Origin of the sequence: Sphingomonas sp. SFZ2018-12 (assembly GCF_022496715.1) — a bacterium.
Lineage (GTDB): Bacteria > Pseudomonadota > Alphaproteobacteria > Sphingomonadales > Sphingomonadaceae > Sphingomonas.
This window is the reverse complement of record NZ_WTFM01000001.1, coordinates 736740-852082: the sequence shown is the minus strand read 5'-3', so window position 1 is coordinate 852082 and position 115343 is coordinate 736740. Positions and strand designations below refer to the sequence as shown.

Below are 115343 nucleotides of genomic sequence, written 5' to 3'. Positions count from 1 at the left end.
GCCTCGATATAGGGCGAGACGCTGACCCGACGGTCGGCATCCTGGGCATGTGCGGCGGCGGGCCACAGCAAGGCCGCCAGCACAGCCATGAGCGCGGCGCGGATCATCCTGCCAGCTCCTCGCCATAATAGCTGCCGAACCGGCCGTCGCCCGACATGAAGGTCGCCGCGTTGAGCAGCAGCTGGATATGCTCGCACCCGTCGAGCAGCGCGACCGCCTGGCGGATATCGCTTTCGGTCGTGCGATCGGCGCGCACCACCATCATCGCCTGGCCGACGTGCAACGCGAGCACGGAAGCGGGCGAGGCCGACAGGATCGGCGGCGAATCGAAGATCACGATGCGGTCTGGATTGGCGGTGGCCAGCGCGTCGAGCACGCGCCGCGCGCGTTCGCTCGCCAGCAACTCGGTGTCGTTGGCCGACCGCGTGCCCGCACCCAGCACGCTCAGCTTGGGGATGTCGGTTTCGATCACGCACGATTCGGCATCGAGCGCGGAATCATTGAGCACGTCGAGCAGGCCCGGCCCCGCGTCGATCCCGAGCCGGTCGAGGATGTCGGGCTTGGCCAGGTCCGCATCGACCAGCAGGATTTCGACATCGCGCTCGGCCGCCATCGAGATAGCGAGGTTGGTCGCGCAGAAGGTCTTGCCCTCGTTGGGCCGGGCCGAGCAGACCAGCACCATGCGCGCGCGGTCGGCATTCTTGCCCGCGGCGGCGCGCGCGGTCAGCAGCAGCTGACGCTTGGCGAGGCGGAATTCCTCGGCCAGCACGTCGACCGGACCGCCCGGCACGAGCATGCCCTGTTCAGCCAGGCGCGCGCGGTCGATGGTGGCAAATCGCCGCGATACCGGGCGGGGTGCCGCCTGCTTGGCGCTGTGCTCGGGCACGGTCGCCGGCGCGGGCGCTATGACCGGCATCGGCGGAATGTCGAACGCCGCGGGCGACAGCGCCGCGACCGGGGCCAGCGTCTCCGCCTCCAGGCCGAAATGCTCGGCGGCCCGTTCGATCAGCGATCCCTTCAGGCGCCGGGGGCTGTGGTCGTTCATCTCGGCTTCCCCTTCACGCGCCCGGCCCGCGCTGGAGGATTTCGGCCGCCAGCAAGGTCATGAACACGAAACCCAGGCCGCTGATGGCCCCCGCGAACTGGCGAAGACGCTTGCGGCGCAGCGTGGTCTGCGCGGCGGACACGACCTCGCCGATCGATCCGATCACCGGCAGGCCGCTGGCCGCCGCGAGCCGGGCGGCGGTGGGAAACGTCGTCTGGATACGGCTCATGCCGAATGCCGCCGCGACCCCCGCCGCCATCCCGAGCACCAGCACGCCGGTCAGCAGCAGCGGCCGGTTGGGCGATGTCGGCGTCGCGGGCAGCGACGGACCGTCGATCACGCTGAACTTGGTCGCATCGGTCTGATTCTGGACCTGCGACTGGAGCCGGATCTGCTCGCGGTCGTCGAGCAGCCGATCATATTGCGCCTTCATCGATGCAATCTCGCGGTCGATCTGCGCCTGTTCCGACGCGGCCTGCGGATCGGCGGCGAGCTTCGCCTCGAGGAGCGCGATCTGGCCGCGCAGCGTGTCGCGCTGCTGGGTCAGTTCGGCGACGCGCGCGCTGCGGTCGGTCTGCATCGACTTCAGCTGGAGGAACAGCGGATTGGCGCCGCCGGCGGCACCCGCATTCAGCGGCTCGTTCTGCGCGGCGGCGCGCGCAGCGGCAAGCTGGTTGGCCAGCGCCACCATATCGGGGTGCGACGCGGTCCACCCGCGCGCACGACCCTCGGCAATCTGGCCTTCGATCGCGGCCAGGCGCGCGCGTGCGGGGCCGGCGATCGCGGTTCCCCCCGCGCCTGCAGAGGTCGATCCCGTCCCGGCGAGCTGCGCGTTGACCGAATTGAGGCTGCTCTGCGCCCCGGCAAGGTCGCTTTCGACCTGTGCGATCTGGCTGCGCGCGGCCGACACCCGCTCGGTCAGCGTGCCCGTGCCCGGCAGCGTCGAGAGATACTGGTTGGCAAAGCTCGACCGGCGTTCCTCGGCATCCTGCAGCCGCTGCTGCCGATCGGCGATCTGGTCGTCGAGAAACTTCAGCGCCTCGCGCGTGTCGTTGCGACGGCCGGAGAGATTCTCGTCGACGAAAATCTCGATCATCTTCGTGACGACCGCCTGCGCGATGCGGGCGGAATTGTCGACGCCCAGCGCCCCGTCCGACACGGTCGCGGAGATTTCAAACAGGTTGTCCTGCAGCGCCGTGACCTTGATCACCCGCTGCAGTTCGGCCGCGCGCGCGTTCAGGTCGCCCGGCGACTTGACGGTGGCGTTGATTGCGGTGCCGCGCACGACCTTTTCCAGGTTGCTGACCGATGTCAGCGTCTGGCGCACGCGGTCCAGGTTGCGCGCGCTCTCGGCCTGCCCCGACGCCACCGTTTCGGCGGGCAGGATGTTGCGCATCTCGACGACGACGCGCGCGACTGACTGATACTGGTTGGGGATCAGGCTGACCGCGACCCAGCCGATCAGGCACACGCCCCATGCCACCGCGAGCGCGATCCAGCGCCGCGTCCAGATGCCGTGCAGGGCAAGGCGGACTTCCTCGTAAATGCTACCCACGCGGCCGGCCCCTTCAGAACATGCTTTCGGGGATGATGATCACATCGCCGGGTTCGAGGCGGACATTGGCGCGCGTATCGCCGTCCTTCAGCAGTCGGCCGATACGCAGCCCGAACTCGCTCTGCTTGCCCGAATCCTTGTCGAAGCGGACCAGCCGGGCGCGATTGCCCGCGGCATATTCGGACAGCCCGCCGACCGCGATCATCGCGTCGAGCAGCGTCATGTTGGCGCGGTACGGGATCGATGCGGGCTTTTCGGTCGCGCCGACGATCCGCACCTGCTGGCTGTAGGTGCCGGAGAAATTCTCGACGATCACCGAAACCAGCGGCTGGTTGATATATTGCGACAGCGCGATCTTCATGTCGTCGGCCAGCATCGCCGGCGTCTTGCCGACCGCGGGCATCTCGCTGATCAGCGGCGTGGTGATGCGGCCATCGGGGCGCACCTGGACCTTGGCCGACAGTTCGGGATTGCGCCAGACGAAGATGTTGAGCTGGTCCAGCGGCCCGATGATATATTCCTCGCCCGGCTGCTCATTGGCGGCGACGAACGCCGCGGGGGGCAGCTGGGGCCGGGTGCCCGTGGTGCAGGACGATGCCAGCGCGGCGATCGAAACCAGGCTGATGGACGTCATCGAACGCTTCACGGATCGCTTCCTCCTGATACGCACATGGCCGACCGCAACGCAGCGGTAGGACGCGGGATCAGGCTCCGCTATGCGAGAAAGAGGTTAAATTACGGTTCAGCGTTCCCGGTTGGGACATCCGCCGCGCCGGCCGCACCGGCCAGGATTTCCGCGGCCGGCGGGTGGCCCAGAAACGCCGCGGGGCTGGCGGTCGCGCCATAGGCGCCGGCCAGGAAGATGGCGATCACATCGCCCGGCACCGCGGGGGGCAGCGCGACGCGATCGCCGAGCCGGTCGAGCGGGGTGCACAGGCAGCCGACGACCGACACGGTTTCCGCCGCCGCGGCGCGCATCCGGTCGGCGATCGCGATCGGATAGTTCCGTCGCACCACGGTGCCGAAATTGCCGCTCGCGGCGAGCTGGTGGTGCAGCCCGCCGTCGACCACCAGGAACGTCTCGCCCCGGCTTTCCTTGCGGTCGATGACGCGCGTCAGATAGACGCCCGCCTCTGCCACCAGCCAGCGGCCAAGCTCGATTGCGAAGCGCGATGACGTCAGCGCGGCCGGCCGTCCGGCGAGAGCGCGGGCCAGCGCGTCGCCCACCCGGCCGATCGCCAGCGGCGCGTCGCCATGCGCGTAGGGCACGCCGAAGCCGCCGCCCAGGTTGACCAGCGGCGGCGCCGCACCCGCCGCGCCGGCCAGCCGCGCGGCAAGCGCGATCGTCTGCGCCTGCATCTCGACGATCGCATCGGCGTCGAGCGCCTGCGAGCCGGCATAGACGTGGAAGCCGCGCCAGTCGGCCCCTTCGGCGATCAGCTGGCGGACGAGCGCCGGCACGCGATCGGCGTCGACGCCGAAGGGCGAGGCGCGCCCGCCCATCCGCATGCCCGATCCGCGCAGCTCGAAATCGGGATTGACCCGCACCGCCAGCCGGGGCGCGACCCCGACGCGGCCCGCGATCGCCAGTGCGCGCGCCGCCTCGCCTTCGGATTCGAGGTTGAGCGTCACGCCGGCGGCGATCGCGGCCGCGATCTCGTCATCGCGCTTGCCCGGCCCGGCAAAGCTGATCGCGCTCGCCGGCATGACCGCGAGCGCGCGTGCCATCTCGCCCCCGGAGGCGACGTCGAGACCGTCGACCCGCGGTGCGATCGCGTCGAGCAGCGGCCCGAACGGGTTCGCCTTGATCGCATAATGCACGTCCAGCCCCGCAGGCATCGCCGCACGAAGCGCCGCGATCCGCGCTTCGATCACGGCGAAATCATACACGAAGCAGGGCGTGCCGGCTTCAGCGGCCCAGGCCGTCGCGGCACGACCGCCCAGCGTCAGCACGTCGCCATCCGCGAATTCCGGCGGAACCGGCCCCATCGGCTTCATGACGTCACCTCCCCCGATCGCCCCGTCTTCAATGCCACGCGGTCGATCTTGCCATTGGCGTTGCGCGGCAGGGCGTTGCGCCATTCATATTGCCGTGGCTGCATGAACATCGGCAGCTCGCGCGCCAGCCTTGCGCGCAGTCGCGCCTCCGCCTCGGCCGGATCGCCGTCGGCGCGCGCGATCACGCGGATCGCCTGGCCTAGCCGGTCGTCGGGTTCGCCCAGCGCCACCGCCTCGACCGCCTCCCCGCCGGCCAGCACCGCCTCCTCGATCTCGGTCGGGCTGACGCGGTTGCCGGCGGTCTTGATCATCTCGTCGTCGCGGCCGACGAAACGCAGCAGCCCGTCCGCGGTCTCGACCACCGTGTCGCCAGACCATACCGCGATGCCCCCCGACGCCGCGAAATCGGGCGCGGGGCGAAAGCGCGCCGCCGTCCGCTCGGGGTCGCGCCAATAGCCCTTGGCGACCAGCGGCCCGGCATGGACCAGCTCGCCCGGCGTGCCCGGTGCCGCGCGGGTGCCGTCGGCGCGCACCACCATCACCTCCGCAAAGGGGATGGCGCGACCGATCGATTGGGGATGCGCGTCGATCTGGTCGGGCGCGAGATAGGTCGACCGGAACGCCTCGGTCAGCCCGTACATCGGATAGAGGTCAGCCGCCGGAAAGCGCGCACGCAGCCGCCGGACCAGCGCCGGGGTGAGCGCCCCGCCCGAATTGGTCAGCCGCCCGAGCTGCGTCGCGGCCGCCGCCGGCCACTCGGCATCGAGCAGCTGTACCCATAGCGGCGGGACCCCGGCCAGCGTCGTGATCGCGTGCACCGCCACCGCCTTGATGACGTCACGCGCGGTCAGATAGTCGAGCGGCACCACCCGCGCGCCCGCCGCCCAGCTGCTCAGCAGCTGGCTCTGGCCATAGTCGAAGCTCAGCGGCAGCACGCCGAGCACGCGATCCTCGGGCACGAGCTTCAGATAGTGGGCGACACTGATCGCGCCGAGCCACAGATTGGCGTGGCTCAGCATCACCCCCTTGGCGCGGCCGGTCGATCCCGACGTGTACATCAGCGCGACCAGCGCGTCCGGATCGGCCGCCGACGGCGGCAGCGCATCGCCATCGGTTGCCAGCGCCGCCTCGGCCTCGCCCTCGCTCGCGACCCGGCATTCCGCGGGCACGTCGCCGGCCTCAAGCGCCGCCAGCCGGCTGTCCTGCGTCACCAGCATCGCTGCGCCGCCGTCGGCCAGGATATGCGCGACCTGCGCGCGCTTGAGCACCGGATTGACGGGCACGTGGACCAGGCCCGCGCGGGCCGCCGCCAGCGGCATCAGGCATGCAACGCGGTGCTTGGGGAGCCAGGTCGCGACCCGCGCGCCGGCCGCGAGCCCCTGCCCCGCCAGCCAGTGGGCGAGCCGCCCTACCCCCTGCTCCAGCCCGGCAAAATCGAGCGACCCGGCACGGTCGACCAGCGCGACATCGCCCGCCGCACCGCGCAGCGTGAGATGGTCGATCGGACGGGGAACGGGGTCGAGCGCGATCGTCATGCGCTGCCGCTTCTGGACCGGGCACGGCGGCGCGGCAAGCGCGCGGTGCTTGGCAAGCCGCGATCGGACGATTAGTGCGCGCGGTCAGGTTGCTTGGGAGGGCGGCGGACTTGGCGTCGGGACGAACGATCGATGTGGATACCCAGCTTCGCGCCATCCTGCGCGACGTGCTTGGGCTGAGCGCGGACCGTGCGGCGGCGTTCGGGGCCGAAACCCCGCTGTTCGGCGCGCTGCCCGAACTCGATTCGATGGCGGTCGCCGGCGTGCTGACCGAAATCGAGGACCGGCTGGGCATCATCATCGACGATGAGGATGTCGACGGCGATACGCTGGAGACCTTTGGATCGCTGACCCGCTTCGCGCTCGCCAAGGTCACGGGGTGATCGACCATTATGACTGGGCCGGCGGGCGCGAGGCGATGTTGCGCTTCGGCCCCGCCGACGGCCCGGTCGTGATTGCGGCGCTGCCGCTGTTCGAGGAAGCCAATCGCACCCGCACCTTCACGGTCACGGTCCTGCGTGCACTTGCCGGGCACGGCATTGCGAGCGTCCTGCCCGATATGCCGGGACAGGGCGAAAGCGCGGCCGATATCGCCGACCTGACGCTGCGCGATCTGGTGACGGCAATGGCGGCGGCGACCGGGCGGCTGGCCGGGGAAGCACGGCGGACCTACGCGCTCGGCATCCGCAGCGGCGCGCTGCTCGATGTCCGCGCGAGTCACCACGGCCGCTGGCACCTGAGCCCGCAGGCGGGACGCGAGGTCCTTCGCGACCTCTACCGGCTGTGGCTGGCCGGCGGGGGCAAGGGCAGTGTCGACGACATGGCGTTCCGCGACGATCGGGTGGAGATTGCCGGAACCGTCGTTTCAAGGAACCTTCTCCGCGGGTTCGACGCGGCCGAGGCCTTTGCCGAACCGGGCATCCCGCGGCGGATCGCACGGCTGGCCAGCGACCCGGGGGATGCCGACGTCAAATTCGATGGCGCGCCCCTCTGGCGGCGCGCAGAGCCAGGCAATGACCCGGCATTGGCGGCACAGATCGCCGCCGACGTCGCGGCATGGGTGCGGCAATGCGAAGGGTGATCGCGTTTCCCTGTGTGGGCGAAACGCTGCTGGGAACGATCGATACGCCGATTGCGGCGGCAAGCTCCACCGGCCTGCTGATCGTGTCGGGTGGAAATGAAATCCGCGCCGGCGCGCATCGTGGAATGGCGGCGCTGGCTGCTGCGCTCGCAGCCGCGGGACATCCGGTGATGCGCTACGATCGACGCGGCATCGGCGATTCGAGCGGCGAAAACGCGGGTTTCGCCGGCAGTGCGCCCGACCTCGCCGCCGCCGTCGCCGCCTTTCGTCGTGAAACACCCGATGTCGCGCGGATCGTCGGCTTCGGCAATTGCGATGCTGCGACGGCGCTCGCGCTGTTTCATCGCCAGGCCGGGCTGGACGCGCTCGTGCTTGCCAACCCGTGGATCGGCGACGATGGCGACGCGCTTCCCGCACGCGCGGCGATCCGCGCGCGCTATGCGCAACGGCTGCGCGATCCCGAAACGTGGCGTAGGGCGCTCCGGGGTGAACTAAACTTTGATAAATCTATCAAGGGTATAGGGAAGTTAATTCAAACGAAATCTAGGACTTCACCGCACCTGGCTGCGCTGGCGGATGCGCTGGGCAACGCGGAAGTTCCTGTCACGATCCTGCTCGCCAGCGGCGACAACACCGCGATCGCCTTTGCCGATGCATGGCGCGGCAGCCGCTTCGCGCGCGCGCGTGCGCGAACCCCGGTACGACGCTGCGACACCGCGAGCCACAGCTTCGCCCGCGCCAACGACAAGGCGTGGCTCGCCGCGCAGCTGATCGACCTGCTGAGGGCTTGAGGCCGACCTATTCGGCGGCTTCGGCGATCGCCTCGAAATCCGCTTCGGCCAGGAAGCGTTCGGCGTCGAGCGCGGCCATGCAGCCGGTACCCGCCGCGGTGATCGCCTGGCGATACACCTTGTCCATCACGTCGCCGCACGCAAACACGCCCTCGACGCTCGTGCGCGTCGTTCCCGGCGTCACGCGGATATAGCCGTCATCGTCGAGGTCGAGATGACCGCGAAACAGCTCGGTCGCGGGATGGTGACCGATCGCGACAAAGCCGCCGTCGACGTCGATCGTCGACAATTCGCCCGTGCGGGTGTCGCGCAATTCGATGCCGACCAGGCCCTTCAGCCCGCCGCCGTCGATGAAACGCTCGACGCCCTTGTTCCAGAGTATCTTGATCTTCTCGTTGGCGAACAGGCGCTGCTGCAGGATCTTCTCGGCACGCAGCGTGTCGCGCCGGTGGATCAACGTCACGTCATGGCTGTGGTTGGTCAAATACAGCGCCTCCTCGACCGCGGTGTTGCCGCCGCCGATCACCGCCACCTTCTTGCCGCGATAAAAGAAGCCGTCGCAGGTGGCGCAGGCGCTGACCCCCTTGCCCTTCAGCAATTCCTCGCTCTCAAGCCCCAGCCACTTGGCCTGGGCCCCCGTCGCGATCACCAGCACGTCGCCCGAATAGATGGTGCCGCCATCGCCCTTCAGCCGGAACGGGCGCTGCGACAAATCAATCTCCACGATGGTGTCGTACATCATCTGCGCGCCGACATGCTCGGCCTGCGCCTGCATCTCCTCCATCAGCCAGGGACCCTGGATGACGTTGCGGAAGCCCGGATAATTCTCGACATCGGTGGTGGTGGTCAGCTGCCCGCCCGGCTGGATGCCCTGCACCACGATCGGTGCCATGCCGGCGCGCGCGCCATAGATGGCGGCCGACAGGCCCGCCGGGCCGGAGCCGAGGATGAGCATACGGGTCGAATGGGTGGCGGTCATGGCAAATCCAGCAGTTGGCGGTGCCGCATCTAGGGGGACGGCACCGCCAAAGGCAATATCGGGATCCGGCCCTTTCGCTGCGATCAAGCTTTTCTGTATCGGTCGAAAGCCCGGCCAGCTCGGCGCGTGGCCACGGGTCAACCCCGATCAGATCATGCGCACGTCGGCCAGCGCCTTTGGCGGCGGGTTCATCCACGCATGGCAGGGGCCGGTATCGACGTTGCTGCCGACCTCGCCGCCATAGAATTTACGGATGCGCCACGCATGACTGCGGCACACCTCGATCCGGTAATCATAGCAGCTCGCCATCGCGCCGCCGCGGTTCCAGTCGAGCACGAGTCCGGTCGCGGTCACCGTCACCTCGCGATAGGTCACCCCGCGGTCGATCACGACGTTGGTGATCTGGTGCCGCCATTTGCCGCCGCCCATTTCCCAGACCATGCCGGGGATCAGGCGAAATTCGTCCATCGAGGTCAGCCGCGTGCCGTCGCTCAGTTCGAACACGGCATCGTGCGTGAACAGCTCGGCAAAGGCAGCGCCCTGATTATGGTCGATATACTGGCAATACCGGCTCAGCAGCTCGCGGACATCCAGCCGGGCCTGATGATCGATCGTCGAAACACAGCTCATGCGCTCTCCCCAATCGTCGGGGCGGCGATGCCTGTTCTGTTATCCTGCCGCGCCCGGGTGGTGTCGCCGGATCGCCGGCACCTGCGCACGATAGTTTCGCATTTGTCGACGGAAAGCAACCGGCAGTTTCAATTCCCGCGCGCTGCACGAAAATAGGCGATACTGCCGCGCCGACGCGACGCGCCGCGCGCGCCGGCGCACAATGGGTCGGCGCGCCCGGCTCAGGCGGCGCCGCCCGCCTTTTCCTTCTTGGCATAGACGCGAACGGGTTCCTTGCGGCCATCCACGACGTCCTTGTCGACGATCACCTCGTCCACCCCGTCCATGCTGGGCAGGTCGAACATGGTGTCGAGCAGGATACCTTCCAGGATCGAACGCAGCCCGCGCGCGCCGGTCTTGCGCTCGATCGCGCGCTTGGCGATCGCCACCAGCGCATCGTCGGTGAAGCCCAGATTGACCGTCTCCATGTCGAACAGCTTCTGATACTGCTTGACCAGCGCGTTCTTGGGTTCGGTCAGGATCTTGACCAGCGCGTCGATGTCGAGGTCCTCGAGCGTCGCGATCACCGGCAGGCGGCCGACAAATTCCGGAATCAGCCCGAACTTCAGCAGATCCTCGGGCTCGGTCTGGCGCAGCACCTCGCCGGTGCGGCGTTCCTCGGGCGCGGCGACATAGGCGCCGAAGCCGATCGACTTGCCCTGCAGGCGGTCGCCGATAATCTTTTCAAGGCCGCTGAACGCGCCCCCGCAGATGAACAGGATGTTCGTCGTGTCGACCTGCAGGAACTCCTGCTGCGGGTGCTTGCGCCCGCCCTGGGGCGGCACGCTGGCGGTCGTCCCCTCCATCAGCTTCAGCAGCGCCTGCTGCACGCCCTCACCCGACACGTCGCGGGTGATCGAAGGATTTTCGGCCTTGCGGCTGATCTTGTCGATCTCGTCGATATAGACGATGCCGCGCTGGGCACGCTCGACATTGTAATCCGACGCCTGGAGCAGCTTGAGGATGATGTTCTCGACATCCTCGCCGACATAGCCCGCCTCGGTCAGCGTCGTCGCATCCGCCATGGTGAAGGGCACGTCCAGAATGCGCGCCAGCGTCTGCGCGAGCAGCGTCTTGCCGCACCCGGTCGGACCGACCAGCAGGATGTTCGACTTGCTGAGCTCGACGTCAGCGCCCTTGGCGCCATGGTTGAGCCGCTTGTAGTGATTGTGAACCGCGACCGACAGCACGCGCTTGGCGCGCTTCTGACCGATCACATAATCGTCGAGTACGTCGCAGATTTCCTGCGGGCTCGGCACGCCGCCGTCCTTTTTGGAAATCAGCGCCGACTTGGTTTCCTCGCGGATGATGTCGTTGCACAGTTCGACGCATTCATCGCAGATGAAGACGGTCGGCCCCGCAATCAGCTTGCGCACCTCGTGCTGCGACTTGCCGCAGAACGAGCAATACAGCGTGCTCTTGGAGTCGCCACCGCTCAACTTGGTCATCTAATCCATCCTTGGCACCCGAAGGCGCGATCATCCACCCGCCAGTCTACACGCGGGGGCTAAACGGGCAATCATCAAAATCCGGTGGGCGACGATGCTTAACCAGACCCCGTCCCGTTCGAGGTCACGGCCGTGCCGGCGAATGCCGGCACCGCCCGCCGGACCGTCAGCTCAACTCGCGCTCGGCGCGCCTTCCTCGGCGGGCTGCGGGCGCCGGTCATAGACCTCATCCACCAGCCCGAACACCTTGGCCTCGTCCGCTTCCAGGAAGGTATCGCGATCCATCGCCGCCTCGATCCTCTCGATCGGCTGGCCGGTATATTTGGCGTAGAGGTCGTTCATCCGCCGACGAATGCGCAGGATTTCCTTGGCCTGGATCTCGATGTCCGACGCCATGCCCTGCGCGCCGCCCGACGGCTGGTGCACCATGATCCGCGCGTTGGACAGCGCAACCCGCATCCCCGGCTCGCCGCTGGCCAGCAGGAAGCTGCCCATCGATGCCGCCTGGCCGATGCACACAGTGCCCACGCGCGGCCGGATGTATTTCATCGTGTCGTGGATCGCCATGCCGGCCGTCACGACCCCGCCGGGCGAATTGATGTACATCCAGATGTCCTTTTTCGGGTTCTCCGATTCCAGGAACAAAAGCTGCGCGACGATGAGCGAGGCCATCTGGTCCTCAACCCCGCCGGTGACGAACACGATGCGTTCGCGCAACAGGCGCGAGAAGATGTCGAAGCTGCGCTCGCCGCGGCTCGACTGTTCGATGACGATGGGAACCAGGGCGCTCATGGGGTCGTGAAAGTCGTTCATAAAATCCCGCTCAGGTGGTGCAGTCGCCTACATCGGCGCTCGCGACGGCCGGCGCAAGGGGGCGCGCGCCCGGCGCGGCACTGCCCGGCGCGGCATGGGCGAGATACGCCAATCTGCGTACCTCGCGCCGGCCGCGTACGACGGTGTCGAGGATCAGCCCGGCAAAGAAGCTGAGGAACGCCAGGATCATCAGCCCCGTCGCCAGGATGGCGGTCGGAAAACGCGGCACTTCGCCCGTCTGGAAAAAGGTGATGAACAACGGGATTGCGAGCAGGATGGCCGCCAACGCCAGCAGCGCGCCGAAGCCGCCGAAAAACCACAGGGGTCGCTCGATCCGGTACAGGGTCGTGATCGTGCGCAGGATGCGAAGGCCGTCGCGATAGGTGCTGAGCTTCGACTGCGACCCTTCGGGCCGGGCGAAATAGGCGGTCGGCACTTCGCCCACCGGCATCTTGAGCTCGAGCGCGTGGACGCTGATCTCGGTCTCGATCTCGAATCCCGCCGACAGCACCGGGAAGCTTTTCACGAAGCGGCGCGAAAAGACGCGATAGCCCGAGAAGATGTCGGTGAAGCTGCGCCCGAACAGGCGCGCCAAAATGCCGGTCATCATCCGGTTGCCGAGCACATGGCCGCGGCGATAGGCGTCGGCGTGGTCGCTGATCCGCGCGCCGACCACCATATCAAGCTGTTCGTCGACCAGCCGATGCACCATCGCCGGCGCCGCCGCGGAGTCATAGGTCGCGTCGCCGTCCGCCATCACATAGATGTCGGCATCGACGTCGGCGAACATGCGGCGGACGACATTGCCCTTTCCCTGCATCCGTTCGGTGCGGACCACCGCGCCGGCCGCGCGGGCGACCTCCACCGTGCGATCGGCGGAGTTGTTGTCATAGACATAGATCGCCGCATCGGGCAGCGCGCGGCGGAACCCGGCGATGGTCTGCGCGATCGCCGCTTCCTCATTGTAGCAAGGCAGGATCACCGCGATACGCGGCGCGGCGGCGGTCATGGCGTGCGCGTCTTCATGTCGACACCCGCATAGCCGATCGGCGCGAAAAGCGGGTTAACGTATCGCCGGCGACGGTGCGGGTTAACGCATCGCCGGCGACGGTGCCGGGGGTGGCGGGCGACACCCCTCCCCCGGCTCCGCCGCGGCGCGAACGCCGGATCAGGCGTCGGCCTTCTTCTTGGCGGCCGGCTTCTTCTTGGGCGCGGCATCGGCGTCGCCTGCCGGGGCTTCAGCGGCAGCCTTCTTCTTCGGCGCAGACTTTTTCGGCGCGTCCGCGCTGACTTCGGCCGCGTCTTCCGCTTTCTTGGCCGCCGCCTTCTTCGCCGCGGGCTTGGCCGCGTCCTCGGCGGGTGCGGCGTCCGCCTTCTTGGCGGTGGCCTTCTTCTTCACCGGCTCGTGGTCGTGATCATGGTCATGGTCGCAATCGGGGCCATGGACATGCGGGATCGCGCCTTCCTCGCTCTCGATCGCGGCTTCCAGCTCCTCGCGCGTCACCTCACGCTCGGCGATCTCGGCCTTGCCGAACAGGAAGTCGACGACCTTGTCCTCATAGAGCGGCGCGCGCAGCTGGGCGGCGGCCATCGGCTCCTGGCGGACATATTCGATGAACCGCTCGCGGTCCTTCTGGTTGTACTGCTGCGCGGCCTGCATGATGAGCTGGTTCATCTCGGCCTGGGTGACCTCGACACCATTGGCCTGGCCGATTTCGGAAAGCAGCAGGCCCAGGCGCACGCGGCGCACCGCGATCGCGCGATAATCTTCCTTCTCGCGCTCCAGCTCGGCCATCGCCGCATCCTTGTCGGCTTCCTGCTCGGCTTCGCGGACAAGCTGCTGCCAGATCTGGTCGAACTCGGCATCGACCATCGACGGCGGCACGTCGAAATCATGCGACGCGGCGAGCTGGTCGAGCAGCTTGCGCTTCATGTGGGTGCGGGTCAGGCCGTTCAGCTCCTGCTCGATCTGGCCCTTCAGCAACCCGCGAAGCTGCTCAAGGCTCTCGAGGCCAAGCGACTTGGCGAAATCGTCGTCGATCTTCGTCTCGCCCGCCACGCGCACGTCGGTGATCTTCAGCGCGAACTCGGCCGGCTTGCCCGCCAGCTCCTTCGCGCCGTAATCGTCGGGGAAGGTGACCTGAATGGTCTTTTCCTCGCCCTTGGTCACGCCGACCAGCTGGTCCTCGAAACCGGGGATCAGGCGACCCGAGCCGATTTCGATCGACATGTCGGTGCCGGTGCCGCCTTCAAACGCGACGCCGTCGACCGACCCGACAAAGTCCATGACGACCAGGTCGCCGGTCGCGGCCTTGTGCCCCTCCGGCGCATCGTCGAACCGCTTCTGGCTGCCGGCGATCTGCGCGAGCTGTTCGTCGACCTGCGCTTCGGGTGCGGGAACGACCAGGCGTTCCAGCTTGATGCCCTCGATCGACGGGGTCGGCACGTCGGGCAGCACCTCCAGCTCGACCTTGATCTCGGCGTCCTTGCCGGGGGCGTATTCGCCCGCGAGCGACACCGACGGCGACATCGCCGGGCGCAGCTTGTTGCTGGCGATCAGCGCCTGGATGCCTTCCTGGATGCTGGTGTTGAGCGCGTCGGCGGCGATCGCCTCGCCGTGCATCTTGCGGACCAGGTTGGCCGGCACCTTGCCGGGGCGGAAGCCGGGCATCCGCACCTGCGGCGCCACGCGCTTCACCTCGGCGTCGACGCGGGCGTCGATGTCGGCGGCGGTGATGGTCAGCGTGTAGGCGCGCTTCAGGCCTTCGTTCAACGTCTCGACAGTCTGCATTCTTCGGCTTTCGCTTTCAGGATTTCTAAAGAACGATGTCCAGCTTGGCGCATGGCGAAGCTGGTGCGGGCGAAGGGAGTCGAACCCCCACATCTTTCGATACTGGAACCTAAATCCAGCGCGTCTACCAGTTCCGCCACGCCCGCAGGGGACACCGCCGGTCGGCGGGTCCTATACCAGCGATCGGCGGGGGGGCAAGGACTTCGCGTCGCGATCGCCGCCAGCGTGCATCCGAAGATGGCACTCCGGCCCGCTTACCGCGTTGACCCCCTTGAACCGCCGAAGGAGCCCGCCATGCCCGTCGAACCGCCGATCCCGCCCTCGCCCGCGCCTGCCCCGGGCGAGATCCCGCCGCCCGCCAGCCCGGACCCGACCCCGCCGCCGCCCGGCTTTCCCGGCCCGCCCGACCCGGGCCAGCCCGACCCGCCGCCGCCCGAGATTCGTCCGCCCAGCCCCGACATCGATGTGCCCGATCCTGCGCCGACGATTCCAGGCCCGGCACCGGGCCAGCCGATCGCCTAGCGCGCGGGCGCGCTGACCGGCGTCGCAAGGCGCACCGCGCGGATGATCCGCACCGGATCGCCGGGCATCTCGCCCTTGAATGCGCCGCGGCTGTTCTTTTCGGGATCGACCGGGGTGTCGAGGATGCGGACCAGCACGTCGCGCCCCTCGACCACGCGGCCGAAGGCGGCATAGCCGAGATTGTCGGCGGGCGCGCCATTGCCGGCGTCGAGCCCGCGTCGCTGGTCGCCGACCATGATCGTGAACTCGCCCCGCGCCGTGCCCGGCTCCAGCCGCGCGACCGACAGCACGCCGTCGGTGTGGCTGAGGCCCGTCTGCGTCGTCGGCTCATGTTTGATCGGCGGCAGCACGCGTTTGGGGTCGCCCTGCGGCCCGAACTGGACGAAGCCGAACTGCTCCTGAACCTTGACGACGCGATAGAAAACGACGCCGTCCAGCCGCTTCTGCGCGACATATTTCAGAAAATCGCCCGCCGTGATCGGCGCGTGCACCACGTCCGCCTCGACCGTCATCGTGCCGACGCTGGTTTCGATGAGGACGCGGGGCAAGGGCGCCGCCGGGGGCGTCGGCGCGTCCTGGGCGACCGCGAAGGCACAGCCGAAAAGCGACGCGAACGTGGCGAAGGCGACAAGGGCACGCCGGCGAAGTTGCGGAAGTTGCGGGCTGTGGCGAGTCATTTCCGGGCTCCGGGATCGGGTTAGGCAGAATGTCATGCAAATCGCGGTCCCAAGCCTAGCCACGTCACCGGCTTGAAGGACAGTGCAAAACATCAGCCCACCGCGCAGTCGGCGCAGTGGACCCCGGCACAAGGCCGGGGTGACGGTGAAGGGAGGTTACCAAAGCCCGTCCGTCACGCCGGACTTGTTCCGGCATCCACCGGGCAGCACGCGCAACCCTTCAACCTTCGCAAGCGACCCGAGGGGCCGGGGCTCACGCTCAGCCGTCCAGCGCCTTCTTCAGCAACTCATTCACCACCGCGGGATTGGCCTTTCCGGCCATCGCCTTCATCGTCTGGCCGACGAAGAAGCCGAACAATTTGTCCTTGCCGCCGCGATATTCGGCGACCTTGTCGGCATTGGCGGCCATCACCTTGGCGATTTCCGCCTCGATCGCGCCCGTGTCGCTGGTCTGCTTGAGGCCACGCTCCTCGACGATCGCACCCGCCCCCTGCCCGGTTTCGAGCATGAGCTCGAACACCTGTTTGCCGAGCGTGTTGGAGAGCGTGCCATCAGCAATCAGCGCGAGCAATTCGGCGGCTTGTGAGGGGCTTACCGGACTTTCCTCAATATCCTTGCCAAGCCGGTTGAGGGCACCGAACAGCTCGGCGCCGACCCAGTTCGCGGCCTGAACCGGCTTGGCCCCGGCATCGAGCAGCGCGTCGAACCAGCGAGCGGTCTCGACATCGGCGGTCAGCACCGCGGCGTTGTAGGGGGTGATGCCCAGCCCTTCGTAGCGCGCGCGCTTGGCGTCGGGCAGTTCGGGCAGGGACGCGCGGCATTCCGCGATGAACGCATCGTCGAGTTCGAGCGGCAGCAGGTCGGGATCGGGGAAATAGCGATAGTCGTGCGCGTCCTCCTTCGACCGCATCGACCGGGTCGTGCCCTTGTCGGGATCGAACAGCCGGGTCTCCTGGACGATCGTGCCGCCCGATTCGAGCACGTCGACCTGGCGGCGCGCCTCATGCTCGATCGCCTGCATGACGAAGCGGACCGAATTGACGTTCTTCGTCTCGGTGCGCGTGCCCAGCGGATCGCCGGGCTTGCGCACGCTGACATTGACGTCGGCGCGCATCGATCCTTGGTCCATATTGCCGTCGCACGAGCCGACATAGCGCAGGATCGAGCGGAGCTTGGAAAGATAGGCGCCCGCCTCCGCTGGCGACGCCATGTCGGGGCGGCTGACGATTTCCATCAGCGCGACGCCTGAGCGGTTGAGGTCGACATAGGAACGGGTCGGATGCTGATCGTGCATCAGCTTGCCCGCATCCTGCTCGACATGGATGCGCTCGATGCAGATGCGCTTGGGCGCGGCAATCCCGGCCTTTTCATCCGCGTCGATGGTCAGCGCACCCTCGCCCACCAGCGGGTGATAGAGCTGGCTGATCTGATATCCCTGGGGCAGATCGGCGTAGAAATAGTTCTTGCGGTCGAAGCGCGACCATTTGTTGATCTGCGCATCGATGGCGAGGCCGGTGCGCACCGCCTGGCGGATGCATTCGCGATTGGGCACCGGCAGCATCCCGGGCATTGCGGCGTCGATCAGCGACACCTGCGTGTTCGGTTCCGCCCCGAAATCGGTGGCCGCGCCGGAAAACAGCTTGGCCTTGGACGTGACCTGGGCGTGGACCTCCAGCCCGATCACGACTTCCCAGTCGCCGGTCGCGCCGGGGATGCGGTAGGTGGAGGTGGTGGCGGTCTCGGTCATGGCTGGGTCTCTGGGGTGATGAGGGTCAATTCGGGGAAATAGCTGCGGTAAAAGCGTGGGTCACGGGTCAAGATCGACGCACCTAATACCGTGGCGTGGCCGCCGATAAAGAAATCAGGCAGGACCGCACCGGATTTCACCGATTTTTCGCGACGTCGCGCCCGATAAAGATCGAAAGCGCGGCCCGCAGCGAAGGCGGCTTCGGGCGTCAGATCGAGGATTTCGGCACCGATCCGCCCGATACGGTCGTGAAACATCGCCAGCGAGTGCATGCGCGGTGCGACTTCGGCGACGATGATGGCGTTGATCCCAATGCCATCGGCCGCGGCTGTGATGCTGAGCGTGCCCGCGGACCAGTGATGCCAAGGTTGATTGGCATCGAACACGTCGATCAGGACATTCGAGTCGACAAGGATCACGGCTCCCAATCGCCACGGATTTCGCGCATATATTCGTCCGTCGTCATGCCGCCCAGGTCGATACTGCCACGGACACTTTCGATCGCGGCACGAATGCGCGCGGTGCGCTCCTCGAGCGTTTCGGCTGGCTCCGGATTACCGGGCAGCACAACCGTCTCGCCGCGGTCGTTGATCCCTACCCGTACCGGGCTGTTCGGGATCAGCCCGTTCTTTTCACGAACCTCTTTCGGGATCAGCACCTGACCCTTGCTGGTCATGTTGACCAGCGTCTCATGCTCGATCTTGCTTTGCGCGTTCATGGCTTCAGTCTCCGGTGTTACCAAGGTAACACCTCGCCATCGCCATTACCACCACGCGTCCGGCCGCGCCACGAAGCCCGCGCGCTGCTCGATCGCAAGACCGGCGTTCAGCACGCCCTGTTCGTCGAGCGGCTTGCCGATGATCTGGAGGCCCAGTGGGAGCCCGGCCTCGTCCAGCCCGGCCGGCACGCTCATCGCCGGCAGCCCGGCGAGCGAGGACGGAACGGTGAAGACGTCGTTCAGATACATGGCGATCGGATCGGCGGACTTTTCGCCCAGCGCAAACGCGGCCGAAGGCGCGGTGGGCGTCAGCAGCAGGTCGCACTGTTCCCACACCCGCTCGAAATCGCGGGCGATCAGCGCGCGGACCTTTTGCGCCTGGGTGTAATAGGCGTCGTAGAAGCCGGCCGAGAGCACATAGGTGCCGATCATGATGCGGCGCTTGACCTCATCGCCGAAGCCGGCGGCGCGGGTGGCGGCATACATGTCCTGCAACCCCGCGCCATCGGGCAGGTCGCGCTGGCCATAGCGCACCCCGTCATAACGGGCGAGGTTGGACGACGCCTCCGCCGGCGCGATGATGTAGTAAGCCGGCAGCGCGTAGCGGGTGTGGGGCAGCGAGACCTCGACGATCTCGGCTCCGGCATCGCGGGCATAGGCGATGCCCTGCTGCCACAAGGCGTCGATCGCGGCGGGCATGCCGTCGACGCGATACTCCTTCGGGATGCCGATGCGCTTGCCCGCCAGGCTGGGCGACAGCGCGGCCTCCCAGTCAGGCACGGCGACGTCGAGCGAAGTCGCGTCGCGCGGATCGAACCCTGCCATTTCCCTGAGCAGGATCGCGCAGTCGCGGACATCGCGCGCCATCGGTCCCGCCTGGTCGAGCGAGGAGGCAAAGGCGATGATGCCGAAGCGCGAGCAGCGGCCATAGGTCGGCTTGATCCCCGCAATGCCGGTGAACGCGGCCGGCTGGCGGATCGAGCCGCCGGTGTCGGTGCCGGTGGCGCCGGGGCACAGCCGCGCCGCGATCGCCGCCGAGCTGCCGCCCGACGATCCGCCGGGGGTCAGCGGGGCATTGCCGCCGTCCTTGCGTCGCCAGGGGCTGACCACATTGCCGAACGCGCTGGTTTCGTTGGACGATCCCATCGCGAACTGGTCCATGTTGAGCTTGCCCAGCATGCCCGCGCCGGCATCCCACAATTTCTGGCTGACCGTCGATTCATAGGTCGGCTTGAAACCTTCGAGGATGTGGCTGGCCGCGGTCGAGGTCACGCCCCTGGTGCAGAACAGGTCCTTCATCCCGATCGGCACGCCGGCCAGCGGCTTCAGCACTTCACCGGCTGCGCGCGCGGTATCGGCTTCGCGGGCGGCGGCAAGCGCATGGTCGGGGGTTTCGACGAGGAAGGCGTTGAGCGGCTTGGCCTTGCTGACCTTGACGATGAACTGGTCGGCGACTTCGCGCGCGCTGAAATTGCCCAGGCGGATGCCGTCGCGCAGCGCCGCGATGCCGAGATCGGTGAGGTCGGTCATTCGATCACCTTCGGCACTGCGAAGAAGCCGTGTTCGGCCTGGGGCGCGTTGGCGAGCACCGCGTCGCGGCAATCACCGTCGGTGACGACATCGTCGCGCAGGCGCAGCGTGTTGGGGATGACCGCGGTCATCGGTTCGATGCCGGTGCAGTCGACTTCGCTCAGCTGCTCGATCCAGCCCAGGATGTTGGCGAGTTCGGGCGCGAGGCGCGCGGCTTCATCATCGGTGATCGCGATGCGGGCGAGCCCGGCGACCCGTTTGACGGTGGAGATATCTACGGACATGGCCCGAGCGGCTAGCACCGGCCGCGGGGGCGGCGCAACGCCAAAGCGTCACTCGAACGCGGCACCGACCGGCTGGTCGCCGATGAAGAGCTGGCGGCGCTCGACCCGGCGGACTTCCAGCTGGCCGGCGCGATAGTCGCGGGCAAGACTGCCGGGCGCGGCACCGGCGCCGGCGACGGGGCGGATCGGCGCGACCGCCCAGCCGCCGGAATTGCGTTCCAGCCGCGTCGCGTCGCACGCCGCAATGGTCGCGGGCCCCGAGATGCAGCCGTCGGGGAGGACCAGCGCCTCGCGCGGTGAGACGAACAGCACGGTGCAGCGCGCGGTGTCGAAGCCGCAGTCGCCGATATCGGCCAGGCGATCGCGCAACCCGTCGGGCAGCGCGGTCCCGGCGGGCAGGACTCGCACCCGGCGAGCCATCGACGCGGTGCTCGCGCGACGCTGCGCGTCCTGAGCCGCCGCATAGCGGCTGGTCTGGCCCAGCGCGGCCGCGGCCCGCGCCGACAGCGCCTTGTCGGGTCCCCTGGCCAGCAGTTCGAGCGCACGACGGCCCGGCCCGCCGAAGTCGAAGCGCAGCGCCGTCCAGTCGAACCTTTCGGCGCTCACGCGGCCCGACTCGAGCCGGGCGACCTGATCGCGCGCGGCGATCGCGTTGAACCCGGCCAGCGGGGTCGCGAGCAGCAGCGCGAACAGCGCAGTGCCGATCGCCAGGCGCAGATTGGCGCGGCGCAGCGCCGCCATCCACGCCGTGCGCGCGCGGACCAGCGTCACCAGATAGGCAAGGCCGTACGCACTGGCGAGCGCGGCGAAGCTGATCGCCCACAGCCGGTCGGGCGTGATGCCATATTGATGGACGCGCAGGCCGATCGCGAAGGCCGCGAGCAGCGCCAGCGGCAGCATGACGATGCCGAGCGCGATCGCGCCGAACCGCAGCGCCCGGTTGCGCGCTTCCTCCTCCGGCGCGTTGCCGATCACCGCATCGACCAGCACCAGCGCCGCGACCGCGCAGGCAAGCAGCAAGGTTGCCGCCGATCCCCAGGCTTCCCACAACGCATCGACGCCCGTGAAGGGCAGCGCGCCCAGGAAAATGAGCAACGCCGCGCCCAGCATCGGGGCCAGCACCGCCAGCACGTTGCGCACCACCGCCTGGAGCAGGCGCACCACCCGCTCCTGATCGCGCAACAGCCCCAGCCCCGCGCCGAACGCGCCGCCGACCAGCGCAGCCACGACCGCGTTGTCGCGCAGCCAATCGCGCAGCAGGTCGATGCCGATCAGGTGGAACAGCTCGCTGACCACCAGCAGCAGCAGGAACGCGATGCCGACAAACACCCAGCTGCCGGCGAACAGCACCGCGTTGGTCCAGGCATGATCGTGGACCGACTGGACGGCAATCGACGGCCAGCTGCGCCCCTGCCGCGTGCTCGCCTGAAACAGCGGCGCGGCGATGCCGATCGCCAGCGCCCCGCTGACCATCCGCCAGCCTTCGCTCGCGCTCCAGCTCTCGGTCGGGCCGTTCAATGCGGCGATCAGGCCGGCGATGACGCCGCACCCCAGGCCGAACAGCAATGACGCAACGCCGCGCGGTCGATCGATCGTGAAGCCGATGACAGCGGCAGCAACCACGACAAAGCTGAACCAGCCGATCGCGACGGCACCGGGGTTTTGACCCGAGGCCTCGACGATGCGATGCGCGGTCAGGCCGGTCGCCAGCCCCAACCCGGCGAGCAATGGCGTACGCGCCGGCCATGCCGGCGTCGATTGCGCGGATCGATCGGCTTCGTTCATCCCCGCCGCTCCCTCCTTACCCGATGTGCCGCTGACCAAAGTCGGTCTGGACAGTTGCATGACCAGCAACCATCAGTCGCGCAACCGCAATTGCCCCGGCAGCACCGATGCTGCATTGCACAACGGAGAAGCCGGCTTGGCTCGCAAATTCCTCTACGTGGTCGCCATCCTGATCGTGCTGACGCTCGCCGCCGCCTTTGCCTATCGCCTGTTCGGGGTCCAGCTGACGCGTTTCGCGCTGGTTCCCTCGGCGCGGTTCGAGGCGCTGCCGCGCGTCGAGACCAACGCCTATGCCGATGCCCGCCTGTGGATCGCGCGGCCGGACCAGCCGGGCAATCCGGCCCTGTGGACGCCCGAGGGCTATCGGCCCGCGACCGATGCGCCGGCCGCGGTCTTCTTCATCCACCCGACCTCCTATCTCGACCGCAGCCGCTGGAACGCGCCGCTCGACGACGCGCGCGCCAACGATCTGGCAGCGACGTTCCTGCGCGGCCAGGCGAGCGCGTTCAATGCCGCCGGCGCGATCTGGGCGCCGCGCTATCGCCAGGCGACGTTCGGCGCATTCCTGACCAGCGCGGCGGACGCGCAGGCGGCGCTCGACCTGGCCTATGGCGACATCGACGCGGCGTTCAGCCAGTTCGTGCGCGAAGCCGGTCCCGACCGCCCGATCATCCTGGCCGGGCATAGTCAGGGGGCGCTGCACCTGACCCGCCTGCTCAAGGACCGGGTGGCGGGCACGCCGCTCGCGCGCCGCGTGGTCGCGGCCTATGTCGTCGGCTGGCCGGTGTCGCGCACGACCGACCTGCCGGCGCTGGGGCTTGCCGAATGCCGCCGCGCCGAACAGGCCAACTGCATCCTGTCATGGCAAAGCTTCGGCGAACCGGCCGATCCGTCGCTGATCCTCGACACCTTCGATGCGACGACGGGCTTTGACGGCCAGCCGCGCCGGGGCACGCCGATGATCTGCACCAACCCGATCACGGGAAATGCCGGGGATGCCGCGCCCGCCAACGCCAATCTGGGCACGCTGTTCGCCTCCGACGACCTGAAGAGTGCGACGATCGCGCCGGGGCGCGTGCCCGCGCGCTGCGCCGATCGCGGCGTCCTGCTGATCGGGGAGCCGCCGGAACTGGGCCCCTATGTGCTGCCCGGCAACAATTATCATGTGTTCGATTACAGCCTGTTCTGGGCGAATGTCCGCGCCGATGCCGACCGGCGGCTGAAGGTGTTTGCGCGATGACACCGACGACCGATCGCGCCGCGTTCCTGGCGGCGCTGCCCGACGGGGGCCGGCTGATCGGGCTGGACGTGGGCAGCCGGACGATCGGGACGGCGCTGTGCGACGCGGGCTGGAGCTTCGCCAGCCCCGCCGAGCTGATCCGCCGGACCAAGTACACCGCCGACCAGGCGGCGATTGCGCGGATCATCGCCGCACAGTCGGTCAAGGGCATCGTCATCGGCCTGCCGCTCAACCTGGACGGCAGCGAATCGCCGCGCAGCCAGTCGACGCGGGCGTTCGCGCGCAACCTCGCCGCGCTTGGCCTTCCCATCCTGCTGTGGGACGAACGCTGGTCGACGGTCGCGGTCGAGCGCGCGATGATCGAACAGGACATGAGCCGCGCCAAGCGCGCCGAGCGCGTCGACAACCACGCCGCCGCCTATATCCTGCAGGGTGCGATCGACGGGCTGGCCAGCGGCTCGCTTGATCGCTGAGGCATGGGGCCCTCGTCGGAATCAAAGCTCGTCACCCCGGCCTCGCGCCGGGGTCCCGCTGCCTGATCCGGCGCAACGAATAGTGGGACCCCGGGTCGAGCCCGGGGTGACATCACGCGTGGGGCGGCCGCGGCCGCTTTACTTGCGGGTGCCATCGGCTAGATGACCGCCCTGATGCAGCATTCCGATCATCGCCCCGGCACGGTCCTGAACGGCAGCGCGGCGTTCCCGCACCGGCATCTGACGGGCATCCAGGGTCTGCAGCCGCACGAGATCATGTTCCTGCTCGACGAGGCCGAACAATGGGTTGAGGCGAACCGCGCGCGCGCGGCATCCGACCGGCGGCTCGACGGCATCACCCAGATCAATGCGTTCTTCGAAAACTCGACGCGCACGCTCCTGTCCTTTGAGATCGCGGGCAAGCGGCTGGGCGCCGACGTCGTCAACATGCACGCCGCGCAGTCGAGCGTGAAGAAGGGCGAGACGCTGATCGACACCGCGGTCACGCTCAACGCGATGCGCGCCGACGTGATCGTCATCCGCCACGGCAGTTCGGGCGCGGTGCAGCTGATCGCGGACAAGGTCGACTGCCCCGTGCTCAACGCCGGCGACGGCTGGCACGAACATCCGACCCAGGCGCTGCTCGATGCGCTGACCATCCGGCGGCGCAAGGGATCGATCGCGGGACAGCGCGTCGTCATCTGCGGCGATATCCGCCACAGCCGCGTCGCGCGCTCCAACATCCTGGCGCTGACCGCGCTCGCCGCCGACGTCCATGTCGTCGCGCCGTCGACGCTGATGCCTGAGGGAGTGGCGCGCATGGGAGTGACGGCGCACCATGATTTCGACGCCGCGCTCGACGGGGCGGACGTGGTGATGATGCTGCGCCTGCAGAACGAGCGGATGAACGGCGGGTTCGTGCCGTCGACGCGCGAGTTCCATTTCCGCTACGGCCTGACCCCGGCACGGCTGGCGCGCGCGCGGCCCGATGCGCTGGTCATGCATCCGGGTCCGATGAACCGCGGGGTCGAGATCGATTCGAGCGTCGCCGACGACGCATCGCGATCGGCGATCACCCAGCAGGTCGAAATGGGGGTGGCGGTGCGCATGGCGTGCCTGGACGTGCTGACCCGCCGCGCGCGCGGCGTGGAGGGCTGGGCATGAGCGCGGTTCGCTTTACGAATGCCACACTGGTTTGTCCCGACGGCGGGGTGCACGCGGGTGAGCTGGTAGTCCAGGAAGACATGATCCTGAAGACCCCGTTCGTTTCGAGCCCTTCGACTGCCCGCAGGGCGGGCGCTCAGGATAAACTTCCGCCGGAGGCGGAAGTCGAGAAACGTATGCCCGGCTCAGGTTTCTCGACTTCGCTCGAAACCAACGGCTCTTTTGAGGCTGGAAAGGCTGAAGCCGAAACCATCGACTGCCGGGGCAAGCTGCTCGCGCCCGCGATCGTCGATCTGGGCGTGTTCGCGATCGACAAGGCGGCGTTCCGTGCGGGCGGAATCGTGCGCGTCGGCTTGATGCCCGACCAGTCGCCGGTGCTCGACGATCCCGGCATCATCCAGCGCGGCGCGGCGATGGGCAAGCCGGAGATCTGGGTTCACCCGATCGCGGCGGCGACGCGTGGACTGAACGGCACCGACCTCGCCGAAATGGCGATCAATGCGGATGCGGGCGCGCGCGCGGTCGCGACCGGGCGGCGCTGGATCGCGGATGCGGGCGTCATGCGCCGCGTGCTCGGCTATGCCCGCGATGTCGGACTGACCGTGATCGCACATGCCGAGGATGGCGGGCTGGCCGGTGCAGCCGTGGCAACGGCAGGCGAGACGGCGACCCGTCTGGGCCTGCCCGCCGCGCCCGCGATCGCCGAGGCGCTGGCGATCGCCCGCGACCTGATGCTGGCGGAGGAAACCGGGGCGCGCATCCATTTCCGCCAGGTGACGACCGCGCGCGGGTTCGATCTGATCCGCGCGGCACGGGCGCGCGGCATCGCGGTCACCTGTGGCATCACGCCCGCGCATCTGCTGCTTTCCGACATCGCGATGAGCGATTTCCGCACCTTCACGCATCTGTCGCCGCCGCTGCGCGACGAGAGCGACCGGCAGGCGGCGATTGCGGCGCTGGCCGACGGGACGATCGACGTGCTGACATCGGGCCACGACCCGCGCGGGCCGGAGCAGAAGCGGCTGCCATTCGCGGATTCGGCGGAAGGTGCGGCGGGGGCGGAAACGCTACTCGCGCTGGGCCTGGGCTTCGTGCGCGACGGCGTGATCACGATGGAGCGGCTGTTCGCGCTGCTGGCGCGCAATCCCGCGCGCATCCTGGGGCTCGACACCGGCACGCTCGCCCCCGGTGAGCCCGCAGACCTCATTCTGGTCGATCCCGACGCGCCGTGGTTGATCGACGCCGACCAGATGGTCGCCAAGGCAGGCAACACGCCCTTTGACGGCCTGCCCGTCCAGGGTCGCGTGCTCAGGGTAATGAAGGGCGGCGCGTTCGAAGCGCGCGGCTAGCGAAAAGCCAGCGCGCAAGATCGCGACGAGCCGGCGGCTGGCCGGCCCGCCGACACGTCATCCCCGCCTGGCGAGCGCGAAGCCCTTGTGCCAGCTCGCGACCTTTTCGCCGGTGGTGCCGCGCACGAAGCAGCGGTCGCCCCGCGCCCGGATCGTCCGGCACAGCGCGTCGGCATCGCCGCGCGTGAAGCCGCCGACCGACAGGCGATAGAAGCTGGTGCCGTTCAGTTCGACCTGATGTTCATGCGGGGTCAGCTTGCCCAGCGCGGCGTGGCGCCGGTTCATCCGCCGCCACGCATCCTGCGCGACCGCGGCGTTGTCGAACGCGCCGAGCTGAACATAGAAAGTGCCCGAGGCGAAGCTGCGCGGCGCGGCCGGCTTGGCGGCCATCGCGCCGACCGAAAGCACTGGCTTGGCCGGAGCAGCGACGCGCGCGGGGCGGACATTGGCGACGGGCTTGATCGTCTGGACGACCTCCTGGCGCGGCGCGAAGACGATTGCGGGCTGGTCCGAGACCGCAGCCGCAGTGCCGGTTTCGACCGGCGCAGGCTCCGCAACTGGCGCGACCGCAACCGCGACCGGTGCGATGTCGACGGGCGCGGCATCGACCGGCGCCGGCGCTTCGGCAGCGACTTCGTCGGCCGGCATGGTGACGGCCAGTGCGGGTCCGCTCGTCACCAGCGCAAGCTGGACCGGCTGGCCCTGGTCCGCCGCGGGGGTGACGCCGAGCAGCGTCGCGACCTGGTCCGCCGCGGTCTGGGGACGCGCGAAGCTGGCCCATTCGAGCATGCGCTTGTCGAGTTCGCCGGGCAGCACATCGAACGCCGCGACCGCGCGGGCTTCGGCCCAGCGGCCGGCGAGCGCCAGCGACAGCGCGAGATTCTGGCGCACCTTCGCATCGGCGTCGGGCGCGCGCGCGGCTTCGCCCAGAATGGCGATGGCGGTGCCGGGATCGCCGGCGAGCGCGAGCGCCAGGCCCCGGTCGGTCGGCGAGATCAGCGTCGCGTGCGTTTCCAGCGTCGACCGCGCCGCGACCCAGTCGCCGAGCGCGGTCTGCGCAAGCGCGAGGTGCAGCGCGGCGCGCCCGTTGGCGGGATCAAGCTGGACCACGTCGTTGAAGGTCTGCGCCGCCGAGGCAAAGCGCCCGCCCGCCAGATAGGACTGGCCGAGCAGCATGCGATAGGCCGGGTTGGTCGGCACATAGGCGACCGCGCTTTCCGCATGGCGGATGGCCAGGTCGGTCCGGCCCTTGGCCAGCGCCTTTTCGGCCTTTTCCACCGCGACGGCGGCCATCTTCATCCGGGCCTCGGCACTCTGGTCGCTCGCCTGGGCGATGACGCCGATGCCGGTCATCACGCCGACCGGCGCAACCAGGACCAGCGCCGTCAGGGCACTGGAGAACAGCGTACGGGACTTCATGCCTTCCCCCTCGATTTGCGATCCTTGCCGGTGGGCAGTTGGTCGAGCAGCGCGTCCACTTCGGGCAGCGCCGCCAGGAATTGGTCCAGCGCCTCGGTCACCAGCTTCTGCGCCGACGCGCCGCGCACGGCGGAGGCGAGCCGCAGGCGCAGGTGCCGTTCGGCATCGAGGCGCAGCGTGAACGCCGCCTTCGCCTGCTTGGTCACCGTCTCGCGCTTGATGCGCGCGGCGGTGTTGAGCGAGACCGGCCGCAATTCCGGCGTCGGCACCGCGGCAACTTCGGCGGGCATTTCCACCGGCACCGGGCGGGGCGCGAGCGCGCGGTCGAGCGACGCGAATGCGGTTTCGGCAACGACGTCGTCCTCGCCGGCGTCATCGGCTGCGGCGGCGTCGAATTCGGCCTTCAGCGACGCGCGCTGGCGCAGCACCTGGGGCAGCGGCGCGGCTTCCGGATCGACCGGCGGCAGCATGTCGGGGGCAAAGGGCTGCGCGACCGGGGCGGGTTCGCCGCCCATGTCGTTCCAGCCCAGATCCTCGAGCGTGCCGTTGGCAGGAAAGCCGACAAAGCCCTGGGGACGCATGGCCGGGCGCGCCTGCCCCTTGCGGGCAAGGAGGCCGGAGGACAGCGAAGCAGCGGGTTTGGAACTACCGAACATCATCCTGACCCTTTAGCTGACCACGCGCCGGCCGAAGCCGGCGGCCTGACGGACATTGCCGAAGCCCGCGCCATGCGCGACGGGCGCGGCGAACACGGTACGGCGGAAATTCTTTTCGAGCCGGTCGGAGATGTAGCTCCACAGCGCGATCACTTCCTGCGACGACCGGCCATTGGGGTCGATTTCCATGACGGTGCGCCCGTCGATCATCGACGCGGCGAAATCGGTGCGGTGATGAATGGTGACCGGGGCGACGGTACCGTGCTGCGACAGCGCGACGGCGGCTTCCGAGGTGATCTTGGCCTTGGGCGTGGCGGCATTGACCACGAAGATCAGCGGCTTGCCCGCACGCTCGCACAGATCGACGGTCGCGCCGACGGCGCGCAGGTCGTGCGGGCTGGGTCGCGTCGGGATGACGATGAGTTCGGCGACCTGGATCACGCTCTGGATCGCCATGGTGATGGCGGGCGGCGTGTCGATCACCGCCAGGCGAAAGCCCTGCTGGCGCAGCACCTCGAGGTCGGCGGCCAGCCGCGCGACCGTGGTCTGGGCAAAGGCCGGAAATTCGGTCTCGCGCTCGTTCCACCAATCGGACAGCGAACCCTGCGGATCGATGTCGATCAGAACGACGGGCCCCGCCCCGGCCAGCTGGGCCTGAACGGCTAGATGCCCGGAAAGGGTGGTCTTGCCCGATCCCCCCTTTTGCGACGCCATCGCCAAAACTCGCATCGGAACCCCTGATATTGGCTATCCAGATGCTCGCTTGCCATGCGGGATGATAAAAAGCCGTTAATGGCGTTTGCATGCCGCTTACCAATTCTTTGCCAATGCCGGTTTATCCGGAATAAAGGATGCGCGACGGCACGGGAGCGGCAGCGATGAAGCACGGGCGGACGGCGATGCTGGCGACGGCGCTGGTCATATCGGCCATGGTACCGGTCGCCGGACGCGCCCAGGCAGGCGGTCCCGAAGCCGTCAAGGCGGGCGTCGACGCGTGGGAGCGTGGCGACTATTCCGCAGCCGTCCAGGCGTGGCGCCCCCTGGCCGAGGCCGGCGACGCGGACGCGCAGTTCAATCTGGCCCAGGCGTACAAGCTGGGCCGCGGCGTGCCCGCGGACCTGAATCAAGCAGAGGTCTATTATCGCCGCGCCGCGCTGCAGGGGCATCAGAAGGCCGAGGAGATGTACGGCCTGGCGCTGCATCAGCGCGACCGCTTCGCCGACGCGGTGACCTGGCTCGACCGCGCCGCCAGCCGGGGCGAGCCGCGCGCGCAGTTCGTGCTGGGCACCATGTATTTCAACGGCGAGGGCGTGGCGAAGGACTGGGTCCGCGCCTATGCCCTGGTGCTGCGCGCGGGCGACACCAACCTGCCACAGGCCGCGACGACGCTGGATCAGATGGACCTGTATCTGTCGGTGCAGGAGCGCCAGCGCGCGCTCAAGCTCGCCGCGACATTGCCCGGCCGCGGGCCGCGCAAGGCACGCGCGATCGGTACGCCGGCGATCGGACTGGCGGCCGCGCCAAAGCCACCGGGAAAGGTCCCCGCGACCACAGCATCGGCCGCGCCGCCATCGGCGCAGGGTGCGTGGCGGGTCCAGCTCGGCGCGTTCAAGGACGCCGCCAACGCGCGCGCGTTGTGGGGCCGGCTGTCGGGGCAGGTCGCGCCATTTGCCGGCCGAACGCCCAGCTATGTCGCATCGGGCGGCGTGACCCGGCTTCAGGTCGGCCCGTTCGCCGGGGCGAGCGAGGCCGGGGCGGCGTGCACAGCGGTGAAGGCGACCGGCACCCCCTGCCTGCCCGTCAGGCCCTGAACCCGCTTCATTCCACCCATTGCGCGCGGGGCACGCCCTGCGCGTAGAGCAAGGCGGTCAGGTCGTGGTGGCCGATCCGCGCATCCGCTTCGGCGGCGACCACCGGCTTGGCGTGATAGGCGATCCCCAGCCCCGCCGCGCGCAGCATCGGCAGGTCGTTCGCCCCGTCGCCGACCGCAAGCGTCGCCGGGCGGTCGAGCCGTTCGGCGGCGGCGGTGTCGAGCAGCACCTGTTCCTTCACGCGCGCATCGACGATCGGGCGAAGCACCCGGCCCGTCAGCTTTGCGTCCGCGATCTCCAGCCGGTTGGCGATCACGCGGTCAAAGCCGATCGTCGCCCCGACCGGTTCGGCAAACCGCGTGAAGCCGCCGGAGACCAGCACCGTCACCGCGCCCCAGCCGCGCATCGTGCGCACCAGTTCGACCGCGCCGGGCATGACCTCCACCCGGTCGGCCAGGCATTCGTCGATCGTCCCCTCCTCAAGCCCGGCGAGCAGCGCGACGCGTGAATCGAGCGCGGCCTCGAAATCGAGTTCGCCGCGCATCGCGCGCTCGGTAACGGCGGAAATCTCTGCCTTCAGCCCCGCATAGTCGGCCAGCTCGTCGATGCATTCGACGGTGATCATCGTCGAATCCATATCGGCGACCAGCAAGTGCTTGCGCCGGCCATGCGCGGGCTGAACGACGATGTCCGACCGCGCGATCGCGCCCTCCAGCGCGACGCGCGCCGCATCGGGGGCCAGCCCGAATGCGATGTCGGCGGCGATCCCGTCGTCGATCCAGCCCCAGTCGACCGGCCCGCAGCCGGCGTCGTGCAGCCGGTCGCGCAGTTCCGAAATATCGCCCGCATGAACGCCGGCCGCTGCTATCACGGTCGCGATGAACATCGCACCTTCCCTTGAACCCCCGAAAGTCGCGCTCATTGCAGGGCCGACGGCCAGCGGCAAGTCCGCGCTTGCGCTCGAACTGGCGAAATGCACCGGCGGCACGATCATCAACGCCGATTCCGCCCAGGTCTATCGCGACCTGCGCGTCCTGTCGGCGCGCCCCACCGTCGCGGAGGAGGCACAGGCCCTGCACCGGCTGTTCGGGCATGTCGACGGTGCGCAGCCCTATTCGGCGGCGCAATGGGCCGCGGAAGCCGCCGCCGCGATCGACGCGGCGATCGCCGCCGGGTCGTTGCCGATCCTGGTCGGCGGAACGGGCATGTATCTACGCACCCTGATCGACGGCATTGCGCCGGTGCCCGACATTCCGCCCGAGCTGCGCGCCGAGGTCCGCGCGCTGCCCGTCGCGGCGGCGCATGCCGAGCTGGCACGGCTCGACCCGGCGGGCGCGGCACTGCTGCGCGCGACCGACACGACCCGCGTCGCCCGCGCGCTGGAGGTAGTACGTGCGACCGGACGGCCGCTGCGTGCATGGCAGGCGGACCGGGTGGGCGGCATCGGCGGACGCGTGGCGATCGTCGCGTCGATATTGCTGCCCGACCGCGCCTGGCTCGCCGAACGCTGCGACCGGCGGCTGGCGGCGATGTTCGACGGTGGCGCGGTCGACGAAGTGCGCGCGCTGATCGCCCGTCCCGACGTCGCCGCGAGCGCGCCGGCGCGCCGCGCGATCGGGGTGACCGAAATCGCGGAATGGCTGACGGGGCGCATCGACCGCGCGACCGCGCTCGCCCGCGCGCAGGCCGCGACCCGCCAATATGCCAAGCGCCAATACACCTGGTTCCGCCACCAGCCGCCGCCTGAATGGCCGCGCATCTCGCACGCGGATCCGACAACATCGCGGATCGAATTTGAAAGAAGATTACAAATTTAACGGTTGACGCGCATTTTTAATGCGGTTAGCAGCGCCGCTCACTTTTGTGCTAAACGCGCCGGCAAGGCGGTTTTGCCCGGTTATTGGAGACCCGACGTGGCGGAGAAGAGCGGAGCCGACATCCTGATCGAGGCGTTGTGCGACCTCGGTGTGGAGGTCGTGTTCGGCTATCCCGGCGGCGCGGTGCTCCCGATCTACGATGCGCTGTTCAAGCAGAAGCGGATCCGCCACATCCTGGTCCGTCACGAACAGGCCGCGACCCATGCCGCGGAGGGCTATGCGCGGTCGACCGGCAAGCCCGGCGTCGTGCTGGTCACCTCCGGCCCCGGCGCCACCAATGCGGTCACCGGCATCACCGACGCGCTGATGGATTCGATCCCGATGGTCGTCATCACGGGACAGGTCCCGACGACGCTGATCGGCACCGATGCATTTCAGGAGGCCGACACGGTCGGCATCACGCGCCACTGCACCAAGCATAATTACCTGGTGAAGGATCCGGCGCGGCTGGGCGACGTGATCCATGAAGCGTTCCACATCGCGACCTCGGGCCGTCCCGGCCCGGTGGTGGTCGACATCCCCAAGGACGTCCAGGTCGCGACCGCGCGCTATGCCAAGCCCGGACCGATCCAGCACAAGACCTATCGCCCGCAGGTGAAGGCGGACCGCGCCGCGATCGAGGCGGCGGTGGAGATGATCGCGGCGGCCGAGCGCCCGATCCTCTACACCGGCGGCGGCATCATCAATTCGGGGCCCGGTGCCTCGCTACTGCTGCGCGAGCTCGCCCGGATCACCGGCGCGCCGGTCACCTCCACGCTGATGGGGCTGGGTGCCCTGCCCGCTTCCTCGCCGCAATGGCTGGGGATGCTGGGGATGCACGGCACGTACGAAGCCAATATGGCGATGAACAAAGCCGACCTGATCGTCGCGCTCGGCAGCCGCTTCGACGATCGCGTTACCGGGCGGCTGGATGCGTTCAGCCCGCACAGCCGCAAGATCCACATCGATATCGACCGCTCGTCGATCAACAAGGTGGTGCGCGTCGACCTGGCCGTCGTCGCCGATGTCGGCCACGCGCTGGAGGACATGGTCCGCATCTGGAAAACGCGGCAGTTGCCCAAGCCCGATCTGGCCGAATGGTGGGCGCGGATCGACGGCTGGCGCGCCAAACGCTGCCTGGAATTCGACGAGCGCGGGACCGATATCATGCCGCAGCGCGCGATCCGGGCGCTGTGGGAAGCGACCCGCCACCGCGACCCGATCATCACTACCGAAGTCGGCCAGCACCAGATGTGGGCGGCGCAGCATTTCCACTTCGAACAGCCCAACAAATGGCTGACCAGCGGCGGCCTGGGCACGATGGGCTATGGCCTGCCCGCCGCGATCGGCGCGCAGCTGGGCAACCCGAATGCGCTGGTCATCGATATCGCCGGCGAAGCGTCGATCCAGATGAACATCCAGGAACTGGCGACGGCGACGCAATATCGCCTGCCGGTCAAGATCTTCATCCTCAACAACGAATTTATGGGGATGGTGCGCCAGTGGCAGGAGCTGACCTATCAGTCGCGCTATGCCGAAAGCTATTCGGACTCGCTGCCCGATTTTGTGAAGCTGGGCGAAGCCTATGGCTGGAAGGGCGTCCTGATCGAGCAGCGCGACCAGCTCGATGCGGGGATCGCCGACATGCTCGCGCATGACGGGCCGGTGATCGTCGATTGCCGGGTGGCGAAGCTCGCCAACTGCTTCCCGATGATTCCCAGCGGCGCGGCGCACACCGACATGCTGCTCGGCGCCGCCCAGGTCTCGGGCGAAATGGACGACGAAGCCAAGGCGCTGGTGTGATGATGGATTGGATGGACAGGTCCTCCCCGAGCTTGCTCGGGGAGGGGGACCGCTCGCAGAGCGGTGGAGGGGCGGCGAGCGCAGCTCGCCGGCTACGCCAGCGCCCCTCCGTCAGCGCTTCGTGCTGCCACCTCCCCGAGCAAGCTCGGGGAGGAGCTGGAGAGTAACATGCACATCAAGGAAGAACTGCGCGAGCGGCACACCCTCGCCGTCCTCGTCGACAACGAGCCCGGCATCCTGGCGCGGATCGCCGGCATGTTCACCGCGCGCGGCTACAACATCGAAAGCCTGACGGTCAGCGAGATCAGCGACGATGATTCGGTCAGCCGCATCACCATCGTCACCTCGGCCAGCGCGTCGGTGCTCGAACAGATCGTCGCCCAGCTCGAGCGGCTGGTGCCGGTGCACAAGGTCAGCGACCTGACCGTCATGGGCCCGCATGTCGAGCGCGAGCTGGCGCTGGTCAAGGTACGCGGCACCGGCGACATGCGGATCGAGGCGCTGAGGCTGGCCGAAGTCTACCGCGCGCGCGTGGTCGACGCGACCATCTCCAGCTTCGTGTTCGAAGTGACCGGCGGCACCGAGAAGATCGACAAATTCGTCGAGCTGATGCGCGAAGTCGGCCTGATCGAGATCGCCCGCACCGGCATCGTCGCGATTTCGCGGGGGAACGAAGCCGCCTGAGCCCGATCCGTCGCAGCCATCTCACGTTTCTCGACTTCGCTCGAAACGAACGAAGTCTCAATACCATCACCGTTCGTCCCGAGCGAAGTCGAGGGACGTGCCACAGGGAGCAGACCTACCATGCGTGTCTATTATGATCGTGACGCCGACCTGAACCTAATCACGGGCAAGAACATCGCGATCGTCGGCTATGGCAGCCAGGGCCATGCCCATGCCCAGAATCTGCGCGATTCGGGCGTGGCAAATGTCGCGGTCGCGCTTCGCGAAGGCTCGGCGACGGCGCGCAAGGCAACCGATGCGGGGTTCAGGGTCATGTCGACCGCCGATGCCGCCGCCTGGGCCGACATCCTGATGATCCTCGCCCCCGACGAGCATCAGGCCGCGATCTATGAGCACGACATCAAGGGACGGATGAAGCCGGGCAGCGCGATCGCCTTTGCCCATGGCCTCAACGTCCATTTCGGGCTGATCGAGCCGCCCGCCGACATCGACGTCATCATGATCGCGCCCAAGGGCCCCGGCCACACGGTGCGCAGCGAATATGTCCGCGGCGGCGGCGTCCCCTGCCTGATCGCGATCCACCAGGACGCAAGCGGCAACGCGCATGACGTCGCGCTTGCCTATGCCAGCGGCGTCGGCGGCGGGCGTTCGGGCATCATCGAGACCAACTTCAAGGAAGAGTGCGAAACCGACCTGTTCGGCGAACAGGCGGTGCTGTGCGGCGGCATCACCCACCTGATCCAGGCCGGGTTCGAGACGCTGGTCGAGGCGGGATATGCGCCCGAAATGGCCTATTTCGAGTGCCTGCATGAAACCAAGCTGATCGTGGACCTGCTCTATGAAGGCGGCATCGCCAACATGCGCTATTCGATCAGCAACACCGCCGAATATGGCGACATCACCACCGGCCCGCGGATCATCACGCCGGAGACCAAGGCGGAGATGAAGCGCGTGCTCGCCGACATCCAGTCGGGCCGCTTCGTCAAGAACTTCGTCCTCGACAACCGCGCCGGCCAGCCGGAGCTGAAGGCCGCCCGCAAGGCAGCGGCGGCCCACCCGATCGAGAAGGTCGGCAGCGAACTGCGCGCGATGATGCCGTGGATCGGCGCGAACAAGCTGGTGGATCGGGAGCGGAACTGAGGGGAAAAATCACGCGAAGGTCAGACTAGGTCAGGAAAACAGACACACGCCGCGCTTGCTATGGCCTTTCAGCCTTGATGATACGTCTCTGTGCGCTACCGGCATGACGCCGAGATCGCAGCAGTCGTTGTCGACCATGATTGGCCGTTACTTTGCGTAAGCAATCCAAAGAGTCGCCCCTTGCTGTATTGCGATGGCGCACCGGTGTTATCGGCTGCCTGGTGCCGGTTCTTGCGGGCGCGTGCGTGTTGTTTGCGCTTGCCGCAGTCGATTCGAGTATTGCAGACGAGCTGGCCGATGGCCGCGGTGGCGTGTGGATTCGCGCAACAAGCGTTGCTGTGATCGCCGGGATCAATGTCCCGCTTGCTCTTCTCACCCTCTATCTTTCTTGGGAAACGTTCCGATTTGCTTGGCGCTGGGCTGATGAGATCGCAGTTGAAGCAACCTCCTCCGGCCTGCGCTTGCACGGCTCCGTCTTTGTCAAACCGCTTGCATGGAACGAAATCAGTGACGTCAGCTATGGCTTGGTAAATCGCGCGCCAAGTCTGCTCATCAAGTTGCGGAATGGTTCGGTGAAGCACGTTCGCGGGATCGACAATGACAGCGGCGCTGCGGAAAGGTTCGCAGCCCTTGCGCGGGATTTCGCTCATAGAACGTGAGTGCGAAGAACATCAGGGTTGCTGCATTACGGTGACGCGCGCCCACCTTGAAACGATCGGTTTCCGCGCCGCACGGTTCACATCGCCCCCACCAGCCCCTATTTCCCTTACGTCTTTCACCATACGGGGAATCCTCCATGCGTCCGATCCTGACTGCCGTCATCGCCCTTGCCGTCGCCACGCCGCTGGTCGGCCAGTCCACGCCCCAGGCGCCCGGCGCGCAGGATGCCAGTCGCATCACCGGCGGCACCTATGCGACCGACCCGTCGCATTCGCTGATCGGCTTTGAGGTCAACCACTTCGGCTTCAACGATTATTACGGCATTTTTGGCGATGTCGCCGGCACGCTGGTGCTCGATCCCAAGAACCCGGCGGCGGCCAAGGTCGACGTGACCATCCCTGTCGCGGGGGTCACCACGGCCAGCAAGGGGCTGACCGAGCATCTGCTGCGCGCGGGCAAGGACGGCGGCAAGCCCGACTTCTTCGGCCCCAGCCCGGCCCCTGCCCGCTTCGTCTCCACCGCGGTCAAGGTGAACGGCATGGAAGCCGAGATCACCGGCAATCTGACGCTCAACGGCGTGACCAAGCCGGTGACGCTGGAGGCCGAGTTCGTCGGCGCGGGCACCAACCCCTACAACAAGAAGGAAACCGTCGGCTTCGAAGCGGAGACGACGATCAAGCGTTCCGACTTCGGCGTCAGCTATGGCATTCCCCTGGTCGGCGATGAGGTCGAACTGGACATCAGCGTCGCGTTCGAAAAGCAGTGAGGTGGCGGGGGCCTGGCGGACGGAGATCGCGCGGACAGGCCCCACCCCAACCCCTGCCCGGCAACAACATGGTTCAAAATCGTTTGAACCGCTCATCCTGAGTAGCCGCTGAGCTTGTCGAACCGGCGTATCGAAGGACGAGAGCAAGCGCGCGTCCTTCGATACGGGCCTTCGCCAAGCTCAGTCCCTACTCAGGATGAGCGGTTTTTTGGTGTGTCGGCCAGGTCCAAGCGAGCGGCGCTTCGTTCTCCAGTGCCCCACTCTCCACTGGACATCATCGGTCGCCTGCGCCATCACCCGCGCATGATCGTTGCGCCGAAGCTGTTCGCCCTGCTGCTTACCTGCCCTTGAGGGGGTAGCGCGGTTGCGCGTCCCCCTTGAGGGTGAAACGCCGCCGACCGAACCCAACGCCAGCGAAAAGAGCCGCCGACCATGCTCCGCGACCCGTCCGTCAAATATCGCCCCTTCCCACAGGTCGACCTGCCCGACCGGCAATGGCCTTCGCGCACCATCACCGCGCCGCCGCGCTGGCTGTCAACCGACATGCGCGACGGCAACCAGGCGCTGATCGACCCGATGGATGCGGAGAAGAAGACGCGCTTCTTCGACCTGCTCGTCCGCATCGGCATCAAGGAGATCGAGGTCGGGTTCCCTTCGGCCGGCGCGACCGAGTTCGACTTCATCTCCGGCCTGGTCCGCGACGGCCGCATTCCCGACGACGTGACGGTGCAGGTGCTGACGCAGTCGCGCCGCGACCTGATCGAGACCAGCTTCGAAAGCCTGCGCGGTGCGTCCAAGGCGATCGTCCACCTCTATAACGCGGTCAGCCCGGCGTGGCGGCGGATCGTGTTCGGGATGAGCCGCGACGAAGTGCGCGAGATCGCGGTGACGGGCGCAAAGATCCTGCGCGATTGCGCCGCCGCCCAGCCCGATACCGATTGGCATTTCGAATATTCGCCCGAAACCTTCTCCACCGCCGAACTCGATTTCAGCCTGGAGGTGTGCGAGGCGGTGATGGAGGTGCTCCGCCCGACGCCCGATCATCCGCTGATCCTCAACCTGCCCGCCACGGTCGAATGCGCGACGCCTAATATCTATGCCGACCAGATCGAATGGTTCGGCCGCCACATCCGTAATCGGGAGTGCGTGGTGCTGAGCCTGCACCCGCATAATGACCGCGGCACCGGCATCGCGGCGGCCGAGCTGGGGCTGATGGCGGGGGCTGACCGGGTCGAAGGCTGCCTGTTCGGCAATGGTGAGCGCACCGGCAATTGCGACCTCGTGACGCTGGCGCTCAACATGTACACTCAGGGGATCGACCCGGGCCTGGATTTTTCCGACATCGACGCGGTGATCGGCACGGTCGAATATTGCAACCAGCTGCCCGTCCATCCGCGCCACCCCTATGCCGGCGAACTGGTGTTCACCGCTTTTTCGGGCAGCCACCAGGACGCGATCAAGAAGGGCTTTGCCGCGCAGGCGGCGCGCAACGACCAGGTCTGGAACGTGCCCTATCTGCCGATCGATCCCGCCGATCTCGGCCGCAGTTACGAGGCGGTGATCCGCGTCAATTCGCAAAGCGGCAAGGGTGGCGTCGCCTGGGTGCTGGAACAGGACAAGGGGCTGAAGCTGCCCAAGCGGCTCCAGGCCGATTTCAGCCGCCATGTTCAGGCGCTGGCGGACGCGACCAGCCGCGAGCTCAATGCCGACGACATCTGGGGCGCGTTCGAGCGCGCCTATCGGCTGGACGGCGCACAGCCGATCACGCTGGAAGCTTATGAGGAAACCCGCGCACCCGATGGCGACCGCATCTTTGCCGGATGCATCGTCGTGGCGGGCGAGCGCCGGTCGGTCAGCGGGCGCGGCAACGGCCTGATTTCCAGCGTCGTCGCGGCGCTGCGCGAGGCGTGCGGGATCGAGCTGGACGTGGCCGACTATAGCGAGCACGCGATCGGCAAGGGATCGGACGTGCGCGCCGCGGCCTATGTCGAATGCGTCGATGCGGACGGGCGCACCCATTGGGGGGTGGGCATCGACGAGGATGTGGCGACCGCCAGCGTCCGCGCGGTGATCAGCGCGGCAAATGCGGCGCGGGGGTGATCGGGGCTGGGGGTGCGCGCGTCCTTCGATACGCGCCCCTTCGACTGCCTGCCAAGGCAGGCGCTCAGGACAGGCTTCGCCAAGCTCATTCGCTACTCAGGATGAGCGGACGCTCACTCGGAATTCTACCAAACCCGCTCATCCTGAGTAGGGGCTGAGCGAAGCCGAAGACCCGTATCGAAGGACGTAGAGCCCCCGCCCCTATTTCTGCCCCATCAGCGCCAGCACCTCGCGGCGCGAGCGTTCATCGTCGCGGAACACGCCCATCATGCGACTGGTGGTCATCGACACGCCGGGCGTGCGCACGCCGCGCGCGGTCATGCAGGCGTGGCTTGCCTCGATCACCACCGCGACGCCGCGCGGTTTCAGGTGGGTCCAGATGCAGTCGGCAACCTCGGCGGTCAGGCGCTCCTGCACCTGCAACCGGCGGGCATAGCCGTGCAGCACGCGAGCGAGCTTCGAGATGCCCACCACCCAGTTGGTCGGCAGATAGGCGATGTGCGCCTTGCCGATGATCGGCGCCATATGGTGCTCGCAATGCGACTGGAACGGGATGTCGCGCAGCAGGACGATGTCGTCATAGCCGCCGACTTCCTCGAACACGCGCTCCAGGTGATGCGCCGGATCCTCGTCATAGCCCGAGCAATATTCCCGCCAGGCGCGCGCCACCCGCTTGGGCGTGTCGAGCAACCCTTCGCGCGCCGGATCGTCGCCCGCCCAGCGAATCAGCGTCCGCACCGCGTCGGCCACATCGTCGGGCACGGGAATCTTCGGCAGCGGGGCGACCAGGTCGCCGTTGCTCATCGCGTCGTCGTCATCCAGGTCCATGCTCAATTTCCCTTGTCGGGCTTGACGTTACGGCAACCCCGCGAAGAACCTGATCGGTTCCACTTTGCAACTGTGTCGTTCTTGCACTGCTGCCCGACGACGTGGCCGAACGCGCCAAATCTCGTTGACGCACCCGGAAGGTGAGCGTTAGCTGGCGCGACACAAGAAAAGCAACCGTACCCTTGGACTAGGGTCGGTGCCCTGGAGGGGAACGCAAGAATGAAACGCACCGACTTCCTGTCGGCGACCGCGCTGTCGCTGCTGATCGCCACGCCGGCCTTTGCCCAGGACACCGCGCCCGATGCGCCCGCCGTCCAGGAAGACTATGATTCCGCCAACGACATCGTCGTCACGGCAACCCGACGCAACGAGACGGTCCAGGAAGTCCCGATCGCGATCACCGCCGTCGGCACCGAGCTGCTGGAAAACGCCGGCGTCCAGGACATTCGCGGCCTCGAACAGCTCGCGCCCAGCCTTCAGACCACGACCGGCCAGTCGTCGGCGACCGGTTCGTCGATCTTCATCCGCGGCGTCGGCACCGCGGGCGACAATCCCGGTTTCGAACCGGCGGTCGGCGTGTTCATCGACGGCGTGTTCCGCGCGCGCGCAGGCGTCGCGCTCGCCGAGCTGCCCGAGCTCGAGCGCGTCGAAGTGCTGCGCGGGCCGCAGGGCACGCTGTTCGGCCGCAACACCTCGGCCGGCGCGCTGTCGATCTTCACCGCGCAGCCCAAGTTCGAGCTGGGCGGCTATATCGAAGGCACCTACGGCAATTACGACCAGTACATCGTCAAGGGCGCGATCACCGGACCGGTGGCTGAGGCGCTCGCGCTGCGCGTCGACGCCGGCTATCGCAAGCGCGACGGCTATATCGAAGACTCCAATTCGGACCGCGCGATCAACAATATCGACCGTTATTATGTCCGTGGCCAGGCGCTGTACGACACTTCGACCTTCTCGTTCCGCCTGATCGGCGACTATTACGAAACCGATGAGGAATGCTGTGGCGCGGTGAACATCACGCCCGGCCAGTTTGCGCCGATCGTCGAGGGACTTGCCGGCGCGCGCGGGCGCGACGGCCTCTACACCGGCCCGCCGTCGGACCGCACCCAGGCGATCTCGCCCGAGCGCGGCTATGGCGAGGCGGTCAAGGACTGGGGTTTCTCAGGCGAATTCAACATCGATATCGGCGACAACAAGCTGACGTCGATCACCGCCTATCGCAACTGGCGCGTGCTGCGCGATCAGGACATCGACTTCTCCGGGCTCGATCGCGCGTATCGCGAGGATTATCGCAACGAGCTGAAGGACTTCACCCAGGAAATCCGGTTTCAGGGTTCGGCCTTCGGCGGCGTGCTCGACTTTCTGGTCGGCGGCTTCTACCTCAACGAAACCAACACGCTGCGCGACACGGTGCGCTTCGGCGCCGATGCCAACCAGTATGTCGACAGCATCTTCAACGCGGCGCTGCGCCCGCTTTTCGGCACGCCGGTCAGCTTCTACGGCTCGCTTGGCCCGACGGTTCCGACCTTTGGCCAGGTGCTCGCGAATCCGGCCGCACCGCCAGCCGCCTATGGTGCGCTGGCGCCGCTGGTGACCGCCTATCGTGGCGCGCTGGCGACGGTGCCGGGGCTTGCCGCGCTGTCGCTTGCGCCGCTGCCGCGCGCCGCAGCAGGCCAGGGCAACAACAATGACGATTTCCGCGTAAAGACCGATGCCTTCGCGATCTTCACCCACAACATCATCAACGTGACCGACGATTTGTCGATCACGCTGGGTGCGCGCTACAATTACGAGCGCAAGACGCTGGACGCATCGATCAACAACAATACCGGCAGCTGCGGCTTCTTTGACCAGGTGCGCGCGGGCAACCCCGCGGCCAACGTCTATGCCAACATCCTGCGCGGTGCCGGGCTGTTCAACAACCTGTTCCTGCTCAGCTGCAACCCGGCGGTGAACAACGAGTTCAACGGCGTCTACAACGACCGCCGCTCGGACAGCCAGATCACCGGCACCGCCAAGCTCGCGTACAAGTTCACGCCCGACATTCTGGGCTATGCCAGCTATGATCGCGGCTTCAAGTCGGGCGGCTACAATCTCGACCAGGCGACGTTCGACAGCGTGCTGCTGGGCGGCAACGGCCCGCAGGCTGAGGATCTGGAGTTCGGCAAGGAAGTCGTCGACAGCTTCGAAGTCGGGTTCAAGGCGAGCTTCACGCGCAAGTTCACGCTGAACGTCGCCGCCTTCTACCAGAAGTTCCAGGACCTGCAGACGCTCATCTTCAGCGGCAACAACTTCGTCGTCCTGAACGTGCCCGATGGCTCGGGACGCGGTGTCGAAGCCGAGGCGATTTTCCAGCCCGTCCGCGAGCTGATCATCCGCACCGGCTACACCTATCTCGACGCAAGCTTCGATGAGAGCAACAACTTCGCGGGCACGCCGCTGCAGGGCCTGGAAGGCGAACAGTTCCTGAACCAGCCGCGGAATGTCGTCACGGTGGCGACGACCTGGACGCCGGCACTGGGCAGCAGCGGCTATCAGGCGCTGCTCCACGCCGACATGCGCTATAACAGCGCCGTCAATATCGCCGGTACGCCGCCCGACGTGAACGGCCGCACCCTTGTGCGCAACCCGGGCTATCCGCTGGTCAATGCCCGCATCGGCATTCAGAGCGAGGACCGGCAACGCAGCGTCGAGTTCTTCGTCGAGAATGTCTTCGACCAGTATTACAACATCACCGGCTTCCCGGTGCCCGAACAGACCGGCACCACGGCCGGCTATCCGGGCCTGCCGCGCTTCTATGGGGTGCGGACCCGCATCGGCTTCTGATCCGACTGCGGCATCGACCGGAACAGAAGCGGCGCGTTCCCCGGGGGGAGCGCGCCGCTTCGTTTAGGTCGGCTTGGCCCTTCGACTGAGGGATGGGTGGGGAGCTTGCGCGGCCGCGATCCTCGAAGCCTGGCCCGGAATGCGCATCTGGTCGCAGCGCATCCCAGATTTCTCCGTCACCCTGGATCAAGTGCGGGGTGACGGGCAAACTTGATTGAATTTCGCGGCGCCGTTGATTTCCGATGAGCCTCTCAATGGACAGCCCCCACCCCAACCCCTCCCCTAAAGGGGAGGGGCTTTATTGCGTCAGGTTCAATCTTGAGGAAGTACGCTGCGCGTCAGTCGGTCAGCTCGTCACCGGCACCACATTGTCGTCCGAGTTGCGGTCGACATATTTGTTGTAGGGGTCGACGCCAGCAAAGGCAGGCTTGCCGCGCGTCACCACGCGCACCTGCTGCACGCCCGTGCGGATCGGCCGAAGCTCCATCGCCAGCACGTCGGCGCGACTGAACGCGGCCAGTCCCGGACGCTTCATGAACACGCCCACGTCGATCTGATTTTCGAGCGGCACCGCGCGCTCGACGCCCTTGCCGTCGACGTCGAACTTGCCGCCTTCGACCGTCAGCACGGTCTCATACTGACCGCCCGCCAGCGCGCGCGTCTTGGCCTGCTTGACCTTGAGGTCATAGACGGTGATCCGCTCCATCAGGTCGCTGACCAGCTGGCGTTCCTCGTCATTGCGGGCGAGCGACTTTAGACCATCGACCAGATCGGTCGACCGTGCATAGGGCGCGCCCTTGAAGCGATAGCGGTCGAGCAGCCCGCGCAGCATCGCGTTCATCCGGTCCTCGCCGAGCCGGTCCTGCAGGAGGTACATCACCACCGAGCCCTTGCGGTAGTGGATATAGGGCTGGTTCTCGACCCGGTTGAGCGGCAGTTCCTCGATCGCCTCGCTGCCACGCGAGCGCAGATAATTGTCCAGCTCATATTTCAGGAACCGGCGGATCTTGTCCTCGCCATACAGCTTCTTCATCACCATCAGCGCGGAATATTGCGCCAGCGTCTCGACCATCACGGTGCCGCCCTGCATTTCCGCGCTGATCAGCTGATGCGCCCAATATTGGTGACCCAGCTCATGCGCGGTGATGTAGGTGACATAGTCGATTTCGTCGGGATTGCGGGTGTCCGCGACAAAGCCGATCGCCTCCGAATAGGGAATCGTGCCCGCAAAAGCCTGCGCGAAGCTCGCATAGGCGGGAAATTCGATGATCCGGGCGTAATCGAACTGATAGGGGCCGAACGCCGGCTCGTAATAGCCGAGCGACAGCTGCATCGCCTTCAGCATCCGGTCCACGTTGAAGTCATGTTCGGGGTGATAGAAGACCGAGAGCTTGACCGGCCCCGCCGTCGCGGTCTTTTCGGCATAGCGCGCCGACTGGACCGAGAAGAAAGCCAGGATCGGTGCCTTCGACACGAAGCGCGCGGTGCGCCGGTCGCCGGTCGTCACGTCCGACACCTTGCTGCCCGGCGCGATCGGTGTCTGGTCGGCATCGGTGGTGACGGTGATGTCGGACAGCACCCAATCGGCGTTGCCGACATAGTTGCGCTCGGTCGCCGACACGTCCTCCAGCTTGGGCAGGCGCAATTCGGGCGGCAGACCGTATTTGCGGCGCTTGGTCCGCTCGCTCAAAAATTCGCCGCGATTCATGCCGATCTGCGGCGCGAACTCCGAATTGTTCAGGAACGTGCCATTGGCGACCAGCCGGGTGTCGTCGCCGCTCGCCCGAAATCCGCGCTGTTCGCGGGTGGTGCGAAACGTCATGCGGGTGCGCGCGCCCGGCGCCAGCGGCTGGGCAAAGCGATAGATTCGATGCTGGAACTCGGTATCGTCCTGCACCAGCGTCGCGCCGGGCAGGTCGACGGCGGCCAGCTTGGTATCCGGGTCCGGCAGCCGGACATGCAATGTCTGAACCGGCGCGCCGGTATCGTTGACCAGGTCATAGGCGCCGGCCGCGGTCATCCGTCGCTGCGACGGATAGAGCGCGACGTCCAGCTTGATCGCGGTGATCGAGGGCTGTTTCAGCTTCTCATATTGCAGATACTTCTTCTCATATTTGGCCTGCAAGGCCTCGCGATCGTCGCGGGTGCGATAGGTGTTGAGCTGGTTGGTGTTGTGATAGGCCCACACGCCGCTGGCCACGAACAGGGCACCGGCAGCCGCGATGATGCCGCCCGCCGGGCCCCTGAGCCGCGCCGGTACGCGGCCCAGGCGCGGCGCCAGCCGGGTCTCCGCCCCGCGCCGCCACAACAGGTGCGCCAGCGTCGCCAGGATGATCGCAAACCCCGCCCAGTAGAGCCGCAGCCACCAGCCGCCCGGACCGCCGACCTGGTCGCCGTTCATGTCGGACAACCGCGCCGCGCCGCTGCCGCCATATTGATAGAGCGGGTGTTCGAAGCCGATCGACGACAGGGTGATCGACGCGACCAGATAGACGACCATGATGCCCCAGCCGACATATTTGTTCGGGCTGACCGCCTGGACGAACACCGCCAGGATCGCGATCAGCAGCATGTCAATCGTGTAGGGGAGCAGGTAGAAGGCGAAATAGCTGCCCAGTTCGATCGCCGCACCACCGCGCGCCAGCTGGACGATGATGCCGGCGATCGCCGATACCGCCAGCGTCGCGAACAGCACGCCGGTCACCGCCAGCGTCTTGGGCACGACATAGGCCCAGTTGGGCAGCGCGGTCGCGTCGATGATCTCGTGCATCTTGCGGTCGCGGTCGCGCCAGACCAGCTCGCCGGCATAGTAGATCGCAATGATGACCGGTATGATCGTGAAGGTGCCCGCCAGCGTCTGGATCACCGTGACGGTGATCGGGCGCGCGGGCGTGCCGTAGATTTCGTTGGCGAACAGCAATCCGCCGACGGCGTTGAACAGGCCGACCAGCAGCAGCACGAAAAAGGCCGGGCTGCGGAAGACCTGCGCCATTTCAAAGCGGCAGCGCGACCAGAGCTGGGTCCAGCCTGCGCGTTCGGGATGCGCGGCGGGCAGGCGGTCGACCACCGCCGGTGCGGTCGCGGCCAGCCGGGCAGCGCGCTTCTCCTGACGGCGCAGCGCGCGTTTCGATGCGCCGCGCTCGGCAAAGCTGAACCGCGAATAGGCAAAGGCGACCGCGGCAACGCCCAGGGCGATGACCAGCAGACGATTGTTGAGCAGCAAGCCGGCGATTTCGGGCACGTTGGCGTTGCTTTCCGCCGCCGTCCAATAGCGCGTGATGTTGGCTAGCGCCGCCAGGCCAAAGGGTTCGACCAGGCTGACCGTATCGCGCCATTCCGGGTTGTTGCTGGCGACCGCGCTGAACACCGTCCACAAGACCAGGAACACGACAACGCCCAGATAGCTGTACATCATCGAGCGCGTCAGCGTGGCGACCGCAAAGAAGATCGCGGCGGTCAGGAACAAATTGGGCAGCGCCAGCACGAAATAGGCAAAGGCATAGTCGCGCAGCCGGTTCGGCCCCAGCGTTTCCGGGTCCAGCCACGGCATCAGCGATCCGATCCAGATCGCCAGCGGGATCGCCAGGAACGCGACCGCCGCCGCGATGAACGCCCCGGTGAAGCGCCCGATCAGATAATCGAACTTGCTGACCCGGGTCGATCGCACCATCGGTCCGAAGCCGCTTTCGTCGTCGCGCACGATCACGTTGGCGACAAAGGCGGTGGTCACGAACATGTAGAACAGCGACAGGATCTGGTTGATCTGCGCAATCGCCAACGGCGAATTGGCGTGGACGTTGCCGCCGCTGCCGATCTGGATCTCTTCGATCGCCATCGACCCATAGGTCAGCAGGAAGAACAGGATCGCGACGACCCAGAAGACCGGGCCGCGCATCTGATAACCGAGCTCGAACCGAGCGATCTTGGCGAACATGCTGGCTCCCCCCTCGCCGGCTCAGGCTGCGTGCGCGACGGGTGCCGCCGCCGGGCGACGGGTACGGGCGAGCGTCGCGAAATAGACGTCCTCGAGGCCGCCGGGGACGCTTTCGAACCCGTTGCCGGGATCGGTCGGCGACAGGATGTGGATGATGGTACGCCCCGCGAACAGGCGCGTCGCGATCACCTCGTAGCGCTCGGTATAGTCGGGCAGCTCGTCGCGGCCGATCGCACGCGCCCACACCGTGCCCCGGGCCTGGGCGATCAGGTCGAGCGGCGCGCCCTCGAGACGGATCTGCCCCGCCGCCAGCACCGCCATGCGCGGACACAGATCGGCGACGTCCTCGACGATATGGGTCGACAGGATGACGACGACATTCTCGCCGATTTCGGCCAGCAGGTTGAGGAAGCGGTTGCGCTCCTCCGGGTCCAGCCCGGCGGTGGGTTCGTCGACGATGATCAGTTCGGGATTGCCGATCAACGCCTGGGCGATGCCGAACCGCTGGCGCATCCCGCCCGAAAAGCCCGCGATCGCCTTTTTGCGGACGTTCCACAAATTGGTCTGGTTGAGCAGCGTCTCGACCGTCGCCTTGCGCTCGCCCTTGGACGCGATACCCTTCAACACCGCCATGTGGTCGAGCATGTCATAGGCCGACACACGCGGATAGACGCCGAAATCCTGGGGCAGATAGCCGAGCGTGCGACGCAGCCGCTCGGGCTCGCCGATCACGTCGATGTCGCCGAAGGTGATCCTGCCCGACGTCGGCGTCTGCAGCGTCGCGACGGTGCGCATCAGCGTCGACTTGCCCGCGCCGTTGGGCCCGAGCAGCCCGTACATCCCCTTCGGTATCGTGAGCGTCACATCGTCGAGTGCGCGTGTCCCGTTCGCATAGACGTGCGTGACGTTCGCCAGATTGAGCATTCACCATTCCCCCGACCAGATTCGCTGCAAACGCTAACGAGGTGCGTTGCCCGAATAAAGCACTAAATCACCCGCCCCGCCCTCAAGTCCTTTCATCCCGCGTCACCCCGGCCTCGTGCCGGGGTCCACTGGGACGTCAGATCGAGTGGCCACCGACAATGGGCCTGCGTTGCAGCAGGCGGCCCATATCGAGCCACGGTGCGGCGCTCGCGTCACGGTGGACCCCGGCACGCGGCCGGGGTGAAGAAGCAGGCTAATTGTTCAGCTGCTTGGCGACCAGCGGCGCGATCTTGCCGACGATCGCGTCGATGCCCTCCGGCGTCGGATGCAACCGATCCGCCTGCATCAGCTCGGGCCGGGTCACCACACCGTCGAGGAAGAACGGATAGAGCGCGGCGTCATATTCCCTGGCCAGCTCGGGATAGATCGGGTTGAACGCGTCGGCATAGTCGCGGCCGAGATTGGGTGCGGCAAGCATCCCGGTCAGCAGCACCGGGATATCGCGCGCCTTGAGCACATCGAGCATCGCCGCCAGGTTGGCGCGCGTCTCGGTGGGCGACAGGCCGCGCAGCATGTCATTGCCGCCCAGCCCCAGCACGACCAGGTCGGGCTTGCGCGGCAGCCCGTCGAGCACGAAGGCGAGCCGTTCGCGCCCGCCCGCGGTGGTTTCGCCCGAAACGCCGGCATTTCGGACATCGGCGGGGGTGCCGGCAGCGGCCAGGGCGCGCTGCAGCTCGGCCGGAAACGCCTCGTTCTGCGCGACGCCGTAGCCGGCATAGAGGCTGTCGCCGAAGGCCACGACCAGCGGCGCGTCGGCGGGCAGCGGCGCGGCGGCCGACGGCGCGGCGGATGCCGCCGCCGTGTCGTTGACGCGCGCATCAGCGGGCGCATCGTCACCCGAGCATGCGACCAGCCCTTGGAGCGCGAGCAGCGCCACGCCATATTGCCAGTTTCTCGCCGTCAAAGGGCTTCCTTTCTTCCCATGCTGTCACCCCCCGTCACAACCGATATCGCCATTCGCGCGCGCAATGTCACCCTGTCGCTCGGCAGCGGCGAGGCGGCGACGCGGATCCTGAAGGGCATCGACCTCGATGTCGCGGCTGGCGAGAGCCTGGCGATCCTGGGTCCGTCGGGATCGGGCAAGTCGTCGCTGATGGCGATCCTGTCGGGACTGGAGCGCGCGACCGGCGGCAGCGTCCATATCGCCGGCCTCGATTTCGGGCCGCTGGACGAGGATGCGCTGGCCCGCGCCCGGCGGGGCCGGGTCGGCATCGTGCTCCAGGCGTTTCATTTGCTGCCGACGATGACCGCGCTCGAAAATGTCGCGGTGCCGCTGGAGCTGGCGGGGCTGGCCGATCCGTTCGACCGGGCGGCGGACGAGCTGCGCGCGGTCGGGCTGGGCCATCGCCTGACCCACTATCCCGCCCAGCTTTCGGGCGGCGAGCAGCAGCGCGTCGCCATCGCCCGCGCGGTCGCCCCCCAGCCCGAAATCCTGTTCGCCGACGAACCCACCGGCAATCTCGACGCCGCGACGGGCGCCGACATCATCGAGCTGCTGTTCGCGCGCCAGGCGGCGGCGGGCGCGACATTGGTGATCATCACCCACGATCCGGGGCTGGCGGCGCGGTGCGGCCGCATCATCGAGATGCGCGACGGCGCGATCGTCGCCGACCGCCGCGCATGAGAGACGCGCGCGACGCCGCGCTCGGCTGGACGCAAAGCTGGCGCATCGCCCGACGCGATCTGAACGCCGGTTTTCGCGGGCTCAGGCTGCTGCTGATCTGCCTGTTCCTGGGCACCGCGACGCTGGCGACAATCGGCAGCCTGACCGCGGCGATCACCGGCGAAATCTCGTCGCGCGGTCGCGTGATCCTGGGCGGCGACGTCGAGGTCGCGATGTCGCAGCGCGAAGTGAGCGCGGCCGAACGGCGCGTGCTGCGCGGGCTGGGCCAGCTGAGCGAGACGATCCGCACCCGTGCGATGGCGCGCAGCGCCCGCGGCGATGCGGCGGTGCTGACCGAACTCAAGGGCGTCGACGGCGCCTATCCGCTCTACGGCACGCTGACCGTGCAGGGGGGCCGCGCCGCCCCCCTGCCCCGCGCCGACGAAGTGCTGATCGACCGGGCGCTGGCCGACCGGCTGGGCGTCGGCGTCGGCGACCGGCTGCGCTGGGGCGAGGCGGACTATCGCGTGCGCGCGATCATCGCCAGCGAACCCGACCGCGTCGGCGAGGGCTTCACGCTCGGCCCGGTCGCGATCGTCTCGCTCGACGGACTGCGCCGCGCGCAGCTGCTGTTGCCGGGCGCGCTTTACGAAAGCAAATATCGCCTGCGCCTGCCCGGGACCGCCTCGGCCACCGCGGTGGTCGATCGGCTGAAGGCGCGTTTTCCCGAAACCGGCTGGGAATACAAGGACCGCGACCGCGCCGCGCCGGGAGCCAGCCGCTTCTTCGAACGGCTCGGCCAGTTTCTCGGGCTGATCGGACTGGCAGCGCTGGTCATCGCGGGCATCGGCGTGTCGAACGGCGTCGGCTCCTACCTTGCGGGCAAGCGCGCGAGCATCGCCACGCTCAAGGTGCTGGGCGCGGGATCGCGCGACATCGCGCGCATCTACCTCATGCAGATCGGCACCGTCGCGGCGATCGCGATCGTCGCCGGGCTGGCGTTCGGGGCGGTGCTGCCGATGCTGCTCGTCGAGCTGGCGGGCGACCTGCTGCCGGTCCGCCCGGGCTTCACCCTTCACCCGCTGCCGCTGGCGACGAGCGCGGCGTTCGGTATCCTGGTCGCCTGGGTGTTCGCGCTGCCCCCGCTGGCGCGCGCGCGGCTGTTGCCCGCAGCCGCGCTGTTCAGGGGCGGGATCAGCCCGTCGCGGCGGATCGACCGGCGGACCGTGGCGCTGGTCGCGAGCGGCATCGCGCTCATCCTGGCGCTGGCGATCGGCACTGCGCGCGATCCGGTGTTTGCGGGCGTGGTGCTGGCGGCGGTCGCAGCCGTGCTCGCCCTGCTGCTCGGCATCGGTTGGGGCGTACGGTTCGTCGCGGCGCGACTGCCGCGATCGAAGCGCCCGCTGATCCGGCTGGCCGTCGCCAACCTGCACCGCCCCGGTGCCCAGACCGGTGCGCTGGTGATTGCGCTCGGCCTCGCGCTTACGCTGTTCGTCACGCTGGCCGCGATCCAGACGACGCTGCGCGCCGAAATCGCCAACACCGTGCCCGCCCGCGCGCCGAGCCAGTTCGTGCTCGACATCCCGTCCGCACGCCAGCTGGCGTTCCGCGAGACGGTGGCGCGTGCCGCACCCGACGCCACGCTGAACCTGGTTCCCGCACTGCGCGGCACCGTCACCGCCTATGCCGGCACGCGCGTCGCCGATCTGAAGGAACTGCCGGAGGGCGCATGGTTCCTGCGCGGCGAACGCGGCGTGACCTATAGCAGCGTGCTGCCGGAGGGGAGCACGCTGGTCGCGGGCAAATGGTGGCCGCCCGATTATGCCGGGCCGCCGCTGGTGTCGATCGACGCCCAGGCCGCGCGCGTCCTGAACTTGCGCGTCGGCGACACACTGACCGTCAGCGTGCTGGGCCGCGAGATCGAGGCGCAAATCGCGTCGCTGCGTGAGATCAGATGGGACACGATGGGCTTCAACTATGTGCTCGTCTTCTCGCCCAACACACTGGCGGCCGCGCCGCACACGCTGGCCGCGACGATCAGCACCGACAAGGCGCGCGAGAGCGCGATCGCGCGCGCGGTGCTGAGCGCGTTTCCCTCGGTTTCGATCATCGCGGTCGGGGATGTCATCAAGCAGGTCAGCGCGATCCTCGAGCAGATGTCGGCGGCGATCCTGCTGTCGGCGTCGGTCGCGATCCTGGCGGGCATCGCGGTGCTGGTCGGCGCGATCGCGGCGTCGCGCCAGGCGCGCGCCTATGACAGCGTCATCCTGAAGACGCTGGGCGCGACGCGGCGCCAGATCCTGGTCGCACAGGCGATCGAGTATGCGCTGCTCGCGGGCCTGCTCGCGGCGATCGCGCTGGCACTGGGGCTGGCGGCGGCGTGGTATGTCGTGACGCAGGTGTTCGAATTCGGCTGGGCGCCCGACTGGCCGGTCGTGCTCGGCACGCTGGCGGCGGGCGCGATCCTGACGCTCGGCATCGGACTGGCGGGATCGATCCCGCTGCTGTCAGTGCGCCCGGCCGCCGCGCTCAGGCGGCAATAGGCCGGGTCCGGCATACCGCCGAACCCTTGCGCGAACGCGTGCTCAGCCGCCGACGAGCACGGTGAAGCAGCCGAGCACGATGACGCCGCCATGCGCGGTCTGGTCGCCGATCCGCGCCTGGGGCAGCGAACCGGTCAGCACGGTGGCGCTGCCTTTGACGATCGTGTCGGGCGGGCCGACGCAAACGCACTGATCGGTGACGCGCGCGGCGGGAAGGCTGCCGATCAGCACGGTCGGCAGTCCCGGCGCGACGATCGGGCCGCCGACATGCGGCACCACCCCCGTCACCATCGGGCAGGTGTGCATGTCGGTCAGTCGCGATGCCGGCTGTCCCATCGGTGTCCCCGCCCCTCCGCGTCGGTTTCGACGACGCAACATCGCGCAATCCGGGCCGCGCGCCAACAAAAAAGGGGGTGCAGCGGCCCGCACCACGTTGTAGGCTCGGTCGCGGGACGGGGGGAGAGCGAAATTGGTCATCGACGAGGAAAGCCGTGCGGCGTTGCTCGCCCCGATCGGCGACGGCGTCGGCATCGACGGGCGCGAGGACGAGGGCGCGGCCGGCGAGCTGTTTCGCGAGATCCGCTTTCAGCGCAAGACGATCTTTCGCCAGGAACAGCGCGCCGCCATGGGCGAGGACGCCGACGGCGGCGACGCGTGGTCGTGGGACATGCTGGCGGAAAGCGCGCGCGATTACCTGACCGAGCACAGCAAGGACCTGGAAACCATGGCCGTGCTGGTCGAGGCGTCGACGCGCGTCGACGGCCTGCTCGGCCTGTCCGCCGGCATGGCGGTGATGGCCGACCTGATCGAGCAATATTGGGATAGCGGCCTCTATCCGGTCGAGGACGAGGAGGATGGCGTCGAGGCGCGCTTTCAGCCGCTGTCGGGGCTGAGCGGGGGCAGCGGCGACAAGGACGGCACGCTGGTCCAGCCGCTGCGCCGGCTGGTCCTGGCGGTCGATGCGGGCGACCAGCTGCGCTTTCTGGACAAGGTCAGCGCCGATGCGCTGCTCGCCGCGTCGCAGAACGGCACGCCCGAGCAGAAGGCGCAGCGCCAGCAGGAGGCGCAGGCGGCCTATGACGCCATCGAAGCGCTGGCCCGGCGCATCCCGCGCCGCGTGCTGCAGCGCTCCGCCGACGAGGTCGCCGCCGCCGAAGCCGCGTGGCGGCGCGGCGTCGCCTATGTCTCCGAGCGGACGAAACCCCGCTTTCCCGCCGCGTCGCGGGTCAGCGACGAATTGCGCGGCATGGCCGACTGGCTGCAGTCGCTGATCGCCAAGCTGCCCGACGATCCGGTCGATGCGCCGGCGGATGACGCACAGGCGGCGGGCGAAGGCGGCGCGGCGGCCACAACGGCGAACGCCGGCGGGCCGATGGTGATCGGCCGCATTTCCCAGCGCGACGACGCGCTGCGCGCGATTGCCGCGGCTGCGGATTATTTCGAGCGGTACGAACCGCTGTCGCCGCTCGGCCCTTCGCTGCGCGAGGTTGACCGCCGCGCGCGTTTAAGTCTTGATGCGTTGTTGACGGAGCTGATTCCCGACGCCTCGGTTCGCGAGACCTTTTACTGGCGTTCCGGCATCAAGCCGCCCGCCGGTGAGGGATGATCGACGGCGACGACGGGGGCACATCGACGAAATTTGTCTGAACTTCCGCGCATCGGCGCGGCTTTGGGGAGAGCGTTATGGCAGACTCGGTGCATGACAAGCTGAAGCGCGTGCGCAAGCCGCGCGTCCACATCACCTACGATGTCGAGACGGAGGGCGCGCAGGAAGTGAAGGAACTGCCCTTCGTCGTCGGCGTCATGGGCGACTTTTCGGGCGACTCGGCGGTGCCGAAGAAGAGCCTGAAGGAACGCAAGTTCGTCGATCTGAAGAAGGACAAGTTCGACCAGGTCATGGCGCGCATCGAGCCCGCCGTGAAGCTGAAGGTCGAGAACACGCTCGAGAAGAACGGCAAGGAATTCGAGGTCAACCTGAAGTTCCGGTCGATGGACGATTTCGAGCCCGACAAGATCGTCGAGCAGGTCGAACCGCTCCGCAAGCTGATGGAGACGCGCAACCAGCTGCGCGACCTGATGGCCAAGGCGGACGGTTCGGAGCAGCTCGAAAGCCTGCTCGAGCAGATCCTGCGCGACGAATCGCAGCTGAGCAGCCTGCGCGACCAGCTCGGCGACGACAGCAGCACCAAGGAGTAAGGGTAACATGGCCGAGACCGAAACCCAGGCCGCAGGCGCCGCCGCGACCACCACGACCGACGCGCCCGCCAGCCTGCTCGACCAGGCGATCAGCGTCACCAAGCAGACCGAGCCCGAGCGCGTCGAACAACTGATGCGCACGCTGGCATCGGAGGCGATGAGCGGCACCGTCCAGTTCCAGAAGAACATGACGGTGACGCTGCGCGACGCGATCGCCAAGATCGACGCGCAGATTTCCGAACAGCTCGCCGCGATCATGCATGCCGAGAAGTTCAAGTCGCTGGAAGGCAGCTGGCGCGGGCTCAGCTATCTGGTCAAGAACAGCGAGATCGGCGAGGGCCTGAAGGTCCAGATGCTGAACGTGACCAAGAAAGAGCTGGCCGCCGACCTCGCCAAGGCGACCGATTTCGACCAGAGCCAGTTCTACAAGAAGGTCTATGAGGAGCAGTTCGGCACCGCGGGCGGCACGCCGTTCAGCACGCTGATCGGCGATTATTATTTCGGCAAGCATCCCGACGACATCGAGCTGCTGACCAATATCTCCAGCGTGGCGGCGGCAGGCTTCTGTCCGTTCGTGTCGGCGGCGAACGCCAACCTGTTCGGCATGGACAGCTTTACCGAGCTGTCGAACCCGATGGACATGAAGCAGCTGTTCGAAACCGCCGATTACATGAAGTGGAACAGCTTCCGGAACACCGAGGATTCGCGCTTCGTCACGCTGACCATGCCCAAGGTGCTGGCCCGCCTGCCCTATGGCAAGGACACCAAGCCGGTCGAGGCGTTCGCGTACGAGGAAGCGCCCAAGGACGATGCGGGCAATCCCAAGGCGATGGATCACGACGATTATTGCTGGATGAACGCGGCCTATGCGCTGGCCGCGCGCATGACCGCGGCGCATGCCGAATATGGCTGGACGACGGCGATCCGCGGCGCGGAGGGCGGCGGCAAGGTCACCAACCTGCCGACCCATGTCTTCCAGTCGGACGACGGTGACCTGGACGCCAAGTGCCCGACCGAAATCGGCATCACGGACCGCCGCGAAAAGGAACTTTCCGACCTCGGCTTCCTGCCGCTCTGCCACTACAAGAACACCGACTATTCGGTCTTCTTCGGCGCGCAGACGACGCAGCGGCCCAAGAAGTACGACCGGCCGGAGGCGACTGCCAACGCGGCGATCTCCGCCCGCCTGCCCTACATCATGGCGACGAGCCGCTTCGCCCATTATCTGAAGGTGATGGCGCGCGACAAGATCGGGTCGTTCATGGAAGCGAAGGACACCGAGACCTGGCTCAACCGCTGGATCTCGAACTACGTCAACGCGACCGAGGGTGCCGGCCAGGAATCGCGCGCGAAATACCCGCTGCGCGAAGCCCGGGTCGAGGTGCGCGAAGTCGAGGGCGCGCCGGGTTCCTACACCGCGGTCGCGCATCTGCGCCCCTGGCTGCAATTTGAGGAACTCACCACCTCGATGCGGCTGGTCGCGCGGATTCCGAAGGCGAGCTGATCGGCGCTTCGGACGCCGCGCGCGTGCCGATCCCGCTGGAACCGGAGGGCCAATCGGCGATGGACGCGGCAACCGATGCGCGCGCGCGGACGACGGATGGCGATGCCGTCGCGTCGTCCGCCGCGCCCGGGCTGTTCGGCCTGCCCGCCGCAGCCACGACCGGCGCGGCATGGCGGGCCGACGGCGCGCCGCGAACCGCGCCGGGGCTGCGCGCACGCGGGGCACGCATCCTGGCCGGCATCGACGCACTGCTGTCGCGCCAGCTCGACGCGATCCTGCACCACCCCGAGCTGCAGCGGATCGAGGCGCTATGGCGCGGGACGCACTGGCTGGTCCACGGCATCGCGGACGCGCAGGTCAAGGTCCGCATCCTCGACGTCCGCTGGGGCGAGGTGGCCCGCGACCTGGAACGCGCCATGTCGTTCGACCAGAGCGTGCTGTTCGACCGCATCTACAGCAACGAATTCGGCACGCCGGGCGGCGAACCCTATGGCATGATGATCGTCGATCATCAGGTGTCGCACCGGCTGGGCCAGCGCGACCGCACCGATGATGTCGCAACGCTGTCGGGCCTGGCGGAGGTGGCGGCCGCCGCCTTCTGCCCCACGGTCGTCGGGGTCGATCCGCGCATGATGGGCATCGACGCGTTTGCGGATCTCGACCTGCGCCAGGAATTGTCCGCGACCTTCGCCAACCCCGAATATGCGCGCTGGGAGCGGCTGCGCGCGCGTTCCGACAGCCGCTTCCTTGCGGCGGTCGCGCCGCGCCTGCTCGCCCGGCGACTCTATCGCGGCCGCGACTTCCCCCGGCTGGGCTTCGTCTATGACGAGCGCGCCGACGGGCCACGCGACCTGTTGTGGATGAACGGGGCGTTCGCGCTCGCGCATGTCGCGTGCCGCGCGATGGCGCAGCACCGCTGGCCCGCCGCGATCCGGGGCACCGTGCCGGTCGGCGAAGGCGGCACGGTCGACGGCCCGATCCGCCAGCTGCTGCCCAGCGACCGTGCCGGCGTGGTCGCGCGCTTCGCGGTCGAGAATGCGGTGTCGGAGGACCAGGAGGTCGCGCTCAACGAACTGGGCGTCATCGCGCTGCGCCAGATTCACCTGACCGGCCTGACCGCTTTCCTCAACCTGCCGAGCCTGCACCGCCCGACCGACTATGACAGCGAAGCGGCGCGGATGAACGCGAAGATGAGCGCGATGCTCAACTACATCCTGTGCGTGTGCCGTTTCGCCCATTATGTGAAGGTGATGGCGCGCGACTGGGTCGGCAAATATACCGATGCCCAGGAATGCCAGCGCCTGCTGCAGACCTGGCTCAACACCTATGTCACCGGCAACGACGATGCGAGCCCGGAGATGCGCGTGCGCTACCCGCTGCGCGAGGCGCGCGTGATCGTCAGCGAGATGCCCGAGAAGCCGGGAAGCTATGGCTGCGAGATCGCGATCCGGCCGCATTACCAGCTGGACCAGATTGCATCGGAGTTTCGCCTGACCACGATCATCGGGCGCGAGGCGGCCGCGTGATGGCGGGCGAGATTCCCCTGTCGCTGATCGACCGGCTGATCGACGACGAGCCCGAACTGCGCCAGGAACCGATGCTGGGCGACGACCAGCTGCTCGAACGCTATCGGCTGGGGCTGCGTCGCGACCTGGAAGGGCTGCTCAACAGCCGCCGTCCGCATATCGCCGCGGTGAACGGCGACGAGACGCTGCTCGCGACGATCATCGGTTTCGGCCTGCCCGACATCAGCACCGAGGATTTCGCCGCCGCCGGGGTCCGCGAGCGCGTGCGGCGGATGATCGCGCAGACCATCCGCACCCACGAACCGCGGCTGAGCGAGGTCGAGGTCGAGGTCGACGGCGCGCCGACCTCGCGCGGCATCCGCTTTCGCATCACCGCGATCCTCAACCTCGCCCGCGCGCGCGAGGCGGTGGTCTATGACGCCAGCGTGCGGCCGAGCGACCGCTCGATCGCGGTCGAAATGCCGGACTGACCCAGATGATCGACGACCTGATCGAATATTATCAGCGCGAGCTGACCTTCCTGCGCAGCAATGCCGGTGCGTTCGCCGAGGCGCATCCGAAGATCGCATCGCGGCTGCGCCTGACCCGCGACGCGATCGAGGACCCGCATATCGGCCGGCTGATCGAGGCGGTCGCGTTCATGAACGCGCGGCTGCGCCACAAGATCGACGACGAGTTTCCCGAGCTGTCCGACGCGATGCTGATGACGCTCTATCCGCATCTGATCCAGCCGGTGCCATCGTTCATGGTGGCGCGGCTGGTCGCGGAGGATGGGCTGGACAAGCCGGTGACGGTCCCGGCGGGCACGATGGTGTCGGCCGAACCGGTCGACGGCCAGCGGTGCCGCTATCGCCTGTGCCACGACACCCAGCTGCTGCCCATCCGCGTCCATGCCGCCGCGATGGGTGGTCCGCCGCTCGACGCGCCCGCGCTGGGGCTCCATGCTGCCAAGGGCGTGCTGCGCCTGACGCTGGCGACGACCAAGCCGGAGGTCGATCTGGCCGGGCTGGGCATCGACACGCTGCGCCTGTTCATCAAGAGCGATGCGCGGCGCGCGCAGATCCTGATCGAACAGTTCGGATCGAACCTGGTGGGCATCGGGGTGGGCACCAGTCCACAGGATCCGCGCGCGGTGCTGCTCCCGCCGGACGCGCTCAGGCTGCGCGGCTTTGGCGACGACGAGCTGCTGCTGCCCCAGACCCAGGTTGCGCGGGGTGCCTATGCGGTGCTGCAGGAATTCTTCGCCTATCCGCAAAAGCACCTGTTCGTCGAGGTGAGCGGGCTGGCCGCGCGCACGCTCGACATCGCGGGCGACCGGCTCGAGCTGTTCTTCTACTTCGACAAGCTGTCGTCCGAGCTCGAGCGCGTGGTGCGCGCCGACGATTTCGATCTGTTCGCCTGCCCCGCGATCAATTTGTTCGAGATGGATGCCGAGCCCATCCAGCTCGACCATAGCAGCATCGAATATCGCATCGTGCCCGACGCCCGGCGCGAGGACGCGATCGAGGTGCATTCGGTCGTCGACATGGTTCTGCAGGACCAGAGCGGCGAGCGGTTCTCGGCACCGCCGCTCCATTCGGTCGATCGTGGATCGCCGCGGCTGGGCCGGATGTTCCACGCGCTGGCGCGCCGGTCGAGCTTCGGGCCCGGTGGCGGCGACGATGTGTTCGTCGCGGTCGCCGATCTGGAGGGGCGCTTGCTGCGCGATGATGCGACCGTGCTGCACCCGCGCATCCTGGCCACCAACCGCGACCTGCCGGCGCGGCTGCCCTTCGGCGGCGGGCGACCGGAGCTGGAGATCGACGGCACGATCGCGGGGCTGGCGGGGGTCGAGGCGCTGACCAAGCCGACGCCGACACGACGACCGGCCCGGCGGCGCGCCGCGATCTGGAAACTGGTCGGCCAGCTGTCGCTCAATCATCTTAGCCTGGTCGGCGGCAGCGCGGGCGCGTTGGCGCTGCGCGAGGTGCTGGCGCTCTACGACATCGGCGACACGCCCGAAACGGTGCACCTGCGCGAACGGCTGGTCGGGGTGACGGCCGCGCCCGGCGTCGCACGCATGCGGCTGAAGGGGCACACCGCGATGTGCGCGGGGGTCGACGTCACGATCGAGGTCGAGGACGACCGGCTCTCGGGATCGGGCAGCTTTTTGCTGTGCAGCATCATCGAACGCTTCCTGGCGAGCGCATGTGCGCTCAACAGCTTCGTGCGCGTCTCCGCCAAGCTGCGGCGCGAGGCGACGTTGTGGAAGACCTGGCCGACGCGGGTCGGCGACCGTCCGCTGATATGACCGTCGTCGAGCTATTGTCGCGCCGGACCGCGGCGCTTGTACTTGCCCAGGCCGCGCGTGTCATCGAACTGGCGGCACGGCGCGGCGGACGCACGGTCGAAATCGGCAGCGACACGCCCCCGGGCGAGGAACCGCTGCGCTTCGTTGCCTCCGACCGGATGGCGCTGACCGCCAGCGACATCGCCGCGATCGGCGAGGTCGACGGCCAGCCGCACGTCACCGCCAATGTCCTGGGCCTGGCGGGCGCGGCCCCCGCCCTGCCCCCGGTCTATAGCGAGCTGCAGCTTCAACGCCGGCGGATGCGCGACGTCGCGTTCGCCGCCTTCCTGAACCTGTTCGATCACCGCGCACTGTCCTTCTTCTATCGGATCTTCCGCAAGCATCACTGGCTGGTGAGCTTCGAGCGCGAGGCTCGGCCCGGCGACGATCCCGCGTCGCGCGCGGTGCTCGCGCTGGCGGGCCTTGCGACGCCCGGCAGCATGACCCGGCTGGTGGTCGAGGACGCGGCGCTGGTGCCGCTGGCCGGGCATCTGGGCGATGCGCGGCGCAGCGCGGCGAGCGTCGAGACGGTGCTGCGCCAGCTGACCGGACTGCCGCTGCGGATTGCCGAGGCGGAACCGGCCTGGCTGGCGCTGCCGCCCACGGAGCAAAGCCGGCTGGGCGGCACCAGTGCCGGCGGCGGCGGCCAGTTCGCGCGGCTGGGCGGCATCGACCCGCAAACCGGGATGGGCAGCGACGATGCCGCGATCATCGGTGCGGCAGTGCTCGACGTACAGCATCATTATGCGGTCGAGATCGGCCCGGTCGATCACGCGACGTTGATCCGCTTCTGCGCGGAGTCGGGCCAGCGCGCGATCGTCGGGGAAGCCTGCATGCTCGCCGCCGGCATGGAACACCAGCCGGTGATCCGCATGCTGATCGATGCCGCCGACATCCCGCCCCTGCGGCTGGGCGACGCGGCGACGCCTGCGCTGCTCGGCTGGACCGGCTGGCTCGGCTCGCCGGGTCCGGACGCCGGCATTCTGGCCGATTGCGTCATTCCGGTCGACCGCACCGCGATTGGCCGCGACGGTCCGGGCCGCACGCCGCCGGCAACCGTCGCCGGCGAGACAGGCGAACGCATGGTTGCGCTAAATTAACGTTGTGGGGCCCGGCGCGCTGGGCTAGACCGACGGCGCGCCGAGGGGACGGTGGCGCGGGCGGGGCGGCATCGAAAAATGCGGGCTCGATTCGCATCGCTTCCATCCCCGGGATCCGGTCGGGCGGCATCGCCGCAGCCCGCGCGAAAATACATTGATTTCGGCATGTTGCAGAGGGGGGCATGTGGCGCAGGTCAATCTGAAGAGCCTGGTCGGCAAGCTGGACGACACCTGTCGCTCCACATTGGAGGGCGCCGCCGGACTTGCGCTGTCTCGCACCAATTACGATGTCGAGATTGAGCATTGGCTGCTGCGCCTGATCGACCGGCAAACCTCCGACGTCGCCGTCATTCTCAATCATTTCCAGGTCGATGCCGGCCGGCTGACCCAGGACATCAACCGCGCGATCGACGGGTTCAAGACCGGCAATGGCCGCGCGCCCGGCCTTGCCCCCAACATCATCAAGCTGATCCGCGAGGCATGGCTGCTCGCGTCGCTCGATCATGGCTCGGGGGTGATTCGCTCGGGCCATCTGTTGATGGCGCTGCTGGATGCGGACGACCTGGCGGTGATCGCGCGCCAGATGAGCACGCATTTCGCCAAGCTGCCCGCGGAAACGCTGCGCACGACGATGACGCAGATCGCGTCGGCGTCCGAAGAAGCGAAGATGGCGGCCGACCTGTCCTCCGCCCCTGCGGGCGACGGCGGGGCGGCGACGGGTGCGGGCGGTGCCCCGGCATCGCGCGGCACCGCGTCGCTCGACAAGTTCTGCATCGACCTGACCGCGCAGGCGAAGGCGGGTAAGATCGACCCGATCTTCGGCCGCGACCCCGAAATCCGCCAGATCGTCGACATCCTGACCCGGCGGCGTCAGAACAACCCGATCCTGACCGGCGAGGCGGGCGTGGGCAAGACCGCGGTGGTCGAGGGTTTCGCGCTGCGCATCGCGCAGGGCGACGTGCCCGACGCGCTCAAGAATGTGCGCCTGCTGTCGCTCGATCTTGGCCTGCTCCAGGCCGGCGCGGGCATCAAGGGCGAGTTCGAGAACCGGCTGAAATCGGTGATCGACGAGGTGAAGGGCTCCCCCACCCCGATCATCATGTTCATCGACGAGGCGCACACGCTGATCGGTGCGGGCGGCGCGGAGGGCCAGAACGACGCCGCCAACCTGCTCAAGCCCGCGCTCGCCCGCGGCGAGATGCGCACCATCGCGGCGACGACCTGGGCCGAATACAAGAAATATTTCGAGAAGGACCCCGCGCTCACCCGCCGTTTCCAGGTGGTGAAAGTCGAGGAGCCGTCGGAGGACCTGGCCGTCGCCATGCTGCGCGGGCTCGTGCCGGTGCTCGAAAAACACCACAATGTCCGCATTCTCGGCGAAGCGCTGGAGGCGGCTTCGGGCCTGTCGCACCGCTACATCGCCGGGCGGCAATTGCCCGACAAGGCGATTTCGCTGCTCGACACGGCGTGCGCGCGGGTCGGCATCAGCCAGGCGGCGACGCCGCCGTCGGTCGAGGATCTGGAACGCCAGCTTGGCCTGCTCGCGTCCGAAGTGCGGATGCTCGAGCGCGAGGGCCGTTCGGGCGTGGATGTGGCCAAGAAGCTGGAGGCCGCCGCCACGCGCAAGGGCGAGCTGGAGGCAGCGAAGGAGACCGCATCGGCGCGCTGGCAGGAAGAACTGGCGGCGGTGAAGGCGGTCGGCGACCTGCGCGTCGCGCTGGACGGCATGGCGGCTGACGCAGCCGATTATGACGCCAAGGTCGGCGAGCTGCGCGAGGCGCAGGCGAAGCTGCGCGCGCTGCAGGGCGAGCATCCGGTGGTCTATGACGTCGTCGATCGCCAGGTCGTCGCCGAAGTGCTGGCCGGGTGGACCGGCATTCCGGTCGGCCGGATGGGCGGCGACGAAATCCGTTCGGTGCTGACCGTCAAGGACCAGCTCGCCAACCGGATCAAGGGCCAGGACTATGCGCTCGACATGATCGCGCAGACCGTGCGCACCGCACGCGCAGGCCTGGCCGATCCGCGCAAGCCGATCGGCGTCTTCCTGTTCTGCGGCACGTCGGGCGTCGGCAAGACCGAAACCGCGCTGGCGCTCGCCGAGCTGCTTTATGGTGGCGAGCAGAACGTCACGACGATCAACATGAGCGAGTTCAAGGAGGAGCATAAGGTCTCCACGCTCGTCGGCGCGGCGCCCGGCTATGTCGGCTATGGCGAGGGCGGCGTGCTGACCGAAGCCGTCCGGCGCAAGCCCTATTCGGTCATCCTGCTCGACGAGATGGAAAAGGCGCATCCCGGCGTTCAGGACGTGTTCTATCAGGTGTTCGACAAGGGGATGCTGAAGGACGGCCAGGGCCGTGACATCGATTTCAAGAACACGCTGATCATCATGACGTCCAACGCCGGCACCGATACGATCGAGGAACTGTGCCGCAACGTCGAGGTGCTGCCCGAGCCCGAGGCGCTGGCGACCCAGCTGCGCCCCGACCTGCTCGATTATTTCAAGCCCGCGTTTCTGGGCCGTGTCGTCACCGTCCCCTTCTTCCCGCTGCGGCCCGAAATCCTGCGAGAGATCGTGGTGATCAGCCTGAAGCGGATCGAAAAGCGCGTGATCGGCAGCTACGGGGCCAGCTTCAGCTGGGACGACGCGCTGCTCGACAAGCTGGTCGAGCGCTGCACCGAAACCGAAAGCGGTGCCCGCAATATCGAGAATATCCTGAAGCGCGGGCTGCTCGCCGATCTGGCCGGGCAGCTGCTGGAGCTGCGCGCCGAGGGCAAGGAAGTGACCGAGGTCCGGGTCAGCGCGGGCGAGACGCAGGATTATTCGATCACGCTGGTGTGAACGCAATCACCGCGGGGCCGCGCCATGATTCATGCCGCCGATCCGCAATTTAGGGCAAGGCGACACGGTGTCGCCGAGGATGAAGAAGGGAACAGCACGTGGCAATCTATCTCGAACTCGATGGCATCAAGGGCAGCTCGACCGACGACAAGTTCAAGGAAATGATCGAGCTGAACAGCTTTCAATGGGGTGCCGGCATCGGCGTCAGCTCGCCGCGCGGCGGAGACCGCACCGCGTCGGAGCCGAGCGTGTCCGAAATCACGACGACCAAGGTCACCGACAAGTCGTCCGAGCTGCTGTTCAAGCAGTTGCTGATGGGTGAGGTGATCAAGAAGGGCAAGATCTCGTTCACCGCCGCTTCGAAGGGCGAATCGGTCGCGTACGCGACGCTCAGCCTCGAGGAAGTCATCATCTCGGGCTTCAGCATGTCGTCGGGCGGCGATTTTCCGAGCGAGTCGCTGTCGCTGAACTTCACCAAGTTCGACTGGTGCTTCACCGGCCGCGATGCGACCAACACCGGCAGCCCGACCCACCTGATCTACTCGCTGGCCGAGAACAAGGTCGGCTGATCGCCCTGGCTTGCGCGGAAGATCGGCGGCCCCGCACCGGGGCCGCCGGCTTCCGCGTCTGACGGGCGGGCAAGGCTCCTGGCATGGGTGACCATCTTCTCAATCTGCGCGCGCTTCCCGACGACCTGGCCAATTACGAGCTGCTGGGTTTTGAAGGACGCGAGGCGATCAGCGAGCCGTTCGAGTATCGCCTGGAGCTGGTCGCCGGAGTGCGGCCCGACCTGACCCAGTGGATCGGCAAGCTGGTCGAGTTCGACATCTCGATCGGCGACTTTCCGCCGCGCGTCTTTGCCGGGCGCATTTATGCCGCGCGGCTGGCGCTGGGTGCCGAGGGGATGCGGGTCCTGCTGACCGCGCGCCCGGCCTATTTCGCGCTCAGCTATGCGCGCGCAACGCATTTCATCCAGGACAAGACCAGCCTCGACATCTTCACCGCGATGACCGCCGATGTCGTCGGGCTGACCAAGTCGGTGGGCGTCAGCCCGGACCCGCCGGTGCGCGGCTATGCGGTACGCTATGACGAGAGCGAGCTCGATTTCCTCGACCGCCTGCTGGCGCAGGACGGCATCATGTATTTCTTCGTGCACGACAGCGGCGCGGGCACCTTCCGGCACAAGATGGTGCTGGCCAACAAGTCCGCCGACTATGTCGACGTGGCGGGCGGCGACGTGTCGATGGATCACGAACAATCGCTAAAGGCGATGCCCGCCGTCGCGCGCGAATATCGCGCGGGGCCGCGCAAGCACAAGCATCACGGCGTCAACGTCAACAAGCTCGACGAGCCCTTTACCAAGGCGGGCAGCGCCGCCCCGTCCTGGGGCGCGGTCTATCCGCACGGGCTGCATTCGATCGGGTTCGAATCGGTGGCGCAGGCCGGCGTGAACGCCCGCTCCGCCTATCACATCGATGGCGTCGGGCAGAGCGCGGACCAGGTGACCGGCATGTCGTCGCGCTGCGACTTCATGGCCGGGGGACGCGTGAAGGTCACGCAAAGCGACGGTGCGCTGCCAGACCGGCTGGCATTCACCTCGGTCACCCATTCCGCGCGCGATCCGTGGATGCTGCAGGATGGCGGCAAGGGCAGCTATTCGAACCAGTTCACTGCGATCGACGCGACCCGGGTGTTCCGCCCGCCGGTCGGCGCGCCCCAGCGCACCGCGCCGGGCCCCCTGCTCGGCACGGTCGCGGACGAAAGCTCGGCCAAGGGCGAGATCGTCATCGACGACCAGAGCCGCGTTCCCGTCGAAATCGCGACCGCGCGGGATTATGGCGGTGCGCTCCCCAAATTCGTCTGGTTGCCCGTCCAGCAGCAATGGGCCCATTCGACGCACGGCGCGCAATTCTTTCCGCGCATCGGCACGCGGGTGATCATCGACTTTCTCTATGGCAATCCCGATCTGCCGTTCATCTCGGGCACGGTCTACACGCCGTCCCAGCCCTATCCGTTCGATCCCGCGTCGGCCAAGACACAGAGCGGCTGGCGCTCGGTCACGGAGAAAAACGGCGGGATCACCCAGGAATTCCGGTTCGAGGACAAGGACGGTGCCGAGGAGATCTATCTCTACACCGGCCGCGACTATCGCCGGCTGATCGACAATGACGACTGGGGCACGGTCAAGCGCGACCAGACGCTGGCGGTGGAGCGCGACCAGTCGCTCACCGTGACGCGCGATCGCACGGTCAAGATCGACGGCAAGCAGACGACCGACATCGCCAAGACCCGCACCGTCACCGTGCAGCAGAAGAGCCTGCTGGAATCGAAGCAGGAAATCGAGCTCAAGGTCGGCAGCTCGACGATCACGATGACGCCCACGGGAATCGAGATCAAGGCGGTGAAGATCACGATCAAGGCCGAGGCCCAGCTCGATATGTCCGGGGGCGCGACCGCCGCCCTGAAAGCGCCCAAGACCGACGTCACCGCCGATGCGATGCTGACGCTCAAGGGCGGCATCGTGATGATCAACTGACATGGCGAGCACGCCCGTCATCGCGTTGCGCTATCAGCGTGCGGAGCTGGAGCAGAAGGCCAATCTGTCCCCCGCTGGCCGTGCGGTGCTGGCCGGGGCGACGGGGCCCGAACGGCTGATCGCCGCGCTCGCCGCCACGGGCAATTACCGCGACGCGGTCTATGCGCTCACCATGATCCTGCCGCATCGCCAGGCGGCGTGGTGGGCATGCCTCGCGGTCCGGCTGCTGCCCGATCTGGCGGCGCGTGCGGAGGATCTCGCTGCGGTCGAGGTTGCCGAACACTGGGTCCAGAGCACCGCGCCGGTCGATGCCGAGCGCGCGGGCGAGGCGGCCGATCGCTGCAACCTCGACCTCGCGCCCGGCTGGGCCGCGATGGCGGCCTATTGGAGCGGCGCATCGATCGCGCCGCGCGGGCAGCAACCGGTACCGCCTGCACCGCATCTGCCCGGAGTCGCGACGCGGACCGCGCTGCTGCTGCTGACGCTCGAGCCGGCGCTCAACGGCCGCGTGTCGCTGGGCGATTTCCTCGAAATCGGGCTGGCGTTGATGAAGGGGGACGTTGGTCGAACCGCCCAGGCGTCGGTCCGCGCGCGGCTGGCGGGGGGCTGATCCGTCATCATGTGGACGTTGTTGCTTGCCAGGGCGACCGACCCGCCCGGAACCTTTATCGACCGGCGCCAGCTCGACGCCGGCCAAATCAAGGTCGGGCGCAGTGCGAAGACGTGCGACTGGGTGCTGCCCGACGAACACGGTCATATCTCGCGCGAACATTGCACGATCTCGGCGCTCGGCCTCGACCTGTTCGTCATCGACACCAGCACCAATGGCGTCGCGCTCAACCGCCCCGACGGACGCATCGCGCCGCAACTGCCCGTGGCGATCCGCGCCAACGACCGGCTGCTGATCGGCGATTTCGTCATCACCGTCGCGACCGAAGCCGCCGGTGCCGGCATGGCATTGATGCCCGCCCCACCCCCGCCGCTGCCCGCGAGTCCGTCGGGTCTGGGCCAGCCCGACGCGTGGTTCGACACCCCGGTCGATCCGGTGTGGGGCAATGCGCAGCGCCAGGCCGAGGTGCACGAGTTCCTCGGCAACGCGATGGACGATTTCCTGGGCTTTTCGCCCACGCCGCTGGCCGGCCCGGCGCAGTCCGCGCCGCCGCCCGAGGATTTCGGCTTTGCCGGTCCGCTCGGCAACGCCTTCGCCCGGCCGATCATGGCCGATCCGCTGCCGCCGCCGACCGATTTCGGCATTCCGGAGGACTGGGCGATCGCGCCGCCCGGCGGAGCTGCTGCAAGCGGCGCGGACCCGTTCGCGCCGATGCCGCTGCCCGCGGGCGACCCGTTCGCGCCCGCCCCGCTACCGCCGCCCGAGAGCGATGTCTTCGCCGAGGTGCCTTTCCCGGCCGAGCCGTTCACCCCCGCGCCGCTGCACGGAGAAACCGACGACCCCTTTGCGCTGCCCGCGCCCGATCCGGGACGGGCAAGCCCAGCCGAACTGCCACCCCCGGCCGCGTCGGCAGCGCCCGCCGCCCCGGCCGCCCCAACTGCGCCGGCGTCCACGTCCGGTCCCGACTGGGCCGCATTTTACGAAGGCGCCGGGATCGGCCCCGACGAGCTGCAATTGTCGCCGGACGCGATGCGGCGGCTGGGGGTGATGTACCGTCAGGTGGTGCTCGGCCTGTCCGACATCATCCAGGACCGCGCCGCGTTCAAGGACGAGTTCCGCGTCGAGCGCACTCAGCTGAGCATCGGGCGCAACAATCCGCTCAAGCACCTTGCCCCGCTCGACGCCGCGCGCATCCTGCTCGGCGATCCGCTGCCCGGCTTCATGCCCGCCGACGAAGCCGTGCGCACCGCGTTCGAGGATATCAAGAAGCACCAGCTTGCCATGCTGGCGGGCGTCCAGCACGCGTTGAGCGCGGTGTTCGACCGGCTGTCGCCGCCCGAGATCGAGAAGCTGATCGCCCAGGCCGCGGGCCAGAAAAAAGGACTGCCGTTCCGGCGTGGCATCGACCCGTGGACGGTGTATCAAACGATCTTCGAGGCGTTGCGGCGCGATGCGGTATCGAACGCGAACGGGGTGATGAGCGTCGCCTTTCGCGAGGGCTATGAAAAGTTCCTGAAGTCGGGACAATGACGCCACCGGGGGGAGTGATGGCCGAGTGACCTGGGAGAACAAGCCGATCTGGTCGGAGGGCATGTTCCTGCGGCCGCAGCATTTCCAGCAGTTCGAGCGTTTTACCGGCGCGCAGCTGGAAGCGCGCGTGTCGCCGCTGGTCGCGCATGGCTATGGCGTATCGGCGCTTCAGATCGACGCGGGACAGCTCAAGACCGGCAAGCTGGTGCTCAACCGTTGCGCCGGCGTGTTCGACGACGGCACCCCCTTTCGCGTGCCCGAGGAAGCCGCCGCCCCGCTGCCGCTGGAGGTGATGCGCGATCTGCGCGACGCGACGATCCATCTGTGCGTGCCGCAATCGCGCGCGGGCACCGCCGATGTCGCGCTCGATCCATCGGCACAGGCGGAGACCCGCTTTGCCGCGGTCGAGTTCGAGGCGGCCGATTCGGTCTATGGCGCGGCATCGCGGGTGCCGATGAATGTCGGCCGGCTGCAGCTTTCGCTGCGCAGCGAGGCAGAGGGGCTGGACGGCTATACCACCCTGCCGATCGCGCGCGTCATCGAACGCCGCGCCGACGACAGCGTCTCGCTCGACCCCGGCTTCATCCCCTGCGGCGTCAACGCGATGGCGAGTGCGACGCTGGCCGGCTTCATGTCGGAACTGGAAGGGATGCTGCACCAGCGCGCCGAGGCGATTGCCGGGCGACTCGGCACGCCAGGGGCGAAGGGCGTCGCCGACATCAGCGATTTCCTGATGCTGATGGCGGTCAACCGCGCGGAAGCCGCGATCAAGCATCTCGCCGCGCTGCCGGTGCTGCATCCGGCCGATCTCTACGGCCATTTGTGCGTGCTCGCGGCCGAACTTGCCACCTTCACGACCGCGGGCAACCGCCCGACCTTCATGCCGCTCTATGCGCATCGCGACCAGCGGGCGTGCTTCGACGCGGTGATGAACGACCTTCGCCGCTCGCTGAGCGCGGTGTTCGAGCAGAGCGCCGTCGCCATCCCGCTCGAGCCGCGCGCCTATGGCATTTCGGTCGGCCAGATCAGCGACCGGTCGCTGTTCACCAGCGCGTCCTTCGTGCTGGCGGCACGCGCGGCGGTCGATACCGAGCAGCTGCGCGTCAACCTGCCCCGCCGCGCCAAGATCGGCTCGGTCGAACATATCCGCGACCTGGTGATGCGCCAGCTGCCGGGCGCGGACATCTATCCGATGCCATCCGAGCCGCGCCAGATTCCGTTCCGCGCCAACACCGTCTATTTCACGATCAACACCCGCCACGACCAGTGGCAGACGGTGCGCACATCGGGCGCGGTCGCGCTGCACGTTGCAGGCGAGATACCGGGGCTTGAACTCGAGATGTGGGCGATCAGGGGGGCACAGCAATGAGCGGCAAGCCCGGCGATCCCGACGGTCCCGCCGACGGCGAACGCACCGTTTTCCAGCCCGGCCGCCCGGCCGGCGCGCCGGGCTTTCCGCCGCCGACTGCGCCCGTGCCGCCGCCCGCTGCTCCGCCCGCTGGCGGCTCCGGCGAGCGTACGATGATCCCTGGCACCGCGCCCGCGCCCGGCGGCTATGTGCCGCCCCAGCCGCAGCAGATCGGCCCCGGCGGACCGCCGCGCGCCGCGCCCGCCCCGGCCGGATCGCCCCCCGGCGGTGCGACCGCCGGGCGGCTCGATTTCGCGGCGGCCGAGCCGGACCTGTACGGTCCCGAGCCGCTGGTCGCCGCCGCCGGTCGCCTGATCCACCTCGCCAGCCGGGTGCGGTCGATGCCGGTCGGCCCCGATCTCGGATCGCTCCGCCAGCTCGCCATTCGCGAGCTCGACGCCTTCAGCCCGCGCGCGCGCAATCTGGGGCTCGACCCCAAGACGGTGCAGCTCGCGCATTACATCCTGTCGGCGTTCGTCGACGATGCGGTGATGTCCACGCCCTGGGGTGCGAACAGCCCGTGGTCGCAGCACAGCCTGCTCGCCGCCTATCACAACGACACGCAGGGCGGCGATCGGCTGTTCCAGTTCGCCGAGCGGATGGAACAGGACCCCAACCGCGAACCCCGGCTGATGGAGCTGCTCTATCAATGCCTCTCGCTCGGGTTCGAAGGGCGCGCCGCGCTCGACCCGCGCGGCCAATCGCTGCTGCATCAACGCCGTTCGGGCCTGGCCACCGCCATCGCCCGGCGCGGGCAGGCGGCGACCGGCGAATTGTCGCCGCAATGGCGCGGCCAGACGGTGGCGGCGGGTAGCTATGCGCCGCGCATCCCGCTCTGGGCGATCCTGGCCGGGCTGGCGGCGGTCGGCGCGCTGCTCTTCGCCGCGCTGCTCTATCGCCTCAGCACCCAGGCCGATGCCGCGATCGCCAGCCTCAACCAGGCGGTCGGCACCGCACAGGTCGTGCCCCCGCCCCCGCCCGCGCCCGAAACCGCGACGCCGACCTATGACCGGATGCGCGAGATCCTGGCCCCCGACATCCAGGCCGAACGGCTCGACGTGCTGCGCGAGGGCAACGAAATCGTGATGCGCCTCAACAATCAGGGCCTGTTCGCGTCCGCGCAGGCGGAACCGTCGGGCGCTTGGCAGGACACGTTCGGGCGGCTCGCCGAAGCAGCCAACCTGTCCAAGGGCCCGATCCGGATCGAGGGGCATACCGACGATCAGGCGATCCGCAGCCTCGCCTTCCCCTCCAATCAGGAATTGTCGGTCGCCCGCGCCCGCGCGGTCGGCGATGCGATCAAGGCGGCGGGCCTCGCCGACGGGTCGCGCGTCACTGCCACCGGGCTGGGCGACACCCGCCCGATCGGCGACAACACGACCGATGACGGGCGGCGACAGAACCGGCGCGTCGAAATCCGCGTCGCCAACGACGTCGCGTGGCGCTGAGGGAGGGCAAGGCCATGACTGCGCTCAAATCCCTGTTCCGCAATCCCTGGTTCTGGCGCGTGCTCGGCGCGATCCTGCTCGGGCTGATCCTGTGGTTCATCGGTCCGCTGATCGCGATCGCCGATTTCCGCCCGCTCGGCTGGTGGCCGGTGACGCTGGTCGTCGCGCTGCTGCCGCTGATCGGCGTCGGCATCTACGGGTGGCTGGCGCGGCGCCGCGAGAAAAAGAAGAACGCGGCGCTGATGGAAGCGCTGGCGCCCAAGAACCCGGCCGACCATGACGAGATTTCGGCCAAGCTGGCCGAAGCGCTGGCGATGCTCAAATCCGCCAAGCTCGGCCAGCGCCAGGCCTATGCCTATCAGCTGCCCTGGTATGCGATCATCGGCCCGTCGGGCGCGGGCAAGACGACGGCGCTGCTCAATTCGGGCCTGGGCTTTCCGACCGCGGTCGCGGGCGAATATCGCGCGCTGCGCGGCCAGCCCAACACGCCCAATTGCGACTGGTGGTTCACCGACGAAGCGGTGCTGATCGACACCGCAGGACGCTATGTCACCCAGGATCTGGATGCCAAGGCGGACGCGGAGGGGTGGCAGAGCTTTCTCAACCTGCTGAAGCAGCACCGCCCGCTCCAGCCCTTGAACGGCGTGATCGTCGCCATCCCCGCCCCCGATTTCGCCGATCCGGCGAAAATGGCGTCGCATGCCCAGAACATCCGCGCACGCCTGAATGAACTGGGCGGGACGCTGGGCCAGGACCTGCCGGTCTATGTAATGATCACCAAGGCCGACCTGCTCGCCGGTTTCCGCGAATATTTCGCGCGCAGCACCGATGCGGAAAGCGATCAGGTGTTCGGCACGACCGCACCGGGCGACGGGGCAGACAATGACGCGGTGCTCAGGGGCTTCGACGATCTGGTCAGCAGCATCGCCGGGCGCGTCGTCGACCGGATGCAGAACGAGGCGCAGTTGCCGCTGCGTGGCCAGATCGCGATGTTCCCCGCCCAGCTCGCTTCGCTGCGCACGCCAATTGCCACGCTGCTCGCCGCACTCGGCCAGAAGTCGCGCTTCGACGCGCCGGCGCGGGTGCGCGGCATCTATCTCGCGTCGGGCACCCAGACCGGCAACCCGGTCGACCGCATCCTGCTGACGCAGGGCGTGCCCCCGATCGCGTCGGCCAACGCGGTCGGCCAGGGACGCAGCTATTTCCTCAAGCGGTTCTTCTCCGACCTGATCATCCCCGAACAGGGGCTGGCCGGTCGCAACGAGGCGGCCAAGCGGCGCGCACGCCAGCGTTATGTGTTCGGCATCGCGGGGGGCGCGGTGGCACTCGCCGTCGCGGTCGGACTGTGGACCTGGGGCTATTTCCGCAATGTCGAGCTGATCGACGGCATCTACACGACCTCGGCCAGCTATGCCGAAGCCGCCGGCACCTCGCGCGGCGGCAGCGCGACCGTCGAGCAGGACCTGGCCGCGCTGGGCGTTCTGGGCAGGGCGACCGCGGAGATGCGCGACGCCAGCGACTTCGCGCTCGGGCTGGGCCAGGCCGGGCGGCTGTCGGGCGAGTTGAGCGGCATCTATGGCCGCGATCTGCAACGGCGGCTGACGCCGATCCTTGCCGGCCTGGCCGAAGAGCGGTTGAGCGCCGATGTCACGCAGCCATCGGCGCTGTATGACGACCTCAAATCCTATCTGATCCTGGGCGGGCGTGGGCCGATGCAGCCCGAACAGATCCTGTCCTGGGTGCAGCCGGCCTGGCTGGCGCGCGGCGGCGGCGGCGATCCGCAAAGCGAGGCGGGCGAGCTTGCGCGCCACACCAGCGCCCTGTTCGAGGGCGGCGCCTTCCGCCCGGTCGCGGTCGACGACAGCCGGATCGAAGCCGCGCGCGCGGTGCTGCGTGCGCAACCGGCAGCGGTGCGCGTCTATGGCCGGTTGAAGAGCAAGGCGATCGAGCAGGGCGACACGATGTGGAGCGCGCGCGACAATGCCGGCCCCAGCCCCGAAATCTTCTTTGCCCCCGGCGGCGCGTTCGCCCCCGGCGCGGGCGTACCGGCGCTGTTCACCCGCACCGGCTATGACAAGACCTTCCTGCCGATCGTCGCCAGCGGCGCGCAGTTGCTGGAGGAGGAACGCTGGGTCGTCGGGGACGCCGGCGTCGCGACGAACATGTCGCCCGCCGAGCTGGGCGCGCTCAAGCGCGATCTCGAGCGCCTCTATTTCGCCGAGTTCCTCAGCCGCTGGCAGGCCTATCTGGCGGCGATGCAGCCGCGTCCGGTCACCGCGCTCGGCGACAATATCCAGCGGCTGCGCGACGGCAGCGGCCCCCTGTCGCCAATCAAGCCGCTGATGACCGCGATCGCCAAGGCGACCGACATGACCCCGCCCAAGGCGACGCCCAAGGCGCCGGGCGGGCTGATCGGCCAGGCGATGAACGCGGCCGGCATCGGCCCGTCGGCGGACGATCCGCGCACCAGCGTGGTCAACGCGTTCCTGCCGCTGCGCCTGTTTGTCGGCATTCCGGCCGGCGGCGGCGCGCCTGCGCCCAATGCGCCGATCGATGCGGCGCTGGCGACGATGGGCCAGCTCGCCGACAAGCTCAACATCGTCTCCGTCCTGCCGGGCGGCGGCGGCGGCAGCGGATCGGAACAGAGCCTTGAGGTGCGCGCGCTGGTCGCCCAGCTTGACCAGTCGGCCAATTCGATGCCCGCACCGGCCGCGATCTGGATCAAGGCGGTGGCGAGCGACGCCAATGTCGCGCTGGGCGGCGCGCGGCTGGCCCAGATGGGTGCGGCGCTCAACGCCAGTTTCGGCGACCAGTGCACCGGCACGCTGACCCGCGCCTTTCCGGTGCAGCCGGCAGCGACCGCGGAGCTCGCCATCCCCGATTTTCAGCGCTTCTTCGCCCCCCAGGGCCAGTTCGCGAAGTTCGTCGGCGAACAGCTCGCCGGCTATATCGACACGACCGCGCCCGAATGGCGCGCGCTCGACAATGCCGCCGAAGTCGGACTGACCGAAGCCAATGTCCGCGCGCTCCAGGCCGCGAACAGCGTGACGCGCACCTTCTTCGCCAGCGATCCCAATGCCGCGCGCCTCGCCTATCAGATCGAGCCGGTGGCGCTGGCCGGGGCGAGCGCGGTCAAGCTGACCATCGACGGCCAGACGCTCAACTTCGACGGCAAGGTGCCGGTGCCCGTCACCTTCGACTGGCCGGGGACCGGCGATGCGGCGGTCGAGTTCACCGTCGCCGACAGCGGCGCACCCCAGGTCCGCTCCTGGCCCGGCCAATGGGCGGTGTTCCGCATGATGAAGGCCGCAGCGATCAAGCCCGGCGCCTCGCCCGTCATCGGCGAAGGCAGCCTGACCCAGGCTGGCGCACGCTTCAACTTCCGCGTGCGCACCTTTGGCGGCACCAACCCGTTCGTCGTCGACCCCTTCGTCAAGATCGCGTGCCCCAGCCCCGCAATGGGCGCGACCGCCGCGCTCGGCTGAACCCGATCAGGCGACGAGCAGCGGCACCCGCGCGATCTGGGCGAGCGCGGTGTCGACGTCGACCTCACTGCCATAAGGCGTCCCGGCCCAGGCCGCGGCAAGCTCCGCCCGGTCGCGGCTGCCGTCGAGCAGCGCCACGAATGCACGCGGTCCCGGCGCCTCGAACGCGACGACGCGATGGTCGAGGGTGAACAGCGTGGTGCCGCCCAGCGCGATCTGGGCGCGCGCGACCGGGCTGGCGCAGGGCCGCGCGCCCGGAATCATCCGCGCGGGCACGGGCGTGCTGTGCAGCGTCAACACCTCGCTGCGATAAAGCGTGACCAGCGCTTCGGCACGATCGGGGGAGTCCGCAATGCGCGCCAGCGGCACGCGCGCCGGCCACGCCGTCGCCATCGCCTCGAGCAGGTCGCACAATTGCGCGTCCGCCACCTCGAACGGATCTTCGCCCAGCCGGAAATGGGTCGCGCCGGTGCGCTGCACGCGCGATGCGCCGTACAGCCGGGCAAACACCGACGGATCCAGCTGCCGCGCGGGCGCACAGCCGGCGCGCACGAACAGGCTCTGGTGGAAGAAGGCGACGCTTTCGTAATCGCTGACCTGCGCGGCGCGGACGACCGCGGCATCGTCGGTCGCCCCGCCGGGCAGGACCCCGGGCAGGCCGTCGCGCACCATCGTCGATCCCGCGTCGTTCAGGAAGCGCAGGCCGTGGCCGGCGGCCGCGGCGACGACGTCGCTCAGCGACTGCGGCGCATAGCTTTCGCCCAGCTCGTCATGGAACAGGGTGCCGAGATTCTTGCTCAGCATCGGGCGGGCGACATCGCGCATCGCCTGCAGCACCGGGCGATCGCCGTCGTGCGGGCGCGAAAAGGCGAGCAGGCAGTCGTGCGCCGCGCGCACCCGCGCGACCGGGTCGGTGATGCCTTCGACATGATGCAGCAGCATGTCGCGAACCGCCCGGCGCAGATGCCCGCCGGGCAGCGCGTTGTAGCTGATGAAGGCGATGCCCCGGTCCGACAGCACCCGCCCGATCAGCCGCATCGTCGCCGCGCGCACCGCATCGGGCACCCAGGCATAAAGGCCGTGGGCGATCACATAATCATAGGGGCCCGCCATCGTCTCCGCGCGGTCGAGCAGGTCGCCATGCTCGATGCGGACATTGGTCAGCCCGGCCGCGTCGGCCAGCCGCACGCCGCGCGCCACCGCCTCGCGCGACAGGTCGAAGCTGTCGAACTGTGCCTCGGGATAGGCAGCCGCGAGCGCGATCTGGCCGACCCCGTCGCCGCCGGCGATTTCCAGCACGCGCGCGCGCGTGATGTCGGGCGGGTCGAGCCCGTGAAGGAGGGCGATCGCCGCGAGATGGTCGGGGTGCGTCGCCGGAAACAGGGTCGCGGGATAGGCGACATCGTCATAGGCGGTCGTGCCGCTCATTCCCGCCGCCCCCTGCGCGCGATTGCCGAGCCGATCAGCTGGCCTTGGCGAACTCGACCCGGCGGTTGACGGCTGCGCGCGGTGTCGTGCCCGGACGCGGGCGTTGATAGCCGAAACCGCGCGTCTCGATCCGGCCCGGATCGACACCGAGCGAGGTCAGATAGGCCGCCACCGCCTCGGCACGGCGGCGCGACAGGTCGAGATTATAGTCCGCCGCGCCGATCGCGTCGGTATGCCCCTCGATCCGGAACTTCTGCCCGGCCAGCACCGGCGACTCGAGCGCCTTGGCAAAGGCGCGCACCTCGGCACGCGCCTGGTCGGTCAGGTCGGCCGAACCCAGCGCAAAGGTGACCATCATGTCGATGCCGCCGCTGGTCGTCGGCGGTGCGGGACGCCGCGTCGGGGTGCGCGCGCCCGCGGTCGCCACCGGGCGACGCGACGGTGCCGCAGCCGACGCCGCGGGCGGGCGCGAAGGCGCGCTGGTCGATGTGGCGCTGCTCGCCGGCTTGGCGGCGTTGGGCTTGGCCAGGCTGAACGCCTTTTCGTCGCCGATCTCGATCTGCGCGCCCGGGTCGGCGGGCGCGTCGCCGCACACGCCGCTCAGCTGACACACGATCTGGTCGGGCGTGTTGACCGATGTCTGGGCATGCGCCGGCGGCGCTCCCATCCCCATTCCGACGCCCAGAACCGCATAAAGCGCCATGTTGCGCGAGAGCCTTGCCATGCCGTGTCCCCTTGCTAGCGACTCGCTAACCATCCTGTCGGCAGGATAGGTGGGGCGGGCCCGAATGACAAATGTCGATCGGTGGCGATGCCGCCCGCGCTGCCCCGGTTGCGGACGGCGGCGGGCGGGCTAGGATGCCACATCGTCCGGCGGTCCGGACGGCATCGCCGCGGCAAGGAAGCGCATGACCCTGATCCTCACCCCCCGCCCCGCGCCCGGCAGCCAGGCTGCGGCGGTGGCGGCGACACGCTTCGCGCAGGGACCCGTGACGATCGGCCGGGCGGGCGATTGCCAGCTCGTTCTGCCTGATGCGACCAGCGTGATCTCGTCGCGCCACTGCCGGATCGATCGGACTGCGTCGGGCTGGGCGGTGCACGACACCAGCACCAACGGCACGTGGCTCAACGGCCAGCGGCTGGCGGCACCACAACATCTGCGCGACGGCGATGTCCTGCGCATCGGCGGGTACGACATCGGCGTGAACGTGGCGGCGGCGGGTGCAGCCGCGCCCGACACCGATCCCTGGCGCCGCGGCGCGACGGCGTCGCCCGCCGCTGCACCCGCGCCCCCGCGCACCGCGGCAGAGGCCGGCAATGCCGCCGCCCTGCTCTGCACGGCCGCAGGCATCCGCCGCGATCAGGTCGCGGCCACCGATGGCGTGGTGCTGCAGGCGGCGGGCGCGATGCTGCGCGCGGCAGTGACCGGCGTGGCGGCAATGACCGCCGCGCGCGGCCGTGCGCGCGCCGAAATCGGGCTGAGCGCCGACCCGGTTGCGGGCAACCCCCTGCAATCGGGCCAGCCGGCGGAGATGCTCCTCGCGCGGCTGCTGACCGCGCCCGGCCCGGGGGCGGAGGCGATGACCGGCGCGCTCGCCGATCTCGACGCGCATCAGCGCGCGACCCTGACCGCGATGCAACAGGCGCTGCGGGCGACGCTGGATCATTTCGCGCCGGAGCCCATCCTGCGCCGCGCCGGGGGCAAGCCCGATGCCGCGTGGCGGCTCTACGCCGAAGCCTTCGCCGCCGACGACGGCTTCATCGAAACCTTCGCGCGCGAGCTTACCGCCGCCTATGCCCGACGGACGGCCGATCGCCCGGGCGGCTGAACAAAAAAAGGGGCCACCAACGGCGGCCCCAGCTGTCTTGGGAAACCAAAAGGGAGAACTTCATGCCTGCGTCCAATCAGGCGGGTCGAGCTATGCCACGACAGACCTAAACGTCGCGTTAACGACGCGACATTCCGGCCTCAACTGCCCGTGCACGCGCCCATGCGTCGCGCGTTGAGCTCGAGGTGAAAGGGTGCGCCGGACGCAACGCCCTGGGTCTCGATCCGCACCGATCGCGGCGTCACCAGGTCGATCGTGGTCCGGCCATAGCCGCTGCCGGGGCAGGTATAGTGAATGGTCCCGTGCGCGGTGCGATCGTCGATCACGTAGCGCGAACAGCCGCCGCGCGGATGCTGGAGCTGGATCAGCGTTTCCATGTCGCCCAGGCAGATGCTGCGCTCGCCACCGCGCGGCCCGATCTCGCGCAATTGCCACTGACCGAGTTCCAGCCCGCGCAGCACGGCGAGCGTCGGCGCATCGGCGGCAGCCAGCGGCAGCGCCAGCGTCGCCGCCACCGCCCCAGCCATCATCGCCGTCAAGCGCCGCATCCGCACGTCCGCAACTCCTCCACCGCTCTATCCAGCAACCTCGCGATCCTCGCGGCACCCGCCGGCCGCGTCTATCGCGAAACGGGGCCATTTCCGTCCGCCGGCAACGCGATCCTTACATCGCCAGAGGTAAATATTCAGGCGACATCGGCAAGCGACACCGGAAAGCTGCGCGCGCAAAAGGCGCAATCGACGTTGATGACGCCATTTTCGTCCGCCATTTCCGCGCGGTCGATTTCCGAAAACTTCGCCAGCACCTGGCTGATATAGGTCGCATCGCAGCGGCAGCCGCGCGACAGCGCGGTCGCCGGAAAGACGCGTACCTCGCGCTCCTCGTTGAACAGCCGCCAGATCAGCGACTCCAGCGGGATCGTCGCATCGGTCAGTTCCTCGCCCGACATCGTCGCGCCCAGCGTCTCGACATGCTGCCATTCGGGGTGGTCGAGCCGGGTGTGCAGCCGCTCGCGCCCCTCCTCGCCATCGGGCAGATGCTGGAGCAGCAGGCCCCCGGCGACCATCCGGCCACCGGCGTCGCGCCGCGTGCCCAGCCGCACCAGGCTGGGGATCTGTTCCGACTGGAGGAAATAGCTCTGCGCGGCCTCCGCCAGCGACGCACCGTCGAGCGGCACGATGCCCTGATAGCGTTCGCGCGTCACCGACTGGTCGAACGTCACCGCCAGATAGCCGTTGCCGAACAGCGCGAACAACGACGGCTCGTCGGGCCCTTCGCTCAGCCGGTCGGCGTCATACTGGATATAGCCGCGCACCGCGCCGTTCAGATAGTCGCAGACCAGCAGGCTGATGATGCCGCCCTGGGTCTGCGCCTGGAGCGTCAGCTGCCCCTCGCCGTCCTTCAGCGTCGATCCCAGCAGTGCGGCCAGCGTCAGCGCCTCCGCCAGCAGCGTTTCGATCGCGGGCGGATAGGCATGCGCATTCAGGATCGTGTCGAGCGTCGGGCCGAGCCGGGCGATACGCCCGCGCGCATTCCGGTCGGGAATCATGAACCCGATGGCGCGATCGAGTTCGGCAACAGCGTCAGTCATCGTGGAATCCGTTCGGGCGCAGTCTGGCGAAGTCCCCGTCCCCTCTCGCCCGTTCCGAAGAGGAAGATCAACCCCCGGATACGCGCAGGGCAAACGGCATTCGCTGCATTGGACTTACAGATAGGAAGAAATCGGCGTGCCGCAACTCACCCGATTTGGCCGAAGCACCAGCGCAGGATCGACTTCTGCGCGTGCAGCCGGTTTTCGGCCTCCGCCCAGATGCGCGATTGCGGTCCGTCGATCACCTCCGCCACCACCTCCTCGCCGCGATGCGCGGGCAGGCAGTGGAGAAAGATCGCGTCGGGTTTCGCCAGCGCCATCAGCTCCGTTGTGACCTGATAGGGCATCATCGCCGCCAGCTTTTCTTCGGCATGATCCTGGCCCATCGAGATCCAGGTGTCGGTGACGATCACATCGGCGTCGCGCACCGCATCGGCGGCGTCGCGGCACAGCCGGGCCCGCCCGCCCGCCGCCGCCAGCACTGCGGGATCCGGATCATAGCCCTCCGGACACGCCGCCACGACGTCGAAATGCATCAGCCCACCCGCCTCGACGATCGAATGCAGCACGTTGTTGCCGTCGCCCAGCCACGCCCATTTCAGGCCGGGCAGCGCCTTGCCGCTTTCGATGACGGTCAGCAGGTCGGCGACAATCTGGCACGGATGGCTCAGGTCGGTCAGGCCGTTGATGACGGGGACGCTGGCATGATGCGCCATTTCGGCGAGCTTCACGGGATCGTCGGTGCGCGCCATGATCGCGTCGCAATAGCCCGACAGCACCCGCGCGGTGTCCGCCACCGTCTCGCCGCGCCCGAGTTGTGTCGTCCCGGCCTCCAGGATCACCGCGCTGCCGCCCAGCTGGCGGATCGCCAGGTCGAACGACACGCGCGTGCGCGTCGAGCTCTTCTCGAATACCATCGCCAGCGTGTGGCCGGCGAGCGGCGCGTCGGCATCCGGCCTGCCCTTCGGCCAGCCGCGCCGCGCCGCCTTGCGGTCGATCGCGTCGTTGAGCATCGCGGCGATCGCGTCGCCGCCGGCTGAACTCAGGTCGAGAAAATGGCGCATCAAAAATCCTCCCCCAGCTCGCTGGGGGAGGGGGACCGCGCCCAGCGCGGTGGAGGGGGGCCCTCTACCCGCGACGCGCCGCCAACTCCCCTCCACCAGCTGCGCTGGTCCCCCTCCCCGAGCAAGCTCGGGGAGGATCCGTTTCAAGCCGCCTTCTGCATCGCGTAGCTGCGCGCACCCGCGCTCAGCTTTTCGACCGCCTCGGCGATATGGCTTTCGTCGATGATCAGCGGCGGCAGGATGCGCACGACATTCTCGCCCGCCGCAACCGTCAGCAGCCCATGGTGATCGCGCAGATGCGCGACGAAGTCGCGGCTGACCGCCGGCTCTTTCATGCGCAGCCCGCACATCAGGCCGATGCCGCGGATTTCGTCGAACAGATCGTCGTGATTGGGGATCATCTGCGCCAGCGCCGCGCGCAGCCGGTCGCTCATCGCGGTGACATGGTCGAGGAACCCCGGCTCCAGCATCACGTCGAGGATGGCATTGCCCGCCGCCATCGCCAGCGGATTGCCGCCATAGGTCGATCCGTGGGTGCCGAACACCATCCCCTTCGCGGCCTTTTCGGTGGCGAGGCACGCACCGAGCGGGAAGCCGCCGGCAATCCCCTTGGCCGACGCCAGGATGTCGGGCTCGATGCCGTAATGCTCGTACGCCCACATCTTGCCGGTGCGCCCGTAGCCGCACTGCACCTCGTCGAGCACCAGCAACAGGCCGTGTTCGTCCGCCGCCTTGCGCAATCCCTGGATGAACTCGGGCGTGCCCGCGCTCACCCCGCCCTCGCCCTGCACGGTTTCGACCAGGAAGCCGGCGGTCTCGTCATCGATCGCCGCCAGCGCGCCGTCGAGATCGTTGAAGCGGACATAGTCGAAACCGGGCAGCAGCGGCTCGAACCCGTCGCGCATCTTGGCCTGGTTGGTCGCCGAGATTGCGCCCATCGTGCGGCCGTGAAAGGCGTTGTGGAAGGTGATGAGCTTGTGCCGCTCAGGGTTGCCCTCGGCATAATGATAGCGGCGCGCGGTCTTGATCGCGCACTCGATCGCCTCGGCGCCCGAATTGGTGAAGAACACCGTGTCGGCAAAGCTGTTGGCGACGATCCGCGCGGCCAGCGCCTCGCCCTGCGGGCTGCCATAGAGGTTGCTGACATGCATCAGCGTCGCGGCCTGTTCCTGGATCGCCTTGGTCAGGTGCGGGTGGCCATGCCCCAGGCAGTTGACCGCGATGCCGCTCGCGAAATCCAGATATTTCTCGCCGCGCTCGCCATAGAGATAGACGCCCTCGCCGCGCACCGGACGCACATCGCACCGTGGGTAAACGGGCATGAGCGCGGGGATCGACATGGCAAAGCTCCTGTAATGGCGGGACGAAACGGCCGGATCGGGCTCCGGGTCAAATACAAACGGGCGGCCCGGTGGCCGCCCGTCGCCATCATTTACCGGGACCGGCCGGGGCGCGTCAACACCACGCCCGCGCGCGCCAGGGTCAGCTCTTGAGCTTCCAGCCGCGCCGCAACAGCGCATAGCAGACGCCGACCAGCACGATGTTGAGCACCAGCAGGATCACCGCGCCGGTGACGACGTCGGTATCCGCGGTCTGCAGAAAGCCGTAACGGAAGCCCGAAATGACATAGAAGAACGGATTGAGGTGGCTGATCGCCCGGAAGGTCGGGCTGAGCGCGTCAACCGAGTAGAAGGTGCCCGACAGCAGCGACAGCGGCGCGACGACGAAATTGGTGATCGCGGCGGCATGATCGAACTTCTCCGCCCAGATCGACGTCATCACGCCCAGACAAGCGAGAAAGCCGGATCCCATCAGCCCGAAATAGAGGATCGCCAGCGGGTGGCGCGGCGTCACGTCGACCCCCCACAGCGCCATCGCCAGCCATACCGTGCCACCGACGCAGATCGCGCGCGTCACCGCACCGCCGACCAGTCCGGCAAGCAGCTCCCCGGTCGACAGGGGCGGCATCAGATAGTCGACGATCGTGCCCTGGATCTTGCCGACCAGCAGCGAGAAGCTGGAATTGGCGAACGCGTTCTGCAGCATCGCCATGACGATCAGCCCGGGCGCGATGAATTCGGCAAAGGGTACGCCCAGCACGGTCCGCCCGCTGCCGCCCAGCGCGACGGTAAAGATCGCCAGGTAAAGCAGCGTCGTGACCGCCGGTGCCCAGATGGTTTGCAGCTGCACCTTGAAGAACCGGCGCACCTCCTTGATATAGAGCGCCTTGAGCCCGCCCCAGTTGACGTTCCGGATCGTCGGGACACCGGGGGCGGCAAGGATCGAATCGGTTAGCGGCGCTGCGGTTCGGGAGTCGGTTTGGGGCTGGTCCGTCATGCGCTTCTCGCGTAGTCGCTCCGCCTTCGCCCCGCAACCGTTCCGACGCGCCGGGACCATGAAACAGGACGACGCATGAGCTGGACCGAAGAACGCATCGAAATGCTGGCGAAGATGTGGGCGTCGGGCATGACCGCCAGCCAGATCGCCGAGGAACTGGGCGGCATCAGCCGCAACGCCGTGATCGGCAAGGCGCATCGCCTGGGCCTGAAACCGCGCCCCTCGCCGGTGAAGTCGAACGACACCGATGCCGCGAAGGCGACGGCCGCTCCCGCCGCCCCGGTCGCCGAAGCACCGGTCGAGGCCAAGGTCGCCGCCCCCGTCGCATCGCCGGCCCCCGCAGCGCCGAAGCCCGAGCCGACGCCGCCTGCTCCCCCCGCCGCCGTCGCCGCCGAACCGCCGGCGCGCGAGGATGCAGCGGCCGCCCCCGAGCCGGTCGCGCGCGCTGATACGCCGACGCTGCGCTCGGTCGGCCCTGGCGGCTTCCTGCGCCAGAACCCGGGCGAGCAGAGCGCACCGATCCAGCCCGCGCCGCCCCGCCGGCTGGTGCCCGCCAAGCCCAGCGAGGCGATCGCGGGCAAGACGACGCTGCTCGATCTCAACGACCGCATCTGCAAATGGCCGCTGGGCCACCCCGGCGAGCCCGATTTCCACTTCTGTGGGGAAAAGGTGAACCCCGGCTTCCCCTATTGCGTGGACCATTGCGGGCATGCCTACCAGGCGCAACTGCCGCGCCGCGATCGCCGCCCGCCGCCGCCGCTGCCCTATGGCGGGCCGCGCGTCCGCTGATCGGATCACGCGAATTGCGTGAATGAAACGTCCGGCCGTGCGCAATCGCGCTTGACGGCCGGACGCCAGCGGCGAATTCGCGTCCCCGGCATGGCGTAAACTGCGTGGATGCGCCGACCGCGCGTCGCGATCGGGCGCTAAGGCCATTGCGGCTAGACCCCGGGGCATGGCTCAGCTCACCCCCAGGCTCCTGATCGACCGCCGCGGCACCGCGCTGATCGAATTTGCGCTGCTCGCGCCCATCCTGATCGCGCTGCTGATCGGCATGGCCGCCTATGGCCATTATTTCCTGATCGCGCACAGCGCCCAGCAACTTGCCAACGACGCCGCGCGCGCCAGCATCGCCGGCCTGTCCGCCGAGGAACGCGAGGACATCGCGCGGCTGAGCGTCCAGCGCGGCGCGGGGACCGTCGCCGGGATCGATCCCGCCCACATCCTCGCCAGCGTGGAGGAGGATGGCGGCGCGATCACGGTCGAGGTTTCAGTGGACGCGCGCACCGCGCCGCTGATGAACATTCCGCTGGTGCCCATGCCCAGCCCGGTGATCCGCAAGCGCGGCATCGCGCATCCCGGCGGGGTGCTGTGATGCGCGTGCCGGTCCTGCGCGACCTGGCGCGCGATCGGCGCGGCGGTGCCGCCGTTCTGGTCGCCGGCGCGATGCCGATGCTGATCGCGGGCGCGGCGCTGGCGGTCGATATCGGCGCGGTGCAGCTCGACACCCGCAGGCTCCAGGGGATTGCCGACAGCGCCGCGCTCGCTGCCGCCCGGCACCCCGACCGCGCCGAAGCGGCGGTCGCGGCGGTGATCGCACAAGCCGGCTGGCGCGGACAGATCACGCCGCGCATCGTACGGGGCGATTATCGGGCCGACCCCGCCGTGCCGCCCGACCTGCGTTTCAGCGCCGCTGCCACGGGCGGGGGCAACGCCTTTGCCGTGACGCTGGCCGCCACCTCACCCACTTACTTCGCCCGCGTCTTCGGCCAGGACCAGGTCGCGATCGCGCGGCGTGCGACCGCGGCGCGTCAGGACAGCGCAGCTTTCTCGATCGGGACGCGCCTCGCCGCGCTGGAGGGCGGGATCGTCAATGCGCTGCTGTCGGGGCTGCTCGGGACCAGTGTCGGGCTGTCGGTCGCCGACTATCAGGCGCTGGTCGCCGCCGATGTCGACCTGCTCACCTATCTCGACGCGGTGGCGACGCGCGCCCGCATCGACGCAGCCAGCTATGACGAGATTCTCGCGCGCGACGTCAGCGGCCCCACCGCGATCGAGGCGCTGGCCGACACCGTCGACGACGCCACGGCCAAGGCGGCGCTGCGGGCGATGGCGGCGGGTGCGCGTGGCGATGCCATCGCCCTGGACGCGCTGATCGACCTTGGCCCGGCCGGCGCACGCGATACCGGCCCGGCGGGGATGGCACGCGTCGACGCGCTGTCGATGCTGCGCGCGATCGCGGAAATGAGCAATGGCCGGCGGCAGGTCGAGGCCGACCTGCCCGCCACGGTGCCCCGGGTCGCGAGCACGCGGGTCACGCTCGCGATCGGCGAACGCCCCGCGCAATCGCCCTTTGTCGCGGTCAGCGCCGACGGCACGCCCATCCTGCGCACCGCGCAGGTCCGCATGCTGATCGCATCGCGGTTGACCGGCGCGTCACTGCCCGGACTGGGCGGCAACCTGACCGTCAACGTGCCGGTCTTCGTCGAGCTGGCAGCCGGGGAGGCGCGGCTGGCGGCGATCGACTGCGATGCGTCGGCTGGCCCCCGCGTCACGCTGGACGCACGCCCGGGGCTCGGCCGCGTCGCGATTGCCCAGCCGGACATGACGCGCTTTGCCGACTTTACCCAGCCGCTGCCGCTCGCATCCGCGCGCCTGGTCAATGTCGCCGGGCTGGTGCGCGTCAACGGCACCGCGCTGGTCGACCTGGGCGCCGCGGAACCGTGGCAGGCGGCGATCTTCGCAGGCGACGAAATCGGCGATGGCACGATCAAGCGCGTGTCGAGCGGCCATGCGGTCGAGGGCGTGGCGTCCAGCCTGATCGGGACGGTCAAGATCGACGTCCAGCTGCTCGGGCTGCTGCCGGTGCCGGCGACACCGATCGTTCAGGCGCTGGGGGGCGTGCTGGCGACGGTGGCGCCGGCATTGGACGGGCTCGTCGACACCCTCACCGGACTGATCGGCGTGCGCTACGGCCAGGCCGACCTGCAGGCCACCGGCGTGCGGTGCGGCCAGCCCTTTCTGGTCGCCTGATCTGCCGGAGCGGGGAAAGCGCCTGCGCCCCCCGCCCCGGCCGCACGATCAGAAGCGGAACGCCGCCGTCGCGCGGATGCTGTGCCAGCGGAAATTGTCGCTGCTGCGGCGCAGGTCCGAACCGGCGGCATTGCCGAGCAGGAACGGGTTGGTCGCCGGTGCCGTGCCCGGATTGACGTTCACGACATAGTCGTCCTCGTTCAGGTCGGTGTAGAGATATTCCAGCCCGACCGAGAAATTGCGGCCCAGCTTCTGCTCGATGCCGCCGCCGGCGGTGTAGCCCCAGCTGTTCGACTTGCCGTTGTTGGTGAAGGCATTGGCGGTGTTGGTGGTGCTGAAGCTGTTGTTGATCCGGCCATAGGACGGGCCGAACGTGCCGTAGAACAGCGTCGTGTTCGCCGCATAGCCGGCACGCGCGCGGATGCTGGCGTTCCAGTCCAGCTCGCGGGTCAGGACATAGTTGGCGGGCGTGGTGCTGAACGCGGTCACGCTGTCGCGCACTTCCGACTTGCCGAATTCACCGACGAAACCGAGCACGATGTTGCCGAACTGGGTATCGGCACCGGCGCGGACATAATATTCGATGCCGTCATCGTCGTTGGTGCAATTGCCGGGCAGCGCGGAGGTCGCGCGGCCGTTGCAGAAGCCGGGCGAGAAGGCGTTGGCGCCCGCGACGGTCGTGATCGTGTCGTTGAAATTGCCGTCGCGATTGCGGTCGAACACCACGCTTTCGCCGACGTCGTTGCCCTGGATCGAATAGCCGAACGATCCGCCGACATAGACGCCCTCATAGGGCTCTTCCTCGCCGCCGCTGGTATCCTGGGCATAGGCCGGGGCCGTGAGCGCGAACAGCGCGGCAGTCGCGAGAAGCAAATTACGCATTTGGGTACTCCAGAGGTTGAACTCAGGCAGCAGATACGAACGGGGCCGGGGTTCGGCTGCACGGCTCGTCCGATTTGCGCCAGCATCTGTTGCAATGCAGCAACAGGGCTTGTCAGCCGCGCCAGGCCATTGCGGGCGCACGCGCAGTCGATATAGCCGGCATATGGCCGATGATCTGTTCGCAACCTCCACCCCCGCCGGCACCAGCTATGACGCCAGCTCGATCGAGGTGCTCGAGGGGCTGGAGCCGGTGCGGCGGCGGCCCGGCATGTATATCGGCGGCACCGACGAGCGCGCGCTCCACCACCTCGCCGCCGAAGTGCTCGACAATGCGATGGATGAGGCCGTCGCCGGCCATGCGACACGGATCGAAGTCGCGCTCGACGCCGGCAACCGCCTGACCATCGTCGACAATGGCCGCGGCATCCCGGTCGACCCGCACCCGCGTTTTCCCGACAAGTCGGCGCTGGAGGTGATCCTGTCGACGCTCCATTCGGGCGGCAAATTCTCGGGCAAGGCCTATGCCACCTCGGGCGGGCTGCACGGCGTCGGCATCAGCGTGGTCAACGCGCTGTCGATGGATACGGTGGTCGAGGTCGCGCGCGACCGCCAGCTCTATCGCCAGCGGTTCGCGCGCGGCGTCACGCTGGGGCCGATCGAGCATCTGGGCGGCACCCCCAACCGGCGCGGCACCTCGGTCGCCTTCACCCCCGACCCCGAAATCTTCGGCGAGATGCAGTTCAAGCCGCAGCGGCTCTATCGGCTCGCGCGATCGAAGGCCTATCTGTTCGCCGGCGTCGAAATCCGCTGGCGCTGCCACCCGTCGCTGGTCGGCGACGACACGCCTGCGGAGGCAGTGTTTCAGTTTCCCGGCGGGCTGGCCGATCATCTGAGGGAACAGGTGGGACCACGCGAATGCGCCACCGCCGATTTCTTCACCGGGTCACAGGATTTTCCCGACGATCAGGGCCGCGTCGAATGGGCGGTCGCCTGGCCGCTGTGGAGCGACGGGTCCTATAGCTGGTATTGCAACACCATCCCCACCCCAGACGGCGGCACGCATGAGGCCGGGCTGCGCGCCGCGCTGGTCAAGGGCATTCGCGCGTTCGGCGAGCTGGTCGGCCAGAAAAAGGCGAAGGACATCACCGCCGACGACGTGATGACGGGCTCCGAACTGATGCTGAGCGTCTTCATCCGCGATCCCCAGTTCCAGAGCCAGACCAAGGATCGCCTGACGAGTCCGGAGGCCGCCGCATTGGTCGAGCGCGCGGTGCGCGACCATTTCGACCATTTCCTCGCCGACCGCATGGATCGGGGCAAGGCGCTGCTCGCCTATGTCATCGACCGCATGGACGAACGCCTGGCGCGCAAGGCGGAGCGCGAGGTCAAGCGCAAGACCGCGACCAGCGCGCGCAAGCTGCGCCTGCCCGGCAAGCTGACCGACTGTTCCGCCGACAGTCCCGAAGGGACCGAGCTGTTCATCGTCGAGGGCGACAGCGCCGGCGGCTCCGCCAAGCAGGCGCGCGACCGCAAGACCCAGGCCATCCTGCCGATCCGCGGCAAGATCCTCAACGTCGCGTCCGCCACCTCCGCCAAGATCCTGGCGAACCAGGAAATCGCCGATCTGGTCCAGGCGCTGGGCTGCGGCACGCGCAAGGACTGCGATCCCGCCAATCTGCGTTATGACCGCGTCATCATCATGACCGACGCCGATGTCGACGGCGCGCATATCGCGACGCTGCTCATGACCTTCTTCTTCCAGGAAATGCCGGAGATCGTCCGCCAGGGGCACCTCTATCTCGCCCAGCCACCGCTCTATCGCCTGACCGCCGGCACCCGATCGCTTTACGCCCGCGACGACGCGCACCGCGCCGAGCTGGAAGCGACCGAGTTCAAGGGCAAGAAGGTCGACGTCGCCCGCTTCAAGGGGCTCGGCGAGATGAACCCGATCCAGTTGCGCGAAACCACGATGGACCCGAAGACCCGCGGCCTGATCCGCATCACGCTGCCCCAGGAATATGAGGCGCGCGCCGGCGTCAAGGACCTGGTCGACCGGCTGATGGGCACCAACCCCGCCCACCGCTTCGCCTTCATCCAGGAAAACGCCGCGCGCATCGACGAGGAAGAGATCGACGCCTGATGACGGGGGTTCTTGACGATCCGTGCGGCCGGCGCGATCGTTCCGTAGTCGCTACAAACAGGGGGATGGCCATGCGTCTGGTGTCGATCGGGTTGTTGTGTCTGGCCACACCGCTGGCCCTATCGGCCGCGCCGGACCCCATGCCTGCCGCTCCGCTATCCGCTTGGGAAACGCTGCCGACCGAGTCCTTTCCGGGCAAGCGCGACGACATCAGCTTCGTCGATGCGACGCATGGCTGGTACGGCACCGGCAAGGGCGACCTGTATCGCACCACCGATGGCGGCAAAAGCTGGACCAAGGTGGCGAGCAAGCCCGGCACCTTCATCCGCGCGCTCGGTTTTGTCGATCGCACCACCGGCTTCATCGGCAATATCGGCACCGACTATTATCCCGGCGTCACCGACACGACGCCGCTCTATCGCACCGATGACGGCGGCGCGACCTGGACGCCGGTCGATCTGGGCGGCCGCACGATCGCCGGGGTCTGCGCGATCGACGTGCTCAAGACCCAGCGCATCTATCAGGGCAAGCTGGAGCCGCGCGTCGTCATCCATGCCGCCGGCCGGGTCGGCGGGCCGACCGGCATCCTGCGCTCGACCGATGGCGGCAAGAGCTGGTCGGTCATCGACATGGCCGAACATGCCGGCATGATCCTCGACATCAAATTCTTCGACGAGCGCACCGGGCTGGTCTTTGCCTCGACCGGCACCGATCCGAAAACGACCGAGGGTCTGATCCTGCGCACGACGGACGGCGGCAAGAGCTGGACGCGCGTGTACACCTCCGGCCGCGGCGCGGAGCTGATCTGGAAGGCGAGCTTCCCGACCGCGACCACCGGCTATGCGACGGTCCAATCCTATGACCCCGCACGCGCGCAGCAGCTGATCGTCAAGACCAGCGACGGCGGCAAGAGCTGGACCGAGCTGCCGATGGTCGAAAACGCCGCCGCGCGCCAGTTCGGCATCGGTTTCGTCGACGCCGATCACGGCTTCGTCGGCACCATGGCGGGCGGCTTCGAAACCCGCGACGGCGGCAGGACCTTCGCCCCCGCCCCGGTCGCGCGCGCCGCCAACAAGTTCCGCGTGGTGCAGGATGGCAAGCGTGCGCACGTCTTCGCGATCGGCACCGAAGTGCAGAGGCTGACGGTCGATTCAGCGCCGCAGGTCACGGCAAGAACACGATAAGTTCAGTGCGTTGCGCCGTCATCGCGGCGCGCGCCGTTCGGCTGGGGTTCAGCTTCGCGGCATCATCTTCCGGTCATTGAGCACGTCGACGACGCAGCGATCCGTGTCGTTCGCGACGATCCCGCGCGCAGGAGGGAGGAATGCCGGTCTGGCCGATGCTGCTGCTGACGCTGACGCCGCAGGATGCGGCCCCGGCACCTGCGACCGACGGCCGCGACATCGTCGTCGTCGGCACGAAGGTCACCGACCTTGAACGCGCACTCGCCGAATGCATCGCGCGCAACTGCCCGCCGAACGCGGAAATCGACGCGGCGATCGCATTGGCGGAGGCGCGGTTTCTGGCGGGGGCCTATCGCGATGCACGCGACGGCATCGACGACAGCCTGAAACGCAACCGCCAGCATCGCGGCGCATATCCCGAACCGGTCGCCGACCTCTATCTCGTGCTCTCGCGAATCCATTCGCATCTGGGTGCGCCGCGCCAGGGCATCTTCAATTCGCGCGAGCGTCAGGCGGTGCTGGAATCGGCGTTCGGCGCGAACGACCCGCGCGTCATCGACGCGCTGATCGAACGCGCCGACGTGCTGCTGCGCGAACGCGAATTCGACTATGCCCGCGATCTTTACCGCGAGGCCGCGAGGCGCAGCGACACCCCCGCCCTGTTCGACCGGTACGCGCTGGCCCGGCTTCGCCTGGCGCGCATCGAGCTCGGCGCCGGAGCCACACCGGAACCCGCGCAGGTCCGTCGCGCCGAAGCACTGCTTGCGCCGATCCTGGCCAACGCCGCGCCCGGACACGCCGACGTCCGCCTTGCCGCGCGTGGCCTGCTCGCGCGTGCCGCCGTCGCGCGCGGCGACGGCGATGCGGTCGAGCAGGCGATCGCTGCCGGCGGCGTCGATGCGTCGCGCAGCGCGCAGCCGGTATTGATCGCAGCGCCCCCGGTCGACTTCCCCGAACGCGGCAAGGGGTCCTATTCGGCCGCCGCACGGCGCTATTGGGAGGACCAGTGGGTCGATATCGGCTTTCGCATCGCCCGCGACGGCAGCGTCGGCGAGGTCGAGCAATTGCGCGCCAGCGAAAAGCTGGCCGGCGACTGGGCGGTGTCGCTCATCGCCTCGATCCGAGAGCGTCGCTACGCGCCGCTTGCTGACGACGTCAAATCCTATCGGATCGAACGCTATACGCTGACATCGCCTTATCATAAGGACCGGGGAGTGCCGATCCAGCAACGCCGCGGCTATCCGGTTCTGGAGCGCCTCGACCTGACTCCGCCCTGACGTCACCTACCCCAGTGACATCGACCGGCCCGGCTGCCACTCCTCGCGCAACAGGCCCCAGATCAGGCTGTCGCGCACCCCGATATGCGTTTCCCATTCGCCGCGCAGCCGCCCCTCGAGCGTGAAGCCCAGTTGCTCGAGCAGCCGGCAGGATCCGGCGTTCTCGGGATCGGTGTCGGCAAAGACGCGGCGATGTTCCTCCACGTCGAACAAATGGTCGATGACCACGCGCACGGCCTCGCGCGCGATGCCGCGTCCCCAATGCTCGCGCGCCAGGATATAGCCGATTTCGGCAACCCCGCCCTGCCGGCGCTCGCCCACCGATACCCAGCCGATGGCGAAGTCGAACGGCTTGAGCGTGATCGCCCACCACCGCCAGCCATGCGCGGGCCGCGCCGGATCGATATAGGCGCGCGTCTCGGCGACCGAAGTGGTGGGTGCGCGCGACCAATAGCGCATCGCCTGCGCATCGCTGAGCACGGGGTGCAGCGCGGTCGCGTCGTCGGCGGTGATCGGGCGCAGGCGCAGGCGCTTGGTCTCGAACACCGGCGTATCGGTCACTGCGCCAGCCGATCGACCAGCGCCTTGACCTTGGCCTGGCGCCATTGCGGCAGGGGCGCGACCAGCCAGTAGCCGCGCGCGAACGGCTTGGGGGTGCCGATCATCGCCACGCGCCCAGCGGCGAGATCCGCCCGTGCGAGCAATTCGGGCACGGTCGCGCGGCCCAGCCCGGCCGCTGCCGCCTCGATCGCCAGCCCCGCATCGCCGACCCGCACCAGCGACACCGCGTCTTCCGACAGGCATCCCGGCCACGAAATCCGGGTATCGGCCCCGCCGCCCGGCCGTTCGACGGTTACCATCCCGTCGGACTCGAGCGCCTCGCCCTCATGCTCGCCCGGTCCCTCGCCCCAGCGGATCGCCAGGTCGATATTGGCTTCGGTGAATTCGACGGGTTCGTCGGCGGCAATCAGCTGAAAGCGGATGTCGCCGTCGCTCGCGGCGATCTCGGCCAGGCGCGGCATCAGCCATTTTTGGGTCAAGTCGCGCGGCGCGGCGATGGTCAGCGATTTGGACGATTGCCCCGCCTGCATCGCCCGCACCGCTTCCTCGAACTGGATGAAGCCCGAACGCAGCGCATTCAGGCCCGCCTCGCCCTCCGGCGTCAGTTCCAGCCCCTTGGCGGTGCGGCGGAACAGCACGACGCCCAGCGTGTCCTCCAGCGCGCGCACCTGCTGGCCGACCGCGGCTGGCGTCACCGCCAGCTCATCGGCGGCGCGGGTGAACGACAGATGCCGGGCGGCCGCATCGAGCACGCGCAGGCCGTTCAGGGGCAAGTGCGTGCGCTTCATGGGTTCGCCCCCCGATTGCACATGGGAACAGCGTCGTCCCGGCGGAGGCCGGGACCTTGGGCAAACCTGGGCGCTCCATTTGCCAGAGGTCCCGGCCTCCGCCGGGACGACGTGTGGTTTGGCCGGCTTTGAACAGGAACGACGCCCACCTCGCCCCTCATCCCGCCACCGTCGGCGCGATCAGCGCGAATTTGGGGATGGCGACGTCAAAGGTCGACCCGTCCTCGGCGAGCATGTGATAGCTGCCCTGCATCGACCCCGAAGGCGTCGACAGCGGGCATCCCGAGACATAGTCGAAGCTGCCGCCCGGCGCGATCAGCGGCTGCTCGCCGACGACGCCCTCACCCTCGACCGTGTGGCGCGCACCGCGTCCGTCGGTGATCGTCCAGTGGCGGGTGAGCAGCTGAACGGCGAGCGCGCCGTCATTCTCGATGCGGATATGATAGGCCCAGAACCAGCGGCCGCGATCGGGCTCCGACTGTTCGGGCAGGAAACTGACCGCGACGCGGACGATGATCCCGCGTGTTTCCGCGACGTCGCCGAACAGCGCCTTCATTGTGGCGCCCTGCGGAGTAAAACGGCACCGTTCGTATCGAGCGAAGTCGAGATACGCTTCTCGACTTCCGCCACTGGCGGAAGTTTATCCTGAGCGCCCGCCCTTCGGGCAGTCGAAGGGCTCGAAGCGAACGGATCAAAGAGACAAGTTAGGGAATTCACAGCCCCACCGCCTTCAGCGCGCGGTCCAGGTCGTCGATCAGGTCGGCGGGGTCCTCCAGCCCGACATTCAGGCGCAGCAGCCCCTCGCCGATGCCCATCTCCAGCCGCTTCTCCTCCGCCACGCTCGAATGCGTGGTCGACGCGGGATGCGTCATCAGCGAGCGCGAATCGCCGATATTGTTGGAAATATCGATCAGCTCGAGCGCGTCGAGCAGGCCGTGCGCCTGCGCGCGTCCGGCGACCTCGAAGGCAAAGATGCACCCGGCCATATCCATCTGGCGCATCGCCAGATTGTGCTGCGGGTGGCTGGACAGGCCGGGATGCAGGATGCGCGGCACGCGGCCTTCCAGGAAGCGCCCCACGGCGAGCGCATTTTCCGACTGGCGGCGGATGCGCAGGTCCAGCGTTTCCAGCCCCTTCAGGACCACCCAGGCATTGAACGCGCTCAGCGTGGGCCCGGTGTTGCGGGTGAAGGGCAGCAGCGTGTTGGTGATGAAATCCTCGCTGCCGCACACCGCGCCCGCGAGCACGCGGCCCTGCCCGTCCATCATCTTGGTGGCCGAATAGGCGACGACGTCCGCGCCGAATTCCATCGGCCGCTGCAATGCAGGCGTGGCAAAGGCATTGTCGACGACGCTCACGATGCCGCGCTCGCGCGCGATGCCGCACACCGCCGCCAGGTCGACGATGTCCATCGTCGGATTGGCGGGGGTTTCGAAGAAGAAAACCCTGGTTTCCGGCCGGACGGCGTCGGCGAACTGCTGGGGATCGCGCGCATCGACGATCGTGGTCGCGATGCCGAATTTGGGCAGCAGCGTATCGGTCAGCCAGCGGCAGGACCCGAACAGCGCGCGGCCCGCGACGACATGGTCGCCCTGCTGAAGCTGGCACAGCAGCGCCGCGGTCATCGCCGCCATGCCGCTCGCCGTCGCGCGGCACGCCTCCGCTCCCTCGATCAGCGCGATGCGCTGTTCGAGCATTTCGACCGTCGGATTCTGCAGCCGCGAATAGGTCATGCCCGCCTGGTCGCCGGCAAAGCGCGCCGCCGCGTCGCCCGCGCAGTCATAGGCATAGCCGGAGGTCAGGAACAGCGCCTCCGACGTCTCCCCATATTCGCTGCGCGCGGTACCACCGCGCACCGCCCGGGTCGCGGGACGCCAGTGGCGCGTGATCGCGCGATTTTGGCCGGTGTTGCGCTTCATGCGCCCTGCTTTGCCGGGGCAAAGCGGCGGACGCAAGCATCGCTGCGGCCCCCGACGCAATTCGGGACAAGCGCGCTGGCTCCCGGCGCGTCGGGGCGCTAGAGCCCGCCGCCATGATCGCCCGCCTGCGTGACCATCCGATGCTGACCGCGCTGTTGCTCGCACTTGCGGCGCAACTGCTGTTCACCATCCATCTCGGCCAGCCGGCGCGCCTGGTCTTCGACGAAAGCCATTATGTCGCCGCCGCCCGCGTGCTGCTCGCGCTCGAACAGCCGTGGAACACCGAACACCCCTTGCTCGGCAAGGCGCTGATCGCGCTCGGCATCGCCGGGTTCGGCGACAATCCGGTGGGCTGGCGCGCGGCATCGACGCTGGCGGGGACGCTCAGCGTGCTGGCGATCTACGCGCTGCTCTGGCTGACCTACCGCCGGGTGCGCACCGCCGCGCTCGGCGCCTTGCTGGCGATGCTCAACCAGCTGCTGTTCGTGCATGCGCGCACCGGCATGCTCGAGGCGTTTCTCGGCGCGTTCGTCATGCTCGCCGCCGCGGCGCTGCTGTGGGCGTTGCAGGCGCGCCGGCCCCGGGTGGCTGCCATCCGCCTCGGCGTTGCGGCGATCCTCTGGGGCCTCGCGGTCGCGGTCAAATGGGCGGCGATCCCCTATGTGGCGATGGCCTGCGCCGTGCTGGTCGCATGCGCGGTGCAGGACCGCACCCTGCGCACGCGCCGGCCGGGCGCGCGTTTCGGGGGCATGCCGCTGACCGCGTCGCTCGCGCTGCTCGGCGGGGTCAGCATCGCCACCTATCTCCTGACGTTCGCGCCGGCGTTCTTCTATGCGCGCGATCCGCTGACGCTTGCCCGGCTGATCCCGTTCCAGCTCGACATGTACCGCCAGCAGACGCAAATCCTCGCCCCGCACACCTATCAGTCGCGCTGGTGGCAATGGCCGCTCATCCTGCGCCCGATCTGGTATTTCTACGAACCCGATACCGACGGTGTGCAGCGCGGCGTGCTGCTGGTCGGCAATCCCGCGATCATGTGGGGCGGGCTGATCGCGGTCGCGGCGGGGCTGTGGGCGGGCGCGCGCGAACGCTGGCTGGCATTGGCTTGGATCGCGTCGCTCGCGATATGGATCGTCATCCCCAAGTCGCTGGGATTTTATTATTACTACCACCTGTCCGCGCTGATCCTGTGCGCGGTGCTGGCGGGCGTGTTCCACCGCTTCGCACGGGGGCGGCGGCGCGAGATCGATTTCCTGTTCGTCGCGTTGAGCGCGGTGCTGTTCGCGTGGTTCTACCCGATCCTGTCAGGGGCCGCGCTGCCCGACGCGCGCGGGTTCGAGAAGTGGATGTGGTTCGACAGCTGGCGGTGAGCTGGCGCGCGAACAGAGACATCCTTGCAAAACCGGGCTCGTTACGCTTCGTCACCCCGGGCTTGACCCGGGGTCCCGCTTCCCCCTCACACACTCCGCCGCCGGCCATAGCGGCCCCAGGTGAAGCGCGACGATACCGCGAAATTCCACACCGCCGCCACCGCGATCCCCGCCAGCGCTGACAGCGCCCAATTGCCCTGCCGCGCGGTATAGAGAAACTCCGCCACGCCGACATTGGCCACCGCCCCCACCGCGCACACCGTGCAGAAGGACAGCCAGCCGCCGATCAGCGCCCGCGCCCCGCGCAGCCTTTTTTCTCGATAGGTCAGCGCGTTGTTGAGCAGGAAGTTGAAGGTCATCGCGGTCAGCGTCGCGGCAATCTGCGCGGTCAGAAAGCGCGCGTCGCTCACCGCCAGCAGCAGCGACAGGACGCCCAGATGCACCGCCGCGCCCAGTGCGCCGACGCTGGCGAACATCGCAAAGCGCACCGGCACCAGCCAGCCGAGCAGCCGGTCATAGAGCGCGATCAGATATTCGAGCGCGACGACATGGTCGAGCTTGCTCTCGCCCTCGACGCGCGCGCGAAACACATAGGGCAGCTCCACAAATCTCAGCGGCCGCGCTGCCGAGGTCAGGATGTCGAGCAGGATCTTGAAGCCGATGCCCGACAGGCGCGGCACCAGCGCGCGCACAACGGCGCTGCGGATCATGAAGAACCCGCTCATCGGATCGGTCAGCTCGGCCTTCAGCACCGCGCGCGCCAGCCGCGTCGCCAGCCGCGACTTGGCGATGCGGTCGCGATCCCAGTCGCCGGTGCCCCCACCGGGCATGAAGCGCGATCCGATCACCAGATCGAGCGCCGGATCGGCGTTCAGCAGGTCGCGCATCCGGGGCAGCAGCGCCTCGTCATGCTGCAGGTCGCCGTCGATCACCGCCACCAGCGGCGCTGCGGTCGCACACATCCCCTCGATGCACGCGGTCGCCAGCCCGCGCCGGCCGATGCGCTGGATCACCCGCACGCGCGGATCGACCCGCGCCAACTCGCGCGCCGCGCCCGCCGTGCCGTCGGGGCTGTCGTCATCGACGAAGATCGCTTCCCACCCGTCCGGTCCAAGTACCGCCGCCAACCGATCGACGAGCCGCGCGACATTGCCGCGTTCGTTGAACACGGGCACGACGACCGCGAGGGTCAGGGGCGCGCTCACCCCCGCCCTCAAAGCTGCTCGATGATCCGGTCGGCCATCGCCCCGGTCGACAGCGCGCCGCCCAGATCGCCGGTCCGCGCGCCGCCGGCCAGCGCCGCCGCCACCGCCGCCTCGATCCGGTCCGCCCCCGCGGCCTCGCCCAGCGAATGGCGCAGCAGCATTGCCGCCGACAGGATCGCCGCGCAAGGATTGGCCTTGCCCTGGCCCGCAATGTCGGGGGCGGAGCCGTGAATCGGCTCATACAGCCCCTTGCCCGCCGCATCGAGCGAGGCCGATGGCAGCATCCCGATCGACCCCACGCACATGCTCGCCTGATCCGACAGGATGTCGCCGAACAGATTGCCGGTCAGGATCACGTCGAATTGGCCGGGATTGCGCACCAGCTGCATCGCCGCATTGTCGACATACATGTGGCTCAGCTCGACTTGACGGTATTCGGCCGCGACCTCGATCACGACGTCGCGCCACAACTGGCTGGTTTCCAGCACATTGGCCTTGTCGACCGAGCACAACCGCTGCTGGCGCCCCATCGCGGCCCGGAACCCGACATGCGCGATGCGCCGCACCTCGTCCTCGGCATAGCGCATCACGTCATAACCTTCGCGGCGGCCATCGGGCGTGGTGCGCATCCCCTTCTCGCCGAAATAGACGTCGCCGTTCAGCTCGCGCACGATCAGCAGGTCGATGGCACGCGCGACTTCGGGGCGCAGCGCGGAGGCCTCCTCCAGCCCCGGCATCAACCGCGCGGGGCGCAGATTGGCGAAGAGCCCCAATTCGGCGCGCAGGCCCAATATCGCCTGTTCGGGGCGCAGCCGCCGCTCGACCGTGTCGAAGCGCGGATCGCCGACCGCGCCGAACAGGATCGCGTCCGCCCGCCGGGCCAGATCGAGTGTCGCCGGCGGCAACGGATGCCCGTTCGCCGCATAGGCCGCCCCGCCAACCGGCGCTTCCTCGAAGGTGAGACCCAGCCCCAGCGTGTTCAGCACGCGCACGGCGGCTGCCGTCACTTCCGGCCCGATGCCGTCGCCTGCGAGTACCGCGATCAATGCCATGCCTGCTTTCCCCACTCCCCGCGCGCATGCCCAAGAGGAGGGCAAGCACTTCGAACGCCATTGCGCGCACTTACCCCTGAATCCGTCGCCCCGGGCTTGACCCGGGGCCCCGCTATGTCGCGCGGCCTAAGAGGCAGCGGGACCCCGGGTCAAGCCCGGGGTGACGGGAGGGAAGCGCAAAGCCCCTCCCCTTCAGGGGAGGGGTTGGGGTGGGGCCTGTCGGGCCGAGCCTCACCCCGCCGCCCGCTTGATCCGCTCGACCAGCCGTTCGCGCCCCGCCAGGACATCGGCCCGCCGATCGGTCAGGACGTCGCGCGCCAGGAAATGCCCGGTCAACTTCAGCCCGTCCAGAATATCCGGCCATCCCGCCGCGCCCCCCGTGAGCAAAAACGGCGGCAGCGCGAACAGCCGCGCCTCATGCCCCGTCGCCGCCGCCCGGCTCACCGCGCCGCCGCTCCTGGGGCTGACGAACGCCAGCTCGTCGCGGTCGCCCGTCGCCACGCACTGCGACAGGTCGAGGCCAAAGCCCAGCTCGGCCAGCACCAGCAACTCGTATCGCACCAGCGCCACCGCCCAGCCCCGCGCCGCCGGCGCCGCCTCGATCGCGCCGATCACCCCGTTCAGCGCCGCATGCAGCCGCGGATAGGGCTGCCCCTCGGGCAGGGCCAGCGCGGTCAGCCCCGTCACCCATTCGAGCGCAGCGGCCGCCAGCGGCTCCTCGAACAACGGCGCGCGGCTGTGCACCAGCTCGACGGTCAGCGCCGGCAATTGCGCATCCGTCCGCGCCCGCCACTCGCCGGTGATCGCGTTCGCCGGCTGCAACACCGGCCGCAACCGCGTCGACCGCCCGCCGCGCACATAGCCGGGCAGCACCCCCGCCCCCTCGGTCATCGCCCGCACCACCGCCCCATGCTCCCCATGCGCACGCACGGTCAGGACGATGGCGGGGGCGGACAGGTGCATGGCGACGGCTTAGCGCGCGCGCGGTGGTGAGGGAATGTCGGGTGAGGGCGGGCAAGCAATGTGACGTAAAGGTCTCGTTATTGAGTGCTTACGGAGCGTCAGGATTACGGCTGGATTTGAGTGGGAAGCAGAATAGCTGTTCCCAACGCAGCTACACTGGGAGCGTCCATCAAAAGACGAGAATCCCTATTCCCCGATGTTCCATCGGATGCGGATTTTCGTACCGTATGCTGGAACAGTCTCACCCTTGCTATTCGTACTTGGACGGAACTTTGAAGTATTCGTCACTATCTCGCAAGCCTTCTCGTCCAGAAAGGTAGAACCGCTTGCTTCCACCACTGTGCAGTCAAACGCCTTTCCCTTATTATCGATATTGACGCGGACTAGAGTGGAGCTGCCTGTCCCAGTCTTACGGATTTCGCCGACTAGGGGTGCTTCAGAAGGTTTAGCGGGAACTGGCGGGGCCGTTAAGGGCGATTGCGTGAAGGATACAATGGAACCTGCAATTCCAAAAAGAAGATTAATCGAAACCATACATCCTCCATTCTAAGGACGGTGAAAACGCTCGGCCGAAGCGTCGTTTGTTGAGCAATATCGCTGGCCGTTGCGACGGCGGCAAATTGCGTCATTGTCTGACCAACCGCTTCTATGACGTCACACCCTACCCCCGCCGCAGCCACCGTGCCGCGCCACCCCCTACCACCCGTTTGCCCAGCGCCACCGCGCGGTCGAAGCCGGCGATCGCCGCCACCACCCCACGGTTCGCCAGCGTCGGGCGCAGCAGCAGCAGGTCGACGCACTGCACCCCGCCGGTCGCCATCTGGCGCTTGTGCTGGCCCTCGCCCTCGGTGAAGTCGAAGCGCTTCAGGCCGCCCTCCGCAAACAAGTCGCGCAGCGCCGCGACCTGCAGCACCGATCCCGGCGACAGCTCGGCAAAATCGGGGTCGTGGCCCAGAAACTCGTAGATCACGTCGCCCGCGACCACCGGGCAATAAAGATAGGCCGCCGGCCGGTCATCGATATGGAGCAGCCATGCACGCACCTGTCCCGCCGCCGCGCGCGACAGCATCGACTGGCGGAACGCGGGCGTGTCGGGCAGTCCGGCGGCCAGCAACCGCTCCTGATAGGTGCGCGCGGCGATGGCGCGGGCGAGCGGATGGAATGCAACCATCTCGTCCGGGGTCGCGTGGCGCGTCACCTTCAGCCCCCCGCCCGATCGCGCGGCGACGCGCTTTTCCTTGCGCTTGGTCGCCGATCGCGTGCTCGCCGACAGCGCCGCGAGCCACGCGTCCGCGCCGATCGTCAGATCGACGTAATAGCGCGTGTAACGCTGCCGCTCGAACGCCAGCATCCCGCCCATCAGGCCGCGCACATCCTCCGCGAGCGCCACTGGCAGCGACGTCACCAGCCAGCCCTGCGCGCCGGCCGGCAGCGGCGGCAGCATCGGCAGCCGCGTGGCGATCGCGTCGTCGAGGCTCAGCGACACCCGCACCAGCGGGCGGTGCACCGCCGCCAGCGTGCGCGCGCCGATCTGGAACTTGAGCGGCAGGCGGATCGCGTCGCTCACGCCGCGCGCTCCTCGACCCAGTTGGACCACAGCTGCTCGACCCGCCGCCGCGTCGTGCGAAGCAGGTCGGGCGAAAGCGGCGCGTCGTCGCGGTCCAGTCGCAATGCGGGCCGATCCGCGAAATGAACCGTCGGCAGCGACTCGCGCCGCGCCGCCAGCATCTCGCACAGCGCGACGAAGCGGCGGACATGCACGCCATTGGCCCGCGTGCCCGCGCGATTGGCGAGCTCGAAGCCGTGGCTGACGATCGTCACCGCCGCATGCTCCTGGGCCGCTGCATGATCGAGCGCCGCCGCCATTTCGCCCGCCGACAGCGCGCAGATCTGGAAATGGCGCAGATGCCCCGGCCGGTCCTCGATCAGCGTCACCGGCACCTCGATCACACCCTGATGCGCGACCGGCGCGATGCGGCGCGGCGGCAGGCCAATCGCGCTCGGCCAAGGGTGTTCGGAGCCATTATGGCTGCTGTCATAGGCAAAGCCGAGTTCGGCCAGCGCCGCCAGCGTCGCGTCATTGGCCGAATAGCTGCCGGCGCGAAATGCGACCGGCACCGGCGCGCCGGCCTCGACCAGCAAATCGGCGGCGGTGGCGATCAGATCGCGCTGTTCGTCCTGGGCATAGTCGATCAGCTCGAACGACGCATGGCTCGCGCCCGCATCATCGGCGCGCGCGCCGGTCCAGTTGGGATGCAGGTGCAGCTGCACCTCCTGCCCCGCCGCCAGGATCGCGGCGATCACGCGCCGGATCGGCTCGATCCCGAACACCCGCGCCGGCATCGGATCGACGAAGAACGTCGCCTTCAGCCCATGCGCGGCCAGCTGCTCCAGCTGCCAGCCGACGCCGACCCCCGCCGGCTCCAGCGACCGCCGCGCCATCTCGTCGAGCGGCAGCCCGGCGGCATGGTGCCGCCACATCAGCTCGGTATCGACGGTCAGGAAAACGGGCGTGGCCATGCAGCCGCCCCTACCGGACGGGCGTGAAGATTCCGTCAGCGCCGGCTTACGGCTTGACGCCCCATCGACCCATTTCCGCGTCGATACGCGGCCAGATCAGCCGTGACGCCGCCAAATCCGCCGTGCTCTGCGCCCGCTCACCCTTCAACTTCCGAACGATGCCGCGCAGATAGAGGCTGCTGGCCTGATCGGGTGCCAATTTGAGCGCGGCGTCGAGATCCGCCAGCGCGCGATCCAGGTCGTTCATGCGCAGATGGATCAGCGCGCGGCTGTCCAGAGCGGCCGACGGGGCGCGGCCCAGCTCGATCGCACGGTTGCAATCGACCATGGCCGTGTCGAGCGAAACGTTCATCAAACCCTTCAACCAGCATCGCTCGTTCAGCAAACTGTCGCTGTTCGGGCTGGCCTCGATCGCCGCGGTCAAAGCGGCGATCGCGCCGTCGGGATCGTTCATCCGCGACAACAACTGCGCCTTGATTCGCAAGAACGCCCGACCCTCGTCGCTCGATGCACTGGCCCGATCGCCGATCAAATCCAGCGTGTCCGATGGCGGCGCCAATTCCTCAAGCACCACCAGACGTGAAATCGCCGCGCGCGATCCGGGTTCGAGCTCCAGCGCAGCCTGAACATCGGCCAGAGCCTGTTCGTCCTGGGCCAGCGCACGATGAATATTGGCGCGCTCGAGCAGATAGTCGGTGCTGGGTTCCATTTCGATCGCGCGGTTCATGTCCGCGAGCGCGCCCGCCCAGTCGTAAATCGATGACTTGAACCATGCCCGGTTGTAATAGGGCCTGGCCTCATCGGGTGTTTCGGCGATGTCGGTGGCATAGCCGGTCAGGATCGCGTCGAAGCGCCGCGTACCCTTGGCCTCGGCAACGTGCTGCCAGCGTGGCTTTGGATCGACGACAAACGCTCGGACAGCCGCAGCTTTGACTTGCGCGACCGCATCCTTGGTTCGCCCGATCTCGGCGGCCGCGATTTCGGGTTCGAGCGTTTCGCTTTCTTCTTCGACGACCCGCCACTGTCCCTCCGACGCGGTTTCGCGCCGCCATCGCGAGCCCGCCACCGTCACGTCGGTCGTCAGTGCGCCCTCCAGACCCGTCGATCCCGCCCCGGTCGGCAGCTTGATCCGGACGGTGGATTCGACCTTGCCGGGCGGCCCCACCACCACCGGCAGGTTTTTCCAGGCGGCTCGACCGCGGTCGGGATCGAATTTCAAAGCTTTGTCGACCAGCCCGATCGGCACCGTCCACCGATCACCCCGCTGCGACCAGTCGGAATAGGCGATCCCCTCCGCCCGCGCGGTGGCGATCCCGGACGCTGCATCATAACGAATCGCGTGGCGCGTGATCGTGCCAGACTCGACGAACGGCTTGATCAGCTGCTCGACGATCTTGGCCAGTTCCTCGTTACCGACCTGAGATCGCGCCTGTTCCAGCTTGACCGCGATATCGCCGCGATAGCCGACCTCGATCGTAAACGGCTCGGGAAACTGGACCCCGGCGCTGTCGTCGACCTCAAAGACGACGGCCATGTCGGGCCGGACGCGGGGGCGACCCGGCATTTCGATCAGCTCAGCCCCTTCGCCACGCAGCGGCAGGACGTGCCGGAAAAACGGGATGTCCTCGATATCCTCCAGCCGCTGGCCGCTCATCGTGCCGTCCAGCCACAGCGACTTGCCGTCGATCCGGGCGTGAACGATCACGTGGTCGAACGCACCCGCGCTCGGCAACCGCCCCGGCAATCCGTCGCCCAGCCTGGAATTGACCAGCACCGGCTCCGCCTCGATCCCCAGCGCGTCGAGCATTGCAAGCAGCAGCAGCGTCTTGGCCTTGCAGTCGCCATAACGCAACGACCAGGTCTGCTCGGGTGCCTGGGGCCGGTAATTGCCGCCATCCATGCCGCGATACAGGTATCGCACCTCGTCCTGCACGACCTGCAGCGCCTTCGCGGCGCGAACGCGCGGATCGGCGCTGAGCGCCTTGATCCGCGCGACCTCCTTGGCCAGCGCGCCATCGGGCGTGATCGCGGCATTCGTCTGGTAATAGGGCGCCATCAGGCGCGACAGGTCGGACCAGCTCGCAAAATCGCTTGCTTCGAGGATCGGCAGCGGCTGGAAACGCACCGGTGCATCCCCCGGAATCTCCGGCAGCTTGGCAATGGGCAGCGTGACTTCGACCTCGCGCAGCCCGCCCGTCGAGCGGGGCGGGGCAAGGGTCACGCCGTCGACATAGGTCCTGGTCGTCAGCTGGACGCTATCGTCCCACACGAGCCGCGCGCGACCGAAGCTGATCTGAAGCGGCTTGGGCAGCAACGGCAGCACGGTCTCGACATGCTTGCCGAGCACCGGGTCGGCTGACGTGATGGATGCCGCAAACCTCAGAATATCGCCGACGCGCAGCCCTTCGATCGCCAGCGTCGCGGTCAACTGGCCGTCGAGCCATTGCTGCTCGAGCCCGGGCTCACGCTTCAGCACCTGAAACTTCTGGCCCTGTTTCAACAGGTCGATCACTTCGCCGCGGCGGATGATCTCCAGCCGGTGCACGCGCAGGTCGCCCCTTTCGGGCTGCCAGTTGATCGCGAGCGTGCCGACTTCCTTCAGCATCTCGGTCGACGCGACGCGCTGCGCGCTATCGAAATACTGCCACCGCTCGCCAGCGGACAGACGATGCTGCTGATCGAAGATCACGAAGCGCGGCCCGGCCTGCGCCTTCGTCTCGCGCTCGGGCAATTCCGCCGCCTTCACCCATTCGGGCGCGGGGGCATAGATCACCGACTCCCCCGCCCATGCCGGCCCCGCGGCCAGCACCAGCGCGGCCACGACCGCCACCCCACGCAACATCATACAAAGCCCCGTTTTTTTCGACCCGATGGTCACGCTAGGGGCATCGATGAAGGACGCCAAGATGCTTTGTTACGGGTGCGTCACCGGCTGTGATAGAAATCATGCACCTGTTGCGCCACCGCCGCGCTGACGCCTGGTGCCTTCTTCAGGTCCTCCAGGCTGGCCGAACGCACGGCGCGGGCGGTGCCGAAATGCATCAGCAGCGCCTTCTTTCGCGCCGGACCGATGCCGGGCACTTCGTCGAGCGGGCTAGCGCCGATCGCCTTGGCGCGCTTCTGGCGATGCGCGCCGATCGCGAAGCGGTGCGCTTCGTCGCGCAGCCGCTGGAGGAAGAACAGCACCGGCGAATTGACCGGCAGCTGGAACTCGCGCCCGTCCATCAGGTGAAACACCTCGCGCCCCTCGCGGCCATGATGCGGCCCCTTGGCGACGCCGACCAGGCAGACATCCTCGATGCCCAGCTCCTCCAGCACCTCGCGCACCGCATTCAGCTGCCCGCGCCCGCCGTCGATCAGCACCAGGTCGGGCCAGCCATTGCCGTCGCGATCGCCCTCGCGGTCGGGGTCCTCGTCCTGCGCGCGCTTGAACCGGCGCGACAGCATCTCGCGCATCATCGCGAAATCGTCGCCCGGCGTCGTTTCCGACCGCTTGATGTTGAACTTGCGATACTGGTTCTTCAGGAACCCCTCGGGACCCGCCACCACCATCGCGCCCAAGGCGTGCGTGCCCTGGATATGGCTGTTGTCATAGATTTCGATGCGCTGCGGCGGTTCGGCCAGGTCGAACAGCTCGGCGACCTCGCGCAGCAGCTTCGCCTGCGTCGTCCCCTCCGCCAGCCGCCGGTCGAGCGCCTCCACCGCGTTGCGCGTCGCCTGGTCCATCAACCGCCGGCGGGCGCCGCGCTGCGGCACCGACAGCGCGACCTTGAACCCGGCACGCTCGGCCATCGCCTCGGCGAGCAGCGGTCCCTCGGCCAGCTCGCGGTCGACCAGCACGTTGCGCGGCGGCGGCACCTCTTCATAGAATTGCATCAGGAACTGGGCGAGCACCTCGTCCTCGGGCACGTCCTGGGTGTGCGCGGGAAAGAAGCTGCGATGCCCCCAATTCTGGCCGCCGCGGATGAAGAAGGCCTGGATGCCCATCACGCCGCTCTTGCAGGCGAGCGCAAAGATGTCGGCGTCGCCCACCCCGTCGGCATTGATCGCCTGGCTGCCCTGGATATAGGTCAGCGCCTTCAGCCGGTCGCGCAGCACGGCGGCCAGCTCGAAATCCAGGTTTTCCGCCGCCGCCTGCATCTGCTGGCCCAGCTTTTCCTGCACCTTGGTCGACTTGCCGGCCAGGAAGTCCTTGGCATCCGCGACCAGCTCGGCATAGCCCGCCGCGTCGATGCGGTCGACGCACGGCGCCGAACAGCGGCGGATCTGATAGAGCAGGCACGGCCGGTCGCGGCTGTTGAAGAAACCGTCGGTGCAGCTGCGCAGCAGGAACAGCTTCTGGAGCGCGTTCAGCGTCTTGCGCACCTGCCCCGCCCCCGCGAACGGGCCGTAATAATTGCCCTTCGCCCGCCGCGCGCCGCGATGCAGCTGAACGCGCGGAAAGTCGTGGTCGCCGCGCAACAGGATGAACGGGAACGACTTATCGTCGCGCAACAGGACGTTGTAGGGCGGGCGATACCGCTTGATCAGCTGCGCCTCGAGCAGCAGCGCCTCCGCCTCGTTGTTGGTGGTGACGATCGTCATCGACCGCGTCTGCGCGACCATGCGCTGCAACCGCTTCGACAGCCGGCCGACCTGGGTATAGTTGGTGACGCGGTTCTTCAGCGCCCGCGCCTTGCCGACATACAAGACGTCGCCGCGCGCATCCTGCATCCGATAGACGCCGGGCCGCACCGGCAACGTTTTCACGACGTTGCGGATCGCCGCCACGCCGGCATCGAGGTCAGGCGCGTCGGAGCCTCGCACGGCATAAGTCGCGGCGGTTTCGTTGAAGCGATCGGGCGAATTGGGCTGCGACATCGTCGACGTGATCTAGGCGGCGGTGCACCCGATGGCTAGGGCGCGGAAGGGCGACCGCGACCCGAATGGCTCCCCAGGCATAGTGCGATTATGCCAGCAGTCCCGTCACGCCGGACGTGACCCGGCATCCACGCGCGCCCGCCGACGCACGGCGAAACACCCGCGCGGCTCACGCGTCCTGGCCCCGGACCAGGCCCGGGATGACGGGCGGTCGGTCAGGAACCCGCTTACTTGATCTTGGCGAGCTCCGCCGCGATCTTCGCCAGCGTCTCGTCGGTGATCTGCCCGCCCGACATTGGCTGCAGGTCCTTCAGCGTCATCGCCTTGAACATGTCATAGGACGGGTGGCTGGTGATGCCCGGCAATCCGCCTTCCAGCGCCGCCTTGCCCGCCGGATCGGCCGCGATCGTCTCGATCGGGGTTTCCAGGCTGAGCCGCGACGCAGCCGCGGGCGTCGTCGCCGCAGCGTGCTGCGAATGGTCCATGTCCTGCGCGGCGGCAGGCAGCGCAACGGTCGACAGCGCGATCAGGGACAGGCGAAGGGCGAGGCGCATGCGAAAATCTCCGGTGCGGGCGCCGCGCGAGTCGCGGGCCCGGTTGCGCCGACACTGCCGCGCGCGCGGGCGCGCCGCAAGCGATCAGTTGACCCGGTTCAGCCCCGCGATCGTGCGGTCGACGAGCGCGCGATCGGCGTCGGCACCGTGATGGTCGGCGATGATCGTCGCCGCCGCCCGTGCCGCCGCATTGGCCGCGGTCGCACGGATATCAGCGATCGCCTGGCGCTCGGCCGCCGCGATCTTGTCCTTGGCGATGCGCCCGCGCCGCGCCGCCAGCTCGGCGGCATCCGCCTTGGCGCGCGTCAGCACTGCCGCCGCTTCCGCTTCGGCATTGGCCACCATCGCGGCGGTTTCCTGCTCCACATTGGCGATCTTGCGCGCATATTCGTCGCGCAGCTTCTCGGCTTCCTCGCGCAGCGTCCGCGCCTCGTCCAGCCGGTTGCGGATCGCGGCGATCTGGCCGTCCAGCATCCCGCCGATCAGGCGGGGCACGCCCTTCCACAACAGGATCGCGATGAACACCGCCATCGCCAGCGACACCCAGCCAGTGGGGTCGAGCAGCAGCGCAGTCGGCGACGCATGCGGCACTTCGGTGCCGGTCGAATGGGTGCCGGTCGAATGGGTTGCAGCTTCAGCCATGGATCACCGCCTTCACGGCGCCACGCGCCACATCCTCACTCACGGTCGCACCCGAAACGCGCGCGACGATATCGCGGGCGAGTTCGGCGGACAGCGCCTCCAGCTCGGTCGTGGCGCTCCGGGTCGCCGTGGCGATGCGCGCTTCGGCCTCGGCGATCCGCGCCTGGTGCTCGGCATCGCTCGCCTTCAGCAGCGCCTCGGTCTCCGCCGCCGCCTTGGCGCGGGCGTCGGCCATGCGCGCCTGAACCGCCTCGCGCGCGGCATTTTCCTGCGCCCGCCAGCGTTCCTCGACCGCGTCCGCCTCGCGGCGGGCGGCTTCGGCGGTGGCAAGGTCGCCGGCAATCCGGGCATCGCGGTCGTCGATCGTCGCCTGAACCTTGGTCACCATGCCCCGGCCGATCACCAGATAGGCCAGGCCAAAGGTCAGGATGAGCCAGAAGAACTGGCTGGCAAAGGTCTCAGCGATCTGGTCGATCTGCGGCATTCAGCATTTCCCGGACAAGCCGGGCCGGGATCGTCCCGGCCCGTGACGTTTCGTCGGCGCGCGTTACGCGACGAAGATCAGCAGCACCGCGACGACGAAGGCGAGCAGGCCCAGAAGCTCGGCGGCGGCGAAGCCGATGAACATGTTGCCCTGCTGGCTGGCGGCGGCCGACGGGTTGCGCAGCGCGCCTTCGAGGAAGGCGGCGAACACGTTGCCCACGCCCACCGCGGCGAGGCCCGCGCCAATCGCGGCGAGACCGGCACCCAGCAGCTTGATCGAATCAGCGTCCATTATAAACTCCTTGCGAAAAACCGTTGAAAGAAAAGCGAAAACTCGAAATCGTGGCGCGCGATCAATGATGATCGTGCAGATGCTCGGCATCGTTGATGTACAGCGAGGTCAGCAGCGCGAAGACATAGGCCTGGACGCCCGCGACCAGCACTTCCAGCGCCGATACGCCGACCATCAGCGCAAAGCTGGGGATGCCGACGATCAGGCCGGTACCCGCGCCGGTATTGGCCGCGTTGACGATGAAATAGGCCAGCACCTTCAACAGGATATGCCCCGCGGTCATCGCCACGAACAACCGCAGCGCCAGGCTGAACGGGCGCACCATGAACGACACGAACTCGATCGGCGCGACCAGGACGAGCACGGGCAGCGGCGTGCCCTTGGGCGCGAACAGGCTGAAGAAGCGCAGACCATGGCGGGCAAAGCCGACGATCAGCACGATCGAGAAGCTCAGGATCGCCAGCACGCCGGTGACGGTGAAATGGCTGGTGAAGGTGAAGGGATGGACCCCGAACAGCCCCAGCGGCAGCAGGCCGAGCAGGTTGGCGAACAGGATGAACATGAACAGCGTGAAGACATAGGGCAGGTACTTCTTGCCCGCATGCCCGATATTGGCGCTCAGCAGATTGTGGATGAAGCCGGTGAAGCCCTCCACCATCATCTGCCAGCGGCCCGGCACGACTTCGCGCTTCATGCCGCCCAGCATGAACACCCACAGGACGATCAGCGCCGCGACCATGAACGCCGCGCTGTTGGTGAACGCGATCTGCTGGCCGAACAGCTCGAACGCCCCGCCAAATTCCGGCTCGATCCGGAACTGCGACATCGGATCGATCTTGCCTGCTTCTGCCACTTCGCCGGTCTTCCCTTGGGCCTCTGCCCGATATGACGACCGCGGGTTACTCCGGCGGCCGGCTCGAAATCCGAATGATGTTCCTGAACGCGACGACGACCCCGAGGGCCAGCATCACGAGCAGCGCCCAGGGGCTGGTGCCGGCGAACTGGTCGATTACCCAACCGATCACCGCGCCACCGACCATCCCCCCGATCAGCTCGGCCAGCACGCGATTGCCCATGCGGTATTGCCCGCCCTCGGCCTCGCGCGCCGCCCCTGTTCTGACCGCCTCTTCGGTTCGTGCCCGCGCCAGGCGCTCGTCGAGCGCCCGCAGGCGGGCATCCTCCTCAAGGGGTTCCGGTCCGGGTTCGTTCTCCGCCATGCCTTCCTCCTGATCGTCCGGGAAACGCGAGCGACAGGGTAAAGAATGCCGGTCGGCGAACCCGCCAAGGCAGGCGCCGTTTAGGAATGCCGGGCGATCGAGTCAACCATCCCTGGGGAGGCGGCGGACGACCTGCCCCAAAGGCTAGTGAACCCAACGGCGCGGTCAAGGGGCGCGCGCGACCCTGTCGCCGCGCCCCCGCGCGCTCACACACAGCGTGCGTCACGCACCGGCGCGCCGGCGCCCCGCGTCTGCCAGCTGCCATCCGGCGCGCGATATTTCTCGCCCGGCGCCGTCTGCGCGATCAGGTTGCACCCGGAAACGAACGCCACCTGCTCGACGGTCGCGCCCTGCTGGGTCGCCAGCCGGGTATAGGCGGCCTTGCGCTTGATGTTGATGTCCTGGACGAGCGCGCGGACATCGGCGGACGCGGTGCCGACGATGCCCAGATAGCCGTCCTCCTGCTCGCCGACCAAGCCCTGGCTGCGCGCTGCCTGATAGGCCGGGTCGCGCTGCGCCAGCGCGGTGCCGGCCGTCGCCATCGCCGCCATCATGCCCGCGGCCAGGATCATCTTCAGTCGCTTGGTCATCAGAATATTCCTTGGTTCTGCTGGATCAGCGACTTCGCGTCGCCATCCAGTCGATACACCACGTCCTGCGTGATCTTGATGTTCAGGTTGATGACGATCGGCTTGTCCGGCGCATTCACCGTCACGCATCCCCCCGCCAGCAGCCCCGTCGACAACAGGGCCGTCACAGCGCCGACCCGTGGCGTCCTGCGCCAGCCTGCGCCTATTTCCCCTGTCCATCTCATCACGTCACTGGCTCCTCTCTGGCATGGCGTCGCTTTCGCGGGGCTGAACGTCGCGCGGCGCGTCCGGCACCGCATTCTGCTGCCGCTCGATCAGCTGCGGCAGGTTGCGCTCCACCAGCCGGCTTGGGTCGTAGAGCGACTGTACCGAATCGAGCAACTGGCGGAAGGGTGCGGTCACCCGCACGTTGAACACCAGCGGCAGCCGCGCCAGCCGCCGCGTCAGGAAGTTCGATTTCGTCCCCTCGCCCTGGCTGACCCCGGCAAAGCTGATCTCGGTCACCATCTCGCCCGCCAGCGGCCCGTTGAGGTCGAGCGTCAGCTGCTGATAGCGAATCGACTTGAGCGACTGGAACGCGAAATTGCCCCAGGTGCCCAGGTCTTCCTCCGACAGCTCGCCGACATAGGCGATGCTGCCGCCACCCTCGCGCACGGTCAGCCGGCCATTCTCGATCCGCCCGCCACTGGCGTCGAACACCATCGGCAGCTCGCCGTCGAACACGCCGGTCGCGTTGAGGTTCTTGAAATCGAACTGCTGGAGGAATCCGGCCGCGTTCACGCCGACGACGCGGAACGTCATCCGCCGGGGCAGCGCGGTCGAAAAATCGAGCACGGTCGGCTCGAGCACCAGCTCGCCGCCCGCAAACGGCCAGCGCCCGCCGTCGATCGCGACCCGCTGGCCCGACAACAGGCGATAGGTGACCTGTCCCCCGGTCACCGCGATGCCGGGATTGACCTGTGCCAGCGCCACGGTCTGGCCGGGCGCGGTCTCGAGCGCGAGCAGGTCGGTGAAGCGCAATTCGCCGCTTAGCCCCGTCACCGGGCCGAATGCCGCCGCCAGGTTCAGGTCGCGCGTCGCGAACACGCCGTCGCTGTCCACCCCGTCGGGCGACCAGCGGATGCGGCCGCGGCCGGTCACGACCCCCTCGACATCGGCGACGACGCCCAGCGCCAGCCGGGTCAGCGCGGCGGGCTGCAGGCCGTCGGTCGCAAAACGCACCCCCGGCACGTCGATCGCGGCATCGCCCGTGCCGGTGGCCAGGTCGTGGCGGATCGTCACATCGGCCACCTCGATCCCGGTCACGGGGCCGCTCAGCGTGCCCGTCGCCTCGATCCGGTTGCCCGCCATTGTCAGCGCGAAGTCGCGCGTCGCCACCGTTTCGAAGCGTCGCGCGTCGGTCGCGTCGTCGATCCGCATCGCGCCGGTCACATCCAGCCTGCCGCCCGCAAAGCGCCAGTCGCCCGCGGCCTGCGACATCGCCAGCGGCACCGCAGCGATCTGGCCCGTCCCGCCCGCGAAGCGACCCATCGCCTCGCCCCCGACAACGCGCCCCTCAAGCTCCGCCAGGTCCAGCCGCGTCACCCGCTCCGGCGCGCCCAGCCGCGCCGCGACGTCGTCCACGGTGAACGCCGCCCCCCTCAGCCCGAATGTCGCGCGCGCCGCCGCCAGCGTGACCGGCGTCGATCCGATCCGCCCGCTCAGCGCGACCCGGTCGGCCGCGATCCCGCCGCCGATCGCCCCGCCGCCAAAGCGCGCCAGCGCCCCGTCCACCGGGCACACGCGCAGCATCGCCGGGTCGAGCGTCAGCGCGGACACGACCAGCCGCTCGAAACGGGCGGGCACGCATTGCGGCCCGACGGTGAACAGTCCGCCCCGCCAGCTCAGGGTGACGGGCAGGCTCAGCCCGTCGATCCGCCCGCCCGAAAACGGCCCGCTCAACGTGGCGACGGTGCGCGCCGTCCCGGTGGCCCCGTCGATGCGAAACGCGATCGGGCGCAGCGCCAGCCGCGCGCCGCTGGCGGCATAGGGCGCCATGTCGGCAACGCCGCTGACCGCGCCGCTCGCGGGATTGCGCGTAAAGCTTACGACCGCATCCGGCAGGTCCCCGCCGCCCAGGACGACCCGCCCCGATGCCGCGATCGCACCCGATGGCCAGGCATAGCGCACGCCCTCGCCGCCGCTCAGCGACACGCTTGCCCCCGTCGGCGCGGACAGGCCGGCGCGGGCGATCGTCACCGCACCCGCATTTCCCCGTCCGGCCGCCGCCACGATCGCCTCGGCGGACACGCCCTGCGTGGCGCGCAGGAGCGCCGTGCCCAGCCGGTGGAGCAACGGCGCGACCGGGGTGCCCGCCCCCGCGCGCGCCAGTGCGGCGACCTGCTGGCGGCGTTGCGCGCCCGGGTCGATCCGCGCCGCCGACGCGCTGCCGTCGAACGCCCATCCGCCGCGGCCGACGCGATAGCGCCCGTCGATGCCAAGCCGCTCGCCGCGCGCGCCGGATCCCGCAAAGCCCGCCGCCATCAGCCGCAACGTGCCCTCGGTCCGCGCCGGCCCGCCCGAAAATCGCGCCGCGCCCGTGACGCCCCGCATCGCGCCCGCGCTGGCCGCCACCCTCGCGGCGCGAACGTCGGCGCGACCCTGCCAGCGGTCGAAACGGTTCCCCAGCACCGCGTCGACCGCGACCTCCGGCTGGGCGACTGCCACCCCCGCACACCCCGCCGCCGCGGCTCGCACCGGGCCAGTCACATGCGGTTCGCCGGCGTCGATCGCGACCGCCAGCGTCGCGCGGAGCGTGCGGGCGCGGCAATCACCGGCCGCCAGCGTGTCGGCGAACATCCCGGCCCGGCCGCGAAAGCCGTCGCGCACGCGCCCCGCGCCGGTCATCGCGATGCCGATCCGGCCATAGGGCGTGTCGAGCCGGATGCGCGCATCCGCCACCGATATGTCGAGTGTCGGCAGTTCGATCGGCCGGCCGCTCGGCGCGGGTAGCAGCGCGTCGATCGCGCCCAGGCTGATGCGGCCGTCGCGCCACGCGCCGCGCAGCACGACACGGCCGGCGCGCACGCCGACGATCTCCGGCGTGCCGAAACGCACCCGCGTTTCGACTTCGACCCAGTCGGCGGTCAGGTCGGGGCGCTTCGGATCGCCGATGACGACATCGGTCAGCCGCTGGCGCGCAAAGCCGATGTCGCGGACCTGATAGCTCGCCTGCACGCCCGCGCGGACCAGCTCGCGCCGGATCAGCTCGTCGGCGATCGGACGACGCTGGGTCCACAGCCCCAGCCCCGCCGCCGCGACCAGCACCAGCGCGGCCGAAGCGGCGCGACGGCGGCGCGACCAGCTCATCCGGCGTCGCCGCACCCGTGGCGCGACGTCACCCGGCCCTTCGTCTTGTTCCGCCGTCACGCCGCATCAAACTCCCAACTCGCGCGGACGTTGCGGCGGCGACATCAACCGGTCAAGCGGCGCGATTGCGCCGTCCGCCCCGCCCGCGCTAGGCTCGCCTCCGATGCGCGACGATCCGCCTTCCGCGACCGACCATGCCGCCGGCCACCGCGCACGGCTGCGCGGGCGGCTGCTCGATCATGGCGGCGACGCGCTGCTCGACCATGAGCTGATCGAATATCTGCTCGCGCTCGCCATCCCCCGGCGTGACACCAAGCCGCTGGCCAAGGCGCTGCTCGCCGAATTCGGCGGCATTGCCGGGCTGCTGAGCGCCGATGGCGTCGCGCTCCAGCGCGTGCCCGGCATGGGCGAGACCAGCGCCGCCGCGCTCAAGGTCGCGCATGCCGCGGCGCTGCGCCTGCTCAAGGCTTCGACCGCCGAGCGCCCGGTCCTGGCGAACTGGCAGGCCCTGCTCGATTATCTCCATGCCGACATGGCGCATCATGCGATCGAGCGGTTCCGCGTCCTTCACCTCAACACCCGCAACATGCTGATCCGCGACGAACTGATGAGCGAGGGCTCGATCGACGAGGCCCCGGTCTATGTCCGCGAGGTGATCCGCCGCGCGATCGATTTCGGGTCGGCGGCACTGATCCTGGTGCACAATCACCCGAGCGGCGATCCGACGCCCAGCCGCGCCGACATCGACCTGACCCGCCGCATCGCCGACGCCGCCAGGCCGCTCGGCATCACGCTCCACGATCACCTGATCGTCGGCGCGTCGGGCCATTCCAGCCTGCGCACGCTCGGCCTGCTCTGATCGGGCCGAACGGAGCCCCGGTGCCCGAACACTGGCTGGGCGCAACCGCGGGCGCACGCCAATCCCGACGCACATGACAAAAACGTACCGCCGGGGCGTAAACCCCGGCGGCACACCGTAGAACTCCCGGAGGGGGGAGAAGGATGGATTACGAAGCCTGACCCTTGCTCAGAAAGCTGGTCAGCTCCGCCTTGGTCACCGTGCTCGACTTGTCGGCATCGGCTGAGGCGAACGCCTGGCCGGTCCAGGTCTTGACTTCGGCCGACTGCGCATTGACGCCGGGCTCGCTCGCGGTGCGCAGCGCCACCATCCACGCGCCGAATTCTTCCTGGTTCAGGTCACTCGACGAATCCTTGTCATAGGTCGGAAACTCGGTTTCGACGATCTGCGCGATCTGGTCCGGACCCGCGGCCTGCGCGGTCGCCGACGTCTGTGCGCTTGTGCTGTCGGCCGTGGTCGGGGCGGCCGGTGCGTTCTGCTGCGCGGGCGCGGTCGACTCGGTCGCGGGCGACTGGGTGGCGGTATCCTGGGTGGTCGTGTCCTGGGCGAGCGCCGGGGCGGCAACCAGCGCCGCGCTGGCGAGAATAAGGGTCTTAAGCATTGTAAATACTCCAGATTTTTACGACAGGTCGTCCGGGATCTGTCCATGCTTCCCGACGCGACGTGCCCAAATGCAACAGCTCAGGATTTTCTTCGTTCCCCTGGAACCAAGTTGAACCGACCGCTCATCCTTGATACCGCGCGCCTCGTCCCGGATCCGGGGCCTATCTGCGGTGAGACGATTGCCGTCCCCGCCCCCGCGAACGAAAGAGCCCGCATGGTTCCCCGCTATTCCCGCCCGGCCATGGCCGCGATCTGGTCGCCCGAAGCCAGGTTCCGCATCTGGTTCGAGATCGAGTCGCACGCAACCGATGCGCTCGCCGAACTGGGCGTCGTGCCGCGCGAAGCCGCTGCCGCGATCTGGGAACGCGGCGCGTTCGAGGTCGAGCGCATCGACGCGATCGAGGCGGAGGTGAAGCACGACGTCATCGCCTTCC

Annotated in this window: 101 protein-coding genes and 1 tRNA gene (2 of these 102 cut by a window edge); 44 read left to right on the top strand and 58 right to left on the bottom strand. The window is 68.3% G+C overall.

From position 1 onward, the window contains the following. The 6 genes from GO308_RS03965 to GO308_RS03940 form a co-directional block, all read right to left on the bottom strand. A protein-coding gene (locus tag GO308_RS03965) for a hypothetical protein (RefSeq protein WP_240883926.1) crosses the window boundary here: on the bottom strand, positions 1-107 show its beginning. 1540 nt of this gene lie to the left of the window's left edge; 107 of the gene's 1647 nt are visible here — the first part of the coding sequence; its start codon is at positions 105-107; its stop codon lies off the left edge, out of view. After that, a complete protein-coding gene (locus tag GO308_RS03960; RefSeq protein ID WP_066673408.1) occupies positions 104-1045 on the bottom strand; it encodes an exopolysaccharide biosynthesis protein in 942 nt (313 codons plus the stop codon). The genes GO308_RS03965 and GO308_RS03960 overlap by 4 nt, the downstream gene beginning before the upstream one ends. A gap of 13 nt (positions 1046-1058) precedes the next feature. Continuing rightward, positions 1059-2600 carry an XrtA system polysaccharide chain length determinant gene (locus GO308_RS03955; RefSeq protein ID WP_066481170.1) on the bottom strand — a complete coding sequence of 514 codons (1542 nt, stop codon included), beginning with the start codon at positions 2598-2600 and terminating at the stop codon, positions 1059-1061. 13 nt (positions 2601-2613) lie between these two features. Continuing rightward, positions 2614-3234 carry an XrtA/PEP-CTERM system exopolysaccharide export protein gene (locus GO308_RS03950; protein WP_066481171.1) on the bottom strand — a complete coding sequence of 207 codons (621 nt, stop codon included), beginning with the start codon at positions 3232-3234 and terminating at the stop codon, positions 2614-2616. A gap of 101 nt (positions 3235-3335) precedes the next feature. Continuing rightward, on the bottom strand, positions 3336-4598 hold the full coding sequence (locus tag GO308_RS03945; protein ID WP_240883920.1) for a pyridoxal-dependent decarboxylase, exosortase A system-associated: 1263 nt from the start codon (positions 4596-4598) through the stop codon (positions 3336-3338). Next, positions 4595-6133: an acyl-CoA ligase (AMP-forming), exosortase A system-associated gene (locus GO308_RS03940; protein ID WP_240883918.1), complete on the bottom strand. Its 1539-nt coding sequence runs from the start codon at positions 6131-6133 to the stop codon at positions 4595-4597. The genes GO308_RS03945 and GO308_RS03940 overlap by 4 nt, the downstream gene beginning before the upstream one ends. Positions 6134-6243: 110 nt before the next feature. Between GO308_RS03940 and GO308_RS03935 the strand changes: the two genes are divergently transcribed. Genes GO308_RS03935 through GO308_RS03925 form a run of 3 tightly spaced genes read left to right on the top strand, consistent with a single transcriptional unit; the run spans position 6244 to position 8005 of the window. Next, a complete protein-coding gene (locus GO308_RS03935; RefSeq protein WP_066481180.1) occupies positions 6244-6516 on the top strand; it encodes an acyl carrier protein in 273 nt (90 codons plus the stop codon). Continuing rightward, entirely contained in the window at positions 6513-7214 is a 702-nt protein-coding gene (locus GO308_RS03930) for a hypothetical protein (protein WP_240883912.1), read from the top strand. The genes GO308_RS03935 and GO308_RS03930 overlap by 4 nt, the downstream gene beginning before the upstream one ends. After that, positions 7202-8005 carry a hydrolase 1, exosortase A system-associated gene (locus GO308_RS03925; protein WP_240883911.1) on the top strand — a complete coding sequence of 268 codons (804 nt, stop codon included), beginning with the start codon at positions 7202-7204 and terminating at the stop codon, positions 8003-8005. The genes GO308_RS03930 and GO308_RS03925 overlap by 13 nt, the downstream gene beginning before the upstream one ends. A 7-nt stretch (positions 8006-8012) precedes the next feature. On the opposite strand, the gene trxB is transcribed toward GO308_RS03925, so the two are convergent. The 7 genes from trxB to GO308_RS03890 all read right to left on the bottom strand — a co-directional run bounded on the left by trxB (position 8013) and on the right by GO308_RS03890 (position 14851). Beyond that, positions 8013-8984: a thioredoxin-disulfide reductase gene (gene trxB, locus GO308_RS03920; protein ID WP_066549228.1), complete on the bottom strand. Its 972-nt coding sequence runs from the start codon at positions 8982-8984 to the stop codon at positions 8013-8015. Between the two features lie 147 nt (positions 8985-9131). After that, a complete protein-coding gene (locus GO308_RS03915) occupies positions 9132-9614 on the bottom strand; it encodes a nuclear transport factor 2 family protein (protein ID WP_066481183.1) in 483 nt (160 codons plus the stop codon). Positions 9615-9835: 221 nt separating this feature from the next. Beyond that, on the bottom strand, positions 9836-11101 hold the full coding sequence (gene clpX / locus GO308_RS03910) for an ATP-dependent Clp protease ATP-binding subunit ClpX (protein WP_066481185.1): 1266 nt from the start codon (positions 11099-11101) through the stop codon (positions 9836-9838). A 171-nt stretch (positions 11102-11272) separates the two neighbouring features. After that, the gene (locus GO308_RS03905) at positions 11273-11893 is read right to left on the bottom strand and encodes an ATP-dependent Clp protease proteolytic subunit (protein ID WP_240883909.1); all 621 of its coding nucleotides are present in this window, start codon (positions 11891-11893) and stop codon (positions 11273-11275) included. A gap of 31 nt (positions 11894-11924) precedes the next feature. Then, entirely contained in the window at positions 11925-12923 is a 999-nt protein-coding gene (locus GO308_RS03900) for a glycosyltransferase family 2 protein (protein WP_082731739.1), read from the bottom strand. A gap of 159 nt (positions 12924-13082) precedes the next feature. Next, positions 13083-14705: a trigger factor gene (tig, locus tag GO308_RS03895; RefSeq protein ID WP_240883907.1), complete on the bottom strand. Its 1623-nt coding sequence runs from the start codon at positions 14703-14705 to the stop codon at positions 13083-13085. Between the two features lie 61 nt (positions 14706-14766). Continuing rightward, positions 14767-14851: transfer RNA gene (locus GO308_RS03890), tRNA-Leu, on the bottom strand. A 148-nt stretch (positions 14852-14999) separates the two neighbouring features. Here GO308_RS03890 and GO308_RS03885 point away from each other — a divergent pair. Next, a complete protein-coding gene (locus tag GO308_RS03885; protein WP_240883905.1) occupies positions 15000-15227 on the top strand; it encodes a hypothetical protein in 228 nt (75 codons plus the stop codon). On the opposite strand, the gene GO308_RS03880 is transcribed toward GO308_RS03885, so the two are convergent. From GO308_RS03880 to GO308_RS03850, 7 genes are all read right to left on the bottom strand, one after another. Next, positions 15224-15904 carry a peptidylprolyl isomerase gene (locus tag GO308_RS03880; RefSeq protein ID WP_240883904.1) on the bottom strand — a complete coding sequence of 227 codons (681 nt, stop codon included), beginning with the start codon at positions 15902-15904 and terminating at the stop codon, positions 15224-15226. The genes GO308_RS03885 and GO308_RS03880 overlap by 4 nt on opposite strands. A 259-nt stretch (positions 15905-16163) precedes the next feature. Beyond that, the gene (gene gatB / locus GO308_RS03875) at positions 16164-17651 is read right to left on the bottom strand and encodes an Asp-tRNA(Asn)/Glu-tRNA(Gln) amidotransferase subunit GatB (protein ID WP_240883898.1); all 1488 of its coding nucleotides are present in this window, start codon (positions 17649-17651) and stop codon (positions 16164-16166) included. Beyond that, positions 17648-18070: a type II toxin-antitoxin system VapC family toxin gene (locus GO308_RS03870; protein WP_066477594.1), complete on the bottom strand. Its 423-nt coding sequence runs from the start codon at positions 18068-18070 to the stop codon at positions 17648-17650. The genes gatB and GO308_RS03870 overlap by 4 nt, the downstream gene beginning before the upstream one ends. Further along, positions 18067-18369, bottom strand: coding sequence for an AbrB/MazE/SpoVT family DNA-binding domain-containing protein (locus GO308_RS03865; RefSeq protein WP_066477593.1), 303 nt, complete (start codon positions 18367-18369; stop codon positions 18067-18069). The genes GO308_RS03870 and GO308_RS03865 overlap by 4 nt, the downstream gene beginning before the upstream one ends. A 45-nt stretch (positions 18370-18414) precedes the next feature. After that, entirely contained in the window at positions 18415-19899 is a 1485-nt protein-coding gene (gatA, locus tag GO308_RS03860; RefSeq protein WP_240883897.1) for an Asp-tRNA(Asn)/Glu-tRNA(Gln) amidotransferase subunit GatA, read from the bottom strand. Beyond that, a complete protein-coding gene (gene gatC, locus GO308_RS03855) occupies positions 19896-20183 on the bottom strand; it encodes an Asp-tRNA(Asn)/Glu-tRNA(Gln) amidotransferase subunit GatC (protein ID WP_066477589.1) in 288 nt (95 codons plus the stop codon). Before gatC ends, gatA begins: the two co-directional genes overlap by 4 nt. 48 nt (positions 20184-20231) lie before the next feature. Beyond that, a complete protein-coding gene (locus tag GO308_RS03850) occupies positions 20232-21968 on the bottom strand; it encodes a DUF4153 domain-containing protein (protein WP_240883895.1) in 1737 nt (578 codons plus the stop codon). Positions 21969-22104: 136 nt separating this feature from the next. Between GO308_RS03850 and GO308_RS03845 the strand changes: the two genes are divergently transcribed. The 4 genes from GO308_RS03845 (at position 22105) to GO308_RS03830 (ending at position 26194) form a co-directional block, all read left to right on the top strand. Next, positions 22105-23208, top strand: coding sequence for a DUF3089 domain-containing protein (locus GO308_RS03845; protein ID WP_066670802.1), 1104 nt, complete (start codon positions 22105-22107; stop codon positions 23206-23208). Then, positions 23205-23681: a Holliday junction resolvase RuvX gene (gene ruvX, locus GO308_RS03840; RefSeq protein WP_240883893.1), complete on the top strand. Its 477-nt coding sequence runs from the start codon at positions 23205-23207 to the stop codon at positions 23679-23681. The genes GO308_RS03845 and ruvX overlap by 4 nt, the downstream gene beginning before the upstream one ends. 174 nt (positions 23682-23855) lie before the next feature. Beyond that, a complete protein-coding gene (locus GO308_RS03835) occupies positions 23856-24845 on the top strand; it encodes an aspartate carbamoyltransferase catalytic subunit (protein WP_066477615.1) in 990 nt (329 codons plus the stop codon). Positions 24846-25021: 176 nt separating this feature from the next. Next, positions 25022-26194, top strand: a complete 1173-nt coding sequence (locus GO308_RS03830) for a dihydroorotase (RefSeq protein ID WP_240883891.1) — start codon at positions 25022-25024, stop codon at positions 26192-26194. 57 nt (positions 26195-26251) lie between these two features. Here GO308_RS03830 and GO308_RS03825 read toward each other — a convergent pair whose 3' ends face one another. From GO308_RS03825 to GO308_RS03815, 3 genes are read right to left on the bottom strand one after another with little or no spacing between them, the layout of a single operon-like run. Beyond that, positions 26252-27613: a tetratricopeptide repeat protein gene (locus tag GO308_RS03825; protein WP_240883890.1), complete on the bottom strand. Its 1362-nt coding sequence runs from the start codon at positions 27611-27613 to the stop codon at positions 26252-26254. Continuing rightward, the gene (locus tag GO308_RS03820) at positions 27610-28269 is read right to left on the bottom strand and encodes a hypothetical protein (RefSeq protein WP_240883888.1); all 660 of its coding nucleotides are present in this window, start codon (positions 28267-28269) and stop codon (positions 27610-27612) included. Before GO308_RS03820 ends, GO308_RS03825 begins: the two co-directional genes overlap by 4 nt. 12 nt (positions 28270-28281) lie before the next feature. Next, positions 28282-28998: a ParA family protein gene (locus GO308_RS03815; RefSeq protein WP_066477579.1), complete on the bottom strand. Its 717-nt coding sequence runs from the start codon at positions 28996-28998 to the stop codon at positions 28282-28284. Between the two features lie 149 nt (positions 28999-29147). Between GO308_RS03815 and GO308_RS03810 the strand changes: the two genes are divergently transcribed. After that, a complete protein-coding gene (locus tag GO308_RS03810) occupies positions 29148-30080 on the top strand; it encodes an SPOR domain-containing protein (RefSeq protein ID WP_240883886.1) in 933 nt (310 codons plus the stop codon). Between the two features lie 7 nt (positions 30081-30087). Here GO308_RS03810 and serB read toward each other — a convergent pair whose 3' ends face one another. Continuing rightward, positions 30088-30966, bottom strand: a complete 879-nt coding sequence (gene serB / locus GO308_RS03805; RefSeq protein WP_066477573.1) for a phosphoserine phosphatase SerB — start codon at positions 30964-30966, stop codon at positions 30088-30090. On the opposite strand from serB, the gene miaA reads away from it, so the two are divergent. The 7 genes from miaA to leuA all read left to right on the top strand — a co-directional run bounded on the left by miaA (position 30959) and on the right by leuA (position 39089). Beyond that, positions 30959-31897 (top strand): tRNA (adenosine(37)-N6)-dimethylallyltransferase MiaA, encoded by a 939-nt coding sequence (miaA, locus tag GO308_RS03800; RefSeq protein WP_240883884.1) that lies wholly within the window; start codon positions 30959-30961, stop codon positions 31895-31897. The genes serB and miaA overlap by 8 nt on opposite strands. A gap of 96 nt (positions 31898-31993) precedes the next feature. Then, positions 31994-33739 carry an acetolactate synthase 3 large subunit gene (locus GO308_RS03795; protein ID WP_240883877.1) on the top strand — a complete coding sequence of 582 codons (1746 nt, stop codon included), beginning with the start codon at positions 31994-31996 and terminating at the stop codon, positions 33737-33739. Positions 33740-33907: 168 nt separating this feature from the next. Then, entirely contained in the window at positions 33908-34423 is a 516-nt protein-coding gene (gene ilvN, locus GO308_RS03790) for an acetolactate synthase small subunit (RefSeq protein ID WP_066477563.1), read from the top strand. Positions 34424-34543: 120 nt separating this feature from the next. Next, positions 34544-35563 carry a ketol-acid reductoisomerase gene (gene ilvC / locus GO308_RS03785; protein ID WP_240883876.1) on the top strand — a complete coding sequence of 340 codons (1020 nt, stop codon included), beginning with the start codon at positions 34544-34546 and terminating at the stop codon, positions 35561-35563. Between the two features lie 140 nt (positions 35564-35703). After that, the gene (locus GO308_RS03780) at positions 35704-36222 is read left to right on the top strand and encodes a hypothetical protein (protein ID WP_240883873.1); all 519 of its coding nucleotides are present in this window, start codon (positions 35704-35706) and stop codon (positions 36220-36222) included. 137 nt (positions 36223-36359) lie between these two features. Further along, positions 36360-36989, top strand: a complete 630-nt coding sequence (locus GO308_RS03775) for a YceI family protein (protein ID WP_066477559.1) — start codon at positions 36360-36362, stop codon at positions 36987-36989. Between the two features lie 432 nt (positions 36990-37421). Further along, positions 37422-39089 carry a 2-isopropylmalate synthase gene (gene leuA / locus GO308_RS03770; RefSeq protein ID WP_240883872.1) on the top strand — a complete coding sequence of 556 codons (1668 nt, stop codon included), beginning with the start codon at positions 37422-37424 and terminating at the stop codon, positions 39087-39089. Between the two features lie 201 nt (positions 39090-39290). Here leuA and folE read toward each other — a convergent pair whose 3' ends face one another. Continuing rightward, on the bottom strand, positions 39291-39917 hold the full coding sequence (gene folE / locus GO308_RS03765; protein WP_240883870.1) for a GTP cyclohydrolase I FolE: 627 nt from the start codon (positions 39915-39917) through the stop codon (positions 39291-39293). A gap of 219 nt (positions 39918-40136) precedes the next feature. Here folE and GO308_RS03760 point away from each other — a divergent pair, with 219 nt between their 5' ends. Continuing rightward, the gene (locus GO308_RS03760; protein WP_240883868.1) at positions 40137-42743 is read left to right on the top strand and encodes a TonB-dependent receptor; all 2607 of its coding nucleotides are present in this window, start codon (positions 40137-40139) and stop codon (positions 42741-42743) included. A gap of 346 nt (positions 42744-43089) precedes the next feature. On the opposite strand, the gene GO308_RS03755 is transcribed toward GO308_RS03760, so the two are convergent. The 3 genes from GO308_RS03755 to GO308_RS03745 form a co-directional block, all read right to left on the bottom strand. Next, the gene (locus GO308_RS03755; RefSeq protein WP_240883862.1) at positions 43090-46677 is read right to left on the bottom strand and encodes a M1 family aminopeptidase; all 3588 of its coding nucleotides are present in this window, start codon (positions 46675-46677) and stop codon (positions 43090-43092) included. Between the two features lie 21 nt (positions 46678-46698). Then, a complete protein-coding gene (locus GO308_RS03750) occupies positions 46699-47601 on the bottom strand; it encodes an ABC transporter ATP-binding protein (RefSeq protein ID WP_240883860.1) in 903 nt (300 codons plus the stop codon). Between the two features lie 253 nt (positions 47602-47854). Then, positions 47855-48565, bottom strand: a complete 711-nt coding sequence (locus GO308_RS03745) for an arylesterase (protein ID WP_240883858.1) — start codon at positions 48563-48565, stop codon at positions 47855-47857. A gap of 18 nt (positions 48566-48583) precedes the next feature. Here GO308_RS03745 and GO308_RS03740 point away from each other — a divergent pair, with 18 nt between their 5' ends. Together GO308_RS03740 and GO308_RS03735 are read left to right on the top strand one after the other, a co-directional pair. Then, the gene (locus GO308_RS03740) at positions 48584-49285 is read left to right on the top strand and encodes an ABC transporter ATP-binding protein (RefSeq protein WP_240883855.1); all 702 of its coding nucleotides are present in this window, start codon (positions 48584-48586) and stop codon (positions 49283-49285) included. Beyond that, the gene (locus GO308_RS03735) at positions 49282-51807 is read left to right on the top strand and encodes an FtsX-like permease family protein (RefSeq protein ID WP_240883854.1); all 2526 of its coding nucleotides are present in this window, start codon (positions 49282-49284) and stop codon (positions 51805-51807) included. Before GO308_RS03740 ends, GO308_RS03735 begins: the two co-directional genes overlap by 4 nt. Positions 51808-51849: 42 nt before the next feature. Here the strand turns inward: GO308_RS03735 and GO308_RS03730 are convergent, their stop codons facing one another. Beyond that, entirely contained in the window at positions 51850-52143 is a 294-nt protein-coding gene (locus GO308_RS03730) for a PAAR domain-containing protein (RefSeq protein WP_066550029.1), read from the bottom strand. Positions 52144-52276: 133 nt separating this feature from the next. Here GO308_RS03730 and GO308_RS03725 point away from each other — a divergent pair, with 133 nt between their 5' ends. The 15 genes from GO308_RS03725 (at position 52277) to tssM (ending at position 74318) form a co-directional block, all read left to right on the top strand. Beyond that, positions 52277-53413 carry a type VI secretion system ImpA family N-terminal domain-containing protein gene (locus GO308_RS03725; protein ID WP_240883852.1) on the top strand — a complete coding sequence of 379 codons (1137 nt, stop codon included), beginning with the start codon at positions 52277-52279 and terminating at the stop codon, positions 53411-53413. Between the two features lie 77 nt (positions 53414-53490). Continuing rightward, positions 53491-54003, top strand: coding sequence for a type VI secretion system contractile sheath small subunit (gene tssB, locus GO308_RS03720; RefSeq protein ID WP_066477528.1), 513 nt, complete (start codon positions 53491-53493; stop codon positions 54001-54003). Positions 54004-54010: 7 nt separating this feature from the next. Next, complete coding sequence (gene tssC / locus GO308_RS03715; RefSeq protein WP_240883851.1) at positions 54011-55507, top strand: type VI secretion system contractile sheath large subunit; 1497 nt, start codon at positions 54011-54013, stop codon at positions 55505-55507. A gap of 23 nt (positions 55508-55530) precedes the next feature. Further along, positions 55531-57033 carry a type VI secretion system contractile sheath large subunit gene (gene tssC, locus GO308_RS03710; protein WP_240883850.1) on the top strand — a complete coding sequence of 501 codons (1503 nt, stop codon included), beginning with the start codon at positions 55531-55533 and terminating at the stop codon, positions 57031-57033. Continuing rightward, complete coding sequence (gene tssE / locus GO308_RS03705) at positions 57033-57503, top strand: type VI secretion system baseplate subunit TssE (RefSeq protein ID WP_066477522.1); 471 nt, start codon at positions 57033-57035, stop codon at positions 57501-57503. The genes tssC (GO308_RS03710) and tssE overlap by 1 nt, the downstream gene beginning before the upstream one ends. 5 nt (positions 57504-57508) lie before the next feature. Beyond that, complete coding sequence (gene tssF / locus GO308_RS03700; protein ID WP_240883849.1) at positions 57509-59323, top strand: type VI secretion system baseplate subunit TssF; 1815 nt, start codon at positions 57509-57511, stop codon at positions 59321-59323. Then, positions 59320-60462 carry a type VI secretion system baseplate subunit TssG gene (gene tssG / locus GO308_RS03695; protein ID WP_240883848.1) on the top strand — a complete coding sequence of 381 codons (1143 nt, stop codon included), beginning with the start codon at positions 59320-59322 and terminating at the stop codon, positions 60460-60462. Before tssF ends, tssG begins: the two co-directional genes overlap by 4 nt. Before the next feature lie 184 nt (positions 60463-60646). Next, the gene (gene tssH / locus GO308_RS03690; RefSeq protein ID WP_240883847.1) at positions 60647-63301 is read left to right on the top strand and encodes a type VI secretion system ATPase TssH; all 2655 of its coding nucleotides are present in this window, start codon (positions 60647-60649) and stop codon (positions 63299-63301) included. Between the two features lie 98 nt (positions 63302-63399). Continuing rightward, positions 63400-63870 carry a type VI secretion system tube protein Hcp gene (locus tag GO308_RS03685; RefSeq protein WP_066477515.1) on the top strand — a complete coding sequence of 157 codons (471 nt, stop codon included), beginning with the start codon at positions 63400-63402 and terminating at the stop codon, positions 63868-63870. Between the two features lie 83 nt (positions 63871-63953). Continuing rightward, positions 63954-65837 (top strand): type VI secretion system tip protein TssI/VgrG, encoded by a 1884-nt coding sequence (gene tssI / locus GO308_RS03680; protein ID WP_240883846.1) that lies wholly within the window; start codon positions 63954-63956, stop codon positions 65835-65837. Between the two features lies 1 nt (position 65838). After that, positions 65839-66447 carry a hypothetical protein gene (locus tag GO308_RS03675; protein ID WP_066477511.1) on the top strand — a complete coding sequence of 203 codons (609 nt, stop codon included), beginning with the start codon at positions 65839-65841 and terminating at the stop codon, positions 66445-66447. Positions 66448-66456: 9 nt separating this feature from the next. Continuing rightward, the gene (gene tagH, locus GO308_RS03670) at positions 66457-67977 is read left to right on the top strand and encodes a type VI secretion system-associated FHA domain protein TagH (RefSeq protein WP_066477509.1); all 1521 of its coding nucleotides are present in this window, start codon (positions 66457-66459) and stop codon (positions 67975-67977) included. Positions 67978-68002: 25 nt separating this feature from the next. Next, positions 68003-69346 carry a type VI secretion system baseplate subunit TssK gene (gene tssK, locus GO308_RS03665; RefSeq protein WP_066672158.1) on the top strand — a complete coding sequence of 448 codons (1344 nt, stop codon included), beginning with the start codon at positions 68003-68005 and terminating at the stop codon, positions 69344-69346. Beyond that, positions 69343-70833, top strand: coding sequence for a type IVB secretion system protein IcmH/DotU (icmH, locus tag GO308_RS03660; protein WP_240883845.1), 1491 nt, complete (start codon positions 69343-69345; stop codon positions 70831-70833). The genes tssK and icmH overlap by 4 nt, the downstream gene beginning before the upstream one ends. Positions 70834-70847: 14 nt before the next feature. Beyond that, the gene (gene tssM / locus GO308_RS03655; protein WP_240883844.1) at positions 70848-74318 is read left to right on the top strand and encodes a type VI secretion system membrane subunit TssM; all 3471 of its coding nucleotides are present in this window, start codon (positions 70848-70850) and stop codon (positions 74316-74318) included. 6 nt (positions 74319-74324) lie between these two features. Here tssM and GO308_RS03650 read toward each other — a convergent pair whose 3' ends face one another. Next, positions 74325-75746: a class I SAM-dependent methyltransferase gene (locus GO308_RS03650; RefSeq protein ID WP_240883843.1), complete on the bottom strand. Its 1422-nt coding sequence runs from the start codon at positions 75744-75746 to the stop codon at positions 74325-74327. A 34-nt stretch (positions 75747-75780) separates the two neighbouring features. Next, a complete protein-coding gene (locus tag GO308_RS03645; protein WP_240883842.1) occupies positions 75781-76470 on the bottom strand; it encodes an OmpA family protein in 690 nt (229 codons plus the stop codon). Between the two features lie 184 nt (positions 76471-76654). On the opposite strand from GO308_RS03645, the gene GO308_RS03640 reads away from it, so the two are divergent. Beyond that, positions 76655-77575, top strand: a complete 921-nt coding sequence (locus GO308_RS03640; protein WP_240883841.1) for an FHA domain-containing protein — start codon at positions 76655-76657, stop codon at positions 77573-77575. Between the two features lie 140 nt (positions 77576-77715). Here GO308_RS03640 and GO308_RS03635 read toward each other — a convergent pair whose 3' ends face one another. From GO308_RS03635 to GO308_RS03615, 5 genes are all read right to left on the bottom strand, one after another. Beyond that, complete coding sequence (locus GO308_RS03635; RefSeq protein WP_240883840.1) at positions 77716-78102, bottom strand: hypothetical protein; 387 nt, start codon at positions 78100-78102, stop codon at positions 77716-77718. A gap of 158 nt (positions 78103-78260) precedes the next feature. Next, positions 78261-79166 (bottom strand): Hsp33 family molecular chaperone HslO, encoded by a 906-nt coding sequence (locus tag GO308_RS03630; RefSeq protein WP_240883839.1) that lies wholly within the window; start codon positions 79164-79166, stop codon positions 78261-78263. Positions 79167-79312: 146 nt separating this feature from the next. Then, entirely contained in the window at positions 79313-80230 is a 918-nt protein-coding gene (gene argF / locus GO308_RS03625) for an ornithine carbamoyltransferase (RefSeq protein ID WP_066547443.1), read from the bottom strand. A 143-nt stretch (positions 80231-80373) separates the two neighbouring features. Further along, positions 80374-81570: an aspartate aminotransferase family protein gene (locus tag GO308_RS03620; RefSeq protein ID WP_066547445.1), complete on the bottom strand. Its 1197-nt coding sequence runs from the start codon at positions 81568-81570 to the stop codon at positions 80374-80376. 142 nt (positions 81571-81712) lie between these two features. Next, positions 81713-82567, bottom strand: coding sequence for an ABC transporter permease (locus GO308_RS03615; RefSeq protein ID WP_240883838.1), 855 nt, complete (start codon positions 82565-82567; stop codon positions 81713-81715). Positions 82568-82642: 75 nt separating this feature from the next. Here GO308_RS03615 and GO308_RS03610 point away from each other — a divergent pair, with 75 nt between their 5' ends. From GO308_RS03610 to GO308_RS03600, 3 genes are all read left to right on the top strand, one after another. Beyond that, entirely contained in the window at positions 82643-83356 is a 714-nt protein-coding gene (locus GO308_RS03610; protein WP_066547447.1) for a GcrA family cell cycle regulator, read from the top strand. A 166-nt stretch (positions 83357-83522) separates the two neighbouring features. Beyond that, positions 83523-83942 carry a TadE/TadG family type IV pilus assembly protein gene (locus GO308_RS03605; protein WP_240883837.1) on the top strand — a complete coding sequence of 140 codons (420 nt, stop codon included), beginning with the start codon at positions 83523-83525 and terminating at the stop codon, positions 83940-83942. Next, positions 83942-85600, top strand: coding sequence for a pilus assembly protein TadG-related protein (locus GO308_RS03600; RefSeq protein WP_240883836.1), 1659 nt, complete (start codon positions 83942-83944; stop codon positions 85598-85600). Before GO308_RS03605 ends, GO308_RS03600 begins: the two co-directional genes overlap by 1 nt. A gap of 48 nt (positions 85601-85648) precedes the next feature. Here the strand turns inward: GO308_RS03600 and GO308_RS03595 are convergent, their stop codons facing one another. Beyond that, positions 85649-86482, bottom strand: a complete 834-nt coding sequence (locus tag GO308_RS03595; RefSeq protein WP_240883835.1) for an outer membrane beta-barrel protein — start codon at positions 86480-86482, stop codon at positions 85649-85651. A 163-nt stretch (positions 86483-86645) separates the two neighbouring features. Between GO308_RS03595 and parE the strand changes: the two genes are divergently transcribed. From parE to GO308_RS03580, 3 genes are all read left to right on the top strand, one after another. Continuing rightward, positions 86646-88622 (top strand): DNA topoisomerase IV subunit B, encoded by a 1977-nt coding sequence (gene parE / locus GO308_RS03590; RefSeq protein WP_240883834.1) that lies wholly within the window; start codon positions 86646-86648, stop codon positions 88620-88622. 140 nt (positions 88623-88762) lie between these two features. After that, positions 88763-89806 (top strand): hypothetical protein, encoded by a 1044-nt coding sequence (locus GO308_RS03585; RefSeq protein WP_240883833.1) that lies wholly within the window; start codon positions 88763-88765, stop codon positions 89804-89806. Positions 89807-89946: 140 nt separating this feature from the next. Next, positions 89947-91083, top strand: a complete 1137-nt coding sequence (locus GO308_RS03580) for a hypothetical protein (protein WP_240883832.1) — start codon at positions 89947-89949, stop codon at positions 91081-91083. A gap of 6 nt (positions 91084-91089) precedes the next feature. On the opposite strand, the gene GO308_RS03575 is transcribed toward GO308_RS03580, so the two are convergent. The 4 genes from GO308_RS03575 to GO308_RS03560 form a co-directional block, all read right to left on the bottom strand. Further along, positions 91090-91644 (bottom strand): GNAT family protein, encoded by a 555-nt coding sequence (locus tag GO308_RS03575; protein WP_066477474.1) that lies wholly within the window; start codon positions 91642-91644, stop codon positions 91090-91092. Then, positions 91641-92432 carry a LysR family transcriptional regulator gene (locus tag GO308_RS03570; RefSeq protein WP_066477471.1) on the bottom strand — a complete coding sequence of 264 codons (792 nt, stop codon included), beginning with the start codon at positions 92430-92432 and terminating at the stop codon, positions 91641-91643. Before GO308_RS03570 ends, GO308_RS03575 begins: the two co-directional genes overlap by 4 nt. A gap of 157 nt (positions 92433-92589) precedes the next feature. Then, positions 92590-92988, bottom strand: coding sequence for a Co2+/Mg2+ efflux protein ApaG (apaG, locus tag GO308_RS03565; RefSeq protein WP_066477469.1), 399 nt, complete (start codon positions 92986-92988; stop codon positions 92590-92592). Between the two features lie 157 nt (positions 92989-93145). Then, a complete protein-coding gene (locus GO308_RS03560; protein WP_240883831.1) occupies positions 93146-94351 on the bottom strand; it encodes an aminotransferase class I/II-fold pyridoxal phosphate-dependent enzyme in 1206 nt (401 codons plus the stop codon). A 113-nt stretch (positions 94352-94464) separates the two neighbouring features. On the opposite strand from GO308_RS03560, the gene GO308_RS03555 reads away from it, so the two are divergent. Further along, positions 94465-95721, top strand: coding sequence for a phospholipid carrier-dependent glycosyltransferase (locus GO308_RS03555; protein ID WP_240883830.1), 1257 nt, complete (start codon positions 94465-94467; stop codon positions 95719-95721). Between the two features lie 86 nt (positions 95722-95807). Here GO308_RS03555 and GO308_RS03550 read toward each other — a convergent pair whose 3' ends face one another. From GO308_RS03550 to GO308_RS03475, 16 genes are all read right to left on the bottom strand, one after another. Further along, complete coding sequence (locus GO308_RS03550; RefSeq protein WP_240883829.1) at positions 95808-96926, bottom strand: glycosyltransferase family 2 protein; 1119 nt, start codon at positions 96924-96926, stop codon at positions 95808-95810. 8 nt (positions 96927-96934) lie between these two features. After that, on the bottom strand, positions 96935-97978 hold the full coding sequence (gene leuB, locus GO308_RS03545) for a 3-isopropylmalate dehydrogenase (RefSeq protein ID WP_240883828.1): 1044 nt from the start codon (positions 97976-97978) through the stop codon (positions 96935-96937). Between the two features lie 231 nt (positions 97979-98209). Beyond that, positions 98210-98941 carry a DNA repair protein RecO gene (gene recO, locus GO308_RS03540; RefSeq protein WP_240883827.1) on the bottom strand — a complete coding sequence of 244 codons (732 nt, stop codon included), beginning with the start codon at positions 98939-98941 and terminating at the stop codon, positions 98210-98212. Between the two features lie 661 nt (positions 98942-99602). Next, positions 99603-100508: a GNAT family N-acetyltransferase gene (locus GO308_RS03535; RefSeq protein ID WP_240883826.1), complete on the bottom strand. Its 906-nt coding sequence runs from the start codon at positions 100506-100508 to the stop codon at positions 99603-99605. After that, positions 100505-101461 (bottom strand): polysaccharide deacetylase, encoded by a 957-nt coding sequence (locus GO308_RS03530; protein WP_240883825.1) that lies wholly within the window; start codon positions 101459-101461, stop codon positions 100505-100507. Before GO308_RS03530 ends, GO308_RS03535 begins: the two co-directional genes overlap by 4 nt. Before the next feature lie 46 nt (positions 101462-101507). After that, positions 101508-104306: a DUF3857 domain-containing protein gene (locus GO308_RS03525; protein WP_240883824.1), complete on the bottom strand. Its 2799-nt coding sequence runs from the start codon at positions 104304-104306 to the stop codon at positions 101508-101510. Positions 104307-104386: 80 nt separating this feature from the next. Then, a complete protein-coding gene (uvrC, locus tag GO308_RS03520) occupies positions 104387-106321 on the bottom strand; it encodes an excinuclease ABC subunit UvrC (protein ID WP_240883823.1) in 1935 nt (644 codons plus the stop codon). Positions 106322-106548: 227 nt separating this feature from the next. Next, positions 106549-106875 carry a hypothetical protein gene (locus GO308_RS03515; protein WP_066669873.1) on the bottom strand — a complete coding sequence of 109 codons (327 nt, stop codon included), beginning with the start codon at positions 106873-106875 and terminating at the stop codon, positions 106549-106551. An 84-nt stretch (positions 106876-106959) separates the two neighbouring features. Then, complete coding sequence (locus GO308_RS03510; protein ID WP_240883822.1) at positions 106960-107517, bottom strand: hypothetical protein; 558 nt, start codon at positions 107515-107517, stop codon at positions 106960-106962. After that, positions 107510-108001 (bottom strand): ATPase, encoded by a 492-nt coding sequence (locus GO308_RS03505; protein ID WP_066477392.1) that lies wholly within the window; start codon positions 107999-108001, stop codon positions 107510-107512. The genes GO308_RS03510 and GO308_RS03505 overlap by 8 nt, the downstream gene beginning before the upstream one ends. Positions 108002-108064: 63 nt before the next feature. Beyond that, on the bottom strand, positions 108065-108292 hold the full coding sequence (locus tag GO308_RS03500) for a F0F1 ATP synthase subunit C (RefSeq protein ID WP_066477390.1): 228 nt from the start codon (positions 108290-108292) through the stop codon (positions 108065-108067). Between the two features lie 61 nt (positions 108293-108353). After that, positions 108354-109145, bottom strand: a complete 792-nt coding sequence (locus GO308_RS03495; RefSeq protein WP_066477388.1) for a F0F1 ATP synthase subunit A — start codon at positions 109143-109145, stop codon at positions 108354-108356. 46 nt (positions 109146-109191) lie between these two features. Further along, complete coding sequence (locus GO308_RS03490) at positions 109192-109509, bottom strand: AtpZ/AtpI family protein (protein ID WP_066477387.1); 318 nt, start codon at positions 109507-109509, stop codon at positions 109192-109194. Between the two features lie 206 nt (positions 109510-109715). Then, positions 109716-110099: a YdbL family protein gene (locus tag GO308_RS03485; protein ID WP_066669886.1), complete on the bottom strand. Its 384-nt coding sequence runs from the start codon at positions 110097-110099 to the stop codon at positions 109716-109718. After that, complete coding sequence (locus GO308_RS03480; protein ID WP_240883821.1) at positions 110099-110266, bottom strand: YnbE family lipoprotein; 168 nt, start codon at positions 110264-110266, stop codon at positions 110099-110101. The genes GO308_RS03485 and GO308_RS03480 overlap by 1 nt, the downstream gene beginning before the upstream one ends. A 61-nt stretch (positions 110267-110327) precedes the next feature. Next, positions 110328-113507 carry a YdbH domain-containing protein gene (locus GO308_RS03475; protein WP_240883820.1) on the bottom strand — a complete coding sequence of 1060 codons (3180 nt, stop codon included), beginning with the start codon at positions 113505-113507 and terminating at the stop codon, positions 110328-110330. A gap of 103 nt (positions 113508-113610) precedes the next feature. Here GO308_RS03475 and radC point away from each other — a divergent pair, with 103 nt between their 5' ends. Continuing rightward, complete coding sequence (radC, locus tag GO308_RS03470) at positions 113611-114306, top strand: DNA repair protein RadC (protein ID WP_066477380.1); 696 nt, start codon at positions 113611-113613, stop codon at positions 114304-114306. Positions 114307-114454: 148 nt separating this feature from the next. On the opposite strand, the gene GO308_RS03465 is transcribed toward radC, so the two are convergent. Then, positions 114455-114907: a hypothetical protein gene (locus GO308_RS03465; RefSeq protein WP_066477378.1), complete on the bottom strand. Its 453-nt coding sequence runs from the start codon at positions 114905-114907 to the stop codon at positions 114455-114457. A gap of 216 nt (positions 114908-115123) precedes the next feature. On the opposite strand from GO308_RS03465, the gene purB reads away from it, so the two are divergent. After that, positions 115124-115343 carry the 5' portion of an adenylosuccinate lyase gene (purB, locus tag GO308_RS03460; RefSeq protein WP_240883819.1) on the top strand. It continues 1079 nt past the right edge of the window, so only the first 220 of its 1299 coding nucleotides appear in the window; it begins with the start codon at positions 115124-115126; the stop codon falls past the right edge of the window.

Coding starts and splice junctions, on each gene's coding strand:
- GO308_RS03960 (WP_066673408.1), bottom strand. CDS start 1,045: ATGAACGACCACAGCCCCCGGCGCCTGAAGGGATCGCTGATCGAACGG.
- GO308_RS03950 (WP_066481171.1), bottom strand. CDS start 3,234: ATGACGTCCATCAGCCTGGTTTCGATCGCCGCGCTGGCATCGTCCTGC.
- GO308_RS03945 (WP_240883920.1), bottom strand. CDS start 4,598: ATGAAGCCGATGGGGCCGGTTCCGCCGGAATTCGCGGATGGCGACGTG.
- GO308_RS03940 (WP_240883918.1), bottom strand. CDS start 6,133: ATGACGATCGCGCTCGACCCCGTTCCCCGTCCGATCGACCATCTCACG.
- GO308_RS03925 (WP_240883911.1), top strand. CDS start 7,202: ATGCGAAGGGTGATCGCGTTTCCCTGTGTGGGCGAAACGCTGCTGGGA.
- trxB (WP_066549228.1), bottom strand. CDS start 8,984: ATGACCGCCACCCATTCGACCCGTATGCTCATCCTCGGCTCCGGCCCG.
- GO308_RS03915 (WP_066481183.1), bottom strand. CDS start 9,614: ATGAGCTGTGTTTCGACGATCGATCATCAGGCCCGGCTGGATGTCCGC.
- clpX (WP_066481185.1), bottom strand. CDS start 11,101: ATGACCAAGTTGAGCGGTGGCGACTCCAAGAGCACGCTGTATTGCTCG.
- GO308_RS03905 (WP_240883909.1), bottom strand. CDS start 11,893: ATGAGCGCCCTGGTTCCCATCGTCATCGAACAGTCGAGCCGCGGCGAG.
- GO308_RS03900 (WP_082731739.1), bottom strand. CDS start 12,923: ATGACCGCCGCCGCGCCGCGTATCGCGGTGATCCTGCCTTGCTACAAT.
- tig (WP_240883907.1), bottom strand. CDS start 14,705: ATGCAGACTGTCGAGACGTTGAACGAAGGCCTGAAGCGCGCCTACACG.
- GO308_RS03885 (WP_240883905.1), top strand. CDS start 15,000: ATGCCCGTCGAACCGCCGATCCCGCCCTCGCCCGCGCCTGCCCCGGGC.
- GO308_RS03880 (WP_240883904.1), bottom strand. CDS start 15,904: ATGACTCGCCACAGCCCGCAACTTCCGCAACTTCGCCGGCGTGCCCTT.
- gatB (WP_240883898.1), bottom strand. CDS start 17,651: ATGACCGAGACCGCCACCACCTCCACCTACCGCATCCCCGGCGCGACC.
- GO308_RS03865 (WP_066477593.1), bottom strand. CDS start 18,369: ATGAACGCGCAAAGCAAGATCGAGCATGAGACGCTGGTCAACATGACC.
- gatA (WP_240883897.1), bottom strand. CDS start 19,899: ATGACCGACCTCACCGATCTCGGCATCGCGGCGCTGCGCGACGGCATC.
- gatC (WP_066477589.1), bottom strand. CDS start 20,183: ATGTCCGTAGATATCTCCACCGTCAAACGGGTCGCCGGGCTCGCCCGC.
- GO308_RS03850 (WP_240883895.1), bottom strand. CDS start 21,968: ATGAACGAAGCCGATCGATCCGCGCAATCGACGCCGGCATGGCCGGCG.
- ruvX (WP_240883893.1), top strand. CDS start 23,205: ATGACACCGACGACCGATCGCGCCGCGTTCCTGGCGGCGCTGCCCGAC.
- GO308_RS03835 (WP_066477615.1), top strand. CDS start 23,856: ATGCAGCATTCCGATCATCGCCCCGGCACGGTCCTGAACGGCAGCGCG.
- GO308_RS03830 (WP_240883891.1), top strand. CDS start 25,022: ATGCCCGGCTCAGGTTTCTCGACTTCGCTCGAAACCAACGGCTCTTTT.
- GO308_RS03825 (WP_240883890.1), bottom strand. CDS start 27,613: ATGAAGTCCCGTACGCTGTTCTCCAGTGCCCTGACGGCGCTGGTCCTG.
- GO308_RS03820 (WP_240883888.1), bottom strand. CDS start 28,269: ATGTTCGGTAGTTCCAAACCCGCTGCTTCGCTGTCCTCCGGCCTCCTT.
- GO308_RS03815 (WP_066477579.1), bottom strand. CDS start 28,998: ATGCGAGTTTTGGCGATGGCGTCGCAAAAGGGGGGATCGGGCAAGACC.
- GO308_RS03810 (WP_240883886.1), top strand. CDS start 29,148: ATGAAGCACGGGCGGACGGCGATGCTGGCGACGGCGCTGGTCATATCG.
- miaA (WP_240883884.1), top strand. CDS start 30,959: ATGAACATCGCACCTTCCCTTGAACCCCCGAAAGTCGCGCTCATTGCA.
- serB (WP_066477573.1), bottom strand. CDS start 30,966: ATGTTCATCGCGACCGTGATAGCAGCGGCCGGCGTTCATGCGGGCGAT.
- ilvN (WP_066477563.1), top strand. CDS start 33,908: ATGCACATCAAGGAAGAACTGCGCGAGCGGCACACCCTCGCCGTCCTC.
- ilvC (WP_240883876.1), top strand. CDS start 34,544: ATGCGTGTCTATTATGATCGTGACGCCGACCTGAACCTAATCACGGGC.
- GO308_RS03775 (WP_066477559.1), top strand. CDS start 36,360: ATGCGTCCGATCCTGACTGCCGTCATCGCCCTTGCCGTCGCCACGCCG.
- leuA (WP_240883872.1), top strand. CDS start 37,422: ATGCTCCGCGACCCGTCCGTCAAATATCGCCCCTTCCCACAGGTCGAC.
- folE (WP_240883870.1), bottom strand. CDS start 39,917: ATGGACCTGGATGACGACGACGCGATGAGCAACGGCGACCTGGTCGCC.
- GO308_RS03760 (WP_240883868.1), top strand. CDS start 40,137: ATGAAACGCACCGACTTCCTGTCGGCGACCGCGCTGTCGCTGCTGATC.
- GO308_RS03755 (WP_240883862.1), bottom strand. CDS start 46,677: ATGTTCGCCAAGATCGCTCGGTTCGAGCTCGGTTATCAGATGCGCGGC.
- GO308_RS03750 (WP_240883860.1), bottom strand. CDS start 47,601: ATGCTCAATCTGGCGAACGTCACGCACGTCTATGCGAACGGGACACGC.
- GO308_RS03740 (WP_240883855.1), top strand. CDS start 48,584: ATGCTGTCACCCCCCGTCACAACCGATATCGCCATTCGCGCGCGCAAT.
- GO308_RS03735 (WP_240883854.1), top strand. CDS start 49,282: ATGAGAGACGCGCGCGACGCCGCGCTCGGCTGGACGCAAAGCTGGCGC.
- GO308_RS03730 (WP_066550029.1), bottom strand. CDS start 52,143: ATGGGACAGCCGGCATCGCGACTGACCGACATGCACACCTGCCCGATG.
- tssB (WP_066477528.1), top strand. CDS start 53,491: ATGGCAGACTCGGTGCATGACAAGCTGAAGCGCGTGCGCAAGCCGCGC.
- tssC (WP_240883851.1), top strand. CDS start 54,011: ATGGCCGAGACCGAAACCCAGGCCGCAGGCGCCGCCGCGACCACCACG.
- tssE (WP_066477522.1), top strand. CDS start 57,033: ATGGCGGGCGAGATTCCCCTGTCGCTGATCGACCGGCTGATCGACGAC.
- tssF (WP_240883849.1), top strand. CDS start 57,509: ATGATCGACGACCTGATCGAATATTATCAGCGCGAGCTGACCTTCCTG.
- tssG (WP_240883848.1), top strand. CDS start 59,320: ATGACCGTCGTCGAGCTATTGTCGCGCCGGACCGCGGCGCTTGTACTT.
- tssI (WP_240883846.1), top strand. CDS start 63,954: ATGGGTGACCATCTTCTCAATCTGCGCGCGCTTCCCGACGACCTGGCC.
- GO308_RS03675 (WP_066477511.1), top strand. CDS start 65,839: ATGGCGAGCACGCCCGTCATCGCGTTGCGCTATCAGCGTGCGGAGCTG.
- tagH (WP_066477509.1), top strand. CDS start 66,457: ATGTGGACGTTGTTGCTTGCCAGGGCGACCGACCCGCCCGGAACCTTT.
- icmH (WP_240883845.1), top strand. CDS start 69,343: ATGAGCGGCAAGCCCGGCGATCCCGACGGTCCCGCCGACGGCGAACGC.
- tssM (WP_240883844.1), top strand. CDS start 70,848: ATGACTGCGCTCAAATCCCTGTTCCGCAATCCCTGGTTCTGGCGCGTG.
- GO308_RS03650 (WP_240883843.1), bottom strand. CDS start 75,746: ATGAGCGGCACGACCGCCTATGACGATGTCGCCTATCCCGCGACCCTG.
- GO308_RS03645 (WP_240883842.1), bottom strand. CDS start 76,470: ATGGCAAGGCTCTCGCGCAACATGGCGCTTTATGCGGTTCTGGGCGTC.
- GO308_RS03640 (WP_240883841.1), top strand. CDS start 76,655: ATGACCCTGATCCTCACCCCCCGCCCCGCGCCCGGCAGCCAGGCTGCG.
- GO308_RS03635 (WP_240883840.1), bottom strand. CDS start 78,102: ATGGCTGGGGCGGTGGCGGCGACGCTGGCGCTGCCGCTGGCTGCCGCC.
- GO308_RS03630 (WP_240883839.1), bottom strand. CDS start 79,166: ATGACTGACGCTGTTGCCGAACTCGATCGCGCCATCGGGTTCATGATT.
- argF (WP_066547443.1), bottom strand. CDS start 80,230: ATGCGCCATTTTCTCGACCTGAGTTCAGCCGGCGGCGACGCGATCGCC.
- GO308_RS03620 (WP_066547445.1), bottom strand. CDS start 81,570: ATGTCGATCCCCGCGCTCATGCCCGTTTACCCACGGTGCGATGTGCGT.
- GO308_RS03615 (WP_240883838.1), bottom strand. CDS start 82,567: ATGACGGACCAGCCCCAAACCGACTCCCGAACCGCAGCGCCGCTAACC.
- GO308_RS03610 (WP_066547447.1), top strand. CDS start 82,643: ATGAGCTGGACCGAAGAACGCATCGAAATGCTGGCGAAGATGTGGGCG.
- GO308_RS03605 (WP_240883837.1), top strand. CDS start 83,523: ATGGCTCAGCTCACCCCCAGGCTCCTGATCGACCGCCGCGGCACCGCG.
- GO308_RS03600 (WP_240883836.1), top strand. CDS start 83,942: ATGCGCGTGCCGGTCCTGCGCGACCTGGCGCGCGATCGGCGCGGCGGT.
- GO308_RS03595 (WP_240883835.1), bottom strand. CDS start 86,482: ATGCGTAATTTGCTTCTCGCGACTGCCGCGCTGTTCGCGCTCACGGCC.
- parE (WP_240883834.1), top strand. CDS start 86,646: ATGGCCGATGATCTGTTCGCAACCTCCACCCCCGCCGGCACCAGCTAT.
- GO308_RS03585 (WP_240883833.1), top strand. CDS start 88,763: ATGCCTGCCGCTCCGCTATCCGCTTGGGAAACGCTGCCGACCGAGTCC.
- GO308_RS03580 (WP_240883832.1), top strand. CDS start 89,947: ATGCCGGTCTGGCCGATGCTGCTGCTGACGCTGACGCCGCAGGATGCG.
- GO308_RS03570 (WP_066477471.1), bottom strand. CDS start 92,432: ATGAAGCGCACGCACTTGCCCCTGAACGGCCTGCGCGTGCTCGATGCG.
- apaG (WP_066477469.1), bottom strand. CDS start 92,988: ATGAAGGCGCTGTTCGGCGACGTCGCGGAAACACGCGGGATCATCGTC.
- GO308_RS03560 (WP_240883831.1), bottom strand. CDS start 94,351: ATGAAGCGCAACACCGGCCAAAATCGCGCGATCACGCGCCACTGGCGT.
- GO308_RS03555 (WP_240883830.1), top strand. CDS start 94,465: ATGATCGCCCGCCTGCGTGACCATCCGATGCTGACCGCGCTGTTGCTC.
- leuB (WP_240883828.1), bottom strand. CDS start 97,978: ATGGCATTGATCGCGGTACTCGCAGGCGACGGCATCGGGCCGGAAGTG.
- recO (WP_240883827.1), bottom strand. CDS start 98,941: ATGCACCTGTCCGCCCCCGCCATCGTCCTGACCGTGCGTGCGCATGGG.
- GO308_RS03530 (WP_240883825.1), bottom strand. CDS start 101,461: ATGGCCACGCCCGTTTTCCTGACCGTCGATACCGAGCTGATGTGGCGG.
- GO308_RS03525 (WP_240883824.1), bottom strand. CDS start 104,306: ATGATGTTGCGTGGGGTGGCGGTCGTGGCCGCGCTGGTGCTGGCCGCG.
- uvrC (WP_240883823.1), bottom strand. CDS start 106,321: ATGTCGCAGCCCAATTCGCCCGATCGCTTCAACGAAACCGCCGCGACT.
- GO308_RS03515 (WP_066669873.1), bottom strand. CDS start 106,875: ATGCGCCTCGCCCTTCGCCTGTCCCTGATCGCGCTGTCGACCGTTGCG.
- GO308_RS03510 (WP_240883822.1), bottom strand. CDS start 107,517: ATGGCTGAAGCTGCAACCCATTCGACCGGCACCCATTCGACCGGCACC.
- GO308_RS03505 (WP_066477392.1), bottom strand. CDS start 108,001: ATGCCGCAGATCGACCAGATCGCTGAGACCTTTGCCAGCCAGTTCTTC.
- GO308_RS03500 (WP_066477390.1), bottom strand. CDS start 108,292: ATGGACGCTGATTCGATCAAGCTGCTGGGTGCCGGTCTCGCCGCGATT.
- GO308_RS03490 (WP_066477387.1), bottom strand. CDS start 109,509: ATGGCGGAGAACGAACCCGGACCGGAACCCCTTGAGGAGGATGCCCGC.
- GO308_RS03485 (WP_066669886.1), bottom strand. CDS start 110,099: ATGACCAAGCGACTGAAGATGATCCTGGCCGCGGGCATGATGGCGGCG.
- radC (WP_066477380.1), top strand. CDS start 113,611: ATGCGCGACGATCCGCCTTCCGCGACCGACCATGCCGCCGGCCACCGC.
- GO308_RS03465 (WP_066477378.1), bottom strand. CDS start 114,907: ATGCTTAAGACCCTTATTCTCGCCAGCGCGGCGCTGGTTGCCGCCCCG.